Here is a 109,865-nt window from a genome sequence, read left to right as displayed (position 1 = left end):
CCGACGCCCTGATTCTTCGCTCATACCGGTAGTAGTGCATTCGGCGGTATAAGTGATTGGAGACGCGTGTCCGCGTTTCGCATGCGAACGAATGCCACATCATGGCCGGTTTTTTCGAGACGCACCTCTCGGGATATCTCGCGATCTGCCGCCCGAGCCCTCTGTAATCCGACAGTATTCACTGTCAGTCGACGCCGTGTTCCGACGCTACCGACATCCCGTCAGAGTCTCGCTCGGTGTCAACCGACTCCACACGGCGTTCGCCTGAATCCCGACCTGTGGAGCCGTCGGACCCTGCGGTTGACTCGCCAAACACCGCCGCCCGTCCGCCGAAAGCGGTGTCGACCTGCGCGAACGTCGCCGCTTCGTCGCCGGAGTTGTCGACGACGACGTGATCGCGTTCGATCCGGTCGAACAGCTCCTTGAAGTGGAGGTGAATCTCGAAGTCGGCGTCGCTGATGCCGTCTCGGCGCTCGATCCGGCGCTCAACGACAGACTCGTCGCACACGACCTCGACGAGCGCGAACGCGTCGGCGACGCGGGCCCCCGCCTCGCGAACGTCCTCGCGGAACCGAGCGTTCGCGAACGTGGCGTCGAGGACGACTGCCGATCCCGCGTCGACGCGAGCGCGAGCGCGCCGGATCAGCTCGGCGTAGACGGTCTCCGTCTCCGCCTCCGAGTACTCGGGTTCGTCGAACAGTTCCTTCCGGACCACGTCGGTCCGGAGCACCGCACCGTCGACGTGCCCGGCGATCCGTTCGGCCACCGTCGTCTTGCCGACTCCGGGCAGTCCACAGACCGCGACGAGCGCGACCGCGCCCCCTGACTCGACGCCGTCGACCGCATCGGCGTTCGACAGCGACGCTTCCGCTGGGATCAGGGGTCGATCGCCCTCCGTCATTCGTCCGTATCCTCGGCGGAGCGGTAAAAGAAGCTTCCCGTCGACGAGCGAAGCGTTCAAATCCCGTCCCGCCGCTCGTAGGAGACATGGAAGACATCATCTTGGACGAGGACGACGAGGTGCTCGCTCCAGCCGTCGTGGTCGCGACGATCGCACTTATCGGCGCCTTCGTGGTCGCGTTCGTCGTATTCGGCGTCGGTCTCGCGCTCTGATCTGCCCGACCAACTCCGCGACTTCGCCCGCTCCGATACTCGCCCCCTTCGCGTCCCTTTTGTAATCCGTCCGCGGAAACCTCTCCATGAGCCGCTCCCTGTTGGCCGAGCTCCTGGACCGCAACGATCAGCACGTCGACTCGCTCGACGCGGACACGTTCGCCGACTACCGCGAGGCGCAGCGCCCGCCCGTCGTCTCGGTCTGCTGTTCCGATTCGCGCGTCTCGCAGGAGGGGATGTGGGCGACCGACCGCCCGGGGTTCCTCTTTACCGCGGGCAACATCGGGAATCGCGTAAGCGATGTCGTCGACGGCGTCCGCGTGCTCGACGGCAGCGTGGCGTACCCGCTCAAGCACACCGACACGAGCGTGCTCGCGGTCGTCGGCCACACGGGATGCGGGGCGGTCGGCGCCGCGCTCGCGGCGGCACAGACCGACGAGTATCCGGACGAGGTGGGCGTGCGAGCCGACGTGGAGGACCTCGTACCGATCGTCGAGCGGGGACTAGCAGAGCTCGACGCGGGCGAAGAGACTGCGGATTCGGTCGAAGTCGACGCCGATACAGAGGCGAGTCTCCACAACCGTCTCGTCGAGTACAACGTCCACGAGCAGGTCGCGATCGCCGCCGACACCGAGGAGGGGGCCGACGCCGACGTGTACGGGTTCGTCTACGACTTCCAGGGCGTCTACGGCGACCGCGACGGCGCCGCGTACCTCGTGAACGCGAACGGCGAGCGCGACCCGGAGGCGCTCCGGGAACTCGTCGGCGAGGGGCGTGCCGACCACGTCGCGAGCCTGCTGTAGGCGAGTTCGTCGTTCGACTCGCCTCAGGCGCCGGCCGGCTGCTGCATCCGACAGCGGTATCCCCACGACGACCGAACGACCGTGTAATGGACCGTCGCGTTCTATTCGCGAGCCTGATCCTCTTCGCTGGCGGCGCGACCGGCGTCGGGGTCGCCCTCTTCGCGTTCGTCGGCCTCGACGAGGGGGCGGCCGAGACGGAGGTCGTCTGGGAGACCGATCCCGTCGCCGGCGACGACGGGAGCGGCGCGGTGATCGCCACGCTGGACGGTGATTCGGTCATCGTCCAGTCGACCGTCGCGGACGGCGAACGAGTGGTGCGCGCCACGACCACGGGCGCTGGCGTCGCGTGGCGAACCCCGCTCTCGGCGATCGACTCGGCGTATTCCACCGGAGCGGGCGACGATCCGCCGGCGATCAGCGCGTTCACGTCGGGGACGCTCGGGGGCGATCCGGTGGTGGCGTTCACGACCGAGCGCGGCGCGCTGGTCGTCCTCGACGCGACCGACGGAACGGTGCGGTTCGCGCTCGACGCGGGGACGAACGGCGGAATCGAACCGGCGCTCGGCGATCTCACCGGCGACGGGACGAACGAACTCGCGGCCGCCGGCGCCGACGGTACCGTCCTCGTCGTCGACGGGAACGGAGAGGCGCTGTTCGAGACGACCCTCGACGAGCCGATAGAACGGCGACCGCTGATCGTCGACGCCGACGTGCTCGAGGACGATACCGGCGGCCTCGCGGTTGCGACCGCGAGCGACGGCGCATATACCGTTCGCCTCCTCGACGAGCGCGGGGAGACGCGCTGGACGACGACGCCCGCAGTCACGCCGCTGAGTTGGAGCGCGGTCGACACCCGTGACGGACCGATCCTCGCGCTCGGCGGGTCGACCGGAAACCTGGAGACCATCGAGATTACTGACGGATCGCTCCGGTACGAGGTCGGACTCCAGGACCTCCCGGTCGCCGTCGGCGACGCCAGTCCGGGACAGATCCACGTCGGGGGCGCGGGAAGCGTCTGGGCCGTCGACCTACTCGACGGCGAAGTCGCGTGGAAACAGCAGTACGGCGGACAGACTCGGGTGAACTCCCCCGGCGTCGGTGACGTCACGAGAGACGGAACTGCCGCCCCCGTCGCGGTCAATCGCGACGGTTCCGTGCTCGTGATGAGCCGCACCGGGGAGGCCGTCGCTCGCGGAGACGTCGGGGCGCCGGTCGTGTACGCTGGCCCGCTGTTCGCGGACGTCACCGGCGACGGGCGTGACGAGGTGATCGTCGTCGCCGAGGACGGTCGGATCATAGCGGTAACTGGCTAGCCGCCATTTCGATGGACTTCGGCTAGTCGCCATTTCGATGGACTTCGGCTAGTCGCCATTTCGATGGTAGCTGGTCGCCGTCACGGTATCGGTCCGGTGCGACTCGGTGCGCCCCGGCCGAACCCGATCGTGCCGCCACCACGTAGGATTGCGGGCCGCAGTCGGTCCCGATCGCTTCGCCGGTCCCGAGCGACGGCTGGTTTATGTGTCACTGAATCGGAGAGATCAGCTGATAGCGGTCCGTTGTTCCCGGATTTTCATCGGAAACGCGGTGTGTCGACAGAGCGGTCGCTGTCGGGTCGATGGGGCGCGCTGCGTTCCGAAACGCCGGTGACCCGACACGGACGCAGCGGAGAGCGAAACGATCTCGGCGAACGTCGAAGCGGCGGCCGAGTCGGATCGCCTCTCGAGACGATCCCGTCGAGAGTCGTCCCTTAGTGCTGCTCGTCCTCGTACACCCACGCCGCGGTGTCGAGGTCGTAGTCGACGAGTTCGTCCTCGTCGAAGAACAGGTCGATTTCGCGAGCGTTCGCGCCCTCGTCCTCGTGGTCCGACGCGTGGATCACGTTCTGACCGAGATCGAGGCCGAAGTCGCCGCGGATCGTGCCCGGAGCGGACTCGGCGGGGTCTGTCTCGCCGACCATCGAACGGACCTGTCGGGTCGCGTCCGCGCCCTCCCACACCATCGCGAAGACGGGTCCGGAGGTGATGAACTCGACGAGACCGTCGAAGAACGGCTTGTCCTCGTGTTCACCGTAGTGCTCGTGTGCGAGGTCCTCGTCGATCTGCATGAACTTGCCGCCGACGAGCTTCAGGCCGCGGTCCTCGAATCGAGAGACGACCTCGCCGATGAGACCGCGCTGAACGCCGTCGGGCTTCACCATCACGAAGGTGCGCTCGTCGTGGTGGCTCATTCCTCGCCACCCTGTCGACGCCCGTCCTCAGTCCATTCGAGGTCGCGCGCCTCGCGGCCGAGGAAGTAGTTCTTCTCCGCCTTCGAGTCGACGAAGTGGAGGATAGTACCGTCCTTCTTGACGTACATCGTGCCCGTGCCGGGCTCGATGTCTTCGCCGGTGAAATCGCAGGTACGTGTCTCGACCATTGGTTATCGCCCTCCGATGGAGTCCGCGTCGCGCTGGGTCTCGCGGAGCTGGAGCACGTCGCCCATGCGGACGGGGCCCAGGACGTTCCGGGTGATGATCCGGCCCTGGTTCGATCCTTCCTGGATGCGGCACTTGACCTGCATGGCCTCGCCGTGCATCCCGGTCTTGCCGACGACCTCGATCACCTCGGCGGTAGTCGAGTCGCCGATACCCTCTTCTGCGCTCATGGGTGGTTATCGGAGCTCCGCGACCTTCTCGCCGATGTCCTCGACGTCGTCGTCGGCGTCGCCGGCGTCGACGATGGCGGCGGCGGCCGAGCCGACTTCGAGGCCGGCGGCGTGACCGACTTCGTCCTGCGTGTCGACGAAGACGACCGGGATGCCCTTCTCCTCTGCGAGCTCGGGGAGGTGCATCACGATCTCCTCGGGGGAGACGTCCTCGGCGACGATGACGAGGTCGGCGTTGCCGCGCTCGACGGCTTTCGTGGTCTCGTTCGTTCCTTTCTTTACTGTACCGGTGTCTCGGGCGACCTCGAGCGCTTCGAGCGATCGCTCGGCGAGGTCGGCTGGGGTTTCGTAGTCTACGTAAACGGGCATGTGTTTCTCCTGTCCTCCGCGCGGGCTCGCGTGTCCGTCCCGTGGTCGGTCCCTATCGGAACGGCACATCATCAACCCCACAGAGGCTGTGACGCGACGTAGTCCGGACATCCATAAAAGCGCTTTCAATGTCCTGCGGGTGTGCGAGCGGGGATCACGGCGACAGCGTCTCGCTCGCGTCGGGACGTTCGTGACAGTTCCGACGGGCATCCGCACGGATTTCAACGCGGCCGCGCGCCGCTGCGACTCCGCGCTTTTTAAGCGTTGCACGCCCCTTCCGTCCACATCGAATGGTCCGTCTCGTTCACTACTCCGACATCGAGAACGTCTTCGACGCGCCGGAGCGCGCGGCCCGACTCGCCGGACAGATCCGAGCCCTGTCCGGTCCCGACGCCGCGGTCGTCGCCACCGGCGACACGACCGCCCCCGGTGTGCTCTCGCTGGTCGCGACGGGACGCCAGATCCACGACTTCTACGCCGCGACCGACACCGCCCTCGACACCTTCGGTAACCACGAGTTCGACTACGGACCGGACGCCCTTCGCGGGCTGGTCGCCGACGCCTCCGCGACCTTCGTCTCGGCGAACGTCCGCGACGAGAACGGGGAGCCCTTCGGCCGCGACGAGGGCGTCGTCCCGTGGACGGTCCGCGAGATCGACGGCGCGACGATCGGGTTCGTCGGCGTCACGGACCCCGCGACCGACTCGCTCAACCCGATGGCCGCCGAACTCGCGTTCGACGACCCCGTGACCGCAGCGGGCGACGCGCTCGACGAGATGCGGGCGGCGGTCGCCGAGCGCGGAGACGGCACGGACGACGAGGGCAGCCTGGACGACGAGGACGACGAGGGCAGCCTGGACGACGGAGCCCGCGCGACAGACGACGCGGACTCGCTCGATCACGCCGTCGTCCTCTCGCACCTCGGCGCGGGCGACGACGACCTCGCCCGGACGCTCGACGTCGACGCGATTCTCGGCGGCCATATCCACAGCCGGCGCAACGAGGTGATCGCCGGTACGCGGCTCGTCAGGCCGGGCGTCAACGGCGAGACGGTCGTCGAGATCGCGTTCGACGGGAGTCACTCGGATGACGGAAATGCCGACGGAAACACCCGCGACTCGGCCCCGACCGCGACCCTCTACGAGCCGATCGGCGCCGAGCCCGTTCCCGGGCTTGCGGACGCGCTCGCGAAGCGGATGGCCGCCGCGGACCTCGGGGAGGTCGTCGACGAGGTCAACGGTCCCATCGAACGGACCGGCGCGGTCGTCCACGGCGGCGAGTGCCGGATCGGCAACTTCGTCGCCGACGCGTTCCGGTGGGCGCTCGACGCCGACGTCGGGCTCTCGAACGCGGGCGGGCTCAGACAGGGCGACCCCTTCGCGGGCGAGGTGACGAAGGCCGACCTGATCAGCCTGATTCCGTTCGAAGAGCCCGTGACACTCGCGTCCGTGACGGGCGCGGAGCTCCACGACGTGTTCCGCGAGATGGCCGCGCCGGACGTCGACTTCGGCGAGGACGACTGGTGGCACGGCCACGTCTCGAACGCCGAGGTCGTCTGGGACGCCGACACCGAACTGATCGCGGAGGCGACCGTCGGCGGCGAGCCGATCGACCCCGACGCTCGCTACACGGTCGCCGTCTCGGAGTACCTCCTCCACTCCGAACACGAGTTCCCGACGCTGGCGCAGCGCCACCGGATCGACGAGGCCGACATTCAGTACGAGGTGCTCGCCGCGTACGCCCGCGAACACGGGATCGCCACCGAAATCGAGGGACGAATCGAGATCAGAAACCGCGCGTCGACCGCGACCGAGCGTCGCTGAGCGGCGACGGTAGGCGACGACGCGCGACGCGACTTCCGCGATCGCCGGACGCGTCGCCGATCGTCGAGACCACCGCGGCGCGGTCCGGCACCATGTCGGCCGTTGGCACCGAATCGGCACCATTTAAGCCGCCGTCGGTCCCCGTTTGAAACGGATGAAACTACACGAACATCAAGCGAAGACTATCTTCGCGGACGCCGGGATCCCGGTACCGGAATCCCGGCTCGCGACGACCGTCGAGGAGGCGCTCGACGCCGTCGACGAGATCGGTTACCCGGCCGCGATCAAGGCGCAGGTCCACGTTGGGGGCCGCGGGAAGGCCGGCGGGATCAAGATCGCGACCGACCGCGACGAGGCCGAGCGGTACGCCGAGGAAATCCTCGGGATGGACCTGAAAGGGTACACCGTCGATCAGGTCCTCGTCGAGGAGGGCGTGGACTTCGTCGACGAACTGTACGTCGGCGTCACCATGGACCGCGGCGAGGGACGGCCGGTCCTGATGGTCTCGACGGAGGGCGGCGTGGACATCGAGGAGGTCGCCGAGGAGAACCCCGACGCGATCGCCCGCGAACACGTCGACCCCGCGTTCGGACTCCACCCCTACCAGGCCCGGAAAGTCGTCTACGAGGCCGGTGTCGACGCCGACGTGGCGCTCGACGTGGCGTCGATCCTCTCGACGCTGTACGATCTGTACGAGGAGAGCGACGCCTCCGAGATCGAGGTCAACCCCGTCATGATCACGAGCGACCGCGACGTGATCGCCGCGGACGCCGTGATGAACATCGACGAGGACGCGCTGTTCCGTCAGCCCGACCTCGCCGAGCTGGCCGATGAGTCCTACGAGGACGACCTCGAACGGAAAGCCGGTGAGTACGGCTTCGACTACGTCCGTCTCTCCGGTAACGTCGGTATCATCGGCAACGGCGCCGGGCTCGTCATGACGACGCTCGACCTGGTCGACTACTACGGGGGTGCGCCCGCCAACTTCCTCGACATCGGCGGCGGCGCGAAGGCCGAGCGCGTCACGAACGCGCTCGACATGGTCTTTTCCGACCCCAACGTCGACGCCGTCGTGTTCAACATCTTCGGCGGGATCACCCGTGGGGACGAGGTCGCCAAGGGGATCAACGAGGCCTTAGAGCAGTTCGACGAGATTCCCAAGAAGGTCGTCGTCCGGCTGGCCGGTACGAACGCCGAAGAGGGGATGGAGATCCTGAACACCGACCTCGTTGAGGTCGAGAAGACGCTGGAGGACGCGGTCCAGCGTGCGGTGAAGAACGCTGAGGAGGTGACCCAATGAGCATTTTCGTCGACGACGACACCAGGGTGGTTGTACAGGGGATCACCGGCGGGGAAGGGAAGTTCCACGCCGGGCAGATGATCGAGTACGGCACCAACGTCGTCGCCGGCGCGGTCCCCGGCAAGGGCGGTCAAGACGTCGACGGCGTCCCCGTTTACGACACCGTCGACGAGGCCGTCGACGCGGAGGACGCCGACGCGTCCGTCATCTTCGTGCCGCCGGCGTTCGCCGCCGACGCGGTCTTCGAGGCGCTCGACACCGATCTCGACCTCGCCGTCGCCATCACCGAGGGCATTCCGACCCAGGACATGGCGAAGGTGAACAAGCGCCTGAGCGAGACGGACACCCGCCTGCTCGGACCGAACTGTCCGGGTATCATCACGCCCGGCGAGGCGAAACTGGGCATCCTCCCCGGCAACATCTTCTCCGAGGGCAACGTCGGGCTCGTCTCCCGATCCGGCACGCTGACCTACCAAGTCGTCGACAACCTCACGAACCGCGGCATCGGCCAGACGACCGCGGTCGGCATCGGCGGCGATCCGATCATCGGGACCTCCTTCATCGACGCCTTAGAGGCGTTCGAGAACGACTCCGAGACCGACGCCGTCGTGATGTGCGGCGAGATCGGCGGAGAGGACGAAGAGCAGGCCGCGAAGTTCATCGGCGAGCACATGGACACGCCGGTCACCGGCTTCATCGCGGGCCGCACGGCTCCGCCGGGCAAGCGGATGGGGCACGCGGGCGCTATCGTCTCCGGCTCCGGTACGGGCACGGCGCAGTCGAAGATCGACGCGCTCAACGACGCGGGCGTTCCCGTCGGCGACACTCCGGAGGAAGTCGCCGACCACGTCGAAGACTTCCTGTAGCGGCGACCGCGTCGAAGATTTCCCGTAGCGGCGACCGGCGCCGCGGTTCGTCGTTATTCACGCTCGGCTTCCGCCTCGACGAGCGCGCGGAGCGCATCCCGAGAGCGCGGCTCGATGGTCACGCGCTCGTCGTCCGCGGTGTAGAAGATCGACGCGCTCACCGTGCGGTCGGGGAACCAGCTGTCCAAGACGTGATAGTAGACGCTGAGCTGGGTCCGGTACTCCGACTCCGCGTGACGAGTCAGATCCGTCTTGAAATCGAGTATCTCGACGCGGTCCGGCGCGACGTGCACCAAGTCGATGATCCCCGATATCGTCGCGGTCCCCTCCGCGAGCTCCACCGGGAGGTACGCCCGCTCTTCGACGTGGAGTTCCCCCGACAGCGAATCGATGAGCGCCGCCACGTGCCGTTCGTCGTCGCTGTCGGCGGTCGGATCCTCGCCGCGCGCGCACGCTTCGGCGAACTCGTGTACCCGCGAACCGAACGCCGTCCCGCGTCCCTCGGTGACCTCCTCGTAGACGGAGTCGTCCATCAGCGAGTGCGGCGAGTACCCCTCGGGGCCGTCCGCGGGCGGAACGTCGACGCGGAACGCGGTCCCCGTCGGCGCTTCGTGATCCACCTCAGGAACCGAGGGATCGACCGACTCGATATCGATCGGAAGCTCCGTGAGGAACGTGTTCGGCTCCTCGCCGGCCGCGAACAGGAGGTGGTCTTTCGCGCGCGTCATCGCGACGTAGAGCAGTCGACGTTCCTCGTCGTGTTCGGTCGGCGTACACCGTCGAAGCACGTCCGCCCGCCAGTTGTCGTAGACGTGCGGGACGCCGTGCGCCTCCGCGTACGTCTTCCGCTGCCGGAGGCCCGTCCGCTCCGAGAAGGGTATCGTCCCGTTCCGGCGGCCCGACGGGGGGAACGCCCCGTCGTTCATGTTCGCGACGATCACGATCGGGTACTCCAACCCCTTCGCGGAGTGGACGGTCTGTACGGTCACCGAATCCGACCCCGCGGGCGCCTGCACCTCCCGCGTGTACCCGTCCTGTATCCCCTGGGTGATCAGTCGGACGAGATCGCCTCGCGTCAGCGTCGTCGACGTGTGGAGCGATTCGAGAGTCGTGAGCAGCGCGTCGGCGGTCGACTCCCGATAGCCGTATCGATCGAGCACGCGCCGCAGCACTGCCCCGTTCGTTTCGAGGGAGGCGAGTTCGGCTCGGAACGATCGCATCCCGTCCGGATACGCCTCGGCGTCGGTCACGTGATCGATCTCGTCGAGCGTGTAGCCGGCGCGCTCCAGGACCACGGCCCACCCGCGGTCGGCGTCAGCGCCGTCTTGGAGGATCCGGAGCCAGGCGAGCAGGAGCTTCGCGCTGTCGCGTCGGAACAGCTCGATCCCTCCCTCGTAGGCCATCGGGAAGTCGTGTGCCTCTGCAGCCGAGAGGAGTCCGCGCCCGTACTCGCGAGTCCGCGTGAGGACCGCGATGTCGTCGTACGTGGGGGCGCGCAGGTCGCCCGCCTCCTCGACCGCGTACTCGTCGTTGCCGACGATGGATCCGATCGTCGCGAGGACCGCCTCGTGTTCGTCGGCGTGCTGGACGGCCTCGATCCGCGAGTGATCGCGGTCGGTGTCCGACACGAGCGACACGATCCGCTCGCGTATCGCGTCGCTGTCGACGGATTCCGTGCTGCTTCCCGGCGTGACGAGCGCGTGCTCGGAAACGTCGAGAATCGACTGGGTCGATCGGTAGTTCCGTTCCAGCTCGATGCGGTTGATCGGCGAGAGCGGGAACGTCACCCGTTCCGCGTCGTCGTTGAGCTCGTCCGCAAAGCGGCGCAGGCGCGATTCGAACTCGGTGATGTTCTCGACCGCCGCGTACTGGAACGAGTAGATGCTCTGTTTCCAGTCGCCTACGACACAGAAGTTCCGCGTGCCGGAGAGCAGGAGCGCGAGCTTGAACTGGATCTCGCTGGAGTCCTGAAACTCGTCGATCATCACGTACTCGAACGAGAGCGACTCCCGGAGCCTCTCGTCTTCACAACACGCCACGAACGCGAACAGCTGGAGGAACGAGAAGTTCAGGTAGTTCCGACCGAGCGCGAACTCGAGGTACTCGAAGTAGACGTCGTGAACGAACGAGATCAGGTCCTCGCGGTCCTCGTGGAACACCCGTTCCGCGACGTCGTCCGGGACCGATTTCGAGCCCCGCTCACCGCGGAGCTCGTGTCGCTCCGGGGCGTCCGGAAGGTAGCACGAATTCGCCCCGTACCGACCGAGTCGAGACCGGAGTTCGGACTGTTTGCTCCCGCCGTTTCGCGGCCGGTTGACCGAGTCGAACGCGCGTTTGAACGCGTCGTAGTCGCCCGTGAGCGTCTCGCCCGAACCGCGATACCACCCCGCCTGCGTCGGAAAGACGCCCTTCGAGGCGAGGGTGTTGATAAGTTCGAGCAGTTCAGTCGGCTCCGAGAGCGCTCGGAGGAACCCGGCGTGTTCGTCGTGCTCGTCGCTGAACCGGTCGATGAACTCCCTGAATCGCTCCCGTTCGATCGTCTCGTCTTCGAGGATCCGCGTCGAGCCGGTGATGGAGTCGTCGATGCCGAGAAACGAGGGCGCGTGGAACCCGTGTTCTTCGAGGATATCGTGACAGAGGCTGTGAAACGTCTGGATCGGTGCGTCCGCCAGCTCTCGCATGTCGTACTCGCAGTGCGCGACGATGCGGTCTCTCATCTCGGTCGCCGCGTTCCGCGTGAACGTGATCAACAGGACGTCGTCGGGGTCGACGTCGTCCTGTGCCACGATGTTCGCGTAGCGTCTGGTGACGGTGAACGTCTTCCCGGTTCCGGCGCCCGCGTCGACGAGGTAGATCCCGTCGGTCTCGTCGATGAGCCGCCGTTGCTCGGGGTTCGGCGACGTCATCGGTCTCTCTCCGAGCCGTGCTCCGCCGCCGGTGACGCGGGATCTTCCGCCGCCGGTGACGCGGGGTCTTCGCCCGCCGATGCCGCGGGGTCTTCCGCCGCTCGTGTCGAGCCCGCCGCCGCTCGCGACCGAGGGCGCTCCTCCGTCAACAGGAGGTCGCGGTGATCCACGTACCGGTAGTTCGGCTCGCCGGCGCGTCCGTTGACCGGGAACCGGTCCTCCCCGCGTCGATATCGGTTCAGCGCCGCGATCTGCTCGTCGACGAACCGCTCGAACTCGTCGAGGTCGTCCGCGAAGTACCCGTTCGTCCGATACTCACAGAGGTGCCGACAGGCCTGTTTACAGCCGTTTGTGACGTATTTGTAGTCGCCGACCTCCGCGACCATCCGTGTCCTGAGCGCCTCGCCGAACGAGGAGGCGATCAGCGCGTCCGCGTCGCGGGTGCGCGGCACCGAGTGCGCGTCGACGACCTCGCGATACGCCGCGTACTCGACCTTCGAGAACGTCTTGGTGCAATCGTTCGGCGCCTCCTGTTGCAGCTCCTCGAAGACGTCGGGCGACCGCACGAACTCGGCGAACGTCGTCGGGCGGTACGTGACCGTCGTGAGGCAGTCGTCGAGCTCGGCGTCGCCGGTGATCGCATCGTCGAGCGTTTCGAGGAAGTGGAAGAAGGTGAACTGGTGCGTCTCGTTCGGACGGCGCTTCCGCCAGTACGTGAGATACAGGAGCGCCTGGAAGTTCGGCGTGTCGCTCGGGTCGGCGACGGACGACGCCCTCGTGACCCGTGAGGCCCGCTTTCGACGACCGCTCTTGTAATCGACGAGCGTCGTGGGCGACGCCAGCAGGTCTATTTTCCCCTTCAGACCGAGTTCCGCGTCGTCGAACCAGCGTTCCGTGACGGGCGAGTCGACCGGGGTGTCGAAGTACTCGGCGAAGAAGTTGTCTCCCCATCCGCTCGCGGGCGTGACGAACGAGGTGTCCGTGGGAGCGTGCTCCGCGAGGAACTCCAGGATCGTTTCGAGCCCGATGCGGTAGCGCGTGCGCCTCGTCGGAATATCGACCGATCGATGGAACGGTCGAACCTCGGCGATCACGGCGTCGACGACCGCCTCCAGCGGATGTTCCTCGACGATCGAGGGGTGATTCGCCGCGAACTCGGCGAAGTCGTGAAAGAGGTTCCCCTCGGCGAAGTAGTGGGTGTCCGGCGAGTCGACGATCCGGCCGAAAAAGTAGTCGCGCGGCGAGTTCGCGTACGCGTTCAGACTCGATTGGCTGACGCTCTCGACGGGCTCGAACGCGATCGACGCGTCGAGCGGCTCGCGCTCGAAACCGGTTTCGACCGTTCGAGACGGCCGCGCGTGCCGAACCGAGTCGAGGTCGCTGAACCGTTCGAACTCCGCGTCGAGCAGCTCCTCGAAGTACAGACACGGCGTCACCGAAGAGCCGTTGGCGGAGTCTTGGACCAAGTAGTGCCGCTCGACGCCGCTCTGGATCAGCGACTGAAAGCCGTCGACGTTCCGGTCGAACTCCGCCTCGCGGTCAACCCACGGTCGGTTCGGCGAGGTGTGCGTCCAGTCCTCGTCCAGACCGAGGAAGAACACGAGCGGCCGGTCGACGAACGACGCCGACGTCGCGTCCGCGAGGAGCACGCCCTCGTTCTCGCGGTCGATCGGGACCTCGTACGTGTCGAAGTAGTAGGTCAGCCGGTCGACGAGCTCGGCGGTGACCGGTTCGTCGAGCACCCCCACCCGGGAGAGCTCCTCCCGGAGCGCGTCCAGTTCCGTGTCCGCGCGGGTCTCGTACGTGGACAACGCCGACGAGACGGACAGCGTGGCATCCGCCTCAAGGAGGGGTTCCATCCACTCGAGCTCCGACGCGACGACGTCGACGAGCCGTTTCTCGTCGTGAGCGACGCTGATTTCCTCGCCGAGGGCGGCGAGGAGCGGCTTCACGACGCGAACGCGGGTGTCGGACCCGCCCGTGAGGAACCGAAGGAGCTGAACGAACGCCCGATGGTGCGTTCGGTCCATGAACCCCGGACCGCCGTAGTACGGGATCGCCGCGGTTTCGAGCGCGGATTCGACCAGCGGCGAGTACTCGCTTCCCCCGTCGAGGACGATCGCGACGTCGTCGGCGTTCGAGGCGGTGATCGAGTCGAGGAGCGCATCGACGATCGCCGACGGCGAGTCGAAGATTCGGAACGGCGGGAGTTCGAACGGTTCGTCGACGAAGCGCTCGATCGCGTCGTACGTGTCGGGAAGGATCGATCGTTCGAGCGCCGTGAGTTGGCGTTCGCCGACGACGGCGACCGCGTCGTCGTCCTCGATCTGAACGTCTGTCAGAATCTGCGAGGACGTGTCTACCGACTCCATCGCGTCGAGGACCGTCCGGGTGGCGGGCGTGTCGAACCCGTCGTACTCGAAGATCGCGTCCGGGCGGCCTCGGTACTCCCAACACTGCAGGATGTCACCGACGGATCTCGAGACCTGTTTCCAGCGCAACTCGGTCGCTCGAATCACGTCGAGAAACGCCGTCCGGTCTTCCGCCGCCTCTCGCCGACGCGTCGCGAAACGGCGAGGCGTGATCGCGAACGGACCGAAGTGCGGACGGTCTATCCGTCGGTTGAGGGCGTCAGCGAGCGGAGAGTCCGGCACGATAACGAGGTCGTACTCCGAGACCGCTCGATACAGATCATCGAGGGGTCTCGATCGCTTGAGGGGCACACCACGAACCAGTTCCGTCGACGTACTAGAGGTTTTGGTGCCGAGGCGGCCGCGTCTCGTTTTCGAACCGAGTCGGTCGCGACGCCGATGCGGCATACATATAGAAAAAACAATACTTATACGAGATCGATCGAATCGAAGCGTATGGTCCCAGACGGTCATCCCTCCCCGGCTGAAGGACAGCCACTCGTCCGTCGGCTCCGGGCGGAGCTCGGCGAGTATTTCAAGTTCGCAGTCGCGTACGATACCGCTGATTCTCGCGTCCTCTACCGCTCCCCGGCGGCCGGGAGACGGCTCAACGACTGCGCCGGTGAAGACAGTGGCGACCTGCACTCCCTCGTCGACAGGTTCCGAAGCGAGGAGCGGTACGAGGGAGAGACGCAGCCGGTCGACCTGGGTGAGCATCGATGTTCGCTCCACCTGTACAGCGAGTGGCTGCTCCTCCACTATCGAGCGGTTCACTCGGGCGTGGTCGTCGGTGTCGATGCAGAGAGCGCCGCAAACCTACGGGAATTTCTCGAAGACATCTCTCCTGCGGTGTCTCGTACGCTCTCCGCGTGACGAACGTGGCTCCGCCGTCCGGCTTCGGGCTTCGATTCCACGGAGAGGCAATTCTCAACGTTGGTCATCAGAGCGAAAGTTAAAATTACCAATAGAATGAGGTTCGCGCATGGACCCGGGCTCCGCCGCCGACCGCGATGAATCCGCCGCTCCCCTCTTCCGCGGGTCGAGACCGGCAGGAGGTGCCGCGCGGCGGGTGCTCTTCGTGGACGACGAACCGGGGGCCGCCGCTCTCGCGGCGGCGCACGTCGAACGAATGGTCGGCGATATCGAGACCGTAGCGCGGACCGCTTCGTCGGACGCGCTCACGGTCGTCCGCGAGGAGCGCGTCGACTGTGTGGTCAGCGACTTCGAGATGCCAGCGAGCAACGGCCTCGAGTTCCTCGCTGCGGTCCGCGAGGCCGATCCCGGGATGCCGTTCGTGCTGTTCACCGGGAAGGGGTCAGAGGAGATCGCGAGCGAGGCGATCTCCGCGGGCGTCACCGACTACCTGCAGAAGGGTGCCGGACGGGACCGCTACGAGATGCTCGCGAACAGCGTCGAGAACGCGCTCGATCGTCGCCGCGCGGAGCAGGACCTCTACGAAGTGAACGAGAAGGTGACCGCGATTCACTCGTTCGCGACCGACGTTTCGGATGCCACCGACGTGGACGAGGTGTTCGAGTGGCTCGTCGACGCCGCCGAAGACATTCTCCAGTTCGACCGGTGCGTGAGCGCCCGTCGTTGCGACGACACGCTCGTTCCCGCAGCGCTCTCGGAGAGCGTGAGCGAGAGTGAGGTTCGAACCTTCGCGCTCGGCGAGGGCGTCGTCGGGACCACCGCCGAAGCGCAGCGGACGATGGTGGTCGACAACATCAGCGTCGATCCCGCGAACCCGAACCAGCTTGAGGACCCCGACACGGCGGCCCGTACGGGATCGGGGATCGAGAGCGGAGCCGACGGCGACTCCGACGGACCTGTTGACGACGCCGACGCGAACCGCGTCGATGGCGCCGAGGTGGCGGACCCCGTCGCCGATGACATCAGGTCCGCGATTAGCGTCCCGATCGGCTCACACGGGGTGTTTCAGGCGGTGTCGGACGGATACGCCTCGTTCGACGAGCGAGACGTCGAGTTCGCGGAGCTGCTGGCTGCTCACGCCGCCGATGCGATAGAACAGATCGAGACCGAGGAGTCGCTCCGGACCGAGCGAGACCGACTGGCGGCGCTGTTCGACGACGTTCCGCTACCGGTGGTCAGGACCATCGACACCGACGATGGGGGGCGACAGATCGACGCGACGAACGACGCCTTCGAGGAGACCTTCGGGTACTCCGCGGACGAGCACACGTACGAGGAGGTCGGCGACGCGATCATTCCCGACGACGCGGAGCGGCTCTCGCGCTCGGCGATAGTACAGAAGAACGAACCGCTCCGAGTCGAGGCCCGCCGGGACACGGTCAACGGTCTGCGTGATTTCATCTTGAGCGTTATCCCGGTGGAGCGTTCCGAGATGACGACCGTGTACAACGTGTACGCCGATATCGACGATCAAAAACGCGTCGAGCGGACGCTCAGACGTCTTCACGAGACGACTCGAGAGATGTTCCGCGGCAGCGAACGCGAAGAGATCGCCACGCTGGCCGCACGCGCGGCGATCGACACGCTCGGCTTCCCGAACAGCGCCATCCGGCTGTACGACGCAGACGAGAGCGCGTTGCTACCGACAGCTATCAGCGACGAGGCAACGGTCGCGCTCGGCGAACGGCCGGCGTTCGGCCCGGACAAGGGCCGGATATGGGAGGCGTTCGAGACCGAAGAGCTCGTCGTCGTCGACGATCTCGACGCGGTCGACACCGCCGTCGGGTACGGCGAGCTCCGGAGTCTGCTCGTCGTCCCGCTCGGCGACCAGGGCGTGATGCCGCTCGGCTCCCGAGAGCCCGACTTCTTCGACGATACGGCAGTCCAGCTCGCCAAGGTGTTGGGCGCGAACGTCACGGTCGCGCTGGAACACGCCGAGCGCACGGCACAGCTCCGGGAGCGCGACGCCGACCTCCAGCGCGAGATCGATCGACTAGAGAAGTTCGCCGGACTGGTCTCGCACGACCTCCGGAACCCGCTCAACGTCGCGGCCGGGCGCGTCGAGTTGGCACGCGGGCTCGTCGACGACGAGACCGCACTAGCGGAGCTCGATCGGGTCGAAGACGCCCACGACCGGATGGAGCAGCTCATCGAGGATCTGCTCGCGCTGGCGAGGCAGGGCCAGACCGTCGACGAGATCGAGCCCGTCGACCTCGCGGAGGCGGCGGAACGCGCGTGGCGCACCGTCGACACCGCGACGGCGACGCTCGAAGTCCCCGACGAGGGACTCACGGTCGACGCCGACCCCGAGCGGCTCCGAACGTTACTGGAGAACTTGTTTATAAACAGCGTCGAGCACGGATCGACGAGCAGTCGGGGGTCGCGAGACGGCAGCGTGAGACGCGGTGCCGCGGACGTCGACGAGGCGGACGCAACCGAACGCGAGCCGACCGTCACCGTCGGGCCGCTTTCGGACGGGTTCTGCGTTGCCGATGACGGTCCGGGCTTCGACATCGACCCGGCGGAGGCGGTCGAGTACGGCGCCTCCAGCGACCCCCACGGGACGGGGTTCGGACTCGCGATCGTGCGCGAGATCGCGGCCGCTCACGGATGGGAGCTCTCGATAGACGACGGCGAGGGCGCGCGATTCGAGTTCCGGACCGACGATTGAGCCAATCGAATATATAAAACGACGGGCGGACGTGCGATAGGTGTGCACACCCGAGCCACGGTTATGACCGACTCGCCCGTGTGTGATCCGTATGAATGACGGTACCCGCGAACTGCTCTCGCCGCTCCCGCCGAGCGCCAAGCTCGTGTACTACGTCCTCGACGAGGAGGGCCGGTTCGACCAGACCGGTCTCGCCGAGGAGACTCGTCTCTCCACCCGCACGGTTCGCTTCGCCGTCGAGAAGCTCACCGAGGTCGGGCTCGTGAAGGAGGGACTGTGTCCCCGAGACGCCCGCCGGTCGGTGTATACGCCCGTTTCCGAATCGGAGCGACCGGCGACAGGCGATTCCGACGGCACCGCGGACCCCGAGCCGACCTCGGACCGCGACGCCGAGCCGGCGACGGCAGCAACCGCGGTCGCGGAAGACTAACTCAGGTAGCCGTCGAGCGGAGTTGCCGCACGCCCGACACGTACGTCGGATCTCGAAAACGCGCGCTCGCCTCCGTTCCGCGATCCGTCGCGCTTTTGCCCGCGGGACCAGTAGTGAGCCCACTCGATGGCGACGTATCACATCGAAACGTACGGCTGTAGTTCGAACCGGGGTGAGAGCCGGGAGATCGAGCGTGCTCTCCGCGACGGCGGTCACCGACCGGCCGACGGCCCCGAAGACGCGGATGTCGCCATTCTCAACACTTGTACGGTCGTCGAGAAAACGGAACGGAATATGCTGCGCCGTGCCGAGGAGCTGGCGGAGGAGACCGCCGATCTGGTCGTCACCGGCTGTATGGCGCTCGCGCAGGGCGAACAGTTCCGCGACGCCGGTATCGACGCCGAAATTCTCCACTGGGACGAGGTCCCCACCTACGCCCTCAACGGCGAGTGCCCGACCGTCACCCCCGACGCCGAGCCCGTGCTCTCCGGCGTCGTCGGCATCCTCCCCATCGCCCGCGGCTGCATGAGCAACTGCTCGTACTGCATCACGAAGTTCGCGACGGGGCGAGTCGACTCCCCGTCCGTCGCGGAGAACGTCGAGAAGGCCCGGGCGCTGGTCCACGCCGGCGCGAAGGAGATCCGCGTCACCGGGCAGGACACCGGCGTCTACGGCTGGGACAACGGCGATCGAAAGCTCCCGGAGCTGCTCGACCGCATCTGCGACATCGACGGCGAGTTCCGGGTGCGGCTCGGCATGGCGAACCCCGGCGGGATCCACGGGATCCACGAGGAGCTGGTCGACGTGTTCGCGCGCAACGAGGAGCTGTACAACTTCATTCACGCGCCGGTGCAGTCGGGCTCCGACGACGTCTTGGCCGACATGCGCCGACAGCACCGCGTCGACAAGTTCCGCGAGGTCGTCGCGACGTTCGACGACCGGCTCGACCACTGGACGCTCTCGACCGACTTCATCGTCGGCTTCCCGACGGAGACCGAGGCGGACCACGAGCGCTCGATGGAGCTGCTCGCCGAGGTCCGCCCGGAGAAGATCAACGTGACTCGCTTCTCGAAGCGCCCCGGCACCGACGCCGCCGACATGAAGGGGCTCGGCGGGACCATCAAGAAGGAGCGCTCGAAGGCGATGTCCGAACTGAAGATGGACGTCGTCGGGGAGGCGTACGAGGCGATGGTCGGCGAGACGTTCGAGGCGCTCGTCGTCGAGGAGGGGACCGGCGACTCCGTGAAGTGTCGCGACGGCGCGTACCGCCAGATAATCGTTCGAAAGGCGACCGAGCGCGGCGTCGCAGTCGGCGACTTCCTGAAGGTAACGGTGACCGGCCACAACACGGTCTACGCGTTCGGAGAACCCGTCGACGACGAGTCGCTCGCCGAGGACGAACCCGCGGAATCCGTCCGCTCGTCGGCGTAGGGGAGACGAGAGAACCCGGTCTCAGCTCTCTTCGTAGATCATCTCGACCTCGTCGGCGAACCGGTCGAGGATGTTCCGTCGCTTCTTTTTCATCGTCGGCGTCAGCAGATCGTTCTCCTCGCTGAACTCCTCGGGAACCAGCCGGAACTGCTTGATCTGCTCGTACGACTCGAACTCCTCGTTCACGCGGTCGACTTCCTCTTGGATACGCTCGCGAACCCGGTCGTCGCGGCAGATCGCCTTGCGGTCGTCCGCGAGGTCGATGCCGCGGGTCTCGGCCCACGAGGCCACCCGCTCGAAGTTGGGGACGATGAGGGCGGAGACGAACTTCCGCGAGTCGCCGAGCACGACGCACTGCTCGACGAACTCGTTGGCCGCGAAGCGGTCCTCGATCGGCCCCGGTGCGACGTTCTTGCCGGTCGAGAGCACCAGCAGCTGCTTCGCGCGCTCGCGGAAGGCGATGTAGCCGTCGGGTCGGTGCTGTACGATGTCGCCGGTTCGGAACCACGGCTCGTCCGGGTCGCCGTCGCGCTCGTCGGGAGACGCGCCTGCGATGACGACGTCCTCGGGGAGCCGATCGGGCTCGGTGAACGCCTCCGCGGTCGCCTCCGGCTTGTTCCAGTAGCCGTCGGTCACCTGTGGGCCGCGCACGAGCAGTTCGCCCACGTCGCCGGAGATGTCCGCGACCTCCTCGCCGACGACCGAGTCGTCGATCGCGATCTCGGTGTCGACCACCGGCGGTCCGATAGTCCCGACCTTCGGTCTCTCGGGCGGGTTGACGCTAATGACCGGTGAGGTCTCGGTGAGTCCGTACCCCTCCAAGATCGGGAGGTCCATCGCGTGGTACAGCGCGCACAGCTCCGCCGACAGCGACCCGCCGCCCGAGATAAAAAAGTCGACGTTACCGCCGATCGCCTCGCGGACCGACGAGAAGACGAGCTTGTCGGCGAGCGCGCGCTTCGCGTCGAGGATCGCGCCCGGGGTCTCGGCCTCGTGATGGGTCCGTCCCACGTCGACCGCCCACTCGAAGATCCGCTGTTTGACGGGAGACTCGCTCGCCTGGTCGCGGATGGCGTCGTAGAGCTTCTCGTAGACGCGCGGAACGCTCGTCGTGATCGTCGGCCGCACGAGCCCGAAGTCGTCGCGGAGGGTGTCGGGGCTCTCCGCGTACCCCACGGTCGCGCCCGCAGCGAACATCATGTAATGGCCGGCCATCCGCTCGAAAACGTGTGCGAGCGGAAGGAACGAGAGCGTCGTCGAGTCAACGGAGATCCCGGGGGATTCAGGATCGCGGTCCGGGCGGTCCGCGAAGCGGCGGTAACACTGGTTCACGTTGTCGCGGAAGTTCGCGTGCGTGAGCCGCACCCCCTTCGGCCGTCCGGTCGTCCCCGAGGTGTAGATCAGGCTCGCGAGGTCGCCGAGATCGATCGCGTCGATCCACGACTCGTAGGCGTCCGCGTCGAACGCCTCGACGCCCAGCTCGTGGACCTCACCGAGCGTGTACACGTCGGCCGAGTCGAGCGAGGACGCGCCGTCCGGACCGGCGTCGGGCCCCACGTCGAGGTCGCTCGTATCCACGTCGTCGACGGTCACGATCGCGTCGAGCTCGTGATCGAGGTCGTCGACCACGCCGAGCAGCTCGTCGAGCAGCTGCCGGTTCTCGGCGACGACGATCGTCGCTTCCGGGTCTTCCAGCAGGTATCGCACCTGGTCCGGGGACGAGGAGGCGTACACCGTGGTGACGACCGCGCCGGCGGAAAGCGCCGCGAAGTCGGTCTGGGCCCACTCCATCCGCGTCTGCGCGTAGAGGGCGAGGCGGGTGTCGTCGTCGACTCCGATTTCGCGAAGGCCAGTGGCGAGGTTCCGAACGATCTCGCGCATCTCGCCGTAGGTCACGTCGGCGTATTCGCCCGCCGACGCCGACGGGAGCACGCCCTCGGAGACTAGCGAGCGGTCGTAGATCCCGCCCTTGTACCGCTGTGCGAGGCGGTCGGCGTTCCGATCGGCCGTCCGTTCGAACATGCGCGGGAGCGTCTCTCGGGCGACGGCGTCGTCCGCGAACTCCCGTTCCGCCTGCTGCCAGTTCATACCTCGTCGTCCCAGCGAACCATCATAAACGATCCGGTAGTTCCTAGTTCATTCGTGGTGCGGAGAACGCTCACCGCGTCGGCGGAGTCGATCTCCAAGCGAGGGTTTAATTCGTGGAGCGCGCGAGAGGCGTCTGTGGACCCCGATCGGATCCCCGCCGAGTTCCCCGCGCCGAGCTTCCGCGGCGCGCAGGAGCAGGCCCTCGCCGACATCCGCGACGCGTTCGCCGCCGGCAACGACGTGGTGTTGGTGCGCGCGCCGACGGGCAGCGGCAAGTCGCTGCTCGCCCGAGCGATCATGGGTGCGGCGGCCACGGTCGAAGAGACGGCACCGAGCGAGGCGACCGGCGCCTACTACACGACCCCGCAGGTGTCGCAGATCGACGACGTGGAGGCCGACGGTCTCCTCGACGACTTGGCGGTGATCCGCGGGAAATCGAACTACGACTGCATTCTCCCCGGCGAGCACGACACGCCGGTCAACCGCGCCCCCTGCGTTCGCCAGCAGGGGTTCGACTGCTCGGTGAAGCACCGCTGTCCGTACTTTTCCGACCGCGCCATCGCCTCCGGGAACCGCTACGCCGCCATGACGCTCGCGTACTTCATGCGAACCGCCGGCTCGGACGTGTTCCGGAAGCGCGACGTGGTCGTGATCGACGAGGCGCACGGCCTCGCGGAGTGGGCGGAGATGTACGCGACGATCGAGCTCTCGCCCGACCGGGTGCCCGTGTGGGACGAGATCGGCGTCCCCGACGTCGCGGCCGACGCGGGTCCGGAGGAGGACGCGCTCGACAGGACAGCCCGGTTCGTCGCCTCCCTGCGGGACACCGCCAAGCGCGCGAAAGACGAGTTGACGGGGCGGCCGGAGCTCGACCGAGAGGAAGTGGCTCGTCGGGACCGCTTGGGGGAGCTGATCTCCGAACTCGGCTGGTTCTTGGAGGACTACCGCGACCTCGACTCCCCGACGACGTGGGTCGTCGACCAGCCGGACGGCGAGGGGTCGGCGCTCGCGATCAAACCCTTGGACCCCGCGCGCTACCTCCGGCACACGGTGTGGGATCGGGGCAACAAGTTCGCGTTGCTGTCGGCCACCATCCTCTCGAAGGACGCCTTCTGTCGCGGCGTGGGGCTCAACCCGGAGACCGTCGCGCTCGTCGACGTCGAGCACACGTTCCCGCTCGAACATCGACCCTTATACGACGTGACGCAGGGGTCGATGACGTACGAGCACCGCGACGAGACCGTGCCGAAGATCGCTCGACTGATCGTCCGCCTGATGGCCGAACACCCGAACGAGAAGGGGCTGATCCACGCGCACTCGTACGACATCGCCGGACGGCTCACCGAGCTGCTGGGCGAGTTCGGGGTCGCCGCGCGGGTCCGTCGGCACGACCGGGCGAACCGAGACGCGGAGCTGTCGGCGTGGCAGGCCAGCAGCGATCCGGAGGTGTTCGTCTCGGTCAAGATGGAGGAGGCGCTCGACCTGAAAGACGACCTCTGTCGGTGGCAGGTGGTGTGTAAGGCCCCGTACCGCAACACCAACGACTCCCGGGTCGCGCGGCGGCTCGCCGACGACCAGTGGGCGTGGTACCACCGGACCGCGCTCCGCACCGTGATTCAGGCGTGCGGTCGCGTCGTCCGCTCGCCGGACGATTACGGCGCGACGTATCTCGCCGACGACTCGCTTCTCGACCTGTTCGAGCGCGCGGCCGCCGACACCCCGCCCTGGTTCCGCGATCAGATCGACGCGATGACGACGCCGACGCTGCCGGCGTTCGATCCCACGGCCGCGCTCGCCGGGATCGACGCCGAGCCGTCGGGACCGTCTCGGGCGGGTCGCCGGCGCGGGTCGGGAGGATCCGGCGGCCGCAATCGACACGGCGGATCCGGCACCGGCGGACCCGATCCCAGCGGGTCGAAGGCGAGCGGGACGACCGCCTCCGACGCGACCGAGTCGGCGGGAGCCAAATCGACCCAAACGCGGTCTGAAGCGGACGCTGAACGCCGTGAGAACCATCCGCTATCGGACATCTGGGGCGATAGCTAGCGAAGCGGAATGGCACTTATCGCCGGAGCGCGTTGAGCCGCCTACAGCAGTGTGACGCCCCACGCGGCCATGGAACTCACCATGAGGAACGCGAAGAACACCGCGATGATCTGTTGTCGGTCCATATCCTGAGTACGACTGCAGGGGGACATAATTCCTGCGGGCCGACGTGAGTAGTGATTAAACATCCCAACTCGGGTCTATCGTCAATATATATCGTATAAGGTGTATCAGGGACCTCAATGAAGTAGTAACCTTCATAAACCTTCACGGCGGAAGTGCGGATATGGCAACGAAGGGGCTGGCAAGTGCGCTGACGCTGTACGGTGCGCGAACACTGACGCTGTCGCAGGCCGCCGCACAGGCCGGATTAAGCGAAGCCGAGTTCATCGACCAGCTCGAACGCCGCGGCATCGACGTGACCGAATCCGAGCGCGCCGCCGCACTCGGTGAGGAACAGGCCGTTCGAGCGGACTGATCGGTTTCGCGATCGAGGGCTCCCGAACGGTCCAAAACCCCGTCGACCGCGGTGTCGGTGAGATTCCATTCGGACGCCTCTGTCGATTCTAGTGTCCCCCTCTCTACTCGCGACCCCGTAGCGACCGCATCACGTTTGCCGTCTCCCGGGCACCGCGGGCTGCTCTCTACTCCTCGGGGACGAGGTGGACGGTCCCCCCGTGTTCGAACGCGAGAACGGTGTCGTCGTCGCCGTCGACGAACGACGGGTTGGGAACGGTCTTCGCCTCGTACGTCGAGGGATCGAGCACCTGAATGGCGTTCGCGTCTTCCACGGTCACGACCGTCGTCTCCGCGGCGTCTTCCCGGGTCCCAAGCCGAGTCGCGTCCGGCGCGTCGGCCTCCTCGAACGCGGACGTGTAGGGGTCTCCGGTCGCGAGCCTGGTTCCCTGGAGTCGCCCCGAGACGCTCGTGACGAGGACCGGACCATCGCCGTCGTCGGGGTCGATGATCTCGCCCGCGGCGTATCGGGGGAGTCGAACCGCGAACGTCACGCGGTACACCTCGTTGCCGTCGCCGTCCTCGGTGACGAGCGTCGGATACGATTCGAAGCTACCGCCGAGCGCTTCGGTTATCCGCGTCGCGACGTTCTGTGCCAGCCGGTTCGAGGAGAGCTTGATGTTCGGCCCGTCGTCGGTCTCTTTGACCTCCGTGATGAACGCCTCGCGGTCGCCGTCGGCCTCTTGGTCGGCGACGTACGACTCGGCGATTTCGAGCGCCTCGGCGCGCTCCGCGGGGGTCAGGTCGCGCTCGTCGGCCCGAACTTGGACGATCCCGGCGTAGTAGCCGCCGGCGATCCGGCCGCACCGGTCGCAGGTCCCCCGTGAGATCTTCACCGGGACGGTCACCTCGGCGGAGCGGAGTGTCCCACGGACGACGCCGGAGAACCGGCAGTGCATCCGGACGTTGTTCTCGTCGACCTGTTCGGGTTCGACGCCCCACTCGACGTCCGTGGCGTCGACGTGAACGCCGAGCGCCTCCGCGACCTCGTCGACCGCGACGTCGGTGTAGTCGCGCGCGCCGACGTCCCGCCACGACTCGCCGCGGCGGACCGCACCGCACCCCGAACACACCAGCACTTCGATACGGTCGGGGGCGTCGACGAGGTCGAAGTCCTCGAAGTAGCAGTCGTCGCACAACAGCGCGTCTCGCCCCCGCGGCTCGCCCGGCAGCGGGTCGCGCCGCTCGGGGACGGCGTCGCCGCACCGCGGACAGAACTCCCGCGACTCACTCATTACCGAGCGATACGCCGAGGAGCCGTTTAAGCGGCGCGGACTGCCGATCGGCCCTCGAATCGGAGACTGCCAGACTGATCTCGGGTGGTCGATCCCCCGAAACGCGGTCGATTCCTCCGAAATCGTTTTTCGCGCGGACCGAGAAGGCCCGCGTATGAGCGGGAACCCCGACGACGAGCGACTCGAGGAACTGCGAGAGAAAAAGATGGAGGAGCTCCGCGAACGCGAGCAGGGCGGCGGCGCCGACGCCGAGGCCCAACAGGAGGCTCAAGAGCGCGCCGAGGCCCAACAGGAGGCCGTCCTCAAACAGCACCTCACCGACAAGGCGCGCCAGCGGCTCAACGCGGTCGCGATGTCGAAACCGGAGTTCGGCGAGAAGGTGAAACAGCAGGTGGCGGCGCTCGCACAGAGCGGTCGCCTCCAGGGCCGCATCGACGAGGACCAGATGCGTGACCTCTTAAAAGAGCTCCAGCCCGATCAGCAGAGCTTCGACATCCGCCGGCGATAGATGGAGCTCGCGCTCCTGTACAGCGGGGGGAAAGACTCCTCGCTCGCCGCGCACCTGCTCGATCGGTTCTACGACGTGCGATGCGTCACGGGGAGCTTCGGGCTCACCGACGACTGGGAGCACGCCGAGCGCGCGGCCACCGAACTCGGCTTCCCCTTCGAACGCGTCGACCTCGACCACGCGGTAGCGGAGGAGGCCGCCGAGACGATGCTCGCGGACGGCTATCCGCGGAACGGGATCCAGCGCGTGCACGAGCACGCCCTCGAAACGATCGCGAGCCACGACGTCGACGCCATCGCCGACGGCACGCGGCGGGACGACCGCGTGCCGACCGTGTCGCGAGCCCAAGCACAGAGCCTGGAGGACCGTCACGGGATCGACTACATCTCTCCGCTGTCGGGATTCGGTCGACACGCCGTCGATCGGCTGGTCGAGGAGACGTTCGACGTCCAGCAGGGACCGAGCGAGGAGATACCGAAGGCGGATTACGAGGGGGAACTGCGGCGGCTCATCGCCGACGAATACGACGACGAGACCGTCGGCGAGGTGTTCCCCGACCACGATCAGACGTACGTGCACGGGCGTAGCGATTGAGCGCTGAACACGCACAAGTTGAGCGCTGGAGACGTGGGTGAGCGCTGAAGACGCGGGGTGACGGCGTGTGCGCCACGCGTGACCGTCAACATTCTCGCTGGCTCGGGAGTGCCGGAACGACTTTTGACCCCACGCCCGTACTACCGCGTATGTCATCTGAAGAGGTAGTCGAGCTGCTTCGAGAAGCGTACGCCGACGAGATCGAGACGGTGATGAACTACCAGACGAACGCCATCGTCCTCGACGGCGTCCGCGCCGAGGAGATCAAAGAGAGTCTCAAGAAGGACGTTCAGGAGGAACTCGGCCACGCCGAACAGCTCGGCCAGCGACTCAAACAGCTCGACGCGCGCCCGCCGGGGTCCGCCGAGTTCACGGCCCGACAGGACTCGCTGCAGCCGCCAGAGGACTCGACCGACGTGCTATCCGTCATCAACGGCGTGCTCGACGCGGAGGAGGGCGCGATCGCGACGTACCGCGACCTGATCGACGCCGCCGAGGACGCAGACGATCCGGTCACCGAGGACCTCGCCGTGACGCTCCTCTCCGACGAGGAGGCCCACCGGACCGAATTCCGCGGATTCCAGAAGGAGTACCCGCTCGACTAGACGGGACGGGGTGTCCATCGTCGACCGCGAACCACGTACCGTCGACCGCGAACCGCGCCCCGAAGGGATGCTTTCAAGCGGGCGCTCGTCGAAGCGGCGTACATGTACGACGGCCTCAAGGGATTCCGCGATTTCTACCCCGGCGAGCAGTCGGCTCGCCGCGAGGTGACGGACGCGATCGAGGGAGCCGCACAGCGATACGGCTTCCGCGAGATCGCCACGCCAGCCCTCGAACGGACGGAGATGTATACCGACAAATCCGGCGAGGAGATCGTCGAGGAGCTGTACGCCTTCGAGGATAAGGGCGGTCGCGGCGTCTCCCTGACCCCGGAGCTCACGCCGACCGTCGCCCGAATGGTCGTCGCGAAGGGCCAGGAGCTGTCGAAGCCGATCAAGTGGATGTCGACGCGGCCGTTCTGGCGCTACGAGCAGGTCCAGCAGGGGCGGTTCCGCGAGTTCTACCAGACGAACATCGACGTGTTCGGCTCCGCGGCCCCCGAGGCGGACGCCGAAGTGCTCGCGGTCGCCGCCGACGGCCTCACGGACTTGGGGCTCACCGGCGACGACTTCGAGTTCCGCGTCTCGCATCGGGACATCCTCGGGGGGCTGGTCCGGGCGCTCGCGACCGATCCCGACGCGGTCGACACGCAGGCCGCGATCCGCGCGGTCGACAAGCGCGCGAAGGTCGACGACGGCGAGTACTTCGGGCTCCTCTCCGACGCCGGGCTCGACCGCGCCACCGCCCAGGAGTTCGACGACCTGATTACCGGCGTCGAGACGGTCGACGACCTCGACGCGGTGTCCGAGGCCGGTGGGACGGACGTTGAAGCGGCCGTCGAGAACCTCCGAAACGTGCTCGCCGCGGCCGACGAGTTCGGTGCGGGCGAGTTCTGCGAGGTGTCGCTGACGACCGCTCGCGGGCTCGACTACTACACCGGCGTCGTCTTCGAGTGCTTCGACTCGACCGGCGAGGTCTCCCGCTCCGTCTTCGGCGGCGGGCGCTACGACGACCTCATCGAGAGCTTCGGCGGCCAGCCCACGCCCGCGGTCGGCGTCGCACCCGGCCACGCCACGCTCAAGCTGCTGTGTCAGCGCGCCGGCGTCTGGCCGGACGAGGAGCTCTCGACGGACTACTACGTCCTCTCCGTCGGCGACACCCGCGCCGAGGCCGCCGCGGTCGCCCGCGATCTCCGCGCGCTCGACGACGACGCGGTGGTCGAGACGGACGTCTCCGACCGGTCGTTCGGCGCGCAGCTCGGCTACGCCGACTCGATCAACGCCGAGACCGTGGTCGTCGTCGGCGAGCGCGACCTGGAGAACGGCGAGTACACGGTGAAAGACATGGCGAGCGGTGACGAGACGACCGTTCCGGTCGAGGAGTTCCCGCCCGAGGACGGGCTGCCGACGTACGAGGACTACGAGTAATCGACGCGCCGCCGACGGTACAACTGCGATCGACGCGCCGCTCGCGCGGCTATCTCACTTATAAGCCTCCCGCAGGAACACCAGCGCGCCGCCGAGCATCGCGAGGTTGCCGAAGAACGCGAGCCGCTCGCCGCTCCTGTCGTCCTCGTCGGCGTTCCAGAAGTCGTGCATCGTCGACGTCACGACCGCGAGGAAGGTGACGGCCGCACCGGTCGCGACCCGCGGCAGCCGCCAGAACGCGATGCCGAGTCCCGCAGCGACCATCATCCCCGACGCGAACGGCGCGGCGAGGTCGGGAGCGGGAACTCCGGCGGACTCCGCGTACTCGATCGTGTCCTCCATGTCGCGGAAGTCCTCGGAAGCCTGCGCCGCCAGCCCGACGCCGAGCAGGACTCGTCCGAGTCGGAACGGTGCGTCGGTCGATTCGGTCGTCGTGGAGTCGTCTCCGCTCATACGTTGTGTACGGTCCGCCAGGGTGTTAAACGGTACCACGAATCGCGCTCCATCCTCGCGCGTCAGTCGGTGTTCGCCTCCATCGATGCTCGCCCGTGCCGATCGCGAGTTCACTCGGTCTCGATCCGGTCGAACAGGGTCGCCGTCGCGTCGGCGTCGAACATCATCGGCCGACGCCACCACGGTCCCTTCCCCGAGTCGCTCGACAGGTCCGTGACGAGCCGGTTCGCGTCCGCGCCCGCCTCGGGGGTGCTCAGGGGGACGACGCGCTCGAAGAGACCCGAGACCGACGGGTCGCCGGCGACGACGACCCGCGCGTCGAACGGGTCGCGCTTCAGGTGGGCGTTGGTCGGCGCGAGGGCGGCCGCCGCGTCGCGGTCGACCGTACCCTCGCCGTCTTCGACCGCGAGCGCCCGCTCGACTCGTATCCCAGCGAAGAGGTACGCGCCCCATTCGGGAGCCAAGTCGGCGTCTCGTCGAATCGAGTCGCGATCGCTCCCCGTTCCCGGTCCCGTCCACCCGTGCGGGCGCAGTGACAGCGTCGCGTAGAAGAGCAGCCAGTCGCCCGGTTCGAGCCCGGCGATCCGGCTGGCCTTCACGCCGTAGGGGTCGCCGTAGCTCGCGCGGTGGCGGCCGTGGACGCCGGGAAACTCCGGGTCCATGTGAACCGGCGTCTCGCGCAGGTCGGTCGGCACCCTGAACGGGAGATCGAGGTCGCCGTACGTCGGAAGGGGCTCGTCGACGGGGAACCGCTCGCGCGGGCGCGTCGTCGTCGATTCGGGAATCGGCACGTAGGCGAACGATCCGTCGGGATAGACGGGCCCGCGGAAGCCGGGATCGTTCGTGTTGGCGGCGACGTTGACGGCGACGGCGCGGGAGTCCGGCATGAAAAATAGCGAGGCGAGTCAGTCCGCCGTCGCGGCGGTCGCGCCGTGGTCGATCTCCGTGCCGAGCAGGTCGAGGAACTCCGCGATCCACTCGGGGTGGTCGGGCCACGCCTGTCCGGTGACGAGGTTCCCGTCGGTGGTCACGCCGTCGACCCACGAACAGCCCGCGGCCTCGACCTCGGGCCTGACCGCGGGATACGCCGTCATCTCGTAGCCGTCGAGCACGCCCGCGGCCGCGAGGATCTGCGGGCCGTGGCAGATCGACGCGACGGGCTTGTCCGTCTCGAAGAAGTGACGCACCGCGTCGAGCACCTCGTCGTAGCCGCGGAGGTACTCGGGGGCGCGTCCGCCCGGGACGACCAGCGCGTCGTACTCCGCGGGGTCCACCTCGTCGAACCCGTGCGTGAGCGCGAAGTCGTGCCCGCGCGTTTCGAGGTACGTCTGGTCGCCGCGGAAGTCGTGGATCGCGGTCTTGACGCTGTCACCGTCGTCCTTCTCGGGGCAAACGGCGTGGACCTCGTGGCCGACCGCTTGGAGCGCCTGAAACGGGACCATGATCTCGTAGTCCTCGCCGAAGTCGCCGACGATCATCAGTATCTGTTTTCCTGTCATGGGTTCAACACCAAGTGCGGATACGACGCGAACCGTCATAATGATACTGTCGAGCGGTACCACGCCACGCGTCTCGCGACCGATCCTGAGTCGAACGTCCGCCGGCGTTCACCTCAGCGAGACGCGTTAGGCGGATCCGGCGGGCGTAGATCGCGCTGGAACTCGTCGAACTGGTCGAGGTCGTCCGGGAGCTCGTACGGGATCTCGCGCTCGTCCTGTCGGTCAGGAAGTCGCCCGTCCTCCAGCTCGTCGGCGACCTCCTCCCAGCCCGGCTTCACACGGACGCTGCGAGCCGGGGAGCCGACGACGACGTGGTGTGCCGGGACGTCGCCCTGCACGACGGAGCGCGCGCCGACGACGCTGTTCTCGCCGATTCGACAGCCGGCCCGCACCATGGCGTCGTAGGTGACTCGGGCGTCGTCCTCGACGATCGTGTGGAAGTTGCGCACCTCGGTCTGGTCGACGAGGTCGTGATCGTGACTGTACAGGTGGACGCCGTCGGAAATCGACGCGCGGTCGCCGATCGTCAGCTTCCCGCGATCGTCGAGGTGAACGTCGTCGTGGACCACGACGTTGTCGCCGATCTCGATGTTGTGGCCGTAGGTGACGGAGATACCCTTGAAAAAGCGACAGCCGTCCCCGCACTCCGCGAACAGGTGGTTCCCGAGCATCTGTCGGAACCGGAGTGCGAACTCGACGTTGTCGGCCATCGGCGTGGCGTCGAACTGCCGCCAGAGCCACTGCAGGTGCTTCGAACGCTGGAACCGGTCCTCGTCCTTCTCGGCGTAGTACTCCGATTCGAGGGTCGCGTTACACGGGTCGTATCCCTGTAACCGGACGCGCTCGGCTTTCGGCACCGACTCGCCGTCCTGCCACGCCTCCCAGCGCTCGCGGTCGCCGTGGAGGTCGATCAGCGTGTCTCGGACGACCTCGCAGGTGTCCTCGTCCGAGGAAAGCCGTTCGTCCACCTCGTCGATGAATCCTCGGACCCCGGCCTCCGCGGCAGCAGGCAGGGACACGTGTCGCTTTGTCATCGTCGTCAGTTGGTCGCCATCCCACAAAGGGATTCGGTTGTGCGACGCCCGCGCACCGGCTGCTCACTCCGGCGCCGCCGGGCCGGAACGGTCCTCGTCGACGTTCCTGTTATTCAAACACACGTATTGTCGCAGTAACACTTTTGTTGAAGTTCCCTGTATTGACCCGTGGTATCATATGCCAGAAATTAAATTCGAGGTCGACGTCGACAGTCCACCGGACGAGCAGCCGACAGCCAAACCGTTCAACCGGTGGCACCCCGACATTCCGGCCGTCGTCGAGGCGGAGCCCGGAGAGACGATCCGGCTCGAAGCGCTGGACTGGACGGGCGGACAGATATCGGCCAACGACGATCCGAACGAGGTCAGAGACGTAGACCTCACGCAGGTGCATTACCTCGCCGGTCCCGTTCGCGTCGAGGGGGCGGAGCCCGGCGACCTGTTGAAAGTCGAGTTTCACGACATGGGGCCGCTGAACAACCGCTCCGAGTTCGGCTTCACCGGGACCTTCTCCCAGCAGAACGGCGGCGGCTTCCTCACCGACCACTTCCCGGACGCCGCGAAGTCGATCTGGGATATCGACGGGTACACCGTCTCCTCGCGTCACGTCCCAGACGTCCGCTACGAGGGGAAGATCCATCCCGGACTCGCGGGCTGTGCGCCGAGCCAAGAGCTCCTCGAGGAGTGGAACGAGCGGGAGCAGGAGCTGATCGACAAACACGAGGCGGACCCGACCTCGATCCCGAACCACCCGACCGGCGAGGCGGAGCCGGGGGTCGCGAACCCACCGACCACGGAGGGCGCACAGATGGGCGAGATGGACCCCGAGGAAGCCGAGGAGACGGCGAAGGAGGCCGCGAGGACGGTACCGCCGCGCGAACACGGCGGGAATCACGACATCAAGGACCTCTCCATCGGCTCGACCGTGTACTTCCCCGTCTACGTCGACGGGGCGAACTTCGCGCTCGGGGACTTCCACGCCTCGCAGGGCGACGGCGAGATCACCTTCTGCGGCGCGATCGAGATGGCGGGCTACGCGGACGTGGAGTTCGACCTGATCAAGAACGGGATGGAGGAGCACGGCGTCGATCACCCGATCTTCGAACCCGGTCACCGCGGCCCCAACTTCGAGGACTACATCACGTTCTGTGGCTACTCCGTGACCGAGGACGGCGAGCAGCGCTACATCGACTCGCACACCGCCTACCGCCGGGCGTGTCTGCAGGCGATCGACTACCTCAAGAAGTTCGGATACACCGGGCAACAGGCGCTCCACATCCTCGGAACCGTTCCCGCGGAGGGACGCCAGAGCGGCGTCGTCGACGTCCCGAACGCGTGCTCGACGTTGGCGGTGCCGAAAGGCGTGTTCGAGTTCGACATCTCTCCCGGGAACCTGGACAACCGGGCGGACCGCGGCGATCTCGTCGTCACCGACGACCCCCTCGGGTGACCGCGACAATCGCCCGGATCGGGTTTCGAGCGGACCCCGCGCCGAGCGGCGTGTCCGACACTGATCGACGCGACCGCCCACACACCGAAACGACCCGCCCAAACGCAAGACGACGTGAGCTGATATGCCACTACCGACCACACTGACCGAGGAATCGAGGACTGGCGGGCACACTGCGGCCGGAGCCGATCCAGCCCGAGCGATCGCGGCCGCTCTCCGGAGTACGCTCGGCCCGAACGGGCTGGACAAGATGGTGATCGATCGGAGTGGAACCGTCGTCGTGACGAACACCGGCGCGACCGTGCTCGATGCCGTCGAGATCGACGCACCCATCGGCCGCGTGATCCGAGACGCGATTCAGACGCACGCGCGCCACGTCGGCGACGGGACCACCACGACGGCGCTCCTCGTCGGCGAGCTCCTCGACGCGGCCGACGAGCTCGTCGCCGAGGGACTTCACCCGACATCGGTCGCGGACGGGTACGTCCGCGCGGCCGATCGCGCGCAGGACACGCTCCGCGAACTCAGCGTGCCGATCGGGCCGGACGACGCGCGGGTGCGGGCGGCGGCGTCGACGGCGGTCACCGGACGCTGGGACGCGGCCGCGACCGAGCGGTTCGCCGATCTCAGCGTGGGCGCCCTGCGATCGGTGGGGTTCGACGCGGCGCGGGTCACCCTTCACGCGTACCCCGGCGGCGGGCTCGCGGACTCCGAGCGCGTCGAGGGGATTCTCGTCGACACCGACGAATCGTCGACGACGGTCGACGGCTTCGGGACCGAGGGCCGCCGAGCGCTCGCCGAACCGACGATCGCGCTCGTCGACGGCGAAGTGGCGCTCCCCGTGGACGGCGCCGCCGGCGCGGTCGCAGTTCAAAACCCGGGCGACCTCGCGACGGTCCGCGATCACGAACGGGCGGTCGGACGAGATCTGATCCGATCGATCACGGAGCGTGAGGTCGACGTGCTCGTCTGTCAGCAGTCGATCGACGACGACTTGCGGACCGAGCTCGCTCGCGCCGGCGTGCTCCCGGTCGAGCGCACTCGACGAGACGAGTTCGACGCGATAGCCCGCGCGGCGGGCGCGACCGCGGTGACCGCGCCCGCCGACCTCGACCGGGACGCGCTCGGATCGGTCGGGGCGGTCCGCCGTCGTTCCGTCGGCGGCGGCGCCGTGCTCACGCTCACCGACCTCCCGGGAGAGTCACACGAGTCGCTTCTCTTGCGCGGCGGGACCCCACACGTCGCCGCGGAGACGAAGCGGATCGTGGCGGACTGTCTCGCCGTCGCGCGCCACGCGGCCCGTGGCGGCGTCGTTCCGGGCGCCGGCGCCCCCATGATGGCCGTCTCCAACGCGGTATCTGATCACGCGACGAGCGTCGACGACCGCTCGGCACTCGCGCTTGACGCGTTCGCGGACGCGGTGACCGTGATCCCGCGTACCCTCGCCCGGAACGCGGGGGCGGACCCGATCGACGCGCTGGCCGCGCTCCGCGCCCGTCATCACGACGGCGAGGCGACAGCGGGAATCGACCGCTCCGGCGCGGTCCGTGACGCGTTCGACGCGGGGATCGTCGAGCCGGTCGCCGTTCCCGCGCGCTGTCTCGAGACCGCGGTGCGGACCGCGCGTCTCGTGTTACGCGTCGACCAGACGTTGGACGCAGAGGCGGGCGGATCGCGGTCAGCCGGGACCGAGCACCACGGTCACGGCGACGGACATCGCCACGGGGACGGAGACGTCCACGGCCGTGGCGACGGGCGGACCCACGGCCACGGTCACGACCGCGGCGGCTATCCGTGGGCGCTGAGCCACTGAGCGGTCACACCGCCCCGCCCGCCGCGTCGTCGCCAGCCGTACGGCGGCCGCACAGTAGCGCACTGGTCGAGTCGAGGAATATAAACATCCGGCCGCGATCCCGCGGCGCGGGGGAGACCGCACCCGCTAAGTGTCCCGATCCCCAAAGTGAGGTATGCAGCACCGCGAACTCGGGAACTCCGGCGTCGAGGTCTCTGAGATCGGCTTCGGCGCGTGGGTCGTCGGCACCGACTGGTGGGGAGACCGCTCCGACGCACAGGCGGTCGCGATGGTCGAGGACGCGCTCGACGCGGGGGTCACCTACGTCGACACCGGCGACGTGTACGGCCACGGCGACAGCGAGGAGATCATCGGGCGGGCGATCGACGGCCGCCGCGACGAGGTGACGCTGTCGACGAAGATCGGCTACGACTTCTACGACAACCCGCAGGCCGGTCACGGCGAGCTCCCGAAGGAGCTGAACGAAGAGTACCTGACGGAGGCGTTCGAAGCCTCGTTGGACCGGCTCGACACGGACTACGTCGACGTGCTCCAGTTGCACAACGCGAACGTCGACGAGGTCACGCCCGAGGTCCGCGACCTCCTCCGCGAGTGGAAGGCCGACGGCCGCGTCCGGGCGCTCGGCTGGGCGCTCGGCCCCTCCATCGGCTGGCTCGCCGAGGGCGACGCCGCAATCGAGTACGAGGAGTTCGACGCGGTCCAGACCGTGTTCAACCTGTTCGAACAGGAGCCGGGCCGCCACTTCGTCGACACGATCCGCGAGACGGGCTCCGACACGTCGGTCATCGCTCGGGTTCCGCACTCCTCGGGCCTGTTGAACGAACAGGTGACGCCGGACACCGTCCTCGAAGACGGCGACCACCGCTCGCACCGTCCGAAGGAGTGGTACGAGACCGGCTGGGAGAAGGTCGAGGCGATCCGGTTCCTCGAAGCCCCCGAAGGCGTCGACGGCACCCGGACGATGGCGCAGGCCGCGATCCGGTGGCTGCTCGCGCACGACGAGGTCGCCTCCGTCACGCCCACGTTCCGGAACGCCGACGATATCGCGGAGTGGAGCGCCGCGAGCGACGTGCCCCCGCTCTCCGACGCCGAGTACGAGCGACTGGAGGAGCTATACGCGCGAAACTTCGACGTCGACCGGGACGACGGGATGGACGTGCTCCGGACCTCCGTCGATGGCGAGGATATCGAGGCGGCTGGCCTCGACAAGCGCGCCGCGTCGTACTGACGGTATCCCCGACGCGCTGACGGCCCCCAGACGCGCTGACGGCCCCGCGACGCACCCGCCGTTTCACGTCGAAACCGCCCGGCTGCGAGCTGTGCACACCCGTACCAACCACTTTCGCCGTAGCGTGTCATCGGGGTACCGTTATGCTCGTCCAGTGACAAACGCCCGGCCTGCCTGCTGCGGGCTCCGCGCAAAGACAAAGTGCCGTCGCTCGGCGTGTAGAAGTGGTGGCTCGGTTGAAGTCTTTCGTCACAAGGGGCTTAGAGGGGGTAACATATCGTCATGGCCACCACACGCGAAGTAACTGGTTGACGGTTATAAACTGCCCGTGATTCGTCTCGTCGCCGTGTAGATGTGTCATGCGGTGGATGCAGTTATCCCCACGCGGAGAGTCGGTCACTCTCATGGGAAGCACTGTACGAACGCATATCGGGGCGTACCCCGACGGAGTCCGAGACGGCGCGCTCGGAGACGGTGGCCGCGGATGACGGCGATCGACATCGACGGCCTCACGAAACACTACGGTGACGTCGTCGCGGTGAACGAGCTCGACCTCCAGATCGAGGAGGGGGAGATCTTCGGATTCCTCGGGCCGAACGGCGCGGGAAAGTCGACGACGATCGATATTCTCCTCGACTTCGTCCGGCCGACGAGCGGCTCCGTGACGGTGCTCGGTCACGACGCCCAGTCCGAGGGGCGGGCGGTTCGCCGGCGTACCGGGGTGCTCCCCGACGGCTACCACGTGTACGACCGGCTCACGGGGCGACAACATCTGGAGTTCGTCGTGGAGTTGAAGGAGGCGGACGACGACCCGACGGAGCTGCTCGAACGGGTGCGCATCGCCGACGCCGCCGACCGGAAGGCCGGGGGCTACTCGAAGGGGATGCGACAGCGACTCGTCCTCGCGATGGCGCTCGCCGGTGACCCCGACCTGCTCGTGCTCGACGAGCCGTCCACGGGGCTCGATCCGAACGGCGCGCGGGAGATGCGCGAGCTGATCCGCGAGGAGAACGACCGCGGCACGACCGTGTTCTTCTCCAGTCACATCATGGAACAGGTGGAGGCGGTGTGCGACCGGGTGGCGATAATCAGCCGCGGGGAGCTCGTCGCGGTCGACACCATCGACGGCCTCCGTGACGCCTCCGAGACGGGCGAGGTGCTGTACGTCGACGTCGCCGACGCCTCGGAGGCCGTCGTCGAGCGAGTGGCAGGGCTGGAGTCGGTGGCCGACGCCTCGACGCAGGACGGACGGCTCCGAGTCGTCGTCGCCGACGCCACCAAGTTCGCCGTGTTGCGGGCGATCGACGCGAGCGTGACGCCGGTACGGGACTTCTCGGTCGTCGAGTCCTCGCTCGAAGACCTGTTCGTCCGCTACACGAACGACGAACAGGAGGTTCGGATATGACGTGGGCCGTCGTCGCGAAAAAGGATTTCCGAGACGCCGTCCAGTCCCGCGCGCTGTGGGCGCTCGTGAGTGTCTTCGTTCTGCTGTCGGTGCTCTCGTCGTACGCCTACGTCGAGGTGCCGCAACTGTTCGGCGAACCGGGCGGCGCGACGTTCGGCGGGCTCGTGTTCTTCACGGTTGGACTCACGAGCCTGTTCGTGCCGCTGGCCGCCATTGTCGTCTGTTACAAGTCACTCGCCGGCGAGCGCGAACTCGGGAGCATCAAACTCCTGTTGTCGTTACCCACGAACCGTTTGCACGTCTACGCCGGGAAGACGGTCGGTCGAGCGACGGTCCTCGCGCTCGGACTTGTCGTCGGGCTCCTCGTCGGGCTCGGCTTCGGCGCGGTGCTTCTCGGTACCGTGAGCGTCGTTCCGATAGTGCTGTTTCTGGTTGCAACCCTCGGTTTCGCGGCCGCCTACGCGAGCATCATGGTCGGGCTCTCCGCGACGACGGGGTCGACGACGCGTGCGACGACGCTCGCGCTCGGGTTCTTCGTCGTCTTCGAACTGTTCTGGGACGTAGTTCCGGTGGCCATACTGTACGTGGTCAACGGGTTCGCGCTGCCGACGTCCGTGCCGGACTGGATCTTCCCCGTGATGCAGGTGTCGCCGTCGTCGGCGTACTTCTCGACCGTCGTCGCGCTGCTACCGGATCTCGCGGCGAGCGTAGGCGCAGGGGGACAGGCGGGCGTCGGCGTGTCGCCCGCCGAGGTCGAACCCGTCTACACTACCCCCGAAATCGGAATTCTGGTGCTCGTGCTCTGGACGCTCGTCGCGTTCCTCGTCGGCTTCACGCGATTCGAGGCCGCGGACTTCTGACTCGCGGTTGTCGGTCGACGCCACGAGGCGTCCGGTGGTATCCCGAGGCGACCGGGTTACGAAACGCAACCTGAATCTACGGTCAATTTGGCTCTATTGAAGTCTAAAACTGCTGATAAACCCCGGCCTTGTGACGAGCAGTCTACGGGCTTCACAGACCGTTCATCACGAGGAATTGCGCATTAACTGTCAAGAGCTCCCTGCGAGATTCAGAGATGGTCTGCGCGGTGGGACCTGTGACGGGTATTCCACTGCAGTCAGTGGTCGGTATCCCGCCGTTTGCCACGCCGTGACTGATTGTCCGACGAGAAGTTCGTGGTCCCGTGGCGGAAGAGAATAGACAGAGTCAGTGCGAGTACTAATATAATAAACACTTGCCCTCCGATGTCGGACTCGATCGCGGGGAACGCCCACAGAGACCAGTTGAACGAGGCGTGGAGCAGAATCAGTGGGACGAGGCTCCCACCAGTGTTCTGGAAGACCCACGTCATGACCACCGACAGAAGCGTTATCGTGATTATGAATCCGATGAAGGGGCGTTGGTAGTACAGCGTCATCGACGGCATGTAGAACCACGGCAGATGCCAGATTCCCCAGACAAGTCCCAACCCAAGGCTCCCGACCAGTGCGCCGAATCGGTCGATCAACGGATCAAGTGCGTAGCCACGCCAGCCGAACTCCTCCTGTAACGGCCCTCCGAGAAGCAAAATGTAGATGAACGCGATGGGGAGGACGTACACCTCACCCGCCCACGGTAGCGTCGGGTCAACCCCCCAAACAACGGCGACACCGAGTGCTCCAACGGCGAGGACCGGGAACAACGCGACCACAACTAGTAGCCACCGGCGCGGAAACGCAAAGTCAACTGCCCGTCTGAGAAGACGGGTGACGCCACGCCGTCCGGCGTGGTGAAACACAAGTAGTACGGCCGCGACCGTGGGCCCGAACGCGCCGACTTCCGGTAGTGCGGCGATCAATATAATAAGGCGGTCAATCAGCGCAACTCCCGTTTCAGCCCCCGAAGCTACGGCGACCTTTGGAAGCCACAACATCCATGAAAAGACAAATGTCAACACAAAGAACCCGACGAGTCGCGTATGTTCGGTCTCTGGCTGTTCGTTGCTGTTTTGTGAGAAGTACATCAGATCCTAGACTACTTCGTTGAGGAAAACCGTTTCTACGGTCTGAGCGGATCAGTTCGGTCCGTTGGGTCTGATGATCTCCGGGAGGCGCTTGTTCTATACCTCAGCCACCCGTGGGGGGTGAATAATGGCCCCACAGACTAACGACGAACTACTGGCAGAGTTCGGCGTGTCGCGCCAGCTCGTGCTTCAGTGGACCGTTGTGAGCACCGTCGGAGTGCTCGTCTCGCTGGTCGGCTTTCTGCTCGTGTACTACCTCGCGACGGGCGACGCCGGCATCACCGAGTTCGGTTTCGATGCGGCCGCCGGCTGGTGGAACCTCGGACTCACGTTCCTGTTCGCCGTGGGCTCGATGGTGCTCGTGATCGTTCTCCACGAACTCTGTCACGGGGCGGCGATCCGCGCGTTCGGCGGAACGCCACGGTACGGGCTCGGCGTCGTCTACGCCGTCTTCCCGTACGCGTTCGCAACGACCGACGCCCGGTTTACCCGCAACCAGTTTCTCGTCGTCGCACTCGCGCCGTTGGTCCTGTTGACCCTGCTTGGTGTCCCCGTGATGGTCCTCTTCGAGTGGGCGTGGCTCGCCGTGCCGCTGGCGTTGAACGCCGGCGGCGCGGTCGGCGACCTCTGGATGGCGCTGACGCTGTTGAGCTACCCGGCCGACGTCTCCGTCGTCGACAGCGAGACGGGCCTCGAAGTGTACGGACCACCCGGGCTCGAACGCTGGGAGACCGCCCCGGCGACAGTGGTGTGGGACCTCGTCGTCGGAACTGCCGGTGGCGTGTTGGCCCTTGCAATTACGATCGGGGTCGTGACTCCGCTTGCGTTGACGGCGCTCGGCGTCGATTCGCTGACGGTCGGTGTTCCCGACACGCTGCTTTTCGTGTTCAGTTTCCTTCGGACGCCGGACGGCGGCGTCGAGTTCTCGATGGGCTCCGGCGTGTTTCTCGTCGGGGCCGCAGTCGGTGTCGTCTACGCGCACGTCCGGGCCCGGCGACGGTCCGCGTGAGCCACTGCGCTCGACCGAGTCCGCCTAGAACAGTAGCGTCCCGACCACGGACACGCCGACGAGAGCGACGTGAAAGGCGGCGTGTGCGACCATCGCCGTCTCCAGCGACCGACGCCAGAACAGCCAGCCGAGCGCCACTCCCACCATCGCGTTCAACAGGACGGTTCGGACGACCAGCGCGGTCGTGAGATCGAACGTCGACGCCAGCGCGGGCAGATGGCCGACGCCGAACGCGACCGCGCTGGCGACGATGGCGACCCACAGTATCGCCGCGGGCGGCGTCTCCGTCCGCCCGCCGATCCGGTTTCGAAGCCACCAGAGAACGAACGCGATCGGGGCCATGACGCCCCACCGAAGCAGGATCTCCTCCGTGATTCCCCCGTAGAGAAGTCGCATCGGAACCGACGCGATCAAGGCTTCAAACGCCGCCGCCTCCCCGACGGGTTCGACTGACTCGAGTCCCGTAAACGGGGCGAACACGACGTCGAGGACGGCGACGAGGACGAACAGCAAAGCACCCAGCCCGACCGCGAGCGGCAGTGATCGTCGAAGCGCGTCCCAGTCCGGCGCACCGCCGGACGCCCACGCGAAGACGTGTGAGTGCAGTCCACTCCGGGGAGCGGTGACCGTACCAAGAATCACAGACACGGCGAGGAGCACCGTCGAGTTCGCGGCCGCGATCAGCACGAGCGTCGGATACGACAGGACCGCCAGTTCGGGGATCGCTCGAAGGGCCGGTACGGAGTAGACCGCGACCGCGGCGACGCCGACGAGCCCGAGCACCAATAACGCGACGGCGCCGCGTACGGCTGCCCTCCATGTCGGCGGTTCGTCGCTCATGGCTCCTCCGTCGACGGCCGCCGATCGACGAGAACGTCGAACGACTCTTCGATATCACCGAGCACGAGCAGCGCGTAGTACCGGAGATACGTCACGACGGGGACCTGTGCGAGTGTCCAGACGACGAGCGTCGCCAGTCCGAACAGGAGCGCGAGCGCGATGAGGACGACGATCCCGGCCGTCGACGATAGCGAGACCGTCGCGTGCGTGATCGCGGCCACGACGAGAACGGGGATGAGAAGCACGATCGCGACGATCCCGACCGCGATCGAGGCGATGATCCCCGCCGCGACAGTTAGCAAGAACGCGATCACGACGTACGCCAGATACTGTTTCCACGCCGTCTTGATCGATTCCCAGAGCCGGCCCCACGCCGCGAGAACGCCCGAGTCCGCCTGAATCATCAGCGGCACGACGAACACAGTCGTGAGCCCTGACACCAGCGCATACAGGACGCTGATGAGGAACACTATCGGGATTCCGACGAGGAACGCCGTAAACGGGATCGTGAGGTCGCGCCCGGTCAGGATCGGGACGACGAGCAGCGCGAACCAACCGGCGAACAGGACGAGCAGTGGGAACCCGATCGCGATCCGGAATCCGAACAGTCGGAGTCCTTGGCGCCAGCGCCGACCCCAGTGGCGTCGGAGCGACACGTCCCCGGTGCGGAGCGACTCGATCAACACGAACTCCATGATCGCTCCGATCAGCGCGAACAGCAACCCGAAGAGGAGTCCGGCGCCGACGAGTACGACGACGAGCGTCACCACGTCGACTGGGAGGCTAAACGGGATGTCACCGTTAGAGGCGTCTCCCGGCGGCGTCGACGTGTTGAACTGTGCTGTAGGGAAGCTCACACCGCTTCCGACGAAGAACACGATAAGCGCGAGCTTCAGCCAGCGGGGCACGTCGATGGGAGTGAGAAACTCTCGGGTGACGCTGAACGCTTCCTCGACGTTTTCGACTGCGTGGAGGGACATCGGTCGAGATACTCAAACCGCATAGTTAGCCCTTCTGGTGGCGGACCCCCCCGATTTCTCTCAGGTGTGTTTCGATGATGCGGCTGACGCGCGAAGCGTGACCGCTGACGGTCGGTCCCGATTTTTCACGGCGAGAATCCCCCGTTTACGGCGAAGAGGATGTCACCGCACGAGGTATGCCCCGAACAACAGCGGGGAGACGAGTAGTGTCAGCGGTACGGCGATCCAGACTTGTCCCGCCAGCACGTTGTACTGACCGAGTGTCACTGACACGGGCGTACCCTCGACGTACCCGACGAGAAACTCGAATCCGACGGTCAGCACCGTCCATCCGATGCCGATGATCACCAGCTCCGGCCGGGAGTACGCGATCGATATCGACCAGAAGAACCCGAACGAGACGACGAGAATCGCGATGACGAGCAACGCAGTGCTCAACACGTGTCCCGGATAGTCGCCGAACCGAGGGATCAGAACGAGTTCCCGGAAGCCGCCATTTGCAACGGCGATGATGGCCATCACGACCCAGACTCCCAGCGGGTACAGCAGTGCTCGTGGGCGATGCGAGATCGCCTCGAGCGTCAGTAGCGAACTCATACGTCTCTCTCGACGCCGACTCACAAAATTCGATCGGGACAAATTCTTTGAACTCGCTCCCGGAACTGGCACGTATGAGGTCCCTCCCCCCGGATTCACTCCATCGCGCGTGTACTAGGTACGGACCCGGACGGCTTCCCGGCGCAGATCGACCGGATATCGGTGCAGGCTGTGCGGCCGCGAGCGCTGCACTCGCCGCGACGTTCCTGGTCGCCGTCGCCGCGATCGGTGGCGAGACCGTCGGGTTGTTGTCGTCGAACGACGGCTTCGCGTGGTTCGCGCTCGCCGGGATCGCAGTCCCGGTCGTGGTTCCGTCCGCGCTCGTGGTCGGCGTCGCCGTGTGGCGACTCCTCCCATCGGACGTTCCGTTTTTCGGGCCGGTCGCCGGTCTGCTCGGCACGCTCGGGACGTACATTGGCGCCCTGATCGCTGTCACGCTCATTCAGACGGCGTTCACCGTGCTCGGCCTATCCAGTGCCGATCCCGTGAGTGCGGCAGCATTCTCGTTCGGCGTCGTCGCGGAGTCCGCGTGAGGCGGTCGCGATGAGTTCGCCCTCACTTCGCACGCTTCTCGTCGCGGTAATCGCCGGAGTCGCCCATCTCGGCGTCGTCGAGTTCCTGTTCCGTTGGCTCGGTCACGTTCCCGACTCCCTGTGGCCGCTCGCCTCGGTCTCCAGTGCGGCGTTCGTCTTCGCGTTCGGGTTCCTCGCCGTGCTTTGCTCCGCCCACACGCGATTGCTGTCGCCGCTCGTCGGGCTCTCCACGCTGCTCGCGTGGGCGACGTATCGGGACGTCGCCTCGCCGGCGCCGGAGTGGTCGGAACTCGGAGGGTACCTCGTCGTCGACGGCGCCGTCTACCTCACGAGCTACGCGGGGACGTGGTACGTCTGGCTCGCGACGCTCGTCGTCCTCGCCGCCGTCGAGTACGGCCTCCGCTACCACTACGGGATCGGCGACGGGCAGCTCCGGAACCTGCCGCCGCTGCCGTTAGGCCGACGTGTGACGGCTCTCGTGGCAGGGGCAGTCGGGGGCGCGTTTGGCGTCGCCGTCGTGGCGTGGATGGCGGGAATCGGCGTGAATCCCGCCGGGATCGTTCCCGTGCTCGCCGTGACGACCGCGCTCGCTGCTGCGGTCCCCGTCGGTGCCGCCGTCGCCCGCGGGCTGGTCGCGCCGAGCGCGTGTTTCCTCGCGCTCGTCGTGCCTGTCCTGCTGAACCAGACGTTCGTCGGCGGGGAAGGCGGACCGGTGTTTCTCCTCCTGCTCGGACCGCTCGCCGTCGGTTTCGCGATTGTCGGCCTCCTTGAGAACGCTCTCCGATCGCGGCTCTCGGGACGCCTCGGTTCCAGTGGAGCTGACGGGTGACCCGGACACCGCTCTCAGTTTCGCCGTATTGAAATCCTTCGCTAGTTCGACGGCAGCAGACTTCGCTCCGGCGCTGTGAGGTTGCTGTTCGCGATCCTCGTCACTGATAATCAGTCGTTCATATTGAGTGATCAGACTCCGCCACCACGATTGTAGATGTGGTCTGCTTGCGGCGTCGAGTCGGAAAAGAACACGACAGTTGAGCCAATGATCAATAATACACCGATGATAGCTGCGTGACATCCTCCTCGCCGTAAACGGAGAGGGATCAGAGATCCCTCAGGCAGTCGGGCAGAGCCCGACGACGGCGAGGCTTCCCGTGCCGCAGGTGGGATATTTGCTGGTCTACGACACGACCTGTTCTCTCGTTTTGAACATCCCGCTCTCGCGGTCGAACAGGTGTGTCGATGGCTGTGCCACACAGCCGTTACTCCTATCCTCGCCGTGAGGACTCGGAGTTATCTTCTGTCGCATATTCTCCGCTCCGTTGCAATCCGCGTTGGCTACTAACTCGCACGACGAGCAAACGTACAGGCCACGTTCGACACGGTTCGATTTCGTGTCGTCCCCACACCGTGAACACGTTTTCGAGGTGTTCCACTCGTTCTCTTTCAGCACCTCAACACCGCGCATCTCACCTTTGTATTCGAGGTACTGGTAGATGCGGTCGAACGCCCACGAGTGCAGTTTCTTATTCCCGGTTTTGCCCCAGTCTGACTCTCGCACGTCTTCAGGCCAGCTCACCGCGAGCGTGCCAATACCGCGTTTGACACACTCCGTGATGATGGCGTCCGTCAGCGTGTGGTAAAAATGGGTTTCGCGGTCAGCGAGTTTCCGACGTGCCCACATCGACTTCTCTGACGGGCCGTTCTCTCCCTCGGTGTCGTACTCAGCACGTGTGAAGTAGTGCTTGTCTTGCTTGAGCGAGTTACCGGGGTACGACACATATTCGTCCGGGAACGCGACCGTGGCAATATTCTTGATACCAAGGTCGATTCCGGCCACGCCGTCGCCTGCTGAGTCGGTCGTTTCGAGTTCGACTTTGCAGACGAAATGTAATTCCCATTCGTCGCCGTTCCAGACGGCTCGAACGTTCTGTACACTGTTGACTTCCGAGAGATCAACGTCTGGTCGAGTCTGGTACTCGCAGAGTAGGAAATCTGAGAAGTGTTCTTTCAGATTTGAGCCTTTCGAGAGTCGGACGCGGTTGTTCTCAGGGTCGTGTTTGAACCCGTCTTCTTTGAACGTCACCGTACTCTTGGGTCGGGTGTCGCCGTGTTTGCGGTAGCCGGGGGGATTCGCCTCACTGGAGTTGTGTCGCAAGTCGAACCATGACTGGAAGGCGTCAGAAAGTTCTTCAATGACTTTCTGACTGGATTGTGCGTTCAAGTCTTTCCAGCACGACTGGTTCTTCATATACGATTTCAGCACACTACCGTTCGGGATCTCGCCGGTTGCATCCCAGATGCGATCAGATGTCCACCGTGCGACGTTCCAAATCTTCGAGGCAGAATCACCGAGCGAATCAAGACCATCGCAAACCTGTTGGTGGTTCTGGATAGAACCAACGTAGGTGCGCGTGGCCTTAATCGCTATACATAGACTATGTAATCAAACCTACTTAATGATGTGGATGAGTGTAGAATATCCGACCAGCCGTCCGTGATGGATTATGTCAGTGTTGTCGGATTCACTCCCGGCGTAAACGCCGGGATTCTCTCCTCGTAGAAAGATAGGCACTTTTCAGCGACCGGCGGTTTCAGACGAGAACATCGTTATGAATGGGGTTTCAACGGAACCACTCCGTCCTATCGATCGGATTCGAGCACTTCTTTTCGCGTCTGAAACTCCTCGTCCGTGAGATCCCCGCGTGCATACGCACGCCGCAATTCCTTCATTGCGGGGTCGCTCCCGTCACTCCGCTCGGTCAGTGCTCGGTACGCGACGTACCCGAGAACGGCGAGGACGACAAGCGGAACGAATCCGATCAACATCCACATCCAGCTGATACCCATGTGACCGTTCACGTAGGTACCCCAGCCAACGAAACCCACCATCGGCAGTATGGCGGCCATCATGAGTAGCGGCACGGCGAGTACCAGTACTCCAAGCGCGACGAGAACCCTGAGTAGTGAGTCGTTGTCTGCCATACTCTCGCATACGGGCTCCTCAGTTAAGCACGTATTCGTTCAGATTCGAACGCACAGGAACCCCCGAACTCACACGCTTCTCAGGTCGATCGTCACCGTCAACGTCCCTCGAAACTTTTGTTTCAAAATCGCGCGTTCGGTTATATACCGAGAACATAGCAACAAGTGACATAAATTAAGCCTGTGATGTGTAGGATATGCAAAATCAGAATCGCTATCCAACCGGAGCCTTCCCGGGCCCCTCGATTACTGAGAGGTATACCAGATGACCCAACACGGCGGTTCGCCTCGCGACCGGCCGACCAGTAAGCGGTGTCCGTGCTGCCGCGTCTGCGAGCTTCACCGCGAGGAAGAGACCCCCACGGACTCGGAACCCACCGACGGCCACGGGGTCGAGGAAGGCCACGACGGGCACGGTCACCGCGAGGGTCACGCCGCCGACCACGGAGGCCCGAAGAGTGATGACGGACACGATGCGCACGAGGATCACGGAGCGACACACGACCACAGCGGTCACGAGCAGATGTTTCGACGCCGGTTCTGGATCTGTCTCGTCCTCTCTGTTCCGGTCGTCGTCTACAGCGAGTTCGTTCAGGACCTACTCGGGTACACGCCACCGCCGCTCCCGGGGTCGAACCTGATTGCGGCGGGGCTCGCCGTCGTCGTGTTCGCGTACGGAGGCGTGCCGTTCCTCAAGATGGCGCGGACGGAGCTCGCGAACCGGGAGCCGGGGATGATGACGCTGATCTCGATGGCGATCACCGTCGCGTTCGTCTACAGCCTCGCGGCGATGGTGATTCCGGGGGCGATGGGCTTTTTCTGGGAACTCGTGACGCTCATCGTCATCATGCTGCTCGGTCACTGGATCGAGATGCGAAGCGTCCGTCGGGCGTCGGGAGCGCTCGACGAACTGGCCGAGTTGATGCCCGATACCGCCGAGCGGATCACCGACGACGGCGACGTCGAGGAGGTTCCGCTCGACGATCTCCGCGAGGACGACCTCGTCCTCGTTCGTCCCGGGGCGAACGTTCCCGCAGATGGCGTCGTTGAGGAGGGTGACTCGAACGTCGATGAGTCGATGATCACCGGCGAGTCGAAACCGGTCTCGAAGGAGCCGGGCAACGAGGTCGTCGGCGGGACGATAAACGGCGACGGTAGCCTTCGGATCCGGATCACGGCGACCGGTGAGAAAACGGCGCTCGCGGGCATCATGCGACTCGTCGAGGAAGCACAGCAAAGCAAGTCGCGGACGCAGGTGCTCGCCGACAGGGCCGCAGGCTGGCTGTTCTACGTCGCGCTCGCCGTCGCGGCGATAACCGCGGTCGCGTGGACGGTCGCCGTCGGCTTCGGCCTCACGGTGGTCGAGCGCGTCGTCACCGTGCTCGTCATCGCGTGTCCGCACGCGCTCGGACTCGCCGTCCCGCTCGTCGTCGCCATCAACACGACGACCGCCGCGAGAAACGGCATCCTCGTCCGGGACCGCATTGCGATGGAGGAGGCGCGAAACCTCGACACCGTCGTGTTCGACAAGACGGGAACGCTCACGAAAGGGGAACAGGGCGTGGTCGATATCGCGACCGAGGACATCGACGAGGTTGACGCGCTTTCGCTGATGGCTGCCGTCGAAGGCGACTCCGAACACATGATCGCCCGGGCGATTCGAGACGAGGCGACGGCACGTGGAGTAGACGCTCCGGATGCGACCGGGTTCGAGGCGCTGAAAGGGCGAGGCGTGCGGGCGACCGTCGATGGCGACCCGCTTCACGTCGGGGGGCCGAACCTCCTGACCCATCTCGACGCCGACGTTCCCGACTCCCTCACTAGGTTCGCGGACGACGCCGGGGAGCGGGGACAGACCGTCGTCTACCTCGTTCGCGACGGCCGAGTAGTGGCGGCCGTCGCTCTCGCAGACGTCATCCGCGAACAGAGCGCGAGCGCGGTCGACTCCCTTCACCGGATGGGGATCGAGGTCGCGATCCTCACTGGCGACAGTAGGGACGTCGCTGAGGCCGTCGCTGACCAGCTCGGCGTCGACACCGTGTTCGCCGAGGTGCTGCCCGAGGACAAAGACAAGAAGATCGTCGAACTACAGGACGCGGGGAAGGCGGTCGCGATGGTCGGCGACGGCGTCAACGACGCGCCGGCGCTCACGCGTGCCGACGTGGGCATCGCCATCGGGTCGGGGACGGACGTCGCCGTGGAGGCCGGTGACATCGTCCTCGTGGAGAGCGACCCCGTCGACGTGGTCCGGCTGATCCGACTGAGCAAGAAGAGCTACCGGAAGATGCAGGAGAACCTCGTGTGGGCGACCGGGTATAACGTGTTCGCACTGCCGCTCGCCGCGGGGATCCTCGCGCCGATCGGCATCCTCCTGTCGCCCGCGGTCGGGGCCGTGCTCATGTCCGCGAGTACCGTTATCGTCGCCATCAACGCCCAGCGACTCCGGCGGGCGGACATCGAGTAGCCCTTCCCGTACCGAGTTCGCTTGTAGCCGCCTAAAGTCGGCTCGTGTCAGATCGTCTCGCTAGCAGTGGCCCTCACCGTATGTGCGGTTTCCGTCGCGATGTTCGCCGTGCGCGTGGTTTCCGTCGTGATGTTCGCCGTGCGCGTGGTTTCCGTCGCGATGTTCGCCGTGCGCGTGGTCGCCGTGCATGTAGCCGTCCATCCAGCCGATCAATTCGTTGTCAGCGTGGTCGCTCCACGCTGGCAGTTCGGTTTCGGCGTGGCCGCCCGCGTCGTGTGCACCGACGGTCGCCACCGCACCGAACAATCCCAGCCCGACGACGACGACGAGCGCCAGTTTGAGTGGTGTCGTGTTCATTGAGGTCTCCCCAGGTGTGGATACGGGACGGGTGATTTTGTGGATGTGGGTGCGAACACAACCATGAGATCGACGGAGAACGTCTATACACGGATTTAAACGTTTAGTATACAAGAGATCGTTTCTCCGTCCAGTGGACGGGATTCACGGGGGTTCTGTCGGAAGAGCTACCGATCGGAACGCGGTCGAAGGTCGTCGTCAGGGTACACGCGGTACGTCCGCCCCTGTGATTCCCGGTAGAGTAGCCCTCGCTTTTCGAGCGCCGAAACCGTTTGGCTGACCTTGCTCTTCGAGAAATCGGAGCGATCACGCAACTCGATCTGGGTGAGTCCGGGCGATTCAATCACCGGACGGAGGACCCGACGTTCGTCTTCGGGGAGGTACGTCAGCACGTCCCGCTCGGCCGCTTCTTGTTTTTCGGACGAGTCGACGGGTTCGGGCTCCTGTTCTATCTCGTCGTTCAGACTATTGCCCTCACTTCGAGTCTCGTCGAGTCTTTCGGACGGTTCTCCGGACGCCACGCCCCGATGGAGTTGCTCCCGGATGAGCAAGTACACTCCGCCGACGACGGCCGCGACGAGCAGTGCTCCGAGCAGATTCCACGCCGGATGGACGCCATGCATCGTCCAGCCGTGACCCATCCCGCCGGTTGACGCCCGATACGTCTGCAGCGTCACGGCGACGCCGACGATGAGCACGGCTACCACGAGACCGCCGACGGCGACATCCAATTTCGAGCGCGTCACTGGTCGATCACTCGGCGGAACGTTCTCGTCCGGTCAGCATACGTCTCCCGGTTGTGACGGGCGAGCCGAATGCTTACAGCCCCGAAATGACCTCGTCCGCGAGCGTCTCCATCGCGGCCTCCGGGTCGTCGCCGCGGAGGCCGACGATGACGTGATCGAGTCCGAACGCGTCCAGTCGCCGGAAGTACTCGCGGAACCACTCGACCCCGGCGCGGTAGCCGAGGTGGAGATGCTCGGGATCCGCACCGGGATCGTCGGCGAACTCGACGCCGAGGGCGATGACGAACGGCTTCTCGCCGGCGAGCTCGCGCCACTCGTCGAGGTAAGACCGGAGCGTCTCATCGGGGAGGTGATAGAACAGCCAGCCGTCGCCGTTGTCGGCGATCCACTCGGTCGACTGCCTCGCGTTGCCCGTGGGCAACACCGGGAGCGTCTCCGTCGTCGGCTTCGGTAGCACGTCGAGGTCGCCGTCGAGCCTTCCCCACTCGCCTCCGATCTCGGGGAACTCGTCGCGCCAGCAGGCGCGCATCGCCGCGATACTCTCCCGGACCGCCCGCCCGCGGCTCTCGCGGTCGACGCCGAACGCGGCGTACTCCGGGTCGCGGTCGCCGGAGGCGACACCCAGGACGGCTCGACCGTCGGAGAGCCGGTCGAGGGTCGCCGCGGACTTCGCGACGTGGATCGGGTGTCGGAGCGGGAGCACGACGCTCGACGTGCCCAACGCGACCGATTCGGTGCGGGCGGCGACGTGCGACAGCAGGCTCCAGGGGTCGAACGCCCCGCCGGCGTCGCCGAACCGCGGCCAGTACGTCGGCACGTCCCGCGCCCAGAGCCCGTCGAGACCGAGCGCCTCCGCCCGCTCCGCGAGCCGGACCTCGCGGGCGGGATCCGGGGTCGATCGCCGCGTCCCCGTCAGCGGAAACCCGAGTCCGAACGTGAGGTCCGACCCGCCGAACAGCCGCTCGAAGCCGGCGTTTCGGTGTGCCGCGTCGATCGCTTCGATACCGTCACCCGTCTCGGTCGGGTCGCTCATCGTGTCGACTTCGTACCGCAGACAATTGTCTCCCGGGATTCAGCCGGACTCCGACTTACCCCCCGCGTGAAACCTGACTTGCGACGCGATCGGCGTCAGCGCGGACCCGTTCGGCGAGCTCCGACACCTGCGCCAGCACGGGGAATCGCGGTCCATCTCCGCCGCCGTACAGGTACGAGTAAAACGCGCGGTCATCGTCCTGTCCCGACCCGAGATCAGGCGTCATCGGCGGGTCGTCGAGCGCGCGCTGCCGCTCTGCGGCGAGCTCCTCGCACTCCCCTTCGAGGTCATCGAGACGCTCCCAGACGTCGATCGCCGCGCCGGTGCGGTCGTGTTCGACGCCGTCGAGGTGCTCGATGAGTCGGCGGCGCCGGCGGTCGACGCAGGCGAGTTCGGCCTCGGCGTCAGTGAGCGCGTCGATCTCCGCGCCGATCGCCTCGGCGAGGTCGGAGCGCGCCGTCGCCGCGTGGCGACTTCGCTCGGTGAGAGCGGACTGTGCGCCGGTCGAGAGCGTCCCGTTCGACGCCAGCGACGTCGCGGCGTCCGGTCCCAGCTCCGCGGCGAGGCTCTCGGGGATCGTCTCGTCGTACTCCGCCCTGTAGTGGGGCAACGACATGACGGTGTCGCGGTACGCGGCCAACACGCGTCTGAGTCGCACGTCGCCGCCTCGGCCGGAACCAGCGACCCTATCGGCGCGCTTGACTCCCACGGCGGAGCCGTCGAAGGCGGTCGTCGTCAACTCGGCGGGGGCGGGGTCGAGGTCGGCGACGCGCGCGGCGAACTCCTCGAACGCGTCGCGTTCGTCCAGCACGCGTCGCCGCTCGCGGCGGGCGGTTTCCTTCGCGTCGCGGACGTACGCGAAGGCGACGATCGCGACGAGCCCGGCGATGACGACCGCGGTGACCGCTCCGGGCTCGGTCACGACCTCGCCGAGGGTACACGACAGGCTCGCACACTCCGTGACGGCCGGCTCGTGACTCGGGATCCGGAAGGCCGCGGCGGAACCCGGACTGGAACTCATTACACACGTTAACACGGTGCTCACACAAAGCCTTTTCGTTCGATTCAGCGCCGAACGGAACGAATCGACTTCGGCGGCGACTCAACGGTTCACCGCGGCGCTTGTCCGTGGTACGCCGCTGCTGCTGTTGGCGGTGGAGAGTGTATAAGCGAAGGTGACCGGTGACGGTGTGAACTACTCGACGACGCCCTCGTCAGTGATCACGGTGTCGACCATGCCGATCGGCGTCGCGTCGTAGCTCGGGTTCTCGATCGTGACGCCCTCCACCGGCTCGCGCATCACCTCCACGGCGTCGCGGAACTCGTTCTCGAAGCGGAACTCCTCGATCGTCTTCGCGCCGGAACCGACGGCGGTGACGGGGACGCCGAGCTCGCGGGCCGTGACGACGAGCGGGAACGTGCCGATCCGGTTGTAGTAGGTCCCGCCGGTGATACAGGTAATCCCGAGGAGGACGCGGTCGCAGTCGCGGAGCGCGTACCCCATCGCGCTGTCGACGACCATGCGGACGTCGATCCGGGACATTCCGGCGAGCACGCGCGCCGTCTTCCGGCCGAGCGTCCGCGGGCGCGCCTCCGTGACGTAGACGGTCAGGCGGGCGCCGTCGCGCGCGGCGTTCTCGATCGACTCCAGGACGGTCGTGGAGTAGTCGTGGACGAGCAGGGTGTCGCCGTCCTCGATGTGCTCGGCGGCGTTCGCGGCCGCCTCGCCCTTCGCCGTCTCGATGCCATCGGTGACGCGGGCGATCACGTCCTCCAAGAGCTGTTTCGCGCTCTCCACGCTCGTGGCCTCGCCGACGATGGAGCGCTCGACCTCGCGCATCGCGTTGTGGAGCGCGGCGTGGGAGGGGTTCGACCGGCGCAACACGCCCGCGTTGTGTTCGAGGTCGCGCTCGAACTCGTCGACGGTGATGTACTCGCGGTCGAGCAGTTCCGCCAACGCCTGCGTCGCCTTCACGGCCACCGCCGACGTGCTGTGAGTCCGCATCGCCCGGATCTCGGCGACGGTCTCGTCGATCATGCCTGAACGGTTGTCGTCCCAATTAAAAGGGGTTCCGGGGTTCCGCGGTGGGGGAGTCTCTCACTGAGCGTGCTCCTCGATTCGCTCGACGACCCGTGGCATGCACCCGTCCTCCGGATGAAAATACGAGTAGTGGTCCGCGACGAGGTCCGTCACGTCGATATCGGCGTATCCCGCCGGGGCGTCTCCGGCGTCGCCGATCCCACCGTGGCCGACCGCGCGAGTCCGATCCGACGCGCGGTACACCCAGCCGAGCACGCGGTCGTTGGCGCTGTGGAAGTTGCCGACCGGACCGGACACCGCCGCGATCGCCGGACCGTACCGCCCACCGCGCGTCACGCTGGTACGGGGAATCGCGCCGCCGAGCAGGGAAAGGGAGGCGACCGCGTCCGGCCGGTCGCGCTCGACGAGAGCGCGAAGCGTCTCACAGGCCACCCGCGCGCCGAGCGAGTAGCCGATCAGGTGGACCGGCCGCCCGTCGTCGTCGGCCCAGTCGGTCAGCCACTCGGCGAGGGGAGCGGCGTTGGCGTCGGCGGTCCGCTTCGCCTCGTCCCAGTCGGCGTCCGACGCCCAGTCGTACCCGACGACCGACGGCGGGTCGCCGGACCGGGATGCCGAGAGCGCGAGCGCCGCGGAGTACGCCTGGTCCCGAGCGCCGGTCGCGTCGGTGGAAAATCCGTGAACGAACAGAAACAGCGCGTCGGCGTCGGCGAACGCCCAGGAACCGGTCGCGTCGACCGCCGCTTCCGGGGGGTCGGAAGGGCCCGCTCCGTCGATCGACTCCCGCGTGGAGAGCATCGGCTGGTCGGCCGGGGCGGTGGAGACCCCGGCGTCGCCGTCGAGCGAACGGACGAGCGCGACGCCGCCGGCGCCGGCGATGCCGACTCCGGCCGCGAGCCCGACGAGGAGGCGGCGTCTGGTGAGTCTCGGCTCGGAGTCGCGTGAGACGGCGGTGGCGGCATCGTCGGAGGGGCCGGTAGAGGGATCGGGTGAGATATCGGACGAAGGGGCGCAGCGATCAAGAAGCTGGCGTCGCCGAGTCGTCGGCGCCGACGATGGTATACAAACGGAGACCGTACGGGCCGTATGAGTTACCCGGTCACCTACTACTGTCCCCACTGCGGGACGCTCGTCGAACTCGCCCGCGACGGCTATCTCGCCGACAAGTCGGTGACGCCGTACCCGCTGGAGGGGTGGCGGTACGTCGCGCCGACCGAGCCGTTCGAGGACGATGCGGAATCGGCTGATGGAGAGACACAACCGATCGACGGCGTCCGCTTCGTCTGCGGCGAGAGCGACGGCGTCGTCTGGGACCCCCACGACGGGGTTCGGGGCGGCGACCTCGACGGCGACGAGCCGTATCGCGAGCCGAGGGCTGACGGCGTCGGCTGCGGCGAGCCCTTTTACCTCTCCTTCGTTCGCTACGAAGCGGGCCGCGAGATCGACCCGCGGAGCGAGACGGAACTCGTGGAGATCGATCCGGATCCCCGCCAGCGTGGCCCCCGCGGTCCCCGTAGCCCGTCGGGCCCCGACGGTCCGGACGGATCGGACCGATCTGACGGCGGGTTCTGGTAACCGGTTCGGCACACGGGCGCGGTCGCGGTCTCGACGCGTCCGAAACGCCCCCTAGGGTTATGTCCACAAGGCACGACGGGTGTCGTATGCCGGACACAAAATCGGGGCGCGAGCAGCAGGCGCGGAGCGCCGAGCGCCGCCGAATCCAACGCGATATCTCGGAGGCTCGCGAGCGCGGCGACGAGGAGGAACCGCCGGACGACACGCCGATCGAGTGCTACCGACGGGGCTGTACCGAGCCCGCGGCGTTCGTCGTCACGGAGCGCTACCAAGAGGACACGGGGAAGGGAGCCGTTGAGGCGACCGCGCTCCTCTGTATCGACCACACCGTCGCGGAGGGACCGGCGAATCTGGACAACGCGTACGACGACTACGTGTTCCGGATCGACCCGATAGACGGCGTGGACCTCGAAGTCGACGCGTAATCGGAACCCGTTCGGAGTCGCGATAGAAACCGAGACCCCGGACGGTGACGAGTCCGACAGACAAACGCCTTAATGCGCGAGCGAGAAGGGCCCGTATGGAAAGCATCAATCGGACTGCGATCGAGCTCGTCGACGAGGCGCTCGACTTCGCCGGCGAGCTCGACGTCGTCGGCTACGAGCTGGACAACGGCGCCACGGTCGTCGATTTCGGCGTCGACGCGACCGGCGGCGTCGAGGCGGGACTGCTGCTCGCCGAGATCCAGACCGCCGGACTCGCGAACCTCCGCACTCGAATGGGCGAAGTCGCGGACGCGCCGCGGCAGTACGTCGAGCTGTCGACCGACCACCCCGCCGTCGCGCTGCTCTGCTCGCAGAAGGCCGGCTGGGAGCTCGCCTTCGAGAGCGGGTTCGAGGGGCTCGGCTCCGGACCCGCGCGAGCCCTCGTCGGCCAGGAGACGGAGTTCGAACGCGTCGGCTACTACGACTCCTCGGAGTTCGCCACGCTGACGGTCGAGTCGACGACGCTCCCGACGGAAGAGGTCGCGGACCACGTCGCCGACCTCGCCGAGGTCGACGCCGAGGGCGTGTTCCTCCCGACGTACGCGACCGGGTCGACGGCGGGCTCCGTCGCGACCGCCGCGCGCGCCGCGGAGCTGGCCGTCTTCCGCCTCCTCGAGGTCGGCTACGAGCCGACCGACGTGCTCCACGCGTCGGGGTCAGCGCCGATGGCACCCGTCACCCGCGACGAGGACCTCGCGATGGCCCGGACGAACGACGCGCTGGCCTACGGCGGCGAGGTCCACCTGCAGGTCGCGCGCGACGACGACCGCTTCGAACAGATCGTCTCGACCGCCCGCGACGAGTACGGTACCCCGTTCGTCGAGGTGTTCGAAGACGCCGACTGGGACTTCTACGAGGTGCCCGAGAGCGTCTTCGCGCCCGCGAAGGTCACCGTCGACGTCGTCGACGGCCCCGTCTACACCGTCGGCGAGACGGACGAGGAACTGCTCGCGGAGTCGTTCGACTACCGCTGACGCTCTCGACGATGCGTCTCAAACCGGTTCCCGAGCCGCCCGACGACCTCGACGCGCTCCGCGACTACCAGCGAGCGGTGCCGCTCGTCCCCGGCAGCACCGACGACTGCTGTGCCCGCCTTCGCGACCGACAGGGCCTCCCGAACCGGCAGGTCGCGAACGACTGGCTCGCGTTCCTCCGCGCGCTCGGGCTGGCCCGCGAAACGTCGCGCGGGTTCGTCCGGACGGACGCGGAGCCGACCCCCGAACTCGTCCGCGACGGGCTCCGCGACGGGGTCCTCCTCGTGCCCGAGACGCTCGACGCGCTGCGGTCGGCGACGCCCGAAGACCCGCTCACGCCGGACGAACTGTTCGAGCGGACCCGCGAGGCGGTCCCGCGCCACGACCGCGCCCGAGACCCGGACTGGGAGGCGTCGTGGCGCGAGCGCGCCGATCGGCTCCTGCGGTGGCTCGCGTCGGTCGACTTCGCCGAGTCGGTCGACCGCGACGCCGGAAGCGACCGCGACGGCGACGACGCCCCCGCATACGTCGCCGGGGACGCGCTCGAGAGCGACTCCGCGTCGCTCGCGCGGGCCTACTACGACGCCCTCGACGCCGGCGAGTACGACCGGCTCGAAGCCCTGCTCGACCCGGATTTCGTCCAGCGGCGACCCGACAGAACGTTCGAGGGTCGCGACCGGTTCGTGGCGTTCATGCGCGACGAGCGGCCGCTGACCGACACGACGCACGTCGTCGACGGGGTGTTCCCCGAGGGGCCGGGCGTGGCCGTCCACGGGCGACTGCTGGACGCGGACGGCGAGGAGCTGTTCGCGTTCGTGGACGCCTTCGACGTCGACGACGGCCGGCTGACAGCGCTGGAGACGTACGCGGGCGGGTGACCGACGCGCCGACGGTAGCCTCCTCTTAAATAGCCGTCACCCACGCCCGGTACTCCTCGTCGAGGCCGTACACCTCGCGGAACGCCCGGTCGATGAACCCGGCGACGCGGTTCGCGTCGGAGCGGGCGGTGACGACCGCGTTCGTCCCCTCCGCCTCCTCGGGACTGACGAGCTCGTCGATCCGGAACTCGGGGAACTCGCCGAGGAGCCCTTTTAAGCGTTCCAGCTCCGCGTCGGTGCAGTCCAAGATGAGCTCCGTGCCCGCGAGCTGGATCCACGGCGGCACCTCGCCGCCCTCGGTCACGTCGCTGTCGGGGTCGACGTCGACGGTCATCACGTCGCTCGAACGGGCGCGGTGGGCGGCCGCCGCGTCCGCGAACAACTTCAGCCGCTCCGCCTCCGTCGCGGCGTCGAATCGGGTCATGGGCTCTCTCGGCGCCGGTAGCCCTTAAAAAGTCGTCACTCGCGATTCGCCCCCGTCAACGCGTCCCGCTACGCTCGCTCCGTCTCCGTCAACGCGTCCCGCTACGCTCGCCTCGTCTCCGTCAACGCGTCCCGCTACGCTCGCTCCGTCTCCGCCAGCACGTCCTCGACGATCTCGCGAGTCCGTTCCGCCGCCCGGACGCGGTCGTCGATCACGCCGCGCTCGAGCAGATCGAGTTCCGGCTCGTCGAGCGCGTCCCGCACTTCGGCGGATCGCCTGAGCCGCTCGTACTCGTCCGTGCGGGCGAGGTCCCGGACGGATCGGAGCGTCGCGACCGTCCCGTCGTCGGCTATTCGAGAGACGAGCGGGATCAGCTCGTCGATCTCGTAGGCCAGTTCGCCGCCGGTCGCGGGCGGCCAGTCGAGCGTCAGCGGCTCGGCGTCGAGCCGCTCGATGTACGTGCGGTGGACCGCGACGGCCGTCCGGAGCGCGCCGGGATCGTCGACGTAGTGCTCCAGCTTGGAGTTCGAGTAACCCGCGTACTCCAGAAGCGTCGGCAGCGGCTCCTCGCCGGCGGCGTACTCCGCGACGTACTCCGCCAGGTCCGTCGGCGGCACGTCGGCGTCGACGAAGGGGGTCCCGTCGGCGCGGTCGAGGAAGGCGAAGACGTCGCGGGCCGAGGCCGACTTATAAAACTCGTCGAACGCCCCGCGGATCGCCCCGTTGTACTCCGCTATCGGATCTCGCAGTCGGTCGACGTCGGCGTCGAGGTCCGCGTCGGCCATCGCGGCGACCTCGTGCAGCTCGTCGAGTCGGGCGGTGAGCCGCTTTCTCGCGTCGATCGCCGTTTTCCTGGCTGCCCGATACTCGTCCACGGCGTCGTCGCGGTCGGTGAGGAGCGCGACGTACTCGTTCACGGGTTCGAGCGCGTCGCGGGCCGCGTCGAAGTCGCTGGCGGAGAGGCGGCGCTTATCAACGGCGTCATCGGCGGCGGCGAACGCGTCGGCCGCGAGCGCGTCGTCCCCGACGTCGACGGCGTTCGCGAACTCGCCCTCGAACTGGACGTAGGAGGCGAAGTCGCCGCTGCCGACCGCGTCGTCCTCGTACTGGTCGAGGACGCGGTGCGCGCGGCGGTACGCGTCGACCGCGGCCTCGATGCGCTCGCGACCGAGGTCGGCGATCCGCCCTTCGATCCTCCCGAGCTCGTCGTATCGCTCGCGGAGCCGCGCGGCCGCCCCGCCCGCGGCGGCGACCGGATCGACGTCGTCCGACCCGGAGTCGTCCGACGCGGCCGCCGTTCCGCCCATCAGTACACCTCGTCCGGATCGAAGACGCGCTCGCCGACGCGCTCCCCGTCGACGGTCCGATAGAAACACGACCGGTGGCCGGTGTGGCACGCGCCGCCCTCCTGATCGACGAGGTACAGGAGCGTGTCGGCGTCGCAGTCCGCGCGGACCTCCCGGACGGCCTGCGTGTGTCCCGAGGTACCGCCCTTGTGCCACAGCTCGTCGCGAGATCGGGAGTGGTAGTGCGCCTCGCCCGTTTCCCGGGTCCGTTCGAGCGCCTCCGGCGAGACGTACGCCAGCATGAGCACCTCGCCCGAGTCGGCGTCTTGGGCGACGGCGGGAACGAGCCCGTCCTCGCCGAAGTCGATAGCTATCGGGGCGGAGTCGGCCGCGCTGCCCGTTTCGGCGTCGCTCCCCGCGGTCCCGCTCGCGTCCGCGTCGGAATCGGTCATGTCTCGCCGGAGGCGCGGGGCTCGAATAGGCCTTTTGTCTATCTCGACACGGGTCCGCTCCGAGCCGGTCCGTCCAGTCGCAACACGAGCGCGTCGCCGTCGTCGTACGCGTCCGCACGCCGGTCGACGACCGCGAATCCGAGCGTCTCGTACAGCGCGAGCGCGGCGTCGTTGTCCGGGTGTGCCCGGAGCGTCACGGGACCGCTGGCGTCGCCGATCACGGCCGAGAGCAGGCCGCGAGCGCGTCCCTCCCGGCGGTGTGACGGGAGGACCGCGAGTTCCGTCAGGTGGACACCGGCCGCCGTCGGCGCGTCGACCGGGAGGAGGTAGCCGACGACCTCGCCGCCGTCGACGCTCACGAGCGCGTCGCCCACCGCGAGCGCGTACTCCAACAGGTCGGGATTCGGCTGTCGGAGGTGCGACTGCAGCTCGCGGATCCGATCGGCGTCCGACGGGCGAGCGTCGCGGACGCGAGGGTCGACGCCGGCTATCGCCCCCTCGTCGCTCCCGTCGGAATCGCCCGCTCCCGTCATTTCAGGGCGTCACCTCGACCGTCATCTCAGAGCGCTACCCCGAGCGCGACGGCACACGCGACCGCGGCGGTCGCGCCCGCGAGCGTCGCGAGGAAGTTCACCGCCTGGTTGCCGATCCGCTCGCCCTCGATCAGGGCGCCGAGCAGGCTGTCGACGGTCATCCCGGCGACGCCGGCGGCGACGACGATGCCGCCGCCGACGGCGGCAGCGCCCAGCGGCATGCCGAGCGCGGCGAGCGCGCCGACGATACACGCCCCGGCGATCCCGGCGACCTCGCCCTGCCACGTGATCGCGCCGTCGGTGCCGGGGGGAACCGGTTCGAGCGTCGTGACGAGTCGCGGTCCGTCGTAGAGTCCCCCGATCTCGGAGGAGAGCGTGTCGGCCATCGCGGTCGCCGTCGCGCCCGCGAACGCAAGTCCGAACAGCGCGGGCGACACGTCGACGTGGGCGGTCGCCGCGTAGCCGATCACGGCGACGAGCGCGACCGCGGAGTTCGCGAGGACGTTGCCGGTGCCGCGGGCGCCCTCGTTCTCCTGAGCCACGCCGCGGTCGGCCTTCTCGTCGAACCGGTATTTCGAGGCGAGTCCGCCGACCGCGTAAAACGACATGAGGGTGAGAAACCAGCCGATTCCGCCGAGCACGACCGCCAGTAGGGCGGCAAGCACGCCGGTCAACATGCCGGGAACGGATGCAGTCCCGAGGGCGAAGGAGACGTACCCGAGCGCGCCGGTCACGCCCAGTCCGAAGAGGATGAGCGGAGCGCTTACCGTCGGCGTCAGCACGATGAACCCCCACACAGTGAGTGCGACGAGGATGACCGTGATGTGCGCGTCGCGGGCGAACACCAGCGACCTGACGAACGCGGCCGTCAGCGCGGCGACGGCCGCGAGAAAGACGATCCCGGGCAGGGCGGAGCCGATCGGGCCTGCGACGGCAGACGCGGTGGCTCCGCCGTCGGCGAGGGCGGAGGCGGACGCGGGAGCGAGCCACTCGTCCGGTCCGGCGGTCGTCTGGAGCTGCACGAGGACCTGGCCGACGAGCGCGGTTGCCGTCCCGCCGGCGACGTATCCCGCGACGAGGGGGAACTCGTCGGCGGTCTTCCGGCCGACCAGTTCACGGCCGAGGCGACCGCCGCCGACGGCGAGCGTCGCCGCGGCGAAGGCCTCGTACGGGAGGGGGACGGGGGGGACCGTCGCGAACAGCGCGAGGCCGCCGGCGGCGAGCGAGAAGGCGACGAGTCCGTAGAGCCGCTCTTCTTCCCTGTCACCCGGCAGTGCGAGGATATCGAACCACTCTCCGTCGCGAATGCCGAAGAAGGCGAGGGCAGCGACGGCGAGAAACGGCACGGCCGCAGCGTTGCCGAGGGTCGGCGCGAGGACTGCGAGCGCACCCACCGCGGCGAAGATACTCGCACGTCGAAGCCTCGGTATCACACCTCCGGCTACCCGCGACGAGCACTTAACGGTCCCGACAGCGGTCGAACGATCTCCGGCGGTTCGCGTCCGCGTTCGGCTTCACGCTTCCGGTGGACCTGCTCGGTACCGGTGTCCGTCGTCGTTCAGTACCGGTACTCGTTGTACTGGACGGCGTGTCCTTCGAGGACCCGAACGGTCCGCTCTGGGTCTTCGTCATCGGTGGGGTCATCTTCGTGTGAGTCAACCACAGTCATGTTCGAGCGGTAGTCGCTTCCATACATAACTGTTTTCCACACGGTGAAAGTGAAAGGCTCGGTAAACGAGGCTGATACGAGCGATTCCGTGAGAGCGTTGAGGGAAATACGAAGTGAGCGTCCGAAGCGGAGTGCGAGACGATCAGTCGATGACTCGGTCGATCTCGCCGAGGGTGTCGAGAACGTAGTCGGGCTCGATATCCGACGCCGCGAGCGTCGCGTCGTCCGTGACGCCGGACCTAACGAGAACGGTCGTCATGCCGGCGCGCTCCCCGAGCGCGATGTCCGTGTTGAGACGGTCGCCGACGACGAGACACTCCTCCGGCGGATATGGGAGACGCTCGCGAACCATCTCGATCGCGGTGTCAGAGGGCTTGCCGAGGACGACGTCCGGCTCGCGCTCGGCGACGCCGGCGATCGCGTTGATAACGGCCCCCGAGCCCGGCACGTCGCGGTCGGGCGCCGGGATGACGATGTCGGGGTCGGTCCCGACGAACGGCACGTCGCGGTCGAGCGTCCACATCGCGGTACACAGGTCCTGGTAGTCGAACTCGCGGTCGATCGAGGCGACGAGCGCGTCGGCGGCGTCGACGTCCTCGGTGGTGGCGAGCCCGGCCGCCTCGAACTGCTCGAGCAGCCCCGGCGCGCCGATACACAACAGCTCGTCGGCGGCGTGGTGCTCCCGGAGGTACCGGGTCGTCACGGTCCCGGCCGTAAACACCTGGTCGGCGTCGACGTCGTACCCCGCGGCCCCGAGCCGGTCGACGTACGCCGGCGGCGCCTTCGTCGGGTTGTTCGAGACGAACAGCGTCTCGATCCCGGCCGTCACTATCCGTTCGTATCCCGACGGCGCGCCCGGGATCGGATCGTTACCCCGCACGACTGTGCCGTCCACGTCGAGGACGGCCCCGCTGACTGTCATACCGTTTCTCCGAACGCCACGCCCCTAGTGGTTGCGACCCGAGCGAGGACCCATAACGCCTGCGTGTTGTTCCAGATACGATACCGGTACCAACTTCGGGATAACGGAAGCGTAAAGCGGCATCGTCCCCAACGACGTGTTACTGTGACGACGACCCAAGTCACTCTCGTCCAGATCGACAACTACGGGCCGTGGACGGTGACGCCGGAGCCGCGACGGGAGATGGACTTACAGACCCTTCAATCGCGCCTCTTCGCCGACATCGCGCAGTTCGTCGGGCACCGCGACGCGTACGTCTTCTTCACGCGATTCGACAACATGATCGCGGTGACGAACGGCGTCGACGGCGCGGCCCACGCAGCGCTTCAAGAGTCGATCGGGAATCGCTATCCGGTGACCGTCAGCCTCGGAACCGCGGTCGCCGAGCGACCCGTCGATGCGCTGGAGGCCGCAAATCACCGGATCCAGCTCGAAGGCAGCGCACAGGACGAGAGCCGGACGGAGGTGCTCGCCGGTGAATACCTCACCGAGACGACGCCCGCCGACCTCCAGATCGCTCACTTCGACGTCGTCAACGCGACGGGGAAGTACACCGACCAACTCAACGAGTTCGACACGTTCATCAACATCGAACAGGCGTACGCCTCGCTGATGCGGTACCTCCGCGAGACCCACGGCGCGCTCTCCTTCTTCGTCGGCGGCGACAACATCATCGCGGTCTGTCCCGACCTCCTCGAACGGGCCTTCACCGACGCCGTGGCCCACGTCAAGCAGGACGTCGACGTGGAGCTGCAGGTGGGCGTCGGACGGGGAGCGTCCGCCCACGAGGCCGGATTCGCGGCCAAACACGCGCTGGAGGACTGTCGCCACGACGGGACGAGCGTCGAGCTGTTCGGCGCCCCGGCCGCCGGCGATTGACCGCCTGCGACTGATCGGCGCGCTGTTCACGCCCCGTCGGGTCGCCCATATCGGTTATCGGATGTGATACTGTGGCTGTGACGTTTTTATACACCCGAGAGAAACCCTCGGCTAACATGTCTGACGACATAGTGTTCGTCTGCACGGCGGACGACTGCAACGAGGGGCCCTGGGAGGGCTCTCACGACGCGATGGCGCACTGTTCTGAACACCCGGACCACGGCTACACCGGTCGCCCGCGTGCCGAGGTCAAAGAAGTCATTCCGGCGACGGCGACGCGGAAACGCGACAATCGCAACCTCCAGCACAAGGGTCACCCGAAGGGTGCACTCGCGCAGAACGACTGACTCCGAACGCGAGTCGGGGGATGACAGCGGCCCCCGCGTTCGCGATTGGAATCGGCTCCCCGTGATGGGTGCGACGGACCGTCACGACAGATAGACCGCCAGTCGACCTGCCCCGCTCTCTCGGCCGAAGCCGCCTCTTCGCCGTCGCGGTCACGGTCTACAGATAAGCAAGGCGAGCGCCTCGGGGTCACGCCCCGGGGCGGTTCACTGACCGCCCGCCGACCGTTCGCTGACCGACTCAGTTCGGTTCGTCCGGATCCTCGTCGAAGAGTCCGAGATCCTCGGCGACGAGATCGGCGAGCCGGTCTTTCAGCCCGGGATCGACCTCCGCGATCTCCGCTCCGCCGTGTTTCCCGTCGTTGTGTCGGGAGAGCGCGTCGGCCACGTCTGACAACGGCACACGGGTCTCCGTCTCGCACTCGGTGCAGACGATCGGCACGGACGGTTCATCGGTGGACATCGTCCGAACCCTCGCGGGTGGTCCGTATAGGCCTTCGGGAGCGGCGGAAGTGGGTATATAAGCCACTGGACGGCACGGAACCGCCACTGTCTATTGTCGCGGAGTGCTACCTCGAGGCATGCGCGTCCTCGTGACCGGAGCGGCCGGCGGGATCGGTGGTGGCGTCGCCCGAACGCTCGCGGCCGCCGGCCACGCGGTGATCGGCGTCGACGTCGACGAGGACGGTCTCGCCGCCCTCCCCGACGCGGTCGAGACCCACGCGATCGATCTCCGAGACGACGACGCCGTCGCGGCGCTCCTCGCGGGCCGTCCCCTCGATCGGGTCGTTTCCTGCGTCGGCGGCTACGCGATCGCCGCGATAGAGGACACGTCCGTCGAGTCGTTCCGCCGCCAGCTCGACACCAACCTGACCGCGGTCCACGCGGTCGTCCGCGCGACGCTCCCGACGCTCCGCGAGCGCGGCGGCCGGATCGTGGTCGTCGGCTCGATGCTCGGGAGCGTGTCGCTCCCCTACCACGGCGCCTACAGCGCGGCCAAGGCCGGTCTCAGGGGGTACGTCGACGCCCTTCGGAGGGAGACGGAGCCGCACGGCGCCGCAGTCTCGCTCGTCGAACCCGGACCGATCCGCACCGGATTCAACGAGCGGGCCGCCGCCGAGGCGTCCGCCCTCGCGGCACGCGACCCCGACGGCCCGTACGCGGCCGACTACCGGGCGTTCGACGGGTACGCCCCCGCCGCCAGCGACGTGGAGACCGTGGTGGAGCGCGTCGTCGAGGCGGTCACGACCGACCGTCCGCGGACGCGCTACCGCGTGAGCCGCCGCGCGAAGTGGCTACCGCGACTCGGCGCGGTGCTCCCCGACCGGCTGTACGACAGGCTGATCCGCGCCGGGCTCCCCGGACGGCTCCTCGGACGGCTGATCGACCGGTAGCGACGGTCGACCCGCGACGCGTTCACGTGTCTGAATCGCTTCGAGACGCGTCGTCCGACTCGGCAGAGAGCTTCCGGATGGTCTCGTGAATACCGAGGACGAGTGCCGGCACGACGATCATGAAGAGATGCTCCTCGATCGGGATCCCGAACAGGTCGTACCCGGTGCGCATCGTGATCTCGAAGACGCCGACCTCCAGCGTGTACCAGTCCCAGAGGTACGCGATCGGATACAGGGCGGCGATCGTCCGGGCCGCCTGACGGAGCGCGCCGGCGTAGCGGAGCAGGCCGAACGCGAGCGCACCGAAGACGACCTCGGTGGCGAGGTACGTGTACGGCCCTAAGAGGGTGATATCCGGCAGCGGGGTGCCGGACAGCGGCCGGAACCAGACGGCCACGAGCAAGAGGGCTAAGAAGACGTAGGCCCCGCGGATCAGCAGCATCGTCGCGACCGTCGGGCCCGCCCGACTGGCCACCAGCGCTATCGAGCCGAACGCGAGCGCCGCGGCCGGTGCCGACGGGGGAAACAGCCCGCCGACCGTCCCCCAGAGAACGCCGACGAGTCCGGCCATCAGCAGGGAGAACGCCAGCGTCCGGGCTCGCGGTCGGCCGAGCAGTACCGAGACGGTCCGCTTGTCGATCGACCGGTCGTACGCGTAGTCCTGTTCGTCGTCGATGATCTTCACCCCGGCGAGCGTCGCGAGGAAGACGAGCGCGAAGCCGAGTATCGTCGCGGTCACCTCGGCCGTCTGGACGTAGAACCCGCCGAGTAGCGCGAGCGCGATACCGGTCGGGTACCCCAGCGTCGTGGTGAGCGGATTCGTGTCGAGCTGCGGCGCGTGGAGGTACCCGATGAACCAGGTCGGAAGGGTGACGAGCGCGGCGCCGGGACCGACGAGCACACCGAGCGCGAGCGTGCAGGCGGCGAAGCCGACGCCGGCGGCGAGGAGGGAGAGGCGACAGCCGCGGACCGTCATCGGATGGTCGTCGTCCTCGCCGCGACGATAGAAATCGACGTAGCCGTCCTTCACGTGCGCCGTGTACACCGCGAAGAAGATCGCGGTCATATGAATCGCACCCACCGAGAGCGCGAACTCGCCGGCGACGGCCGCACCGAACCACGAGGCCACGAGCGGCGGCAACATGAACACCGGATGGACCTGCGAGAGCAGCGCCCGCAGGTCAGCCCGCAGTCCGCGTTCGTGCCGAGCGATTGCCATGCGTCACCAACGCGCTAATCACGATTAGTCTTGTTGGCGGTTTCACAGGTGCGGCGGCTCGACTCGTCGAGGCGACTCCGGCCCCGGAGACGCGGCGACGACTCGCAAACGCCTAAGTCCCGGCCGCCCAAGTCGACGTATGGTCGAGGCTCCACAGACCGAGGAGGGGTGGTTCGCGCTGCACGACTTCCGCAGTATCGACTGGGACGCGTGGCGCGAGGCGCCCGAACGAGAGCGACGTCGGGCGATCGAGGAGGGCGAGGCCTTCCTGAAACACCGCGAGCTGGTCGCCGACGCCGAGGAGGGAGACTCCGGGCTCTTCTCGGTGCTCGGTCACAAGGCCGACCTGCTGTTCGTCCACTTTCGGCCGACGCTCGACGACCTCTCCGCGATCGAGCGCCGGTTCGAAGACACCGCGCTCGCGGCGTTCACCGAGCGGACGACCTCGTACGTCTCCGTCACCGAGGTGTCCGGCTACGTCTCGGACGAGTACTTCGAGGACCCCGAATCAGTCGACACCGGACTCCGTCGCTACATCGAGGGGAAGCTGACGCCGGAGGTTCCGGACGACGAGTACGTCTGTTTCTACCCGATGAGCAAGCGGCGCGACGAGGAGTACAACTGGTACGACCTCGACTTCGAGGACCGCGCCGACCTCATGGCCGACCACGGCGAGGTCGGCAAGCGGTACGCCGGAAAGATCAAGCAGGTGATCGCCTCCTCCGTCGGTTTCGACAGCCACGAGTGGGGCGTCACCCTGTTCGGCTCGGACCCGACCGACATCAAGGATATCGTCTACGAGATGCGCTTTGATCCGGCCTCCTCGCGGTACGGAGAGTTCGGCGACTTCTATATCGGGCGGCGGTTCCCGCCCGTCGACCTCGGCGCGTACCTCGCGGGTGAAACGGTACCCACGGGCGACGCCGACGAGGAGGAAGCCCATCGCGAGGGCCACGGACACGCCCGCGGCGAGGAGAGCGGCTCCGCACACGGCGAGAGCGGCCATCACGGCGACGCTGGCCACGGCGGGCACGGCGAGGGCCACGACCACGCCAGCGCTGGCGGCGGCTCCGCCCACGGCGACCACCCGCACGGTGAGGGAGACGCCGCCGGCGAGGGCGACCATCCGCACTCGGGCGGCGGCGACGGCGGGGACGGCGAGGGGACCTCCGACGCGGACATCCGCGGCGAGCTGGCTGACCTAAACATCTACGCGGGCAAGCCGAGCGGCGAGGACGTGTACGCGACGGTGCTGTACAGCGAGGCCGACGTCGACGAGCTGTTCGACGAGGTCGAGGGGCTCCGCGGCAACTTCGACCACTACGGCACCCACGTAAAGACGGCCGTCTACGAGGGGCGCGTGACCGACCGCGCCGCGGTCGTCTCCATCTGGGACACGGCCTCCGCCGCGGAGACCGCCGCCGGATTCCTCTCGGAGCTGCCGGAAGTCGTCGCCCGCGCCGGCGAGGAGTCCGGGTTCGGCACGATGGGGATGTTCTACACGGTCAAGCCGGAGCATCAGGGAGACTTCACCGACACGTTCGACGGCGTCGAGGACCTGCTCTCCGACATGGAGGGCCACGTCGAGACCGATCTCATGTTGAACGTCGAAGACGAGAACGACATGTTCATCGCGAGCCAGTGGCACGCGAAGGAGGACGCCATGGCCTTCTTCGGCTCCGAGGAGTTCCGCGAGACGGTCCAGTGGGGCCGCGAGGTGCTCGCGGACCGGCCGCGACACGTCTTCTTGGCGTAGCGAGAGCCGCCCGCGATCGACCGCCTGTTTTTAACTATCGCCTCGGCGAACGGAGGGACATGTTCGACACGATCGTGGTCGCGACGGACGGCTCCGACAGCGTTCGGCGGGCCGTCGACGTCGCGGTCGACATCGCCGCCCGCTTCGACGCCGAGGTTCACGCCGTCTACGTCGTCGACAGCGGCGAGGTCGAGTCCACGCCCGACGAGGTGCGCGACGACCTCCGCGACGCGCTCGACGACCACAGTCGAGAGGCGCTCGATCAGGTGGCCGACGCGGCGACAGACCGCGACCCGGATATCGATGTCACGATCGAGGCGCGTGAGGGGCGACCGGCGACCGAGATATCCGAGTACGCGCGCGAGATCGACGCCGACGTCGTCACGATGGGGACCCGCGGGCGACACGGCGAGAACCGCTTTCTGATCGGGTCCGTCGCGGAGCGCGTCGTCCGCACGTGTCCGATTCCCGTCCTCACCGTCCGCCAACTCACCGACGAGGACCCGCGGCGAGTGACCATCTGAGAGGTCGGAGGCGATTGCGACGGCTGGGGCTGTGACGGTAGAGACCCCGGCGACGGGGGGCGCGGTTCACCGGAGAACGGCGGAGTTTTCCCCCTCCCGCCCGGCTCAACGGTATGGACGACGATCTCATCGACGAGGCGGGGATCTCCCGCTCGCGGTACACGAGACTGCCCGGAAAAGGGTTCTTCTACCCGGACTCGCTCGACGACGAGCGCGCCGAGCAGCGGGCGAAAGAGACGATCGAGGGGAGCGAGGCGATCGTGATCGCCGACGGCGACGCCGACGGGCTCGCCTGCGCCGCGATGGTCCGGGAGGCGTACGACGCCGCTCTCGACGCCGACGACTTCGAGGCGGCCATCGAGGCGCGGCTCGCGGACGTCGATAGCGACGACTCCGACGACTCCGACGACACCGACGACCCGACCGACGACGCACACACGCAGTCTCCCGTTGGACTGATCGCGGCCGGGCCGTACTCCATCGACACCTCGCTCGAACGCGTGCTCGCGTACGCGGACGACGACGTCGACCTGTTCGTCTGTGACCTGTGTCCGGACGACTACAAGTGGATCGCGGAGCCGCTCGAAGCCCTCGCGGAGTCGACCGCCGCGATCCGGTGGTTCGACCACCACCAGTGGGACGAGGAAACGGCGGCGGCCGTCCGCGACCTCGGCGTCGACCTCGTCGTCGGCGAGTCCGACGAGGAGTGTACCGCCGACGTGGCGCTCCGCTCCATCGACCACGCGTTCGACGATCGGTGGACGGAACTGGCGGCCGTCACCCGAGACCACGACCTCTGGATCAAGGAGGACCCGCGGTCGGACGACCTCGCCGACTACTCCTACTGGGCCGGCAGCGAGGAGTACACGACGATCGTCGGCGCGTACGGGGCCGACCTGCCGGAGACGGTCCAGGCGTACGTCGCGGACCGCCGCGTCGAGAAGGAGGCGCGGATCGACGCCGCCGTCGACCGCGCGGTCACTCACGAGGTCGCCGAGTGGACCGTCGGCGTGACGTACGGCCGGTGCTCGCAGAACGAGGTCGCCGAGCGACTCCGCGAGGCCGGTGCCGACGCGGCCGTGATCGTCAAGCCCGCCGGATCCGCGTCGATCCGCGGCTCGGAGGGGTTCCAGCACGCCCACGAGGTCGCCGGGAAGGTCAACGGCGGGGGACACCCGCAGGCGGCCGGCTGCAAGCCCGATATCTACGACGACATGCTCGACTACGCCCAGCACTGGACGACGGAGGGCCAGGCCTGCAAGCGGGTCATCCTCGCGGCGTTCGAGGCGGTCGCTGAGGAGGTCGCGAGAGCGAACGCGACACCGAGCGGGGACGTGGGCGCAGATGCGGACGCAGATGCAGACGCGAACGCTGACGCAGACGCAGATGCAGACGCGAACGCTGACGCAGACGCAGATGCAGACGCGAACGCTGACGCAGACGCAGATGCAGACGCAGACGCGAACGCAGACGCAGACGCAGACGCGAACGCTGACGACTGAGCCGGCAGGTGCCCCGCTCAGCGCTAGGGGCTGCCCGCGTCGACGCGACCGCGTCGAACCGTAGTTTCTTACTTACCGCCGTCGCTCGTTGACCCAATGCCGCAGATACTGGTGGCCGGGGAGACGCTCGTCGACTTCCTCCCGGGAGACGGAGCGACGCTGCACGACATCGAAGGGTTCTCGCACCGCCCCGGCGGCGCGCCGGCCAACGTCGCGGTCGGGCTCGCACGCCTCGGCGATCCGCCGGCGTTCTGGACCCGTCTCGCAGACGACCCGTTCGGCGACTACCTCTCTGAGACACTCGGGAGCGAGTCGATCCCGACGACACAGATCGAGCGCGTCGACGGAAACACGACGCTCGCGGTGGTGTCGCCGCCCGAGGCCGACGACCGTCGATTCCGGTTTTACGGCGCCGGTGACGTCACGTTCGGCTTCGAGGCAGCGTCGATCCCGACGGGCGCGCTCGCGTCCACCTCGTGGGTCCACCTCGGCGGTGTGGCGCTGACACATCCCCGCGGGCGGGAGTCGATGGTCGAGCTGGCGACCCGGGCCGGTGACCGCGGTTGTACCGTGTCGTTCGACGTGAACTACCGACCCGACCTCGTGGCGGACGAGGAGACGGAGGCCGTGCTCACGGCGCTTCGCGAGGTCGTCGAGGCGAGCGACGTGGTGTTCTGCAGCGAGGAGGAGGTCGCCGAGACCGGGCTCTCCTCGCGGTGGGGCGCGGGGCTGGCCCGCGACCTCTGTGCGCTCGGTCCGCACACGGCGGTCGTCACGCTCGGCGCGGACGGCGCCCTCGCCGCCAGCACGTCGGACGCGCCGTGGGGCGAGACGACCGCACGGCACGACGGCTTCACCGTGGAGAGCCGCGACACGACCGGCGCGGGTGACGCCTTCACCGCTGGACTGATCGCTCGGATTTCCGCGGGTCTCGCGGACGCAGTCGATCTCGACGACACGACTGACCTCGACGATGCGCTCGCGTTCGCCAACGCGACGGCTGCGCTCTCGGTGCAGGACGTCGGCGGAATGTCGGCGCTTCCGGATCGGGCGGCGGTCGAAGCGTTTCTGAAAACGGAAGGCGAGCGGTAGTCGTCCGCCCGCGGTCGCCGGTCTACGACGAGGACGGCGACATCTCGATGTTGAGGCTCTTCTGGATGATCTGCGTGAACGCCATCGAACACAGGAAGTACCAAACGATCCACATCTGGATCGGTCCGATGATCCCCGTGTCCCACGTGATAGTTCCGGCGAGCGGAACCACGAGCTCCTGTGCGGCGATTTCCGGGTACGCGGAGGTGGACCCGCGGTAGCCGATCACCCAGAACATCCACAGGAACGCCGGAATCGTGAGGAACATGATCCACACCATCGGGCGGAACTGCTCTTTGAACATCCCGAGCTGATCGCCCATCGCCTCCATCTGTTCCTCTTGGATCGCGTCGAGCGCCTCGTCGTCGTCCTGCTCTTTCGCCTGCTTGCGGCGCTCCTGGATGTCTTTCATCCGGTCTTGGTACATGCTCATCTTGTCCATGTCCATGAGACCGGCGCGAAGGAGCGTCGAATACAGACCCGTCGCGAGCGCGACCACCATGATCACGGCGTAGAACGGGACGACGTTAAGTAGCGGACCGAGAACGAGGTCTATCGCCCCGGCGATCGTGTTTCGCACCGGTGTGACGGCGTAGCCGACGAACGTCCCGAGTGTCGCCACCGCGGCGATCTTGTCCCACTTGGTCCACGTCGTCGTCTCCGGCGTCTCGAAGTCGCCGCCGCTCGTCAGATCGCCATCGTCATCGTCCGAGAGCCCGTCTTCGATCGCCTCGCGGTCGGCGATCGCGAAGCCGGCCTCTCCGTCGACGAGGATCTCCTTTTCGATGAGTCGGCCCCACTGACCGCTCGTGATCTCGTCGCGGACGTCGACCCACTGGACCTCGCCATCGGTGGCGCGGTCGAGGACGACTTCGAGGGCGCCCCGCATCTCGCCGTCCTCCCGGACGAGCGAGCGGACTCTCCGTTCGACCTTGCTCATTAGCGGACGGTTGGCAGCGAACGGTTAAGAACCTTGTAGAATCGGCGACGGCACGTCGCGGTGACTTCCCGCCGTTCGGCGCCGCGTTACGCCCCGCCGTTCGGCGCCGCGTTACGCCTCGACGACGTCGGAGATCCGGTCGAAGACCTCGTCGGGGGTCGACTCGCCGTCGACGGTGACGAGCGATCCCTCGTCACGGAAGTGCTCCACGACGGGCTCGGTGTTCTCGTAGAAGACCTCGAGCCGCTCGCGGGCGGTCTCCTCGGTGTCGTCGTCGCGCTGGATCAGTTCGCCGCCGCACTCGTCGCAGACGCCCGGCTCCTCGGGCGGCTGGAAGTCGACGTGGAAGTTCGCGCCGCAGTCGTCGCAGACTCGGCGGCCGGTAAGTCGGTCGATGAGCACCTCGTCGTCGACGTCGAGGAGGACGACGGCGTCGAGGTCGGTGATCTCCGACAGGTACTCGGCCTGTTCGAGGTTGCGCGGGTAGCCGTCGAGGACGAAGCCGTCGGCGTCGGCGAGCGCGGTCTTCACGATCTCGTTGACGACCGGGTCGGGCACGAGCTCGCCCGCTTCCATGAACGAGCGGGGAGTGCCGTACTCCGTCTCCATATCTTTGTTCGCGCGGAGCGCGTCGCCGGTGGTGACGTGCCCGATCCCGTACTCGTCGGCGAGCTTTGCGCTCTGCGTCCCCTTTCCGGCGCCCGGCGCCCCCAACAGTAAGATCCGATAACTCATATCGCAGCGGTCGCTCGCCGCACGTAAAGGCTTGAAGATCCCGGCCAACACTACGACCGCAACCGCAGCTACGCGTCGTTCGCGTCGCTGTCCGCGTCGCTTGCCGCCTCGTCGTCTGTCTCACCGTTCGCCTCGTCGTCCGTCTTCTCATCCTCGTTCAGTCGAAGCCCCATCTCCAGTTCGAAGCTCTCGGCGTTCGAGGTCTCGAAGCCGATCTTCTTGTACAGCGACACCGCGGCGCGGTTCCAGCGCTCGACCGTGAGCCACACGGTCGTAACGCCGTTGGCCTGTCCGTGGCCCAGAAGCCCGCGGATGAGATGCGTTCCGATACCCGCTCGCTGGTACGCTTGGTGGACGAAGATCGCCAGTTCGTAGGCGTCGCCGTCGGGCACGAGCGTCGCGTGACCGGCGGCCTCGTCGCCGCACCACGCGATCACGTTCAGACAGTCGCCCTCGAGGATCGCGTCGAGCCACTCGCGGATCCGCGACTCGCCGCCGGGCGGGATCCCCTGTGCGCGGTCGGCGGGATCGAACGCGTCGTACATTTCGACCAGCGACTCGTACCCCACTTCGGAGCCCTCATACGCCCGTATCTCGATCGACCGGTCCTCTCGGTCCGTGAACTCGATCGGCGGTGCAGGGAACTCGTCGGCGATCGCGTCGGGGTAGCGGCGGTCGCTCATCTGACCAGTGTGACCGAGGTTTTGGCGTTCAACAGGACGAACTCCGCGATCGATCCGATCGTGATCTTGCCCATCGGGCTCGTTTGACCGCCGCCGAGGACGATCTCGTCGAACCCCTCCGTCTCGGCGATCTCCACGAGCTGGCTTCCGGGATCGCCCCCGACTCGCCTGATGTCGGCGTCGATCTCCGCGTCGTTGACCGCCTCCCGAGCGCGTTCCATCACGTCGTCTGGGGTGACCGACGAGTCCTCGTTGTCGACCACCGCTATCGTCAGGTCGTCGTCCGCGGCCGCCGCGCGCTCGACGGTCCGATTGAGCGCACGGAACGAGTCGTCGCTGCCACCGATCCCGCAGAGCACCTTCATATCCGCACGTCCACACGCTGATACAAAAAGGGATCTCCGATCGCCGACGGCGACCCCGCTCGACCGCCGTCGGTTCGCTGCCGCGAGCAGCACCCCCACGGGATCGGACTCGGACGCACCGACAACCCTTTTGTCCGGTGGTTTGGTTTATAACAACATGAGCGACCACACCGATCCCGAGTCGGACCCGCCCGACGACGGATCGGACCCCTCCGACGAGCCAGCCGACGCCGACGAGCGAGCAGCGTCCGCCGCGGAGGCCGTCGACAGTGGCAGCGGCGCCGTCGACAGTGGCAGCGGCGCCGTCGACAGCGACGAGACCGCCAACGCGGTCGATCGCATTGAGACCAGCAACCGCGACGAGACTGGCGAGGACGCCACCGACGCCACCGACGCCACCGACGCCACCGACGTCCCCCCGGAAGTCCGCAAGTACGAGCGGTTCAAAAAGATGGACGGCGCCCGGTACGAGCGCGTCAACGAGTTCCTCCGCGACCGGACGTACATCACGGCCCGAGAGTGGGCGATAGCGCGCCTCTGTGCGGACTTCCGCACCGAAACCGGCGTCGAGATGACGAAGATCGGCGAGAACCTCCCCGAGCTGGTCCCGTTCATGACCGACACGTACACGCCGCAGGCGGTCAATCAGGCCCGCTACTCCTTCGAAGAGAAGGTGACGAAGGCGGGCGCGACGTTCCTCTACGGCGCGATGTCCGGCTTCTTCACGGCCGAGGACTTAGACGAGATGATGTACGAGGTCACGGAGGTCGCGAAGTTCCTCCTAGAGGTGGAGGGCGTCGACCTCGCGGTCGCCGACGAGCTGGAGGCGGAGGACAAAATCAGCGAGGTGATGCGCGAGGTTCGCGCCTCCTCCGCCGACCTCCGTGGCGAGGAGGTCCGCTGCCCCGAGTGCGGACACGTCCACGAACCGGCCGAGGACCAGTGAGGCGATAGCGATGAACCGATTTCCCTCGGCGCTTGACGGACTCCCGGACGCGGTCGTGATCGTCGACACAAACGGAGTCATCCGAGCCGGGAACGATCGCATTGAGCCGCTTCTGGGGTACTCGCCCGAGGAACTGGAAGGCGACGACATCGAGACGCTCCTCTACGACCCGGACGACGGCGCCGCCGGCGCGGAGCTACATCGGTACGTCGCCGACCCCGAGCCCCGCTCGATGGCGGCGAGCATCGATCTCGCGGTGCGCCGGAAGGATGGCACCGAACTCCCCGTAACCGTCAGCCTCGGTCCGTTCGAGCAGGACGGCGAGGCGCATCTGGTCGTGACGATCGTCGACGTCGAGGCGGCGCGCGCGGAGCAGGCTAAGCTCCACCGTCGCACCGAGACGTTGGAAGCGCTTCACGAGGCGACACAGGACCTGCTGAAGACGACCGATCGGGAGGTCGCTGCACGGGCGGCCGTCGAGTACATCGAGGACGTACTGGGACACCCGATCGCCGCGGTCTGGCTGTACGACGAGTCGGCGGCACGGCTTGAACCCGTCGTCTGGACGGACCCCGCAGACGACCTGATCGGCGACCACCCCACGTTTCCGGCCAGCGAGCAGAGCATCTCGTGGACGGTGTTCGAGTCTGGCGAGCCGGAGTACGTCGCCGACACGCGTGAGGATCCCGACCGATACAACCCGAACTCGCCGATCCGCAGCGAACTCATCCTCCCGCTCGGGCGCTACGGGGTCATCAACGTCGGCGCGGCGGAGCCGAACGCGTTCGACGACTCCGACCTCGCGATCGCCCGACTCTGGGCGGCGACGGTGACGATGGTGCTCGTGCGGATCGAGAGAGAACGACAGCTCCGGGAGCGGGAGTCTGATATCGCCCGAGAACGCGATCGGCTGGAGGAGTTCGCGAGTCTCGTCTCGCACGACCTCCGAAACCCGTTGAACGTCGCGGCGGGCAACCTCGAACTACTGCGCGAGCGGCTCGACGTCGAACGCCGAGAGCAGTCCGAGCTCGACGCGGTCTCGCGGTCGCTCGACCGGATGCACGCGCTCATCGACGACATGCTGACGCTCGCGAAGCAGGGGTCCGCGATCGACGAAACCGAACCGGTGTCGCTCGCCGCCCTGGCCGAGGAGTGCTGGGAGAACGTCGACACCGCGGACGCGACGTTCGCCGCCGTCGATGACGTCCGAATCCGGGCCGACCGCAGCCGGCTACGACAGGCCCTCGAGAACCTCTTCGCCAACGCGGTCGCCCACGGGGGTACGGATGTCCGCGTCGAGGTCGGCGCGCTCGACGACGGAACCGGGTTCTACGTCGCAGACGACGGCCCGGGGATCTCCGCCGACCTCCGCGATGACGTGTTCGACGCCGGAATGTCGACAGAGCCCGACGGCACGGGGTTCGGCCTGAAAATTGTCGCCGAGGTTGCCGACGCGCACGGGTGGGAGCTCTCCGTGACCGACGCCGACGGCGGCGGCGCGCGCTTCGAGTTCCGCGGCGTCGACCCTGCGGGCGTCGCAGACTGAGAAGGCGTCGGAGTCGGATCGGCCACCGAGAGAGTCGCGTCTCAGATCGGCTCGAACGACGGGAGGTGCCGCGTCGAGAGCCCGTCCCCGTCGACCACGATGTCGACGTTCGGCTCGCGGTCGGCGCTCGGCAGTCCGACCTCGATCCGTCCCAGACTGGTCACGCCGTTGGTCTCCGAGCTCGCGGTGATCCGATAGCCGCCGCGGACGGCGGTGATCGCACGGAGCTCGACCGCCGACCGCGGCTCGGCGGTCACCGTCGGTTCGGCGACGAGCGCGTCGCCTTCCGTCGCAGCCGCGTCACCGTCGCGAGCGTCGACGCGCAGTTCGCCGTCGTTCGAGTCGGCGCCCAGTTCGTCCTCGCCCGCCTCGATCGCGTCGGTTCGCCGGACCACCCGAACCGCGACCTCGCGTGGTTCGTCCGTGACGTTGAGTAGCCGGACGCCGAGCGGCGGCGACGCCGTCTCGTCGGGCGCACGATCTCTCTCGTCGCCTTCGATCGATCGGCGTGTGGTATCCATCCGAAGCGTTCGATCGGGCGTGACGAGGTACGGGACGGGCGCCGAGGACAGCTCGCCGACCGACCGATTGCCGTCCGAATCGGTGTCGTACAGGGTACCGGCGTGCTGAGCGGTCGCGTAGTGCTCGTCGCCAGCCGCGTGGTCGAACGTCGCGACTGCGTCGACGGACACGTCTGTAGCGCCGCGCTCGACGTGGTGATTGTGGACCCGGACCGCCTCGTAGTCGGCGACGTACGCCGCGACCGCGTCCGGGGTGAGCTCCGTCGGCCGCGGCGGTGGATCGCGAGTCGCGGGCGACTCGTCGCCGCCAGCGAGGTCGGCACAGCCCGCGATCCCACCGGTTCCGCCGACGACGGCGGCGGCTGCGACGGTGTCCGCGAGGAACGCGCGTCTCTCCATATCGCCCGGTTCGAGCCGCCCCGTCATAACGTCGGTGAAAGAACAAGTACGCGCTTGTGTGTCTCGACGGGCTGCGACGGCCATCGAAAGAGTGGTACAGCGTCAGTCGTCGGCCACGGCGTCGCCGCGTCCGCCCCCTCCGCCGCTTCCGCCGTCCCCGCTACCCCCGCCCAGCTCGTCCCGCGTGCCGCCGTACCCGGGGACGGTCCCGTCGTCGTTCCAGCCGCGGAGCGCGTAGTACTCGGAGAGCCCCTCGTCGAAGCCGTCGATCGCGTCCGCGTAGGGGAGCGTGTCGTCCGCGCGATCGAAGCCGCGGGCGTTGTTGAACGCGCGCTCTAACTCGACGACTCGAGCCCCGAGACCGAGCAGGTCGTCGTAGTCGGCGCCCAAGAGGGCCCCGAGCCGGTCGTCGGTGACGACGCCCCGCGAGAACTTACAGATCACCGCCGAGTCGAGCACGGCGTTGCGGTTCTCCTTCGCGACGAGCTTCGGCGGCTTCCCGTCCAGTCCGGTCGGATCGAGCGCCTCGTCCTTGTCGACGAGCGGGTACTCGTAGGGGTAGAACTCCCCGTACATGTGGTCAGCGCCGCGGTTGGATGTCGCGAAGCCGAGCCCCTGCCCGTTCAGCGTCCGGCCGTCGTGTCCCGAGAAAGCCATCCCCTTCACGGTCCAGTCGTCGGCACCGAACTCCTCGTGGGCGCGGTGGATCCCCTCGGCGAGCTTGTCGCCGACGGCCTCGCGGTACGCGATCTGCTCGACGAGCGACCTGACGAGCGACGCGTTGCCGAACTCCGCTTCGCTCTCCAAGAACATCGAGACGACGTCGCCGCAGGAGATGGTGTCCATCCCGAGCTCGTCGCACAGCTCGTTCGCCCGCATCACGTCGACCACGTCGTCGACGCCGGCGTTCGAGCCGAACGCCATCACGGTCTCGAACTCCGGCCCCTCGGTCTCGACGCCGGTCGCCTCGTCGCGGGTCGGAAGCTTGCAGGCGAACGCGCAGCTGGAGCAGGTGCCTTTCTTGTACTTTTTCTCCTCGACGCGGTCCCCGGAGATCCCCGCCGCTCCCTCGAAGGACGTCTCGGAGAAGTAGTACGACGGGAGCGCGTCGACCTCGTTGGCGAGTTCGGTCACGCTCGCGGTCCCCTGCCGTTTCATGATCGAGTCGGAAGTGGCGGCCTCGCGGTGGACCTCCCCGGCGTCGTCGGGCCAGTCGATGTCGATCTCGGCGTCCGCATCGCCGTCGAACGTGAGCGCCTTCACGCCCTTCCCGCCGAGGACGGCCCCGAGCCCGCCGCGGCCGAACGCCCGCGTGTCCGAGGTCATGATCGACGCGAACCGGACCTCGTTCTCTCCGGCGGGACCGACGCAGGCGACGTGTTCGGGACCGAGGTCGTGGCTCTCCGCGAATCGGGCGGAGACGGCGGAGGTCTCGGCTTCGACGAGGTCAGGCACTTCCTCGAACGCGACGTTCGGCTCCCCGTCGTCGCCGACTTCGCGGACGTGAACCGCGAGCGGCTCGTCGCTCTCGCCGACGAGTTCGACGGCGGCGTAGCCCGCCCCGGTGAAGTTCCGCGAGAGGAACCCGCCGGCGTTCGACGAGAGCAGCCCGTTCGTCAGCGGCGAGAGCGCGGTCGCCGACATCCGTCCCGTGTACGAGGTGGTCGAGTACTGCATCGGCCCGGTCGAGAAGTAGAGCCGGTTTTCGGGGCCGAGCGGGTCGGCGTCGAACGGAATCCGATCGTACGCCAGCGACGTGTTGAGCCCGCGACCCCCGACGAACGCGGCGAGCCGGTCGTCTATCGGCTCCGTAGTGGCGGTTCGATCCGTCAGATCGATGGTGAGGAGCGGTCCCTGCGCGTGTCTCATACGGGTACCCAGCGGCGGAACGGCGATAAATCTCCGGGTGACGGTAGCACGCGTCGAGGGACAGGGCGGGCTGGACGCAATGACCCGGCCCGAAACCGCCCGTCAGCGTTCGAGCGCGTGATGCGTCACCGCATCGACGCCCTCGGCAGTCGTGTCGATCGTCGCGACGCGGAAGCGGTCGTCCGCGCCCTCGACCGGAATCGGGAGCCCACCGGGGTTCACGCGGACGGTTCCGTCGCGCGCTTCGGCGGCGTGTGCGTGCGTGTGGCCGTGGAGCACGTAATCGCAGTCGCCGCAGTCGACGAGCGCGTCGACGACGACCCCGCTGGTCCCGTGGGTGACGGCGACCTCGCGGCCGTCGAACGCGAGGGTCGCCGCCTCGCCGTGGTAGGTTCCGAACGACTCGACGGCCGACTGGACCGCCCACTCGCCGTCGTTGTTGCCGCGGACGGCGTGGAAGTCGACGCCGTCGGCGGCGGAAGCGGTGTCGTCGTCGGAACTATCTCTTTCGACGAGCGAGGCGAACGGCGTCACTGAAAAGGGCGCCACGAAGTCGCCGCAGTGGACGACCGCGTCGACCCTTTCGCGCTCGAACAGCGCGACGGCCGCCTCGACGGCGGCCGCGTCGTCGTGCGTGTCAGAGATGATGCCGATCAGCATGGATCGCCCAGGGCGTCGCGATCACTTAAATACGCACCGTCACGAACGCCCATGAATCGACGAACGCGGTACCGCGGATCGCGACACCTGAGTATATATACGCTTTCGCCACGGAGGCGGGTTCTCAGGGTCCGCGTATCCGGTTCCCCTTTTAAACACGTCCGGCGACGAGTGGCGGTCGTAATGAACAAGCAGAACGGATCCGGACGACGAACGGCGTCAAGACGAGCGTTTCTCTCCGCGGCCGCGGCCGTCGGAACCGCCGGGATCGCGGGCTGTACCGGCCCGCAGGTGAGCGGCCGAGGGGGGGCGGAAGCCGCCGCGACCGGTGACGGCGTCACGGAGCAGGTGGACGACTGGTCCGGAAGCGACGCGACCGACGTGGAGACCGATTACCCGTACACCTCGGCACCGACGACGATCGATCTCGACGAGACCGACGGCGCGGTGACGCTCTCGACGGAGGCCTGTCGACACCAGTTACTCGGCGACGACGCTCGGGGTGGACCGTGGGAGCTGCCGGAGGTGTGGGGGTGGAAGACCGCCGAGACCGAGCCGAGCGTCCCGGGTCCGGTGCTCCGGGTCACCGAAGGAACGGATCTCGAACTCACGTACGACAACACCGAGCACAACCGACCGCACACGTTCCACGTGCACGCGCTCCGGAAGAGCTGGATGGACGACGGCGCGCCGACGACGACGGGGATGCAGGTCGCCCCGGGCGAGTCGCACACCTACGAGATCGAGGCGAACGTCCCGGGGACCCACCTCTACCACTGCCACTTCCAGACGCAGAACCACCTCGATCTCGGGATGTACGGGATCCTCCGCGTCGACCCGGTCGACTACGAGCCCCCGGACAAGGAGTTCTTCATGACCGTGAAAGACTGGGACACGCGCCTCTCGGCGTCGACGGCGGGCGGCGACGTGTCGTTCGGCCACCGCGACCGCAACCCCGACGCGTTCACGGTGAACGGTCGGTCGGCCCCGTACAGCCTACATCCCGAAGAGGGCTCACCGATGATCGTAGAGGAGGGGGACCGCGTCCGGATCCACCTCACCAACAACGGGTACGAGGCTCACTCGATGCACACCCACAACCACCGGTTCGAGGTCGTCGAGAAGGACGGGAGCGTCATCCCGGAGGCCGCCCGATACAAGGAGGACGTGGTGCCGATCTCGCCGGCGGAGCGCAAGACGATCGAGTTCACCGCCGACGCGGATCCGGGTATCTACGCGGTCCACTGTCACAAGGTGAACCACGTGATGAACGGCGAGTCGTATCCCGGCGGGATGCTCACGGGAATCGTCTACGAGGACGCCCTCGACTCGGAGCAGTTCGCCTCGCTGATGGACCTGGCCGGCTACGACGCATAAAAACCGTTAGTTCGGTGGATCGAACCGTGCGATCCACCAGATATTCGGCCCGGGGCCGGTTGGCGTCTGTATCTGTTCGGGCATCAGTTCGGGGTCTAATTCACCGCGCCGGTTTGCAACACGCTCCGACGCGACACCGCGTCGAGTCGTTCGCTTTTGTTGGTCATGTTTGTCTCTCGTTTTCGTGCCTCTGAGCGCCGAGCGAGATGCTCTGTACGCCGTATTTATGGCACGCGTTCGCGGCCTGGTCCGAGATGAACTCGTACTCGGTGTTCTCTCTGACCGCTTTCATCTCGAATCCGGCTCGTTCGATCATCCTGGTGTATCCGTCGACCTGTTCGGCGCCGCCGATACAGGCGGCCCAGAGGTCCGCGTCGTTCTTGATGCCCTCCGGCAGCTGTCGTTCGCTGACGATGTCCGCGAGCGCCAACCGCCCGCCGGGTTTGAGCACTCGATTCGCTTCCTCGAAGACTCGGTCCTTTTGCGCGGAGAGGTTGACCACGCCGTTCGAGATCACCGCATCGAACGATCCGTCCTCGAACGGGAGGTCCTCGATGAAGCCGTGTCGGAACGTGACGTTATGGAAGCCGTTGTCCGCCGCGAGGTTGCGAGCCTTCTCGACCTGCTCGTCGGTCATGTCGATCCCCGTTACGGTACCGGTCTCAGTGACGTACGATCCGGCGACGAAGGCGTCCATTCCCGACCCGCTACCGAGGTCGAGCACCGCCTCGCCCGGCTTGAGTTCGGCCAGGTCGAAGTAGTAGCCGACGCCCGCGAACGAGTCGATCGCGGCGTCGGGAACGTACGTGAGCTCGTCGGGGCCGTAGCCGAGCCGGTCGGCGAGGTCGCGGCCCGTCTCGAAGTGAAAGTCCGCGTCGGCCGATTCTGCGACGCCCCGGTACATCGATTTGACCTCGCGTTCGAGTTTGTCCGTGTCGAGTGATTCGCTCATTCGAGGCCACCGGTTAGTCGTCGACCGCCACCTCAGCGGGCGTGTTGATGGTCATATCGACGTCCTGTGCGAGGGAGACGAACGTGTAGACGGGTGCTCGCCGTGCCCATTCGTCGATCAGGTCCTGATCGATGTCTTCGCCGTCTATCTCGACCTCGGCGGTGAGATTCTCGAAGACCGAGTCGGCCTCTTTGAGTTCCGCGAGACCGAAGAGGACGGCCGGATCGAAATCGGTCCGGACGCGCGTCTGGAGACGGGTGATATCCACGTCGTTGGCGGCGGCGTTGATGCTGATGCCGACGTTGATACAGGCGGCCAGTGCCGACAGCGCGGCTTCTACCGGCTCGAGCCGGTCGATCCCACCGACCCACCCGCCCGCGTCCAGTACCTCCTTCCAAGCGCCGTAGGGGATCGTGTATTCGCGGGTGTCGCGAGCGATCGTCTCGCCGCCGAGTTCGTAGCTATCGACTTTCGCCAGGCTGTGCGCGGCCGTCCCCTCGTACGTCGCGGACGCACCGAGGCCAAGCTGGACGGCTTGGGGGTTCTCTGCGGCGTGTCCGGCGAACCCGTTCAGTGTTTCGAGGTCGATACCGTGCGATAGTTGTCGTTCGTCAGTCATGGTTCTGTCTCTCCCCCGAGAGAGCAACGCGTGTTCTCTTCCCGGTAAGCAGAGCTACGAAGTCGTGTCTATTGTAGCTATTTTGTGAGAATCCAGCAGGTATCGCCGTTCCTGCAAGCGTCACAAAATACCCAACAACTGCAACAGAACCACTAGCTGCGAAACAGGCGAGGCGGAACCCCGCGAGTTCAGTCGTGGGGCACTGACTCGGCGCTCTTCTGTAGTTCCACGCGGCGTGCATCTGCCCTGTGGGTTTCGTAGAGGGACTCCGCCCACTCGCGGACCGCCGGCGCGTCGGTGTCGATCAACGCGTGCACCGTCCCGCTATCCCGCTCGTAACAACTGATCGTCACGCAGTCGTCGAGCAGACCGGTCCCGTACGAAGGCAGGTTGTCGTGCTCTAATATCGTGAAATGGTCCTGTCGGATCATCTCGGAACTACGATTCGGGTACGTCGACAGAAAGTAGCGGTGGCACTCCGGACGATCGATCAACCTCATCTCCACTCCCTCGGCGATCAGTTGGTAGAGCAGGTCGAAACACAGATCCATCAGCGCGACTTCCGGACGGAGAAACCGTACGGTGGTGGTCTCTCGGAGAAGCGACTCGAATCGTCCCACTGGACGGTACGGAGCATCGGGTTCGGCGACGGTTATGGTCAGATCCGACCACGTCTCGAACGGAAACGCACTGATCGCGTCGGGGAGCCACTGCCAGACAGAGCGCAGCTTTCGCTCGGTTTCAACCCGTTCGATCAGGTCTTCGATCCCGGATGCGATCGCCTCTCCCAGTCGCGTCGCCACGTACTGGTACCCGTCTTTATCGATCCAGCGTCGATCGTTGAACTCGTCCAGCGTTCGGCGCATCGTGGAAGACGACACGCCGGTCAACTCACAGAGTTCGGAGCGGCTCCGAGGGCGCTCCGTCAGTGCGACGAGCGTCGGGACACGGTGTTCGGACCGCGCGAGATACGCGATATCGACGACCGGTGAATCCGCATTATGCTGTCTCACGTTAACACACCTCAACAGTAAGCGTACGCGGGGAAACATGAAAACGGTTGTGCCCTCACACGCGACGCTCAACGAGGCGCATTTGCGTTGGACAGAATCGCAAGCAGCCTGTGTCACGCACGGCCGACGGAACGTTCACCGATTACGGGTGCAACAGCGCCCTCGGCACTTACCGCGAGAACTCGATCGCGGCTCCCTGTCCGAAGCCGACGCACAGCGTCGCGAGCCCGCGATTTGCGTCCCGTTTCTGCATCTCGTGGATCAGCGTCACCGGCAGCCGGGCACCGGAGGCACCGAGGGGGTGGCCGATCGCGATGGCGCCGCCGTTGACGTTGTACCGCTCCTCGTCGACTCCGAGTTCACGCCGCGAGTACTCGCACTGGGAGGCGAACGCCTCGTTGAGTTCGACCAGATCGTAGTCGTCGATGGTCCGGCCGGCGCGGTCGAGCAACCCCCGCGTCGCGGGCACCGGTCCGATCCCCATCACGGTGGGGTCGACGCCGGCGACGTTGTTCGTGCCGACCTCCGCGAGCACGTCGAGACCGTGGTCCTCCGCGAACGCCTTACTCGTGACGAGCGTGAGCGAGGCCCCGTCGGAGATCTGCGAGGAGTTTCCGGCGGTGACGGTACCGTCACCGGTGAACGCGGGCGACAACCCCGCGAGCTTCTCCGCGGTCGTGTCCGGCCGGATCCCCTCGTCTTCCTCGACGAGCCCGTCGTCCGTCTCCACGGGAACGATCTCGTCGTCGAACCGCCCGGACTCCGTCGCCTCCGCGGCGCGCTGGTGGCTCCGGGCGGCGTACTCGTCTTGCGCCTCGCGGCTCACGTCGTACTCCTCGGCGACCTTCTCCGCGGTCATTCCCATCTGCAGCTGGAAGACGTTGTACCGCTCCGACAGCTCCGGGTGAAGGTGTTGATACGAGTCCCCGTCCATCGGCACGCGGCTCATGTTCTCGACGCCGCCGGCGATGACGCAGTCGCGGTTGCCCGCGGCGACCGCGTCCGACGCGGAGATGATCGCCTGCATCGAGGAGGCGCACCACCGGTTGATAGAGGTGGCCGGGACGGACTCGCCGAGGTCGGAGAGGAGCGCGATGACCCGAGCGACGTTGTTGTCCTGCTCGGTGCGCTGCTGGGCGACGCCCCACATCAGGTCGTCGACGTGGTCGCCGGTCAGCCCGGTCTCAGCGAGCGTGTGGTCGATCAGGCGCGTCGAGAGGTCCTCTGAGCGGACGTCGGCGTAGACGCCCCCGTCACGTCCCTGCGGCGTTCGATAGGCGGCGGCGATCACCGGCGTGGTCTCGTCTGTCATGAAAGATTACTCTCCGGTGAGGGTATTAAACGCGGTGGAACCCGAGGAAATCTGACCGCAGTTTACCATTTATTTCTCCAGATCACCATTTCTCCAGATCACCGTTCTACTCCGCGCGCGCGACGCGGCTCACTTCGTGAGGAGGCTCTCGCCGGTCATCTCCGGCGGCTGGTCGAGCCCGATCAGTTCCACGAGCGTCGGCGCGATGTCGCACAGCGATCCGTCCGCGCGGATCGCTCGGCCGCCGTCGTCGCCGTCGGGCGTGAGGTAGACGAAGGGGACCGGATTGAACGTGTGGGCGGTGTGCGGGTTCTCCGGCGTCCCCATGTCGTCGGCGTTGCCGTGGTCGGCGGTGACGACGGCGTGCCCGCCCGCGTCGGCGACCGCGTCGAGGAGCCGATTTAGCTGCGCGTCGACCGCCTCGACCGCGGCGACGGCCGCGTCGAAGTCGCCGGTGTGACCCACCATGTCCGGGTTCGCGTAGTTGAGGACCATCAGGTTCGGGTCGGCGTTCTCGATGATACCGATCGCCTCGTCGGTGAGCTCCGGCGCGGACATCTCCGGTTGGAGATCGTAGGTGGGGACGTCGGGGCTCTTCACGATCTCCCGGAGCTCGCCCGGGAACTTCACCTCGCGGCCGCCGTTGAGGAAGTACGTCACGTGCGGGTACTTCTCCGACTCGGCGATCCGGAGCTGCGTCATGTCGGCGTCGGCGACGACCTCGCCGATCGTGTTCTCGGGGATCTGCGGCGGGAACGCCACCGGGAACGTGAACGTCTCGTCGTACTCCGTCATCGTGGTCAGCCGAACGTCCGGCTGGTCGAGGTCGAACTCCCACTCGGGACGCGTGTCGGTGAGCATCCGAACGAGCTGACGGGCGCGGTCCGCCCGGAAGTTGAAGAAGACGACCGCGTCGCCGTCGGCGAGCTCGGGCTCGCCAGCGACCACCGTCGGCTCGATGAACTCGTCGGTCTCGCCGCGGGCGTGTGCCGCCTCGGCGGCTCCGACCGCCGTTTCGGCCTCGTAAAGCGCCTCGCGCTCGACGATCGCGTCGTACGCCTTCCGCGTCCGTCCCCAGTTCTCGTCGCGGTCCATCGCGTGGTAGCGCCCCGTCACCGTCGCCACGTGGCCGGTCCCGCGCTCGTCCGCCTTCGCCGTCACGTCCGCGAGGAAGCGGTCGGCGATCTCCGGGGCCGTGTCGCGGCCGTCGGTGAACGCGTGCGACGTCGCCGGAATCCCGGCGTCGGCGGCGGCGTCGATGAGCGCGAGCAGGTGCTCGACGTCCGAGTGGACGCCGCCGTCGGAGACGAGTCCCATGAAGTGGACGCGTCCGCCGGTCGACCGCGCGTGGTCGAGTGCGCCCGCGATGGCGTCGTTGTCGGACAGCGAGCCCTCGGCGAGCGCGTCCGTGATCCGAGTGTACGACTGCTTGACGACGCGGCCCGCCCCGATGTTCAGGTGACCGACCTCGGAGTTGCCCATCTGGCCTTCGGGGAGCCCGACGCGGCGGCCGTGGACGATCAGCCGTCCGCTCGCGCCGCGCTCGGTCGCCGCGTCGAACGTCGGCGTGTCGGCGGCCGCGACCGCGTCTCGTCCGGCGAGCCGCCCCGACGGGTCGACCGGCGAATCGGTCGCGTCGCGCTCTCCGCTCTCGTTCCCCACGCCGTCGTCCGATCCGTCGCCTCCCGCTCTGTCGCCCCCTGCCCCTCGACTGAGGCCCCACCCGTCGAGAATGATAAGCGCCGTGTCCATACGCCTCCGTTCCCGGCCGCGGGCTAACTACCCTTCGCTCCGCGCGATACGCGCGTGCGCAGAGCGAAACTGACGCCCGACTCGCGGCCGACTGCTCGACTCACCGCCGACCGTTGAAGTCAGCCTTTTATATGTCCGACGCTAACCATACGTTAATGGACTCCGCGGTACTGCTCGATCTCCTCGGCAACGAGAACCGGCGGCGCATCCTCCGGTTGCTCGCGACCAAGCCCTGTTACGTCACGGAGATCTCGGAGTATCTCGACGTGAGCCCGAAGGCGGTCATCGACCACCTCCGCAAGCTGGAAGACGCGGGTCTGATCGAGTCGACGACCGACGATCAGCGTCGCAAGTACTTCCGCATCAGCCGAAGCCTCCGGCTGGAGGTGAGCGTGTCCCCGTACGGATTCGGCGCGAAGAGCGCGTACCCCGCGAAGAACAGCCTCGACATGTCCGGGCGCTGCCCGCACCTCTCCATCGAGGCGCCGGACGGGTCGGAGTCGTCGAATACCCTCGCCGACCTCGCCAGCGAGTACGCGCGGCTTCAGGACCTCGATCGAGAGCTTTCGTTAGCGCAGCGATGGGTGCAGGGTCGCGTCGAGGACACCCTCGCTCAGATCGACGAACGCCTCGGGACTGAGGCGGACAGCCGATTTTTCGCCGCGATCCTCTCCGCGCTCTTGGAGACCGACGGCAGCGTCGCCGCCGTCGCCGACGATGTGGGTGCTCACGAGGAGACGGTCGCCGACGCGCTTCACCGCCTCGCCGACGTCGGCGTCGTCGCTCGCGACGGTGACCGGTTCCAGATCCGGTAGCCCACCCAACCCTCCGGGCGCCGGAGTCCCTGCAGGCCCGGCCGGTTTCGGAACCTTTTGGCCCGCCGCCGGGAGACACCGTGTGTGAGTCGCGCCCGAACCCTCTCGCTGTTCCTGATCCTCGCCGCCGTCTGGGGCTCGGCGTTCATGGCGATCAACGCGGGGCTGGCGTACTTCCCACCGGTGTTGTTCGCCGCGCTCAGGTTCGACATCGCGGGCGTCGTCATGCTGGCGTACGCGGCGTACGTCGTCGACGACCCGTTCCCGCGAGGACGCGAGGAGTGGTCGGTCGTCGCCGTCGGCGCGACCCTGATCATCGCCGGCTACCACGCTCTGCTGTTCATCGGCGAGAGCGACCCGGCCGTCACCAGCGCTATCGCGGCGGTCATCATCAGCCTCTCCCCGGTTCTGACGACCGTCTTCGCGCGCGCGTTTCTCCCCTCCGAGCGGCTGACCGTAGTCGGCGTGCTCGGGCTCCTCGTCGGGCTCGTCGGCGCCGTCGTGTTGGCGGCACCGGACCCTTCGAATCTCGCCGGCAGCGGAACGTTCGCGAAGCTCCTCGTCCTGTTGGCGGCCGCCTCGTTCGCGCTCGGGTCGGTGCTGACCCGCGCGTCTGACGCCGACATGCCGATCGAGACGATGGAGGCGTGGTCGATGCTGCTCGGTGCCGGGCTGATGCACGTGCTCGCGGTCGGGCTCGGCGAGTCGGTCACTGAGGTCGCGTGGACGACCGAGGCGATCCTCTCGCTCGCGTACCTCGCGATCGCGGCCAGCGGGATCGGCTTTCTCATCTACTTCCACCTGCTCGACCGGCTCGGACCGATCGAGATCAACCTCGTCTCGTACGTCGCCCCGGTCTTCGCGGCGCTCGCCGGATGGGTGTTCCTGAACGAGGGGATCACGCCGAACACGGTCGCCGGATTCCTGATCATCTGTGTCGGCTTCGCGCTGGTGAAGCGGTCGGCGATCCGCACGGAGCTGCGCCAGCGCGGCGTGGTCGGGTGACGACCGAGAGATCAACAAGCCGTGTTCGACCCTGAGAACGCGGCGCACATCGGGCGTGGTTTTTATCCCATTCCGTGAGACGGGCGGGTATGTTCCCCGAGACGATCGAAACGGATCGATTACGGTTAGAACCCCGATGGCCCGAGCACGTTGATCTCGGCGAGTGCTACCGGATCTGCTCGTCTGACCCCGGTATCGACGAGGTGACCGAACACGTGACGTGGGAGCCCCACGAGACGATACGCGAGACCGAGGAGTTCCTCCGGCGCGGTCGCGAGCGCTGGGACGACCGCGAGGCCGCCGAGTACGTGATTCGCCCCCGCGAGAGCGAGGACGGGGCAGACGAGATAGCCGGCTTCACCGGCTTCGATGTCGACTGGGAGACGGGGACCGCGACGCTCGGCGTGTGGCTCCGAAAGCGGTTCTGGGGTCGCGGCTACTCCGGCGAGCGCGCGGCCGCCCTCGTCCGAGTCGCGTTCGAGGAGCTGGACCTCGATATCGTCGCCGTGAGCCACCACCCCGACAACGAGCAGTCGCGGCGGGCGGTCGAGGGATACGTCGACCGCCTCGGCGGCCGCCGAGAGGGGCGGCTGCGGAACACCCTGGAGTTCGTCGACGGCAGCGTCCACGACGAGGTGCGGTACACGATCTCACAGGCTGAGTGGCGAGCCGCGGTCGAGTGACGGGCGGAGCGGTGGGCCGCGGTCGAGTGACGGCGCAGGCGGGTCCCTCGCATCAGGCGGCCGCGAATTCGGTCGCGCCGAGCCAACAGACACTTACCGCGTCCGAAACGACGCGGCCTGCATGACTTCCTCCGAGAACGCGGAACGAACGAGCGGAATTATCGTCGGTGCCGTCGGTGGGACCGTCGCCTACGTGCTCGGCTATCTGTTCGCCTATGTCACGCAGCGCGGTCGAGTGGAAGAACAACTGCAGGGCTTCAATTTCTTCGCCGACCTCCTCGGTGGCGACCCGATTCCGGCGTGGCAGGGCGTCGGCTGGCTGTTTTATAACAGCCACTTCGTCGAGACCGAGATCCCCTCGCTGGTCGGCGGCGTGCGGTCGCTGAGCCTCATCGCGGAGGCCGACGGCGGGTCGCTGACGCTGCTGTACGCGGTCCCGCCGCTCCTGTTGATCGTCGCTGGCCTCGCCGCCGCGCGCGTCGCGGGCGCTGTTGAACCGGCAGACGGGGCGCGGTCTGGCGCATTCGTCGTCGCCGGGTATCTCCCGCTCGCGGTGATCGGTGCGTTCGCGTTCCGGTACTCGGTCGGTGAGGGCGTCGTCGCACCCGATCTCATCACCGCCGCGCTGCTCGCCGGGGTCGTCTATCCGGTCGCCTTCGGCGCGATCGGCGGGGCGGTCGCGACGCTCCTGAGCGATTGACCAAAGCGGTCGACATCGCGCGACGGAGACGCGTCAGTACGCCGCGTCCTCGGGGTCGAACCGATCGCCGTACTCGCGGGCCGGGTCGACGGGCTGTCCGTCGTCGGTCTCCGGGGCGACGTAGTCGATAAACGTCTCCACGTCGGGTTCTCTGACGCGAACGTCGACATCGATTTCGCCGAGTTCGTCGGGCTCGCCGACCGCGAAGTTGACGACGCCCTCGAACGCGGCCTGCTTTTTCAGCGAGAAGGAGAACCCGTCGTCGGTGCTGTTCCGCAGGAAGACGCGGCGGGCCGTGTCGAGGATCTCCTGTTCGTGGAGCACGTCGGAGAAGGCGTCGAGGGTGTGCGCCTCGGCGACGAGTGCGCCGTTTTCGTGGATCGGGTCCGCGTCCGGGAACACGTTCCGCACCGCGTCCGCGACCCGGTCGGTCACTTCCGTGTCGTGGACCGGGACCTCGATCCGCACGTCGATGCTGTATATCACGCGCCGTCACCTCCGGCGTTCGTGGTCGCTGGCGACTCCGCTGTTCCGTCCTCGGCGACCCCGAGTAGCTCGCGGACGCGAGTCCGGAACGCCGCGAGCGTCCCCGTGTTGTCGATCTCGACGTCCGCCCGTTCGAGGGTGTCGCCGAGGCCGAGGCCGATCTCGCGGGCGTCGCGCTCGCGGAGCGCCTCTAAGTCGGAGTCGGAGTCGTCGCGGCCGCGGGCGTCGAGGCGCTCGGCGCGCAGCTCGAACGGCGCGTGGATCGCCACGAGCGTGAAGTCGTCGCCGAACGCCTCCCGGAAGCGCTGCAGTTCGACGGTCGAGCGGAGCCCGTCGACGAGGACGGTGCCGCGGTCGGTCTCGTCGGCCGCCTCACGGATGAGCGGGAGCGTCCGTGCGGCGATGGCGTCGGGTCCCTCTTCCTCGCGGAGCGTGCCGGCCATTCGCCCGTGGTGCTCTGCGGGGTCGAGCCCGCGGCGGCGGCACTCCGCGCGGATCACGTCGCCCATCACGACGACCGGGATTCCGGCTTCCTCGGCCACGTTCGCCGCCTCCCCCTTGCCGCTGCCGGGGAGGCCGACGGTTCCGATGACGTTCATTGGCGCGGAGTAGTCCCGTGGCAGACTTAGGTCTGCTGTTGGGAGGTGGGGCAACGGTGCCGATGCGAACCGTCGGCGTTTTTGGCACTGGGTGGTTGAGGTGGGAGTGAGGGCACGTAGCTCAGCCAGGATAGAGCGTCGGACTTCTAATCCGATGGTCGTGGGTTCGAATCCCATCGTGCTCGTCATCTCCGAGCGAAGCGAGGAGTGACGACACAGGGATTCGAACTACGCGAGACGAGTGAAACGAGTCTCGCCATCGAGTTCGAATCCCATCGTGCTCGCTCCATTCGGTCGCTCGCGGGGATCCTAACCGTCTTGTTTACCTTTTTCAGCCCTTCTCGTCGACCACTCGCGAGTGACGCACTCTCAGTCCGCCGCACTCGGCGTCCCGAGATACTCCTCGTTGATCTCGTACTCGCCCTCGTCGTTCTCGATCAGGTACTCGCCGTAGTAGGGGACGCGGTTCGCGACGACCGCCTCGAACGTCTCGGCGATCTCGTCGCGAGTCATCTCGCCCATCGACCGGAGGTCGTCGTTGCGGTTGAGACAGCCCTTTAAATACCCCTCGTGGGTGACGCGGACGCGGCCGCAGTTCGCGCAGAAGTCCTCGTTCTCGACGGGATCGACGATCTCGACCATACCGCCGCCGTCGCCGTCTTCGTCACTTTCCCCGCCCACGAAGTACCGCTTGCGGTCGTGCATCTCCCGGTGCTCGACGCGGTGAGAGATGTCCGCGAGCCAGTCGTGGACCCGCCCGATGTCGATGTTCCACTCCGGCTTCCCGGTCAGCTCCGGCATGTACTGGATGAGCTGGAGCTGCAGCCCCTCGTTGTCGGCGACGTGCTCGACCATCTCCTCGACGTACCCCGCGGTGTGCGTGAACACGACCATGTTGAGCTTCACGGGATCGAGCCCGGCGTCGACGGCGGCCTTGACGCCCTCTAACACCTGCTCGTACGCGCCCGACTTCGTCACCTCCGCGAAGTCGTCGGGGTCGAGCGCGTCCTGCGAGACGTTCACCCGGTCGAGCCCGGCGGCCTTCAGGTCCTCGGCGCGTCCGGGGAGGAACGTCCCGTTCGTCGTCATCGACACCTCCATCGAGTCGGGCGTGCGCTCGATGATCTCTTCTAAGTCCTGTCGGAGCATGGGCTCGCCGCCCGTGAACTTCACCGAGTCGACGCCGTATCCCTCCACGACCTCCAGAAATCGGACCACGTCGTCCGCGCTCATCTCCGACTCGCTCGGCTCCATCGGCCCCCGCGTGTCGCCCAACCCCTCGTTGTGACAGTAGATGCAGTCGAAGTTACACCGGTCAGTGAGCGAGATCCGCACCCCCGTCACTTCCCGTCCGAAGTCGTCAGCGAGCGGCCCGTTCATAACCGGAGCAAGCCACTACGACCGCTTAAATATCCGGGTCGATCGTGACCTGTCGTAACGTGTTACGGTTACGGTTGCGGCGACGGAGATCGATCCGGATCGGTCCGCCGACTCGATCGCGACGGATCACACCTCGAGGCGCAGGCCGTCGCTCGCGACTTCGACGGTCCCGCCGAATCCGGCCGCGCGGACGCTCTCGGCCATCTCGCGCTCTCGACCGCCGGTGTGCGGGTAGAGGTGCGAGAGGAGGAGCCGATCGACGTCGACGCCCGCCAGCGACTCGCCGAGCGTCGTGGGATTCGGATGGTTCGAGACGTCGACCCCGTCCGGGAACGAGCAGTCGTGGACGAGCACCTCGCTCCCGTCGGCGAAAGCGGCCATCCCGGCAAACGCCTCGGTATCGCCCGAGAGCGTGAGCGGTCCGTCCGCCGGACCGAGGTCGTCGGCGTCCGGCGGCGCGAACCGGTACGCGAGTCCGTCCATCGAGTGTCGCGTCTCGCGGGCCGCCACGTCGAATCCGCCCGCCGAGAACTCGCGCGCCGCCGACACCTCCCGGATCGCGAGATCGATCCGGCCGTCGATGTAGTCGTGTACGTCGAGCAGCCCGTCGACGAGCGACTTCGTCCCGGTCGGGCCGACGATTTCGAGATGCTCCTCCCCGGCGAGCCACCGGGCCTTGACGAGCGGGAGCAGCGCCGCGACGTGGTCGAGATGGTGATGCGTGAGGAGAACGGTCGAGACGCCCTCGTATCCCGGGTCGGTACCCGCGAGCCGCTGGAGGACGCCGCTGCCGCAGTCGACGAGCAGCGACCGGCCGTCGGCTTCGAGGAGATACCCTGCCTGCACGCGGTCGGGCACCGCCATGGCGCTGCCCGAGCCGAGAACGGTGAGTTGCATGGTCGTGGGACGAGCGCGTAGCTACCTAATTGGCACGGAGCGGCGACCGCGCCGTCGGGAACGGGGGCGGTACGTTATTTTATCAGGAACACCGGAACCGTCGCGTCGTCGGCGACCCGGTCCGAGACGCTTCCGAGCGACTGGATCCGCTCGCGCGGCGACTTCCCCTCCGGGCTCATCACGATGACGTCGATCCCGCGTTCGTCGGCGTACGAGACGATCTCCGTGTCCGGGGTGCCGCTCACGACGTGGGTTTCGACGGAAAGGCCGTCCGCTTCGGCGCGCGCCGCGACGGCCGCGACAGCCGCTTCGCCCTGCGATTCGAGGTCGGCGACGATCTCGTCGTGGAGCTCCCCGGAGTTCGCCGTCGCGATTCGCCTATCAACCACGTACAAGGCGTGAATCGTCGCGTCGTGGTCGCTCGCCAGTCGAAGGGCGTGGTCGAGGGCGCGGTCGACCGCCTCGCTGCCGTCAGTCGGCACAAGCACGTCGTCGTACATGCGCAGTCGTTCGACGGGGACCCCCATAACGATGGGGCCTCGTGGTCGGCGGACGGGAACGGCGGCCGTCCGGACCGGCCGCCGCGCGAAGACGTCGGGCGCCTCACTCCGCGCGCCAAGGGCCGCCCAGCTCGTCCCGCGTCATCGACTCCGCTTCGCCGTCACGGAAGACGCTCACGCGGCCCGTCTCCTCGCTCAGTGTCACCGTCGCGACGACTTCCGGTCGGACGGAGGTCTCGATCGCGCTCATGTGACGCGATCCCATCCACGGCTCGTACTCCACGCCGTTGACGAGTTCTTTCTCGTCGCTTCGCGTGCCGAGGTCGCGGAACCGGACCATCTGCGCCTCGATTTCACCGTCGACGGCGACCACGACGCCCCCGTCCTGCTCGACGCTCACCGTCTCGATCGCGTCGATAAATCCGTCCTCCGTGAACACGGAGGAACAGCTCTCACGGGGCCATCGGTTGTCGCCCATGGCGTCGGCGTAGGCGCCGTATTCCCGGTCGGCGACGACCGCGAAGTACAGGCCGGGACCCTTGACGTGCGGCTCGTCCCAATCGTCGAACGTGACGCTTACGTGCTCGGTGCAGTAGGTCAGCCGGTCGACGATCTCGCGGACTCGCTCGTGGTTTCGGTACTCGATCGCCAGGCTCATTCATCCCCCTCCGGACCGACCGCAGCGGTGGCGAAAGCGCGCATACGTACAGCTACGGAGGGGTCGTATATAAGCGGTACCGAGTCGGATCGCGAGGCGATACCGGCGGGTCGTACGGGTCGTACGGATCGTGCGAGTCGGTTGTTCGTCTCACCGGAACGGGTTGAACAATCCCGCATCGAACCGGTCCGTTCGGACGAGACCGATCCCGAACGCGACCGCGACGGCGACCGGGACGAGGTTTCCGTACCAGAGGTTGATCCCGCCCCAGAGGATCACGAAGCTCACCATGTCGTCGAGCATGAACTCGCAGTTTGTCAGGCGCTCGCGGAGCCCGGACAGCTCGAAGGCGCGGTCGAGCGTCACGACGGCGACCGCAGCCGACAGCACCCACCCGGCGTAGTTCGACAGCGGAACGCCGTAGAAGGCGCCGCCGCCGAAGTTCCAGAACCCTATCGCGACCGCGCCGGGATCCAACACGACGTCCATCGCCACGACCGCCGGGATCACCGTCAGGAGACGGAGCCAGCCGTTCGACGCGCGCGGCCCGAGGAGCAGCACGCAGAGCAGGTACGCGTTCATCACGAGCGGGATGAAAAAGACGGGCAACGCGGCCGGTACGCCGCCGATCATCGGCCCGAGACTCACCGTGTACTCGAAGCTTCCGTACGGCCAGCCGGTCGTGACGCCGACCAGCTCGATGGCGTAGGTGTACGCGATCAACACCCCGATCCAGCCGATCGCCCGGCGGTCGATCGCGGGCAGCACGCCGACGACGAGCGGCGACCGCATCACCAACACCCCGAACAGCACGAACCACGGGTTGAACGCGAGCGGGTCGGGAACCCACCCCTCAGCGCTCCCGACCAGCGTGATCGCGCCGATGACGGGGAACAACACGGCGATCGTGAACCGGTTCTCGCGAACGAGCCGGTCCAAGAGCAGTTCCGTCTCGCGTCGAGTCGCGGGCAGTCGAGCGCGAAGCGCGTCGCTCCGCGTCGCGGTGTCAGCGGGTGATCCCCCGTCGGGAGCCGGTCCGTCGTCGCTCACGCGAGCACCTCCGTGATCGGGTACACCCGCCAGAGTCCGCCCATCGCCATGAGCGTGCCGACGACCGTGTTCACCGCCGGGAACCACCAGTACGCTCGACCGACGTCGACCGACGAGAGGGCGACCCACGTCACGAAGACCGGATACACGCCGAGCGCGGCGCCGAGTCGGACGTCGACCGCGGCGAACGCGGCCGCGGCCGCGGTCCACGCGAGGAGACAGTACGCGTAGGTCCGGGGCTCGCCGAGTACCGTCGCGGTCGTCCGGATCCCGGCGGCCCGGTCGGGCTCGATGTCCGGGATCGCGGAGAACGTGTGCATCCCCATCGTCCACAGCCACGCGCCGACGAGCGCCGCGACCGGCGGATGCGCCCCCGCCACCGTCGCGTAGGCGGCCGCACCGGGAAGGACGTACAGCCCGTTCGAAACCGAGTCGAGAAACGGGGTGGTCTTAAATCGGAGCGGCGGGGCGCTGTACCCGACGGAGAGCACGAGGAACCCGATCAGGTACGGCCACGCGACCCGCGGGGTGATCGCGAACGTGGCGAGGCCCGCGGCGGCCGACGCGAGCACGGCGAGCGCGACGATCCGGTCGCCCTGCCAGCGCGCTTCTCGATCCGCCTTTTTCGGGTTCAGCTCGTCGATATCGGCGTCGAAGGCGTCGTTGACGCCGTAGAGGAACACGTTCGCCGGGACGAGAAAGTAGGCGGCGAGCGCGACCGTCGTCGGCGTGAACAACTCGCTCACGTCGCCGATCCCGTACGTGACGCCGACGGCGACGGGACCTGCGAGGTACAGCCAGAAGCGCGGCCGCGACAGCACCAGCAGGTATCGGAGGTGGTCGCCCGCCGAGCGCCGTTCGGTCTGTCCGTCATCCGCCGACGGCTGGTCGGACTGTGCTCCCGTCGTGGATCGGTCGGTTTGGGTCACGGCGTGTCAGACGGTGTTCGAGATCGACTCCGCGGTCAGCTGGCCGCTTATCAGACACATCGGAACGCCGATTCCCGGGGTCGTCGTCGAGCCGGTGAAGTAGAGCCCGTCGACCGCCTCCGACCGGTGCGGCGGCCGGAGCAGCGAGGTCTGCCGGAGCGTGTGTGCGAGCCCCAAGGCGCTCCCCTGGTAGCTGTTGTAGCGGTCGGCGAAGTCGTTCACGCAGAACGTCTCCTCGAAGACGATACGGTCGCGGAGGTCGGTTCCCGTGTTCTCCGCGATGTCGTCGAGCAGGGAATCGCGATACGCCTCGCGAATCTCGGGCGTGTCCTCCAGCCCGGGCGCGATGGGGACCAACGCGAAGAGGTTGCTGTGTCCGTCCGGCGCGACCGTGTCATCGGTCTCGGAAGGCACACAGAGGTAGTACGCGGGGTCGTCGGGCCACGCCGGGTCGTCGAAGATCGTCTCGAAGTGCGGGCTCCAGTCGGTCGGCAGGACGAGCGTGTGGTGTTCCAACTCGGGTACGTCGCCCTCGACGCCGAGGTACAACAGGAACGCCGAGGGCGCGTACGTCCGCGACTCCCAGTACTCCTCGGTGTACTGGCGCTTGTGTCGCGGCAGGAGTTCCTGCTCCGTGTGTGCGTAGTCGGCGTCCGAGACGACCAGGTCCGCGAGGTAGCGGTCGCCGCCCGCGGTGTCGACGGCGAAGGCCCCCTGCCGACCCTCGATACCGGTCACCTCGGCGTCCGTGACGTACTCGACGCCGAGGTCAGCGCCCAGCTCGACGATCCCGTCGACGACGGCACCGATTCCCCCCTTCGGGTAGTAGACGCCCATGTTGTAATCGACGTGGCTCATCAGGTTGTACAGCGCCGGGGTGTTCGTCGGCGACCCGCCGAGGAAGACGAGCGTGTACTGCATCAGCTGCTGGAGCTTCGGGTGGTCGAAGTAGTCCTCGACGTGTCCCTGCATCTTCCCGAGGAGCGAGAGTCCCCACGAGTACCGGAGCACGTCTCGGTCGACGTAATCGCGGAGCCGAGGGCGGTCCTCGTATACGAAGTGTTCCATTCCGATATCGTAGGTGCGTTCCGACTCCTCCAGGTAGTCCTCGAACGCCTCGCCCGCGCCGGGCTCGTACTCCTCGAACAGCGCCTTGTTCGACTCGTGGTCTGGGAGCACGTCCACCTGATCGCCGTCCTTCCAGAACACCCGGTAGTGCGGGTCGAGCCGCTCCAGCTCGTAGAACTCGTCCGGCGAGCGTCCGAAGTGGCCGAAGAAGCGCTCGAACACGTCGGGCATGAGGTACCACGACGGGCCCATGTCGAATCGGAACCCGTCCGCTTCGAGGCGACTCGCGCGTCCCCCGAGCTGCTCGTTCTTTTCGAGGAGGGTGACGTTCGCGCCGGCGTCCGCGAGGTAACAGGCTGTCGAGAGGCCGCCGAACCCGCCGCCGATCACCACGACGGATTCACCGGCCACGGCGTCGATGTCCGGGGCCACGTCCATACGCGATCCTACGGTCGGCGTCCGTATAAATACCGGCCAGACGCGGTCGAACCGGCCGACGTAATCGCCCGTAGTGAGTACCACTAAGTCGTCGCCGCTCCTACGGCCCGACACATGGATCTGACGGTCGCGATCACCGGCGCAACGAGCGGGATCGGGCGAGCGGTTGCCGAGGCGTTCGTCGACGAGGGGGCGTTCGTCGCCGTTTCCGGCCGTGACGGCGTCGCGGTCGACGAGACCGTCGCGGATCTGAACGGTGAGACCGGCGATACCAGCGAAGGCAACGACGGTGGCAACGGTAACGGCGGCGGCGAGACCGACGACGCAGGCGACGGCTCGTCGCCCGCCGGGACCGCGTGGGGCGCCCGCGTCGACGTCCGCGACGAGTTCGATCTCGAACGATTTTTCGAGCGGGTCGCCCGCGAGGCCGGACCGATCGACGTCGTGTTCGCGAACGCCGCGGTGTTCCACGGCGGCCCGGGGGAGAGTCCGACGACCGACCTCTCGTACGCCGACTACGACGACACGATGCGGACGAACGCCCGCGGCGTCTTCGCGACGGTCACCGAGGCGGTCCCGCACCTCGCGGACGACGCCCGCGTCGTGGTCCCGTCCGGATCCGTGGCCCACGAGTCGAAGCCCGGAATGGGCGCGTACGCGGTGTCGAAGGCCGCGGCCGAGGCGGTCGCTCGCGGGTTCGCGGCCGATCTCGACGCGACCGTCGGCGTCGTCGACCCGGGGCTGGTCGCGACCGACCTCACCGGCATGGAGCGCGCTCGCAATCCGGAGAGCGTCGCGCCGCTGTTCGTCTGGGCCGCCACCGAGGCACCCGCCGAGGACCTGAACGGTGAGCGGATCGGCCTCCGGGAGTGGAAGCAGGCGACTCGGTGACCCGTCTCGGGGTCACGCCCCGAGGCACTCGGCTTGCTTCTCTGTAGCCGACAGCCCGGCGCCGACTCACGGCTCCGCGGCGGCGACGGCCGCCCGTAGCGCTTCGGTCGCGGCGCGCGGATCCGCCGCCGCCGTGATCGCCGAGATGACCGCCACACCAGCGGCTCCGGCCGCGACGACCGGCTCTGCGTTGTCGGCATCGATCCCGCCGATACCGATCACTGGAACCTCGACCGCCTCCGCGACCGCCCGCACCCGGTCCGTGCCGATCCCGTCGCGGTCGCCCTCTACGTCCTTCGAATCGGTACCGTACACCGCACCGACGCCGAGGTAGTCCGCGCCTGCTCGTTCGGCGGCCCGAGCCGCCTCGATCGTCGACGCCGAGACGCCGACGATCGCCCCGTCGCCGAGTTGCTTGCGGGCGACTCTCGGCGGGAGGTCAGTTTGTCCGAGATGTACTCCGTCGGCGTCGACGGCCGCCGCCAAATCGATCCGGTCGTTGACGATCAGCGGCACGTCGGCCGCGGCCGTCAGCTCGCGGAGCCGCCCCCCGAGCCGATACCGGTCGCGGGCGCTCGCTTCCTTCTCACGGAGCTGGACGACGTCGACGCCGCCGTCGAGCGCCGCCTCGACGACCGCCGCCGTCTCTCGTCCCGCCGACCGGCTCTCCTGTGTCACGAGGTACGTCCGCCACTCACGGGGATTCATGAGTGGTATCTTTGGATGGTGGACAAAAAGAGGTTCCGTCGGCGACAGCGGTCGATCGTGACTGAGCCCGCGGTCGCCCGCGGCGATAATTAAAGCGTGAACCCGACGCTCGCTCTCGCGTTACTCGTCGGCCGCGACCGACTCGATGACCTCGACGCTCCCGGTGAGCTGTCGGTGGACGTACGGGATGTCGATTCCGGCCTCGTCGAACGCCTCCTTGACCTCGGTGACGTACTCGGAGCGCACCCGGACGAAGTCACCGCGATCGGGGTCCGCGATCCACCAGCGCGACTGGAGCCCCACGTCGGAGTCGCCGAGTTCGACGAGTCGGACCGAGGGGGCCGGATCGTCGAGGATCGCCTCGTGTTCCTCCGCCTGTTCCACGATGATGTCCGTCGCCTCGGCGATGTCGTCGTCGTAGCCAATTCCGAAGACGAACTTCTGGCGGAGCGTCTCGTAGGCGACCGGGTTGGTGACCGCGTTGTTCGCGAGGTCGCCGTTCGGCACCGTGACCCGCTCGTTGTCGAAGGTTCGGACCCGCGAGACGCGCAGGTCGATGTCCTCGACGCGCCCGGCGTTCCCGTCCCACTCGATCCAGTCGCCGACCTCGAACGGCTTGTCCTTCAAGATGAAGACGCCGGCGACGAAGTTCCCGAGCAGGTCCTGTGCCGCGAAGCCGATCGCGAGGGCGATCGCGCCGCCGAAGACGGCGAACGCAGAGAGAAACGCGCCGTATCCGGCGATCGTGAATCCGATCGCCACCGCGGCGACCCAGACCACGGCGTTCGCGACGCTCGTGCCGAGGCTCTTGACGGCCTCGTCGAATCCACGCGATTCGACGGTCCGTCTGACCGCCGGTACGAACAGATACTTTCCGATCAGCAGTACGCCGACAAATCCGAGCACGAACAGGAGCACGGTGAACAGAATTCCGGTAGCCGCTGCCGCGAGTCCTGGCAGCCCGAACTGTAGTGGTACCATCGTCACGCATGTTCGGTAGTATATTTAAAGAGTCTGTTGGGAGAGTTGAGCATTGCCGACGTGGCGACTCCTCGCTCGCGTGCCGCGATCAACGAGCGCTTGACGGCCGTCGACCGGAGGGGCGCGGGTCCAGGGGTCCGTCGCCTCGCGCGACCGCGCGCAGACGCCGCCCGTGAACGTCTCCGCCACGAATCCGATCGGAGACCGCGGGCGGGAGCCACGCCTCCCGGTTCGTCGGCTGCGAGGCGGGCTCGACGCCCGCCGGGCGTAGCTCGTCCGGGAGGTACCGAGCGTACGTCGGGAGTCGCTCGCGGAGCGGCATTCCGCCGGCGTCGGCGACCGCCCGGAGTCCGTCGAGGTCGGGCCACGCGTACTCCGGGTTGATGTAGTCGTCCGTCACGGGGGAGACGCCGCCGAGGTCGTCGATGCCGCAGCCGACGAGGTCGGCCGCCGGCGAGAGGTTCGGCGGCACCTGTACCGACACCTCGGGCGGGAGCGCAGCCCGCGCCATCGCGACGACGCGACGCATCGTGTCGAGGTCCGGCTTCGGGAAGTCCGACCGCTCGTTCGGGACGACGTTCTGTACGATCACCTCCTGGACGTGGTCGTGTCGCTCGTGGAGCTCGCGGATCGCGAGGAGGCTCTCGGCGCGGTCCCGCCAGTCCTCGCCGATTCCGACTAAGATGCCGGTAGTGAACGGCACGCCCTGTCGCCCGGCCGCGCGGATCGTGTTGAGCCGCTGGCCGGGCGTCTTCCGGCGACCGCCGCTGTGGGCGTCGACGTCGGCGGTCGTCTCCAGCATGACGCCCATCGAGGCGTTTACCCCGCGGAGGGCGGCGAACTGTTCCTCGGTGAGATCGCCGGGGTTCGAGTGCGGCAAGAGCCCCTCGTCCAAGGCGATCTCGCAGGCGCGGTAGAGGTACTCGTGGATCGAGTCGAACCCCCACTCGTCGAGGGTCTCGTGAATCGCGGTGTACCGGTCGTCCGGCTCGTCGCCGAAGGTGAACAGCGCCTCCGTGCAGCCGGCGTCGGCGCCGACGCGACACCGCTCGCGGACCTCCGCGGGCGAGAGCAGCGACGCCTCACCGGGGACGTCGTAGTAGGTGCAGTACGTGCAGGTGTACCGGCAGGCGGTCGTCAGCGGGACGAAGACGTTGCGGGCGAACGTGAGCCCCTCGGCGGGCTCGACGGCGTCGGGAGTCACCGACAGCAGTCGCTCGACGCGGTCGGCGTCGATCGCGAGATCGATCCCGTACTCGTCGGCCGCCGTGAACACGACTCTCACTCACGGGCCGGACTCAAAAAGGGTCGCGGTCGCGGATCCAGTTCGGGAAGGGAACGGGATCACTCCCGTACGACGCCGACCCGCCCGCCGGTCGCGTCGAGTTCGAACCCGGCCTCGCGGAGCCAGCGCGCGGCCCTCGTTTCGGTGCCCTCGTCCGCCTCGTCGTGGATCAGGAGCTCTGCGAGGTCCGACGGCTCGTCCACGTCGGTCGCGAGTCGATGGGAGTCGACGACGCGAACGTCCGCGCCCAGTCCGTCGGCGATACGCCGGTGATCGAGGTAGGACGCGCCGTGGTAGTCGACCCGAAACGCGGGGTGTGAGACGACGAGCGCGTTCGTCCCGCCGCCGCGGCCGGGCGCGATGGCGACGTCGGCGTCCGAGCCCGCCGCGAGCAGCTCTCGCAGGACTGCGGGCGTCGCGAGCGCGAGATCCGCCATGGCGATCGCGACCGAGTGTGACACGTTCGTGTCGGGCGCTTCCGTGCCTCCCGCGCCGGTCAGCCGCTCGTCGAGAGCCGCGTTGACCGCGGTCGTCAACGGTCGGTCGTCGATAGTCACGGGCCGGTCGAGATCGCCGGCGACCGGCCCGGTTGCGAGCACCCGCGGCTCGCCGCCCGCCTCGTCGATCGCGTCGACGACGTCGCGAAGCATCGCCCGTGCGAACGCCGCGCGCTCGTCCGGGCCGAGCACGTCTGAGAGTCGGGACTTGGGACGCTCGGTCGAAAACGGAACGATCACCTCCATCGGCGGGAGGACGAGATTAGAACAGGGACTCCAGCTCGTCGCTCTCTTCGTTGACGAGGTCGTCGAGGTTCTCTTCGCTCTCCTCGCGGATCTCGTCTAAGTTGTCCTGGGCTTCGATGGCGACCTGCTGAAGCTCCTTGATCCGCGGGACGTTCGTGACGCCCGCGAGCAGGATCACCGTCGCGACGAAGCCGGCGCCGCGGTAGGGGTAGTCCCCGCCCCGAACTTCCATCGATCCGGTCTGCTCTTCGAGCCACTTGCGACCGCGCTCGATACCCTTCCGATTGAGGTACTCCGGCGGTCCAGCGAGCACGAGCAGGGCGCGCTCGGCGCCCTCGATCTCGCACGGAAGGGTGAGTCGGCCGAGCGCCGCCTTGCGGACGAGGCTCGTGATCCGGTTCGTGGTGTGTGCGCTGTCGAGCTCGTCGCCGCCGTCGTCGTTACGGAGCCGCGAGAGGAGGCCGCCCGAGGTTCGCTCCTCGACTTCCTCCTCGGCGTAGCCGACGGTCGAGACGCCGCCGCCGGAGAGCGTGTTGATGATCTCCGAGGAGTCGACGACGCTCTCGGCGACTTCCTGGCCCTGCTGGATCTCGCCGGCGCCGAAGAGGATACCGAACCGTCGGACGATCTCCTCGTTGATATCGGCGTAGCCGCCCTGGACGGACTCACCGGTCTTGCGCCACGAGTCGTTGTCGAACACCATCAGGTTGTCCACCTCGCGGACGAACGTCTGGAACGACCGGGCCGCGTTGAGGGTGTAAATACCCCCCTCGTCGCTGCCCGGCAGGATGCCCAGCCCGTACACCGGCTCGGTGTAGATCCGCTTGAGGTGTTTCGCGAGCACCGGCGCGCCGCCGGAGCCCGTGCCGCCGCCCAGCCCGGCGACGACGAGGAACGCGTCCACCTCGTGGACCGGAATCGAGTCGATGGCGCCCTGCACCTCGTCCATGTCCTCCTCGGCGATCTCCGCGCCGAGCTCGTTGTCAGCGCCGACGCCGTGGCCTTTCACCCGCGACTGGCCGATGAGTACGCGCTGGTCCTCGGTGATATGTTCGAGGCCCATGAGATCGGCTTTCGCCGTGTTGACCGCCGCGGCTGCGCGGACGATCTCCGACCCCGTCCGCTTGTCGTACTCCAGGAATTTGTCGACGACTTTTCCCCCCGCCTGTCCGAATCCGATCATTGCAAGTTTCATCGTGTGCTCCCTCCGCCTTTGAAATGAAGAGAACGTTATGCTGTACTTAAACCTTCGGTTGCCGTTACCAGCCGTGATATCCCGTTCGGTGACACGAACGCTGACCGTCGCGACGACCGCGGCGAGAACGCCGATTCACCGCCGCCCAGTCCGGCGATCGCTACGGTTATTCGACACCGAGATGCGCCGCGAGCGTGGTCAGTTCCGATTCTTCCACGCCGAACGCGGCGATGTCGTTGTCGGTCGTCGTGTTGTCGAACTGTAACGAACGGTACTGGTCCGGTCCCATCGGGAAGCCGGGAACCGCCCCGAGCACGGTGAGCCCGATCTTGGCGAGCGGCATCGGCAGCGGAACGATGGTGACGCCCTTGCGCTCGGCCGCGTACACGAGGTCCGTTACCTGCCGCAGCGTGAGCGTCTCAGGGCCGCCGATCTCGTAGGTCCCGCCGACGTGGTCGTCGTCCTCCAGCGCCGCGACCAGCATCGGGACGAGGTCCTCGACGTGGATCGGCTGGAAACGCGTCTTCCCGCCACCGGGAAGCGGGTACAGCGGGATACCGGGCGCGAACATCTTCTTCAGTCGCTTGGTGAACGAGACGAACTCGCCGCCCTCACCGAAGACGACGGAGGGGCGGAAAATCGTCCAGTCGAGGTCGCTCTCGCGGACGATCGCCTCCGCCTGCCCCTTCGCGCGGATGTAGGCGGTGGTGCCGTCAGGGTCCGCGCCGAGCGCGCTCAGCTGAACGAACCGCTCGACGCCGCCCCCTTCGGCAGCCCGGACGAGGTTCTCGGTGCCGCCGCGGTGGATCCGGTCGTGCATGACGTTCCCGCCCTTCGGCTCGAACAGCGGAGAGAGCGCGACGAGGTTCACCACCGCGTCCTGTCCCTCGACGACCCCGGAGATCGAGTCGTAGTCCGTGACGTCCCCGACCGCCGAGTCGACGCCATCCGGCGTCTCGCTCGGGGATCGCGAGAGCGCCGTCACCTCGTTATCGGCCGCCGCGAGCGCACGACAGAGGTACGACCCGATGAATCCTGTTCCGCCGGCTACCAACACTTTCATGCACCTCACGTCGCACGGAACGCCCGTAAATCTACCGTGATGTCTGACGGGGGGACGGCGAGGGTTCGGGACGGCGAGGGTTCGGGAAGGCGAGGGTCCGGGGAGGCGACGGCCGATCTCAGACCCCACCGTCGGGATCGGGGACCGTCAACACCGGCACCGGAGACGTGCGAATGGTGCGCTCGGCGACGCTCCCGAGCAAGTACCGCTCGACCCCGGTCCGACCTTGGGTCCCCATGACGACGAGATCGATCTCGTTGTCGGCGATGTATGACCGAATCCCGCGAGCCGCAGACGACTCGACCGCGACCGTCTCGACCGCGTCGACACCCGCGGCCTCGGCGGTCGTCGCCGCCGCTGCGACCGTCTCCTCTGCCCCTTCGACTAACGCGGTCACACCCGAATACCCCTCGCCCCCGATGAGTCCGACGTCCACGACGGAGAGGGCGTGGACCGTCGCACCGGCGTGTTCGGCGAGGGCCGCCGCCCGATCGAGTGCATCCCCTGCCCGTTCGCTCCCGTCCGTCGGCACGAGGATGTTCCGATAGGGATACCGCGCCGGAGCGCCGTCGGAGCCGATACTAAGCACCGGAACCGTCGACCTTCGGACGACCCGCTCGGTGGTGCTTCCGAGAAAGAGGCGATCGAGCCCCGTCTGTCCGCGGGTCGACATGGCGATGAGGTCCGTCCCGTACTCCTCGGCGTACGCGGTGATCGTCTCGGCGATGCCGCCCTGAAACACGTCGGTCACCGTCTCGACGCCTCGGTCGGCGGCGCGCTCCGCGGTCGACTCGACGATCTGTCTCCCCTCGCGTTCGAGCACGTCGACGACCTCGCTCCCGAGACGGGTGACGCTGTCGTGAGTCGTGTCGGCGACGTTGAGAACGTGGACGGTCGCATCGTAGTCGGCCGCGAGATCGAGGACGTGGTCGAACGCGGCGCTCGCACCGTCGCTACCGTCGGTCGGGAACAGAATGCGGTCGAGCATGTGCCCACGGTCGCGGGGTGTAGACAAAAAAGGCGACCACGGTTCGCGCCGGCGGCCAACCCGTTAACACAGAGCGACCCGGGCTCAGGCGTCGTCCTCCTCGTCGGGGTCGTTGTCGAGCCGATCGGTCTCCTCGATTCGAACCGTCGAGATCCGGGCGCCGTCGACGGCCGTCACCTCGAAGACGTGTTCGTCGGTCGTGACCACGTCCCCGACCTCCGGGGTGCGGCCGAGCCGGTCAAACACGAACCCACCGAGCGTCTCGTAGCCGTTCCGCTTGAAATCGGTCCCGAGCGCGTCGTTGACGACTGAGAGCGAGACGGAGCCGTCGGCCTCGTGAACTCCCGTGCCGATCGACCGAATGGTGTGTTCGACGCCGTCCGCGTCGAACTCGTCGCGGAGGTCGCCGACGAGCGCCTCGACGGCGTCCTCGACGGTGGCGATCCCCTCGAAGGTCCCCCACTCGTCGACGACTGCGGCCATCTGGCTGCGTTCGTCGCGGAACTGGACGATGAGGTCGCCGATCGACGTGGTCTCCGGGACCACAAGTACGTCGCGAGCGAGGTCGTCTGCGGTGACCGACTCGTCGCCCTCCGTGCCGGCGCGCAGCACGTCTTTCACGTCGACGAACCCGACCACGCGGTCGCCGTCCGCGTCCGCGACGACCGGGTATCGCGTGTGCTCCGCGTCGAGCACCGTCTCCCGGATCGCGGGGAGCGCGAGGTCGGCGCGGAGGCTCACCACGTCCGGTCGGGGGACCATCACCTCGCGAACGGTCGTGTCGTCCAACTCGAACACGCCCTCTATCATCTCGACTTCCGCGTCGTCGACGTGTCCGGCCTCGCCGGAGCGCGCGAGCACGCGTCGGATCTCCCGTTCCTCCATCGTCTCGTCTGTCTCCGACGCGGGCGGGACCCCGATCGCTCGCGTGAAGGCGTTCGCCGCGCCGTTGAACACGACGATGCCGGGCGCGAACAGGTAGTATGAGAGCTTCATCGGCGGCGCCAACAGCATCGCGACGCGCTCGGCCTGCGCGATGGCGATCGTCTTCGGCGCCAGCTCCCCGAACACGACGTGGAGGAACGTGATGATACTGAACGCGATCGCGAACGCGACGAGGTGGACGACGTTCGCGGGGAGCAGCGGTCCGATCACCGGCTCGATCAGCGCGGCGACCGCGGGCTCGCCGATCCACCCGAGCCCGAGCGACGCGATCGTGATCCCGAGCTGCGTCGCCGCGAGGTAGTCGTCGAGGTTCTCCATCACGTCTTGCAGCGCTCCCGAACCGCGGCGTCCCTCCTCGACGAGCTGCTCGACCGAGGTGGAGCGGACGCGGACGAACGCGAACTCGGAGGCGACGAAGAAGCCGTTCAACACGACTAACACGAGCGCCGCGACCACCCGGGTGGCGGAGATCGCGACGTCTATCATCGGCGCCTCCGCGGGGGGTGAGCGCGACGGGTGAGGCGGGTGTGACGGGTATCGGCGACCATGCCAGCGGTTCGACGCGGAGCCACTAAAAAGGGGTCCGTCGGAACCCGCGCCGTTTATTCCTCGCCGCCTCGGAGCGCGGAGCATGCTGATCACGCTGGAGGGGCTCGACGGGAGCGGCAAGACGACCGTGTGGGAGGCGCTCCACGACGCGTGTCCCGACGCGACGTTCACCCGCGAGCCGACCGATAGCTGGTACGGCGAGGCGGTGGCGCGGTCGATCGCGGCCGACGACGCCGACCCGCTGGCGGAGCTGTTCTTACTGACCGCCGACCACGCCGACCACCTCTCCGGAACGGTCCGGCCCGCGCTCGCCGACGGCGAACTCGTGATCTCGGACCGCTACTCCGACTCCCGGTTCGCGTACCAGGCGGCGACGCTCGCGTCGAGCGACGTCGACATCGAGCGCCCGCTGGAGTATATACGGGGGATCCACGCCGCCTTCTCGCGGCCGCCTGACGCGACGATCTACCTCGATCTGGACGCGCGGACCGCCGCCGAGCGGGCGGGACGAACGAACAAGTTCGAGCAGGACGGCTACCTCGCCGACGTCCAGGCGAACTACGAGCGCCTGATCGACGCGGAGCCCGGCCGCTTCCGTCGCGTCGACGCCACGCGATCGCCGGAGGAAGTCATCGCGCGCGTCGAGGAGCTCGTCGCCGATCTCGCAGAGGGTTCCGCGTAGGCGTCATCGGCGGCCTTACTGCGTGTCCGGCAGCTCGTACTCGTCTGGTGACGGGACGTAGAGGTAGTCGATCGCGGCGCCGAGAACGAGCGGGAGCGCGACGAGCAGGCTGAGGACGATCGTCGGACTGCCGAGGTTGACGCCGGCGCCGACGTTTAAGACGCCGGTGAAAAACAGCGTCGAGACGAGCAGCAGCATCGGCGTCAAGACGATCGTGTACACGACCGCACCCCACGAAGTCGAGAGTCGGAGTCGAAAGAATCGGGTCGTCACACCGGCGAGAAGCGTGTGGAACGCCACGAGCGCGAGGAGGCTGACGAACCCGAACAGCGCGAGCATACCTCGGGTACGGGCTCCCGCCATTTGCCCCTATCGGCCGCGGCGGAGTGGTCGGGGCGGCGGGGCGCTCGGCACAGCGGAGTGGTCGGGGCGGCGGGGCGCTCAGGGGTACAGAATCAGAACGCCCCGTCGTTGCCCTGTTGACGGGCCGACGAGAGCAGCCCGGTGACGGGCTCCGTGTACTCGTATCCGGGGATCACGCCTTGGACGTACGTCCCCTCGACGAAGGTGACGAGCGCACCGGCGTCGTCGACGCCGCGGCGCTCGTTGATGTCGGTCAGCTCGAACTCGACGCGGATCTCCTCGTCACCGATCGCGACGAGCGGGTCGAAGTCGTGGTCGCCGCGGACGACCCCGCCGACGTCGACGACGCGGAGCTCGAACGTCTCCGCCCAGCCCTCCTCCACCACGTCCGCGACATCGTCGACCGTCACCGCGGAGAGGGTCGGCACTCGAACGGTGACGGCAAAACGCGTTCGACCGTCCCCCGCCGGCTCTGCGCGCACCTCGGCGTCGAACGGCGTCGTTTCGACGGTCCACGCGGCGTCGACACCGTCGCTCGATGCCGAGGCGGCCGCTCGCCCGTCGGAGGCGGTCGCTCTATCACCGGAGGCGGTCGCTCCGTCACCACCCGCGGGCTCGAAAGAGCCGTGGTCCGCGAAGGCGCGCCGGACGCGACCGGGAAGGTCGGTCTCCGTCTCTGTCTCAGTCATACCCGATCGAAGGCGCCACGCGAGTAAAAACGCGTTGCGTCGTGAGCGGTTCCTCGCACGGTCGTCACGGCGTCTCCCTGCGGCCGTGAAGGGCACCGTCACCGGTAGTGGCACACGGGGCCGGTACTGGTGCGCCTTTGTACCTCGCCCGGCGAGAGGGAACATGGCCGAGCAGTTTCTCTCGACCGCGGCGCTTATCGATCGGCTCGCAGACGCCGACTTCGACCGTCCGCCAGCCCTCGTCAGCAACGCCCACGTGACCGGGCTCGGCGTCGCTCGCGCGCTCGACGCCCACGGCGTCCCCGTCATCGCGCTCGACCGAGCCGACGAGGCCGTGGGCGAGGGTGCGGGAGACGCGAGCGCAGACGCCGACGAAACCAGACGACACGACGGGCTCGCACCCCCGTCCGACGCGGTCGACTTCGCGGGCGCGGTGACGTACCCGCTCGACGACCTCGACGGGTTCCGCGAGGACGTGGAGGCGATCGTCGACGCGGCCGGGACCGAAGCGGTCGCGTTCGGCTGTATGGACGAGTGGGCGCTCGCGTACGCGGAGGCCGAGCCCGACGGCGTTCGACGCCCGTATTCCGGAATAGACACCCTCGACGACGTGTTGAACAAGTCGGCGCTGTACGCGACCTGCGAGGCGCTGGACGTCCCGTATCCCGAGACCTATCGGCTGGCGGAGACCGCGGACGCCTCGACTGCGGGCGCGGACCCGGATGCCACGGTCGAGGAGGCCGCCGACGCGCTCGGCTTCCCG

The 109,865-nt window shown here is 67.3% G+C and carries 111 protein-coding genes, 1 tRNA gene and 1 pseudogene (2 of these 113 only partly in view); 48 read left to right on the top strand and 65 right to left on the bottom strand.

From position 1 onward, the window contains the following. Both ACNSN4_RS13290 and ACNSN4_RS13285 read right to left on the bottom strand, forming a co-directional pair. A protein-coding gene (locus ACNSN4_RS13290) for a translation initiation factor eIF-1A (RefSeq protein WP_418286300.1) crosses the window boundary here: on the bottom strand, positions 1 to 24 show its beginning. It extends 261 nt beyond the left edge of the window; only the first 24 of its 285 coding nucleotides appear in the window; the start codon lies at positions 22 to 24; its stop codon lies beyond the left edge, outside the window. A 160-nt stretch (positions 25 to 184) separates the two neighbouring features. Beyond that, on the bottom strand, positions 185 to 901 hold the full coding sequence (locus tag ACNSN4_RS13285) for a P-loop nucleotide/nucleoside kinase family protein (protein WP_418286299.1): 717 nt from the start codon (positions 899 to 901) through the stop codon (positions 185 to 187). A gap of 86 nt (positions 902 to 987) precedes the next feature. On the opposite strand from ACNSN4_RS13285, the gene ACNSN4_RS13280 reads away from it, so the two are divergent. The 3 genes from ACNSN4_RS13280 (at position 988) to ACNSN4_RS13270 (ending at position 3,229) form a co-directional block, all read left to right on the top strand. Then, the gene (locus ACNSN4_RS13280; protein ID WP_418286298.1) at positions 988 to 1,113 is read left to right on the top strand and encodes a hypothetical protein; all 126 of its coding nucleotides are present in this window, start codon (positions 988 to 990) and stop codon (positions 1,111 to 1,113) included. Positions 1,114 to 1,199: 86 nt separating this feature from the next. After that, a complete protein-coding gene (locus ACNSN4_RS13275) occupies positions 1,200 to 1,916 on the top strand; it encodes a carbonic anhydrase (RefSeq protein ID WP_418286297.1) in 717 nt (238 codons plus the stop codon). An 86-nt stretch (positions 1,917 to 2,002) separates the two neighbouring features. Then, on the top strand, positions 2,003 to 3,229 hold the full coding sequence (locus tag ACNSN4_RS13270) for an outer membrane protein assembly factor BamB family protein (protein ID WP_418286296.1): 1,227 nt from the start codon (positions 2,003 to 2,005) through the stop codon (positions 3,227 to 3,229). A gap of 434 nt (positions 3,230 to 3,663) precedes the next feature. Here the strand turns inward: ACNSN4_RS13270 and ndk are convergent, their stop codons facing one another. Genes ndk through rpl7ae form a run of 4 tightly spaced genes read right to left on the bottom strand, consistent with a single transcriptional unit; the run spans position 3,664 to position 4,928 of the window. Continuing rightward, positions 3,664 to 4,143, bottom strand: a complete 480-nt coding sequence (gene ndk, locus ACNSN4_RS13265; RefSeq protein ID WP_418286295.1) for a nucleoside-diphosphate kinase — start codon at positions 4,141 to 4,143, stop codon at positions 3,664 to 3,666. Continuing rightward, positions 4,140 to 4,331, bottom strand: coding sequence for a 50S ribosomal protein L24e (locus ACNSN4_RS13260; RefSeq protein ID WP_418286294.1), 192 nt, complete (start codon positions 4,329 to 4,331; stop codon positions 4,140 to 4,142). The genes ndk and ACNSN4_RS13260 overlap by 4 nt, the downstream gene beginning before the upstream one ends. A gap of 3 nt (positions 4,332 to 4,334) precedes the next feature. After that, complete coding sequence (locus tag ACNSN4_RS13255) at positions 4,335 to 4,559, bottom strand: 30S ribosomal protein S28e (protein WP_418286293.1); 225 nt, start codon at positions 4,557 to 4,559, stop codon at positions 4,335 to 4,337. A 6-nt stretch (positions 4,560 to 4,565) separates the two neighbouring features. Next, positions 4,566 to 4,928, bottom strand: coding sequence for a 50S ribosomal protein L7Ae (gene rpl7ae / locus ACNSN4_RS13250; RefSeq protein WP_128904979.1), 363 nt, complete (start codon positions 4,926 to 4,928; stop codon positions 4,566 to 4,568). 290 nt (positions 4,929 to 5,218) lie between these two features. On the opposite strand from rpl7ae, the gene ACNSN4_RS13245 reads away from it, so the two are divergent. The 3 genes from ACNSN4_RS13245 to sucD all read left to right on the top strand — a co-directional run bounded on the left by ACNSN4_RS13245 (position 5,219) and on the right by sucD (position 8,917). Next, positions 5,219 to 6,751, top strand: a complete 1,533-nt coding sequence (locus ACNSN4_RS13245) for a bifunctional metallophosphatase/5'-nucleotidase (RefSeq protein ID WP_418286292.1) — start codon at positions 5,219 to 5,221, stop codon at positions 6,749 to 6,751. 154 nt (positions 6,752 to 6,905) lie between these two features. Continuing rightward, entirely contained in the window at positions 6,906 to 8,051 is a 1,146-nt protein-coding gene (gene sucC / locus ACNSN4_RS13240) for an ADP-forming succinate--CoA ligase subunit beta (RefSeq protein ID WP_418286291.1), read from the top strand. Then, complete coding sequence (gene sucD / locus ACNSN4_RS13235) at positions 8,048 to 8,917, top strand: succinate--CoA ligase subunit alpha (RefSeq protein WP_418286290.1); 870 nt, start codon at positions 8,048 to 8,050, stop codon at positions 8,915 to 8,917. The genes sucC and sucD overlap by 4 nt, the downstream gene beginning before the upstream one ends. 53 nt (positions 8,918 to 8,970) lie before the next feature. Here the strand turns inward: sucD and ACNSN4_RS13230 are convergent, their stop codons facing one another. Further along, on the bottom strand, positions 8,971 to 11,823 hold the full coding sequence (locus ACNSN4_RS13230; RefSeq protein WP_418286289.1) for a UvrD-helicase domain-containing protein: 2,853 nt from the start codon (positions 11,821 to 11,823) through the stop codon (positions 8,971 to 8,973). Next, entirely contained in the window at positions 11,820 to 14,546 is a 2,727-nt protein-coding gene (locus ACNSN4_RS13225) for a PD-(D/E)XK nuclease family protein (protein WP_418286288.1), read from the bottom strand. Before ACNSN4_RS13225 ends, ACNSN4_RS13230 begins: the two co-directional genes overlap by 4 nt. Before the next feature lie 144 nt (positions 14,547 to 14,690). Here ACNSN4_RS13225 and ACNSN4_RS13220 point away from each other — a divergent pair, with 144 nt between their 5' ends. From ACNSN4_RS13220 to ACNSN4_RS13205, 4 genes are all read left to right on the top strand, one after another. Continuing rightward, positions 14,691 to 15,107, top strand: coding sequence for a DUF7522 family protein (locus ACNSN4_RS13220; protein WP_418286287.1), 417 nt, complete (start codon positions 14,691 to 14,693; stop codon positions 15,105 to 15,107). 109 nt (positions 15,108 to 15,216) lie between these two features. Next, entirely contained in the window at positions 15,217 to 17,838 is a 2,622-nt protein-coding gene (locus ACNSN4_RS13215) for a GAF domain-containing protein (protein WP_418286286.1), read from the top strand. Between the two features lie 91 nt (positions 17,839 to 17,929). After that, positions 17,930 to 18,268, top strand: a complete 339-nt coding sequence (locus tag ACNSN4_RS13210) for an ArsR family transcriptional regulator (RefSeq protein WP_418286285.1) — start codon at positions 17,930 to 17,932, stop codon at positions 18,266 to 18,268. Between the two features lie 126 nt (positions 18,269 to 18,394). Then, the gene (locus tag ACNSN4_RS13205; RefSeq protein WP_418286284.1) at positions 18,395 to 19,699 is read left to right on the top strand and encodes a tRNA (N(6)-L-threonylcarbamoyladenosine(37)-C(2))-methylthiotransferase; all 1,305 of its coding nucleotides are present in this window, start codon (positions 18,395 to 18,397) and stop codon (positions 19,697 to 19,699) included. Positions 19,700 to 19,720: 21 nt separating this feature from the next. Here the strand turns inward: ACNSN4_RS13205 and ACNSN4_RS13200 are convergent, their stop codons facing one another. Further along, positions 19,721 to 21,787, bottom strand: a complete 2,067-nt coding sequence (locus ACNSN4_RS13200) for an AMP-dependent synthetase/ligase (RefSeq protein WP_418286283.1) — start codon at positions 21,785 to 21,787, stop codon at positions 19,721 to 19,723. Positions 21,788 to 21,922: 135 nt separating this feature from the next. Here ACNSN4_RS13200 and ACNSN4_RS13195 point away from each other — a divergent pair, with 135 nt between their 5' ends. Both ACNSN4_RS13195 and ACNSN4_RS13190 read left to right on the top strand, forming a co-directional pair. Beyond that, on the top strand, positions 21,923 to 23,833 hold the full coding sequence (locus ACNSN4_RS13195; protein WP_418286282.1) for a helicase C-terminal domain-containing protein: 1,911 nt from the start codon (positions 21,923 to 21,925) through the stop codon (positions 23,831 to 23,833). Positions 23,834 to 24,119: 286 nt separating this feature from the next. Beyond that, positions 24,120 to 24,311 carry a DUF7317 family protein gene (locus ACNSN4_RS13190; protein WP_418286281.1) on the top strand — a complete coding sequence of 64 codons (192 nt, stop codon included), beginning with the start codon at positions 24,120 to 24,122 and terminating at the stop codon, positions 24,309 to 24,311. A 166-nt stretch (positions 24,312 to 24,477) separates the two neighbouring features. Here the strand turns inward: ACNSN4_RS13190 and ACNSN4_RS13185 are convergent, their stop codons facing one another. Next, on the bottom strand, positions 24,478 to 25,584 hold the full coding sequence (locus ACNSN4_RS13185) for a 60S ribosomal export protein NMD3 (protein ID WP_418286280.1): 1,107 nt from the start codon (positions 25,582 to 25,584) through the stop codon (positions 24,478 to 24,480). Positions 25,585 to 25,738: 154 nt separating this feature from the next. Between ACNSN4_RS13185 and ACNSN4_RS13180 the strand changes: the two genes are divergently transcribed. The 4 genes from ACNSN4_RS13180 to hisS all read left to right on the top strand — a co-directional run bounded on the left by ACNSN4_RS13180 (position 25,739) and on the right by hisS (position 28,716). After that, positions 25,739 to 26,092, top strand: coding sequence for a DNA-binding protein (locus ACNSN4_RS13180; RefSeq protein ID WP_418286279.1), 354 nt, complete (start codon positions 25,739 to 25,741; stop codon positions 26,090 to 26,092). Beyond that, a complete protein-coding gene (locus ACNSN4_RS13175; RefSeq protein ID WP_418286278.1) occupies positions 26,093 to 26,686 on the top strand; it encodes a DUF7411 family protein in 594 nt (197 codons plus the stop codon). It abuts the gene before it with no gap. 149 nt (positions 26,687 to 26,835) lie between these two features. Beyond that, positions 26,836 to 27,291 (top strand): ferritin-like domain-containing protein, encoded by a 456-nt coding sequence (locus ACNSN4_RS13170; RefSeq protein ID WP_418286277.1) that lies wholly within the window; start codon positions 26,836 to 26,838, stop codon positions 27,289 to 27,291. A gap of 102 nt (positions 27,292 to 27,393) precedes the next feature. Further along, positions 27,394 to 28,716 carry a histidine--tRNA ligase gene (gene hisS / locus ACNSN4_RS13165; RefSeq protein ID WP_418286276.1) on the top strand — a complete coding sequence of 441 codons (1,323 nt, stop codon included), beginning with the start codon at positions 27,394 to 27,396 and terminating at the stop codon, positions 28,714 to 28,716. Positions 28,717 to 28,770: 54 nt separating this feature from the next. Here hisS and ACNSN4_RS13160 read toward each other — a convergent pair whose 3' ends face one another. The 4 genes from ACNSN4_RS13160 to ACNSN4_RS13145 form a co-directional block, all read right to left on the bottom strand. Beyond that, complete coding sequence (locus tag ACNSN4_RS13160) at positions 28,771 to 29,169, bottom strand: DoxX family protein (RefSeq protein ID WP_418286274.1); 399 nt, start codon at positions 29,167 to 29,169, stop codon at positions 28,771 to 28,773. Between the two features lie 110 nt (positions 29,170 to 29,279). Further along, positions 29,280 to 30,056: an Nmad3 family putative nucleotide modification protein gene (locus ACNSN4_RS13155; protein ID WP_418286273.1), complete on the bottom strand. Its 777-nt coding sequence runs from the start codon at positions 30,054 to 30,056 to the stop codon at positions 29,280 to 29,282. Positions 30,057 to 30,074: 18 nt separating this feature from the next. Beyond that, on the bottom strand, positions 30,075 to 30,668 hold the full coding sequence (locus ACNSN4_RS13150; RefSeq protein WP_418286272.1) for a DJ-1/PfpI family protein: 594 nt from the start codon (positions 30,666 to 30,668) through the stop codon (positions 30,075 to 30,077). Between the two features lie 113 nt (positions 30,669 to 30,781). Beyond that, entirely contained in the window at positions 30,782 to 31,702 is a 921-nt protein-coding gene (locus ACNSN4_RS13145) for an acyltransferase (RefSeq protein ID WP_418286271.1), read from the bottom strand. A 178-nt stretch (positions 31,703 to 31,880) separates the two neighbouring features. Here ACNSN4_RS13145 and fmdA point away from each other — a divergent pair, with 178 nt between their 5' ends. The 5 genes from fmdA (at position 31,881) to ACNSN4_RS13120 (ending at position 38,458) form a co-directional block, all read left to right on the top strand. Then, the gene (fmdA, locus tag ACNSN4_RS13140; RefSeq protein WP_418286270.1) at positions 31,881 to 33,152 is read left to right on the top strand and encodes a formamidase; all 1,272 of its coding nucleotides are present in this window, start codon (positions 31,881 to 31,883) and stop codon (positions 33,150 to 33,152) included. Between the two features lie 124 nt (positions 33,153 to 33,276). Then, positions 33,277 to 34,965, top strand: coding sequence for a TCP-1/cpn60 chaperonin family protein (locus ACNSN4_RS13135; protein WP_418286269.1), 1,689 nt, complete (start codon positions 33,277 to 33,279; stop codon positions 34,963 to 34,965). A gap of 154 nt (positions 34,966 to 35,119) precedes the next feature. After that, the gene (locus ACNSN4_RS13130) at positions 35,120 to 36,193 is read left to right on the top strand and encodes an aldo/keto reductase (protein ID WP_418286268.1); all 1,074 of its coding nucleotides are present in this window, start codon (positions 35,120 to 35,122) and stop codon (positions 36,191 to 36,193) included. A 484-nt stretch (positions 36,194 to 36,677) separates the two neighbouring features. Further along, entirely contained in the window at positions 36,678 to 37,598 is a 921-nt protein-coding gene (locus ACNSN4_RS13125) for an ABC transporter ATP-binding protein (protein ID WP_418286267.1), read from the top strand. Beyond that, positions 37,595 to 38,458 carry an ABC transporter permease subunit gene (locus tag ACNSN4_RS13120; protein ID WP_418286266.1) on the top strand — a complete coding sequence of 288 codons (864 nt, stop codon included), beginning with the start codon at positions 37,595 to 37,597 and terminating at the stop codon, positions 38,456 to 38,458. The genes ACNSN4_RS13125 and ACNSN4_RS13120 overlap by 4 nt, the downstream gene beginning before the upstream one ends. Before the next feature lie 257 nt (positions 38,459 to 38,715). Here ACNSN4_RS13120 and ACNSN4_RS13115 read toward each other — a convergent pair whose 3' ends face one another. Beyond that, complete coding sequence (locus ACNSN4_RS13115; protein ID WP_418286265.1) at positions 38,716 to 39,600, bottom strand: CPBP family intramembrane glutamic endopeptidase; 885 nt, start codon at positions 39,598 to 39,600, stop codon at positions 38,716 to 38,718. Positions 39,601 to 39,727: 127 nt separating this feature from the next. Between ACNSN4_RS13115 and ACNSN4_RS13110 the strand changes: the two genes are divergently transcribed. Then, positions 39,728 to 40,609, top strand: coding sequence for a DUF3267 domain-containing protein (locus tag ACNSN4_RS13110; protein WP_418286264.1), 882 nt, complete (start codon positions 39,728 to 39,730; stop codon positions 40,607 to 40,609). A gap of 24 nt (positions 40,610 to 40,633) precedes the next feature. Here ACNSN4_RS13110 and ACNSN4_RS13105 read toward each other — a convergent pair whose 3' ends face one another. The 3 genes from ACNSN4_RS13105 to ACNSN4_RS13095 form a co-directional block, all read right to left on the bottom strand. Further along, complete coding sequence (locus tag ACNSN4_RS13105) at positions 40,634 to 41,449, bottom strand: CPBP family glutamic-type intramembrane protease (RefSeq protein WP_418286263.1); 816 nt, start codon at positions 41,447 to 41,449, stop codon at positions 40,634 to 40,636. Beyond that, a complete protein-coding gene (locus ACNSN4_RS13100) occupies positions 41,446 to 42,429 on the bottom strand; it encodes a DUF7544 domain-containing protein (protein ID WP_418286262.1) in 984 nt (327 codons plus the stop codon). The genes ACNSN4_RS13105 and ACNSN4_RS13100 overlap by 4 nt, the downstream gene beginning before the upstream one ends. A gap of 162 nt (positions 42,430 to 42,591) precedes the next feature. Beyond that, on the bottom strand, positions 42,592 to 43,026 hold the full coding sequence (locus tag ACNSN4_RS13095) for a hypothetical protein (RefSeq protein ID WP_418286261.1): 435 nt from the start codon (positions 43,024 to 43,026) through the stop codon (positions 42,592 to 42,594). A 74-nt stretch (positions 43,027 to 43,100) separates the two neighbouring features. On the opposite strand from ACNSN4_RS13095, the gene ACNSN4_RS13090 reads away from it, so the two are divergent. Both ACNSN4_RS13090 and ACNSN4_RS13085 read left to right on the top strand, forming a co-directional pair. Continuing rightward, positions 43,101 to 43,559, top strand: a complete 459-nt coding sequence (locus ACNSN4_RS13090) for a hypothetical protein (RefSeq protein ID WP_418286260.1) — start codon at positions 43,101 to 43,103, stop codon at positions 43,557 to 43,559. Positions 43,560 to 43,569: 10 nt separating this feature from the next. After that, complete coding sequence (locus ACNSN4_RS13085; protein WP_418286259.1) at positions 43,570 to 44,388, top strand: hypothetical protein; 819 nt, start codon at positions 43,570 to 43,572, stop codon at positions 44,386 to 44,388. A 345-nt stretch (positions 44,389 to 44,733) separates the two neighbouring features. Here ACNSN4_RS13085 and ACNSN4_RS13080 read toward each other — a convergent pair whose 3' ends face one another. Next, complete coding sequence (locus ACNSN4_RS13080; protein ID WP_418286373.1) at positions 44,734 to 45,984, bottom strand: RNA-guided endonuclease InsQ/TnpB family protein; 1,251 nt, start codon at positions 45,982 to 45,984, stop codon at positions 44,734 to 44,736. A gap of 212 nt (positions 45,985 to 46,196) precedes the next feature. Beyond that, positions 46,197 to 46,538, bottom strand: a complete 342-nt coding sequence (locus ACNSN4_RS13075; RefSeq protein ID WP_418286258.1) for an SHOCT domain-containing protein — start codon at positions 46,536 to 46,538, stop codon at positions 46,197 to 46,199. Positions 46,539 to 46,803: 265 nt separating this feature from the next. On the opposite strand from ACNSN4_RS13075, the gene ACNSN4_RS13070 reads away from it, so the two are divergent. Further along, positions 46,804 to 49,002: a copper-translocating P-type ATPase gene (locus ACNSN4_RS13070; RefSeq protein ID WP_418286257.1), complete on the top strand. Its 2,199-nt coding sequence runs from the start codon at positions 46,804 to 46,806 to the stop codon at positions 49,000 to 49,002. Positions 49,003 to 49,062: 60 nt separating this feature from the next. On the opposite strand, the gene ACNSN4_RS13065 is transcribed toward ACNSN4_RS13070, so the two are convergent. From ACNSN4_RS13065 to ACNSN4_RS13040, 6 genes are all read right to left on the bottom strand, one after another. Then, positions 49,063 to 49,359, bottom strand: a complete 297-nt coding sequence (locus ACNSN4_RS13065) for a hypothetical protein (RefSeq protein ID WP_418286256.1) — start codon at positions 49,357 to 49,359, stop codon at positions 49,063 to 49,065. Positions 49,360 to 49,526: 167 nt separating this feature from the next. After that, a complete protein-coding gene (locus tag ACNSN4_RS13060) occupies positions 49,527 to 50,105 on the bottom strand; it encodes a helix-turn-helix transcriptional regulator (RefSeq protein ID WP_418286255.1) in 579 nt (192 codons plus the stop codon). Between the two features lie 73 nt (positions 50,106 to 50,178). Then, a complete protein-coding gene (locus ACNSN4_RS13055; protein ID WP_418286254.1) occupies positions 50,179 to 51,138 on the bottom strand; it encodes a TIGR03571 family LLM class oxidoreductase in 960 nt (319 codons plus the stop codon). A 55-nt stretch (positions 51,139 to 51,193) separates the two neighbouring features. Beyond that, positions 51,194 to 52,159: a DUF7260 family protein gene (locus ACNSN4_RS13050; protein ID WP_418286253.1), complete on the bottom strand. Its 966-nt coding sequence runs from the start codon at positions 52,157 to 52,159 to the stop codon at positions 51,194 to 51,196. Positions 52,160 to 52,333: 174 nt separating this feature from the next. Further along, positions 52,334 to 53,176, bottom strand: coding sequence for an eIF2B alpha/beta/delta subunit family protein (locus ACNSN4_RS13045; RefSeq protein WP_418286252.1), 843 nt, complete (start codon positions 53,174 to 53,176; stop codon positions 52,334 to 52,336). 60 nt (positions 53,177 to 53,236) lie between these two features. Beyond that, on the bottom strand, positions 53,237 to 53,974 hold the full coding sequence (locus ACNSN4_RS13040; RefSeq protein WP_418286251.1) for an alpha/beta fold hydrolase: 738 nt from the start codon (positions 53,972 to 53,974) through the stop codon (positions 53,237 to 53,239). A 288-nt stretch (positions 53,975 to 54,262) separates the two neighbouring features. Between ACNSN4_RS13040 and ACNSN4_RS13035 the strand changes: the two genes are divergently transcribed. From ACNSN4_RS13035 to ACNSN4_RS13020, 5 genes and pseudogenes are all read left to right on the top strand, one after another. Beyond that, entirely contained in the window at positions 54,263 to 54,751 is a 489-nt protein-coding gene (locus ACNSN4_RS13035; protein WP_418286250.1) for a DUF7969 family protein, read from the top strand. Between the two features lie 86 nt (positions 54,752 to 54,837). Further along, a complete protein-coding gene (locus ACNSN4_RS13030; protein WP_418286249.1) occupies positions 54,838 to 55,176 on the top strand; it encodes a hypothetical protein in 339 nt (112 codons plus the stop codon). A gap of 95 nt (positions 55,177 to 55,271) precedes the next feature. Next, entirely contained in the window at positions 55,272 to 56,210 is a 939-nt protein-coding gene (mch, locus tag ACNSN4_RS13025; protein WP_418286248.1) for a methenyltetrahydromethanopterin cyclohydrolase, read from the top strand. An 11-nt stretch (positions 56,211 to 56,221) separates the two neighbouring features. Next, positions 56,222 to 56,641, top strand: a pseudogene (locus ACNSN4_RS16560) (double winged helix-containing putative transcriptional regulator); the annotation flags it as partial. 9 nt (positions 56,642 to 56,650) lie between these two features. Beyond that, positions 56,651 to 57,088 (top strand): nuclear transport factor 2 family protein, encoded by a 438-nt coding sequence (locus ACNSN4_RS13020; protein WP_418286372.1) that lies wholly within the window; start codon positions 56,651 to 56,653, stop codon positions 57,086 to 57,088. 25 nt (positions 57,089 to 57,113) lie between these two features. Here ACNSN4_RS13020 and ACNSN4_RS13015 read toward each other — a convergent pair whose 3' ends face one another. From ACNSN4_RS13015 to ACNSN4_RS12990, 6 genes are all read right to left on the bottom strand, one after another. After that, a complete protein-coding gene (locus ACNSN4_RS13015) occupies positions 57,114 to 57,512 on the bottom strand; it encodes a DUF7975 family protein (protein WP_418286247.1) in 399 nt (132 codons plus the stop codon). Positions 57,513 to 57,646: 134 nt separating this feature from the next. Then, positions 57,647 to 58,819, bottom strand: a complete 1,173-nt coding sequence (locus tag ACNSN4_RS13010; RefSeq protein WP_418286246.1) for a DUF7118 family protein — start codon at positions 58,817 to 58,819, stop codon at positions 57,647 to 57,649. Then, the gene (hisI, locus tag ACNSN4_RS13005) at positions 58,819 to 59,250 is read right to left on the bottom strand and encodes a phosphoribosyl-AMP cyclohydrolase (RefSeq protein ID WP_418286245.1); all 432 of its coding nucleotides are present in this window, start codon (positions 59,248 to 59,250) and stop codon (positions 58,819 to 58,821) included. The genes ACNSN4_RS13010 and hisI overlap by 1 nt, the downstream gene beginning before the upstream one ends. A gap of 38 nt (positions 59,251 to 59,288) precedes the next feature. Continuing rightward, complete coding sequence (locus ACNSN4_RS13000) at positions 59,289 to 59,783, bottom strand: GNAT family N-acetyltransferase (protein WP_418286244.1); 495 nt, start codon at positions 59,781 to 59,783, stop codon at positions 59,289 to 59,291. A 26-nt stretch (positions 59,784 to 59,809) separates the two neighbouring features. Then, complete coding sequence (locus ACNSN4_RS12995; RefSeq protein WP_418286243.1) at positions 59,810 to 61,216, bottom strand: DUF92 domain-containing protein; 1,407 nt, start codon at positions 61,214 to 61,216, stop codon at positions 59,810 to 59,812. A 378-nt stretch (positions 61,217 to 61,594) separates the two neighbouring features. Continuing rightward, entirely contained in the window at positions 61,595 to 62,374 is a 780-nt protein-coding gene (locus ACNSN4_RS12990; protein ID WP_418286242.1) for an HAD-IIA family hydrolase, read from the bottom strand. Between the two features lie 144 nt (positions 62,375 to 62,518). Here ACNSN4_RS12990 and ACNSN4_RS12985 point away from each other — a divergent pair, with 144 nt between their 5' ends. Together ACNSN4_RS12985 and ACNSN4_RS12980 are read left to right on the top strand one after the other, a co-directional pair. Beyond that, on the top strand, positions 62,519 to 63,292 hold the full coding sequence (locus tag ACNSN4_RS12985) for a GTP cyclohydrolase III (RefSeq protein ID WP_418286241.1): 774 nt from the start codon (positions 62,519 to 62,521) through the stop codon (positions 63,290 to 63,292). A gap of 116 nt (positions 63,293 to 63,408) precedes the next feature. After that, positions 63,409 to 63,639, top strand: a complete 231-nt coding sequence (locus ACNSN4_RS12980) for a hypothetical protein (RefSeq protein ID WP_418286240.1) — start codon at positions 63,409 to 63,411, stop codon at positions 63,637 to 63,639. Between the two features lie 238 nt (positions 63,640 to 63,877). On the opposite strand, the gene ACNSN4_RS12975 is transcribed toward ACNSN4_RS12980, so the two are convergent. Beyond that, entirely contained in the window at positions 63,878 to 64,099 is a 222-nt protein-coding gene (locus ACNSN4_RS12975) for a DUF8149 family protein (protein WP_418286239.1), read from the bottom strand. A 118-nt stretch (positions 64,100 to 64,217) separates the two neighbouring features. On the opposite strand from ACNSN4_RS12975, the gene ACNSN4_RS12970 reads away from it, so the two are divergent. After that, positions 64,218 to 65,030 carry an SDR family NAD(P)-dependent oxidoreductase gene (locus ACNSN4_RS12970; protein WP_418286238.1) on the top strand — a complete coding sequence of 271 codons (813 nt, stop codon included), beginning with the start codon at positions 64,218 to 64,220 and terminating at the stop codon, positions 65,028 to 65,030. A gap of 22 nt (positions 65,031 to 65,052) precedes the next feature. Here the strand turns inward: ACNSN4_RS12970 and ACNSN4_RS12965 are convergent, their stop codons facing one another. Continuing rightward, entirely contained in the window at positions 65,053 to 66,249 is a 1,197-nt protein-coding gene (locus ACNSN4_RS12965) for a lycopene cyclase domain-containing protein (protein WP_418286237.1), read from the bottom strand. Between the two features lie 139 nt (positions 66,250 to 66,388). Here ACNSN4_RS12965 and ACNSN4_RS12960 point away from each other — a divergent pair, with 139 nt between their 5' ends. The 4 genes from ACNSN4_RS12960 to ACNSN4_RS12945 all read left to right on the top strand — a co-directional run bounded on the left by ACNSN4_RS12960 (position 66,389) and on the right by ACNSN4_RS12945 (position 71,123). Continuing rightward, a complete protein-coding gene (locus ACNSN4_RS12960) occupies positions 66,389 to 68,005 on the top strand; it encodes a heme-binding protein (RefSeq protein ID WP_418286236.1) in 1,617 nt (538 codons plus the stop codon). Positions 68,006 to 68,064: 59 nt separating this feature from the next. Then, entirely contained in the window at positions 68,065 to 68,529 is a 465-nt protein-coding gene (locus tag ACNSN4_RS12955; RefSeq protein WP_418286235.1) for a universal stress protein, read from the top strand. Between the two features lie 113 nt (positions 68,530 to 68,642). After that, a complete protein-coding gene (locus ACNSN4_RS12950) occupies positions 68,643 to 70,031 on the top strand; it encodes a DHH family phosphoesterase (protein ID WP_418286234.1) in 1,389 nt (462 codons plus the stop codon). Between the two features lie 96 nt (positions 70,032 to 70,127). After that, positions 70,128 to 71,123: a carbohydrate kinase family protein gene (locus ACNSN4_RS12945; protein WP_418286233.1), complete on the top strand. Its 996-nt coding sequence runs from the start codon at positions 70,128 to 70,130 to the stop codon at positions 71,121 to 71,123. 22 nt (positions 71,124 to 71,145) lie between these two features. On the opposite strand, the gene ACNSN4_RS12940 is transcribed toward ACNSN4_RS12945, so the two are convergent. The 4 genes from ACNSN4_RS12940 to ACNSN4_RS12925 all read right to left on the bottom strand — a co-directional run bounded on the left by ACNSN4_RS12940 (position 71,146) and on the right by ACNSN4_RS12925 (position 73,846). Continuing rightward, entirely contained in the window at positions 71,146 to 72,063 is a 918-nt protein-coding gene (locus ACNSN4_RS12940) for a DUF106 domain-containing protein (protein WP_418286232.1), read from the bottom strand. A 111-nt stretch (positions 72,064 to 72,174) separates the two neighbouring features. Beyond that, the gene (locus tag ACNSN4_RS12935) at positions 72,175 to 72,798 is read right to left on the bottom strand and encodes an adenylate kinase (RefSeq protein ID WP_418286231.1); all 624 of its coding nucleotides are present in this window, start codon (positions 72,796 to 72,798) and stop codon (positions 72,175 to 72,177) included. A gap of 68 nt (positions 72,799 to 72,866) precedes the next feature. After that, positions 72,867 to 73,481 (bottom strand): GNAT family N-acetyltransferase, encoded by a 615-nt coding sequence (locus tag ACNSN4_RS12930; protein ID WP_418286230.1) that lies wholly within the window; start codon positions 73,479 to 73,481, stop codon positions 72,867 to 72,869. Beyond that, positions 73,478 to 73,846 carry a universal stress protein gene (locus ACNSN4_RS12925; protein ID WP_418286229.1) on the bottom strand — a complete coding sequence of 123 codons (369 nt, stop codon included), beginning with the start codon at positions 73,844 to 73,846 and terminating at the stop codon, positions 73,478 to 73,480. The genes ACNSN4_RS12930 and ACNSN4_RS12925 overlap by 4 nt, the downstream gene beginning before the upstream one ends. Positions 73,847 to 74,003: 157 nt before the next feature. Here ACNSN4_RS12925 and ACNSN4_RS12920 point away from each other — a divergent pair, with 157 nt between their 5' ends. Beyond that, positions 74,004 to 74,792 (top strand): DUF5806 family protein, encoded by a 789-nt coding sequence (locus tag ACNSN4_RS12920; RefSeq protein WP_418286228.1) that lies wholly within the window; start codon positions 74,004 to 74,006, stop codon positions 74,790 to 74,792. Positions 74,793 to 74,802: 10 nt separating this feature from the next. After that, complete coding sequence (locus ACNSN4_RS12915; protein ID WP_418286227.1) at positions 74,803 to 76,338, top strand: ATP-binding protein; 1,536 nt, start codon at positions 74,803 to 74,805, stop codon at positions 76,336 to 76,338. Positions 76,339 to 76,379: 41 nt separating this feature from the next. On the opposite strand, the gene ACNSN4_RS12910 is transcribed toward ACNSN4_RS12915, so the two are convergent. From ACNSN4_RS12910 to ACNSN4_RS12900, 3 genes are all read right to left on the bottom strand, one after another. After that, complete coding sequence (locus tag ACNSN4_RS12910; RefSeq protein WP_418286226.1) at positions 76,380 to 77,258, bottom strand: hypothetical protein; 879 nt, start codon at positions 77,256 to 77,258, stop codon at positions 76,380 to 76,382. A 102-nt stretch (positions 77,259 to 77,360) separates the two neighbouring features. Beyond that, complete coding sequence (locus ACNSN4_RS12905; RefSeq protein ID WP_418286225.1) at positions 77,361 to 79,127, bottom strand: aldehyde ferredoxin oxidoreductase family protein; 1,767 nt, start codon at positions 79,125 to 79,127, stop codon at positions 77,361 to 77,363. A gap of 102 nt (positions 79,128 to 79,229) precedes the next feature. Beyond that, on the bottom strand, positions 79,230 to 79,787 hold the full coding sequence (locus ACNSN4_RS12900) for a metallophosphoesterase (RefSeq protein WP_418286224.1): 558 nt from the start codon (positions 79,785 to 79,787) through the stop codon (positions 79,230 to 79,232). Positions 79,788 to 79,970: 183 nt separating this feature from the next. Between ACNSN4_RS12900 and ACNSN4_RS12895 the strand changes: the two genes are divergently transcribed. Continuing rightward, positions 79,971 to 81,164: a multicopper oxidase domain-containing protein gene (locus ACNSN4_RS12895; protein WP_418286223.1), complete on the top strand. Its 1,194-nt coding sequence runs from the start codon at positions 79,971 to 79,973 to the stop codon at positions 81,162 to 81,164. Between the two features lie 163 nt (positions 81,165 to 81,327). Here ACNSN4_RS12895 and ACNSN4_RS12890 read toward each other — a convergent pair whose 3' ends face one another. The 5 genes from ACNSN4_RS12890 to gpmI form a co-directional block, all read right to left on the bottom strand. Further along, a complete protein-coding gene (locus ACNSN4_RS12890; RefSeq protein ID WP_418286222.1) occupies positions 81,328 to 82,116 on the bottom strand; it encodes a methyltransferase domain-containing protein in 789 nt (262 codons plus the stop codon). Between the two features lie 13 nt (positions 82,117 to 82,129). Then, on the bottom strand, positions 82,130 to 82,735 hold the full coding sequence (locus tag ACNSN4_RS12885; protein WP_418286221.1) for an OsmC family protein: 606 nt from the start codon (positions 82,733 to 82,735) through the stop codon (positions 82,130 to 82,132). Positions 82,736 to 82,923: 188 nt separating this feature from the next. Continuing rightward, a complete protein-coding gene (locus tag ACNSN4_RS12880; protein WP_496923291.1) occupies positions 82,924 to 83,787 on the bottom strand; it encodes a helix-turn-helix transcriptional regulator in 864 nt (287 codons plus the stop codon). A gap of 130 nt (positions 83,788 to 83,917) precedes the next feature. Then, a complete protein-coding gene (locus ACNSN4_RS12875) occupies positions 83,918 to 85,060 on the bottom strand; it encodes a thiolase family protein (protein WP_418286219.1) in 1,143 nt (380 codons plus the stop codon). A 129-nt stretch (positions 85,061 to 85,189) separates the two neighbouring features. Next, positions 85,190 to 86,812 (bottom strand): 2,3-bisphosphoglycerate-independent phosphoglycerate mutase, encoded by a 1,623-nt coding sequence (gene gpmI / locus ACNSN4_RS12870; RefSeq protein ID WP_418286218.1) that lies wholly within the window; start codon positions 86,810 to 86,812, stop codon positions 85,190 to 85,192. Positions 86,813 to 86,967: 155 nt separating this feature from the next. Between gpmI and ACNSN4_RS12865 the strand changes: the two genes are divergently transcribed. From ACNSN4_RS12865 to ACNSN4_RS12850, 4 genes are all read left to right on the top strand, one after another. Continuing rightward, entirely contained in the window at positions 86,968 to 87,627 is a 660-nt protein-coding gene (locus ACNSN4_RS12865) for an ArsR/SmtB family transcription factor (RefSeq protein WP_418286217.1), read from the top strand. An 84-nt stretch (positions 87,628 to 87,711) separates the two neighbouring features. After that, a complete protein-coding gene (locus ACNSN4_RS12860; RefSeq protein WP_418286215.1) occupies positions 87,712 to 88,632 on the top strand; it encodes a DMT family transporter in 921 nt (306 codons plus the stop codon). A gap of 89 nt (positions 88,633 to 88,721) precedes the next feature. Next, a complete protein-coding gene (locus tag ACNSN4_RS12855) occupies positions 88,722 to 89,315 on the top strand; it encodes a GNAT family N-acetyltransferase (protein ID WP_418286214.1) in 594 nt (197 codons plus the stop codon). Positions 89,316 to 89,436: 121 nt separating this feature from the next. Further along, positions 89,437 to 90,015 (top strand): DUF7978 family protein, encoded by a 579-nt coding sequence (locus tag ACNSN4_RS12850; protein ID WP_418286213.1) that lies wholly within the window; start codon positions 89,437 to 89,439, stop codon positions 90,013 to 90,015. 33 nt (positions 90,016 to 90,048) lie between these two features. On the opposite strand, the gene ACNSN4_RS12845 is transcribed toward ACNSN4_RS12850, so the two are convergent. Both ACNSN4_RS12845 and ACNSN4_RS12840 read right to left on the bottom strand, forming a co-directional pair. Next, entirely contained in the window at positions 90,049 to 90,501 is a 453-nt protein-coding gene (locus tag ACNSN4_RS12845; protein ID WP_418286212.1) for an RNA-binding domain-containing protein, read from the bottom strand. Next, the gene (locus tag ACNSN4_RS12840; protein ID WP_418286211.1) at positions 90,498 to 91,100 is read right to left on the bottom strand and encodes an AAA family ATPase; all 603 of its coding nucleotides are present in this window, start codon (positions 91,098 to 91,100) and stop codon (positions 90,498 to 90,500) included. Before ACNSN4_RS12840 ends, ACNSN4_RS12845 begins: the two co-directional genes overlap by 4 nt. Positions 91,101 to 91,210: 110 nt before the next feature. Between ACNSN4_RS12840 and ACNSN4_RS12835 the strand changes: the two genes are divergently transcribed. After that, positions 91,211 to 91,285: transfer RNA gene (locus tag ACNSN4_RS12835), tRNA-Arg, on the top strand. Between the two features lie 184 nt (positions 91,286 to 91,469). Here the strand turns inward: ACNSN4_RS12835 and moaA are convergent. The 7 genes from moaA to crtID form a co-directional block, all read right to left on the bottom strand. Continuing rightward, complete coding sequence (gene moaA, locus ACNSN4_RS12830) at positions 91,470 to 92,480, bottom strand: GTP 3',8-cyclase MoaA (protein ID WP_418286210.1); 1,011 nt, start codon at positions 92,478 to 92,480, stop codon at positions 91,470 to 91,472. A gap of 126 nt (positions 92,481 to 92,606) precedes the next feature. Continuing rightward, the gene (locus ACNSN4_RS12825) at positions 92,607 to 93,377 is read right to left on the bottom strand and encodes an MBL fold metallo-hydrolase (RefSeq protein WP_418286209.1); all 771 of its coding nucleotides are present in this window, start codon (positions 93,375 to 93,377) and stop codon (positions 92,607 to 92,609) included. 74 nt (positions 93,378 to 93,451) lie between these two features. Then, positions 93,452 to 93,877: a universal stress protein gene (locus ACNSN4_RS12820; RefSeq protein ID WP_418286371.1), complete on the bottom strand. Its 426-nt coding sequence runs from the start codon at positions 93,875 to 93,877 to the stop codon at positions 93,452 to 93,454. Between the two features lie 103 nt (positions 93,878 to 93,980). Next, positions 93,981 to 94,535 (bottom strand): hypothetical protein, encoded by a 555-nt coding sequence (locus ACNSN4_RS12815; RefSeq protein WP_418286208.1) that lies wholly within the window; start codon positions 94,533 to 94,535, stop codon positions 93,981 to 93,983. A 150-nt stretch (positions 94,536 to 94,685) separates the two neighbouring features. Next, positions 94,686 to 95,585, bottom strand: coding sequence for a bisanhydrobacterioruberin hydratase (cruF, locus tag ACNSN4_RS12810; protein ID WP_418286207.1), 900 nt, complete (start codon positions 95,583 to 95,585; stop codon positions 94,686 to 94,688). Continuing rightward, entirely contained in the window at positions 95,582 to 96,514 is a 933-nt protein-coding gene (locus ACNSN4_RS12805) for a prenyltransferase (protein WP_418286206.1), read from the bottom strand. The genes cruF and ACNSN4_RS12805 overlap by 4 nt, the downstream gene beginning before the upstream one ends. Before the next feature lie 6 nt (positions 96,515 to 96,520). Then, positions 96,521 to 98,020, bottom strand: a complete 1,500-nt coding sequence (crtID, locus tag ACNSN4_RS12800; RefSeq protein WP_418286205.1) for a bifunctional phytoene desaturase/3,4-desaturase — start codon at positions 98,018 to 98,020, stop codon at positions 96,521 to 96,523. Positions 98,021 to 98,134: 114 nt separating this feature from the next. Here crtID and ACNSN4_RS12795 point away from each other — a divergent pair, with 114 nt between their 5' ends. Then, positions 98,135 to 98,911 (top strand): SDR family oxidoreductase, encoded by a 777-nt coding sequence (locus ACNSN4_RS12795; RefSeq protein WP_418286204.1) that lies wholly within the window; start codon positions 98,135 to 98,137, stop codon positions 98,909 to 98,911. A 66-nt stretch (positions 98,912 to 98,977) separates the two neighbouring features. Here ACNSN4_RS12795 and thiE read toward each other — a convergent pair whose 3' ends face one another. The 8 genes from thiE to ACNSN4_RS12755 form a co-directional block, all read right to left on the bottom strand. Further along, positions 98,978 to 99,619, bottom strand: coding sequence for a thiamine phosphate synthase (gene thiE / locus ACNSN4_RS12790; protein WP_418286203.1), 642 nt, complete (start codon positions 99,617 to 99,619; stop codon positions 98,978 to 98,980). 120 nt (positions 99,620 to 99,739) lie between these two features. Further along, positions 99,740 to 100,600 (bottom strand): mechanosensitive ion channel family protein, encoded by an 861-nt coding sequence (locus ACNSN4_RS12785; RefSeq protein WP_418286202.1) that lies wholly within the window; start codon positions 100,598 to 100,600, stop codon positions 99,740 to 99,742. Between the two features lie 88 nt (positions 100,601 to 100,688). After that, positions 100,689 to 101,876 (bottom strand): 7,8-didemethyl-8-hydroxy-5-deazariboflavin synthase subunit CofG, encoded by a 1,188-nt coding sequence (cofG, locus tag ACNSN4_RS12780; RefSeq protein ID WP_418286200.1) that lies wholly within the window; start codon positions 101,874 to 101,876, stop codon positions 100,689 to 100,691. A 68-nt stretch (positions 101,877 to 101,944) separates the two neighbouring features. Beyond that, the gene (gene cofC / locus ACNSN4_RS12775) at positions 101,945 to 102,628 is read right to left on the bottom strand and encodes a 2-phospho-L-lactate guanylyltransferase (RefSeq protein ID WP_418286199.1); all 684 of its coding nucleotides are present in this window, start codon (positions 102,626 to 102,628) and stop codon (positions 101,945 to 101,947) included. Between the two features lie 16 nt (positions 102,629 to 102,644). Continuing rightward, entirely contained in the window at positions 102,645 to 103,823 is a 1,179-nt protein-coding gene (locus ACNSN4_RS12770) for a tubulin/FtsZ family protein (RefSeq protein WP_418286198.1), read from the bottom strand. 166 nt (positions 103,824 to 103,989) lie between these two features. After that, positions 103,990 to 104,886 carry a complex I NDUFA9 subunit family protein gene (locus ACNSN4_RS12765; RefSeq protein ID WP_418286197.1) on the bottom strand — a complete coding sequence of 299 codons (897 nt, stop codon included), beginning with the start codon at positions 104,884 to 104,886 and terminating at the stop codon, positions 103,990 to 103,992. A 118-nt stretch (positions 104,887 to 105,004) separates the two neighbouring features. Further along, on the bottom strand, positions 105,005 to 105,874 hold the full coding sequence (locus ACNSN4_RS12760) for a universal stress protein (protein ID WP_418286196.1): 870 nt from the start codon (positions 105,872 to 105,874) through the stop codon (positions 105,005 to 105,007). A gap of 84 nt (positions 105,875 to 105,958) precedes the next feature. Then, positions 105,959 to 107,305 (bottom strand): hemolysin family protein, encoded by a 1,347-nt coding sequence (locus ACNSN4_RS12755; protein ID WP_418286195.1) that lies wholly within the window; start codon positions 107,303 to 107,305, stop codon positions 105,959 to 105,961. A gap of 145 nt (positions 107,306 to 107,450) precedes the next feature. Here ACNSN4_RS12755 and tmk point away from each other — a divergent pair, with 145 nt between their 5' ends. Then, positions 107,451 to 108,050, top strand: coding sequence for a dTMP kinase (gene tmk / locus ACNSN4_RS12750; protein WP_418286194.1), 600 nt, complete (start codon positions 107,451 to 107,453; stop codon positions 108,048 to 108,050). Between the two features lie 15 nt (positions 108,051 to 108,065). Here tmk and ACNSN4_RS12745 read toward each other — a convergent pair whose 3' ends face one another. Beyond that, positions 108,066 to 108,389: a DUF7991 family protein gene (locus ACNSN4_RS12745; protein WP_418286193.1), complete on the bottom strand. Its 324-nt coding sequence runs from the start codon at positions 108,387 to 108,389 to the stop codon at positions 108,066 to 108,068. Between the two features lie 116 nt (positions 108,390 to 108,505). Further along, complete coding sequence (locus ACNSN4_RS12740) at positions 108,506 to 109,102, bottom strand: DUF5813 family protein (protein ID WP_418286192.1); 597 nt, start codon at positions 109,100 to 109,102, stop codon at positions 108,506 to 108,508. A gap of 163 nt (positions 109,103 to 109,265) precedes the next feature. Between ACNSN4_RS12740 and ACNSN4_RS12735 the strand changes: the two genes are divergently transcribed. Continuing rightward, a protein-coding gene (locus ACNSN4_RS12735; RefSeq protein ID WP_418286191.1) for a carboxylate--amine ligase crosses the window boundary here: on the top strand, positions 109,266 to 109,865 show its 5' end (the start). It continues 756 nt past the right edge of the window; only the first 600 of its 1,356 coding nucleotides appear in the window; the start codon lies at positions 109,266 to 109,268; its stop codon lies beyond the right edge, outside the window.

The organism is Halorubrum marinum, from assembly GCF_048381195.1.
GTDB lineage: Archaea > Halobacteriota > Halobacteria > Halobacteriales > Haloferacaceae > Halorubrum.
Note: the sequence above shows the minus strand (reverse complement) of the source record. Positions and strands in the feature narration are given on the sequence as shown.

Bases quoted from the DNA above. Each gene is read 5' to 3' on its own strand.
- ACNSN4_RS13270 (WP_418286296.1), top strand. From the start codon at position 2,003: ATGGACCGTCGCGTTCTATTCGCGAGCCTGATCCTCTTCGCTGGCGGC.
- ACNSN4_RS12930 (WP_418286230.1), bottom strand. From the start codon at position 73,481: ATGAGCGACCGCCGCTACCCCGACGCGATCGCCGACGAGTTCCCTGCA.
- ACNSN4_RS13000 (WP_418286244.1), bottom strand. From the start codon at position 59,783: ATGACGGGAGCGGGCGATTCCGACGGGAGCGACGAGGGGGCGATAGCC.
- ACNSN4_RS13170 (WP_418286277.1), top strand. From the start codon at position 26,836: ATGTCATCTGAAGAGGTAGTCGAGCTGCTTCGAGAAGCGTACGCCGAC.
- hisS (WP_418286276.1), top strand. From the start codon at position 27,394: ATGTACGACGGCCTCAAGGGATTCCGCGATTTCTACCCCGGCGAGCAG.
- ACNSN4_RS13260 (WP_418286294.1), bottom strand. From the start codon at position 4,331: ATGGTCGAGACACGTACCTGCGATTTCACCGGCGAAGACATCGAGCCC.
- ACNSN4_RS13190 (WP_418286281.1), top strand. From the start codon at position 24,120: ATGGCAACGAAGGGGCTGGCAAGTGCGCTGACGCTGTACGGTGCGCGA.
- ACNSN4_RS12815 (WP_418286208.1), bottom strand. From the start codon at position 94,535: ATGAGCCTGGCGATCGAGTACCGAAACCACGAGCGAGTCCGCGAGATC.
- ACNSN4_RS13230 (WP_418286289.1), bottom strand. From the start codon at position 11,823: ATGACGTCGCCGAACCCCGAGCAACGGCGGCTCATCGACGAGACCGAC.
- ACNSN4_RS13090 (WP_418286260.1), top strand. From the start codon at position 43,101: ATGAGGTCCCTCCCCCCGGATTCACTCCATCGCGCGTGTACTAGGTAC.
- ACNSN4_RS13255 (WP_418286293.1), bottom strand. From the start codon at position 4,559: ATGAGCGCAGAAGAGGGTATCGGCGACTCGACTACCGCCGAGGTGATC.
- ACNSN4_RS12925 (WP_418286229.1), bottom strand. From the start codon at position 73,846: ATGAAGGTGCTCTGCGGGATCGGTGGCAGCGACGACTCGTTCCGTGCG.
- ACNSN4_RS12745 (WP_418286193.1), bottom strand. From the start codon at position 108,389: ATGCTCGCGCTGTTCGGGTTCGTCAGCCTCCTCGCGCTCGTGGCGTTC.
- ACNSN4_RS13205 (WP_418286284.1), top strand. From the start codon at position 18,395: ATGGCGACGTATCACATCGAAACGTACGGCTGTAGTTCGAACCGGGGT.
- ACNSN4_RS13135 (WP_418286269.1), top strand. From the start codon at position 33,277: ATGCCACTACCGACCACACTGACCGAGGAATCGAGGACTGGCGGGCAC.
- ACNSN4_RS12940 (WP_418286232.1), bottom strand. From the start codon at position 72,063: ATGAGCAAGGTCGAACGGAGAGTCCGCTCGCTCGTCCGGGAGGACGGC.
- ACNSN4_RS13200 (WP_418286283.1), bottom strand. From the start codon at position 21,787: ATGAACTGGCAGCAGGCGGAACGGGAGTTCGCGGACGACGCCGTCGCC.
- cofC (WP_418286199.1), bottom strand. From the start codon at position 102,628: ATGGAGGTGATCGTTCCGTTTTCGACCGAGCGTCCCAAGTCCCGACTC.
- moaA (WP_418286210.1), bottom strand. From the start codon at position 92,480: ATGAACGGGCCGCTCGCTGACGACTTCGGACGGGAAGTGACGGGGGTG.
- ACNSN4_RS13215 (WP_418286286.1), top strand. From the start codon at position 15,217: ATGGACCCGGGCTCCGCCGCCGACCGCGATGAATCCGCCGCTCCCCTC.
- ACNSN4_RS12865 (WP_418286217.1), top strand. From the start codon at position 86,968: ATGGACTCCGCGGTACTGCTCGATCTCCTCGGCAACGAGAACCGGCGG.
- ACNSN4_RS13155 (WP_418286273.1), bottom strand. From the start codon at position 30,056: ATGCCGGACTCCCGCGCCGTCGCCGTCAACGTCGCCGCCAACACGAAC.
- ndk (WP_418286295.1), bottom strand. From the start codon at position 4,143: ATGAGCCACCACGACGAGCGCACCTTCGTGATGGTGAAGCCCGACGGC.
- ACNSN4_RS12920 (WP_418286228.1), top strand. From the start codon at position 74,004: ATGAGCGACCACACCGATCCCGAGTCGGACCCGCCCGACGACGGATCG.
- ACNSN4_RS12840 (WP_418286211.1), bottom strand. From the start codon at position 91,100: ATGAACGTCATCGGAACCGTCGGCCTCCCCGGCAGCGGCAAGGGGGAG.
- sucC (WP_418286291.1), top strand. From the start codon at position 6,906: ATGAAACTACACGAACATCAAGCGAAGACTATCTTCGCGGACGCCGGG.
- ACNSN4_RS13010 (WP_418286246.1), bottom strand. From the start codon at position 58,819: ATGGGCGGAACGGCGGCCGCGTCGGACGACTCCGGGTCGGACGACGTC.
- ACNSN4_RS13110 (WP_418286264.1), top strand. From the start codon at position 39,728: ATGGCCCCACAGACTAACGACGAACTACTGGCAGAGTTCGGCGTGTCG.
- ACNSN4_RS13185 (WP_418286280.1), bottom strand. From the start codon at position 25,584: ATGAGTGAGTCGCGGGAGTTCTGTCCGCGGTGCGGCGACGCCGTCCCC.
- ACNSN4_RS13285 (WP_418286299.1), bottom strand. From the start codon at position 901: ATGACGGAGGGCGATCGACCCCTGATCCCAGCGGAAGCGTCGCTGTCG.
- ACNSN4_RS13035 (WP_418286250.1), top strand. From the start codon at position 54,263: ATGAGTTACCCGGTCACCTACTACTGTCCCCACTGCGGGACGCTCGTC.
- ACNSN4_RS12885 (WP_418286221.1), bottom strand. From the start codon at position 82,735: ATGACTGACGAACGACAACTATCGCACGGTATCGACCTCGAAACACTG.
- ACNSN4_RS12855 (WP_418286214.1), top strand. From the start codon at position 88,722: ATGTTCCCCGAGACGATCGAAACGGATCGATTACGGTTAGAACCCCGA.
- ACNSN4_RS13045 (WP_418286252.1), bottom strand. From the start codon at position 53,176: ATGATCGACGAGACCGTCGCCGAGATCCGGGCGATGCGGACTCACAGC.
- ACNSN4_RS13125 (WP_418286267.1), top strand. From the start codon at position 36,678: ATGACGGCGATCGACATCGACGGCCTCACGAAACACTACGGTGACGTC.
- ACNSN4_RS13115 (WP_418286265.1), bottom strand. From the start codon at position 39,600: ATGTACTTCTCACAAAACAGCAACGAACAGCCAGAGACCGAACATACG.
- ACNSN4_RS12785 (WP_418286202.1), bottom strand. From the start codon at position 100,600: ATGGTACCACTACAGTTCGGGCTGCCAGGACTCGCGGCAGCGGCTACC.
- ACNSN4_RS12990 (WP_418286242.1), bottom strand. From the start codon at position 62,374: ATGACAGTCAGCGGGGCCGTCCTCGACGTGGACGGCACAGTCGTGCGG.
- sucD (WP_418286290.1), top strand. From the start codon at position 8,048: ATGAGCATTTTCGTCGACGACGACACCAGGGTGGTTGTACAGGGGATC.
- ACNSN4_RS12950 (WP_418286234.1), top strand. From the start codon at position 68,643: ATGGACGACGATCTCATCGACGAGGCGGGGATCTCCCGCTCGCGGTAC.
- rpl7ae (WP_128904979.1), bottom strand. From the start codon at position 4,928: ATGCCCGTTTACGTAGACTACGAAACCCCAGCCGACCTCGCCGAGCGA.
- ACNSN4_RS13180 (WP_418286279.1), top strand. From the start codon at position 25,739: ATGAGCGGGAACCCCGACGACGAGCGACTCGAGGAACTGCGAGAGAAA.
- ACNSN4_RS12740 (WP_418286192.1), bottom strand. From the start codon at position 109,102: ATGACTGAGACAGAGACGGAGACCGACCTTCCCGGTCGCGTCCGGCGC.
- ACNSN4_RS12980 (WP_418286240.1), top strand. From the start codon at position 63,409: ATGTCTGACGACATAGTGTTCGTCTGCACGGCGGACGACTGCAACGAG.
- thiE (WP_418286203.1), bottom strand. From the start codon at position 99,619: ATGAATCCCCGTGAGTGGCGGACGTACCTCGTGACACAGGAGAGCCGG.
- ACNSN4_RS13120 (WP_418286266.1), top strand. From the start codon at position 37,595: ATGACGTGGGCCGTCGTCGCGAAAAAGGATTTCCGAGACGCCGTCCAG.
- ACNSN4_RS12765 (WP_418286197.1), bottom strand. From the start codon at position 104,886: ATGAAAGTGTTGGTAGCCGGCGGAACAGGATTCATCGGGTCGTACCTC.
- ACNSN4_RS13040 (WP_418286251.1), bottom strand. From the start codon at position 53,974: ATGCTCTCCACGCGGGAGTCGATCGACGGAGCGGGCCCTTCCGACCCC.
- ACNSN4_RS12935 (WP_418286231.1), bottom strand. From the start codon at position 72,798: ATGAGTTATCGGATCTTACTGTTGGGGGCGCCGGGCGCCGGAAAGGGG.
- mch (WP_418286248.1), top strand. From the start codon at position 55,272: ATGGAAAGCATCAATCGGACTGCGATCGAGCTCGTCGACGAGGCGCTC.
- ACNSN4_RS13105 (WP_418286263.1), bottom strand. From the start codon at position 41,449: ATGAGCGACGAACCGCCGACATGGAGGGCAGCCGTACGCGGCGCCGTC.
- ACNSN4_RS12900 (WP_418286224.1), bottom strand. From the start codon at position 79,787: ATGCTGATCGGCATCATCTCTGACACGCACGACGACGCGGCCGCCGTC.
- ACNSN4_RS13030 (WP_418286249.1), top strand. From the start codon at position 54,838: ATGCCGGACACAAAATCGGGGCGCGAGCAGCAGGCGCGGAGCGCCGAG.
- ACNSN4_RS12915 (WP_418286227.1), top strand. From the start codon at position 74,803: ATGAACCGATTTCCCTCGGCGCTTGACGGACTCCCGGACGCGGTCGTG.
- ACNSN4_RS13145 (WP_418286271.1), bottom strand. From the start codon at position 31,702: ATGACAAAGCGACACGTGTCCCTGCCTGCTGCCGCGGAGGCCGGGGTC.
- ACNSN4_RS12820 (WP_418286371.1), bottom strand. From the start codon at position 93,877: ATGTACGACGACGTGCTTGTGCCGACTGACGGCAGCGAGGCGGTCGAC.
- ACNSN4_RS13015 (WP_418286247.1), bottom strand. From the start codon at position 57,512: ATGACCCGATTCGACGCCGCGACGGAGGCGGAGCGGCTGAAGTTGTTC.
- ACNSN4_RS12960 (WP_418286236.1), top strand. From the start codon at position 66,389: ATGGTCGAGGCTCCACAGACCGAGGAGGGGTGGTTCGCGCTGCACGAC.
- ACNSN4_RS12875 (WP_418286219.1), bottom strand. From the start codon at position 85,060: ATGACAGACGAGACCACGCCGGTGATCGCCGCCGCCTATCGAACGCCG.
- ACNSN4_RS12970 (WP_418286238.1), top strand. From the start codon at position 64,218: ATGCGCGTCCTCGTGACCGGAGCGGCCGGCGGGATCGGTGGTGGCGTC.
- ACNSN4_RS13075 (WP_418286258.1), bottom strand. From the start codon at position 46,538: ATGGCAGACAACGACTCACTACTCAGGGTTCTCGTCGCGCTTGGAGTA.
- fmdA (WP_418286270.1), top strand. From the start codon at position 31,881: ATGCCAGAAATTAAATTCGAGGTCGACGTCGACAGTCCACCGGACGAG.
- ACNSN4_RS13220 (WP_418286287.1), top strand. From the start codon at position 14,691: ATGGTCCCAGACGGTCATCCCTCCCCGGCTGAAGGACAGCCACTCGTC.
- ACNSN4_RS12880 (WP_496923291.1), bottom strand. From the start codon at position 83,787: ATGTTTCCCCGCGTACGCTTACTGTTGAGGTGTGTTAACGTGAGACAG.
- ACNSN4_RS13130 (WP_418286268.1), top strand. From the start codon at position 35,120: ATGCAGCACCGCGAACTCGGGAACTCCGGCGTCGAGGTCTCTGAGATC.
- ACNSN4_RS12760 (WP_418286196.1), bottom strand. From the start codon at position 105,874: ATGCTCGACCGCATTCTGTTCCCGACCGACGGTAGCGACGGTGCGAGC.
- ACNSN4_RS12795 (WP_418286204.1), top strand. From the start codon at position 98,135: ATGGATCTGACGGTCGCGATCACCGGCGCAACGAGCGGGATCGGGCGA.
- hisI (WP_418286245.1), bottom strand. From the start codon at position 59,250: ATGACCGATTCCGACGCGGACGCGAGCGGGACCGCGGGGAGCGACGCC.
- ACNSN4_RS12905 (WP_418286225.1), bottom strand. From the start codon at position 79,127: ATGAGACACGCGCAGGGACCGCTCCTCACCATCGATCTGACGGATCGA.
- ACNSN4_RS12955 (WP_418286235.1), top strand. From the start codon at position 68,065: ATGTTCGACACGATCGTGGTCGCGACGGACGGCTCCGACAGCGTTCGG.
- ACNSN4_RS12895 (WP_418286223.1), top strand. From the start codon at position 79,971: ATGAACAAGCAGAACGGATCCGGACGACGAACGGCGTCAAGACGAGCG.
- ACNSN4_RS13085 (WP_418286259.1), top strand. From the start codon at position 43,570: ATGAGTTCGCCCTCACTTCGCACGCTTCTCGTCGCGGTAATCGCCGGA.
- gpmI (WP_418286218.1), bottom strand. From the start codon at position 86,812: ATGGACACGGCGCTTATCATTCTCGACGGGTGGGGCCTCAGTCGAGGG.
- ACNSN4_RS12975 (WP_418286239.1), bottom strand. From the start codon at position 64,099: ATGTCCACCGATGAACCGTCCGTGCCGATCGTCTGCACCGAGTGCGAG.
- ACNSN4_RS12910 (WP_418286226.1), bottom strand. From the start codon at position 77,258: ATGGAGAGACGCGCGTTCCTCGCGGACACCGTCGCAGCCGCCGCCGTC.
- ACNSN4_RS12770 (WP_418286198.1), bottom strand. From the start codon at position 103,823: ATGAAACTTGCAATGATCGGATTCGGACAGGCGGGGGGAAAAGTCGTC.
- ACNSN4_RS13150 (WP_418286272.1), bottom strand. From the start codon at position 30,668: ATGACAGGAAAACAGATACTGATGATCGTCGGCGACTTCGGCGAGGAC.
- ACNSN4_RS12890 (WP_418286222.1), bottom strand. From the start codon at position 82,116: ATGAGCGAATCACTCGACACGGACAAACTCGAACGCGAGGTCAAATCG.
- ACNSN4_RS13160 (WP_418286274.1), bottom strand. From the start codon at position 29,169: ATGAGCGGAGACGACTCCACGACGACCGAATCGACCGACGCACCGTTC.
- crtID (WP_418286205.1), bottom strand. From the start codon at position 98,020: ATGGACGTGGCCCCGGACATCGACGCCGTGGCCGGTGAATCCGTCGTG.
- ACNSN4_RS13210 (WP_418286285.1), top strand. From the start codon at position 17,930: ATGAATGACGGTACCCGCGAACTGCTCTCGCCGCTCCCGCCGAGCGCC.
- ACNSN4_RS13100 (WP_418286262.1), bottom strand. From the start codon at position 42,429: ATGTCCCTCCACGCAGTCGAAAACGTCGAGGAAGCGTTCAGCGTCACC.
- ACNSN4_RS12945 (WP_418286233.1), top strand. From the start codon at position 70,128: ATGCCGCAGATACTGGTGGCCGGGGAGACGCTCGTCGACTTCCTCCCG.
- ACNSN4_RS13245 (WP_418286292.1), top strand. From the start codon at position 5,219: ATGGTCCGTCTCGTTCACTACTCCGACATCGAGAACGTCTTCGACGCG.
- tmk (WP_418286194.1), top strand. From the start codon at position 107,451: ATGCTGATCACGCTGGAGGGGCTCGACGGGAGCGGCAAGACGACCGTG.
- ACNSN4_RS13095 (WP_418286261.1), bottom strand. From the start codon at position 43,026: ATGAGTTCGCTACTGACGCTCGAGGCGATCTCGCATCGCCCACGAGCA.
- ACNSN4_RS13050 (WP_418286253.1), bottom strand. From the start codon at position 52,159: ATGAGTTCCAGTCCGGGTTCCGCCGCGGCCTTCCGGATCCCGAGTCAC.
- ACNSN4_RS12850 (WP_418286213.1), top strand. From the start codon at position 89,437: ATGACTTCCTCCGAGAACGCGGAACGAACGAGCGGAATTATCGTCGGT.
- ACNSN4_RS13275 (WP_418286297.1), top strand. From the start codon at position 1,200: ATGAGCCGCTCCCTGTTGGCCGAGCTCCTGGACCGCAACGATCAGCAC.
- ACNSN4_RS12755 (WP_418286195.1), bottom strand. From the start codon at position 107,305: ATGATAGACGTCGCGATCTCCGCCACCCGGGTGGTCGCGGCGCTCGTG.
- ACNSN4_RS13070 (WP_418286257.1), top strand. From the start codon at position 46,804: ATGACCCAACACGGCGGTTCGCCTCGCGACCGGCCGACCAGTAAGCGG.
- ACNSN4_RS13175 (WP_418286278.1), top strand. From the start codon at position 26,093: ATGGAGCTCGCGCTCCTGTACAGCGGGGGGAAAGACTCCTCGCTCGCC.
- ACNSN4_RS13065 (WP_418286256.1), bottom strand. From the start codon at position 49,359: ATGAACACGACACCACTCAAACTGGCGCTCGTCGTCGTCGTCGGGCTG.
- ACNSN4_RS13055 (WP_418286254.1), bottom strand. From the start codon at position 51,138: ATGAGCGACCCGACCGAGACGGGTGACGGTATCGAAGCGATCGACGCG.
- ACNSN4_RS12825 (WP_418286209.1), bottom strand. From the start codon at position 93,377: ATGCAACTCACCGTTCTCGGCTCGGGCAGCGCCATGGCGGTGCCCGAC.
- ACNSN4_RS13280 (WP_418286298.1), top strand. From the start codon at position 988: ATGGAAGACATCATCTTGGACGAGGACGACGAGGTGCTCGCTCCAGCC.
- ACNSN4_RS12965 (WP_418286237.1), bottom strand. From the start codon at position 66,249: ATGGCAATCGCTCGGCACGAACGCGGACTGCGGGCTGACCTGCGGGCG.